The sequence below is a fragment of the Kitasatospora sp. NPDC048194 genome (assembly GCF_043202455.1).
Classification (GTDB): domain Bacteria; phylum Actinomycetota; class Actinomycetes; order Streptomycetales; family Streptomycetaceae; genus Kitasatospora.
Window position 1 is genome coordinate 234,054 of sequence record NZ_JBIDAK010000005.1, and the last position, 109,872, is coordinate 343,925.

Genomic DNA, 109,872 nt, shown 5'->3' on the forward strand with positions numbered 1-109,872 from the left:
ACGACAGCCTCCCCGCCGCCGCGGCCTCGCCGATCTGCGCCCAGGTGACCTTCGAACCGTCCCCCCACCCCAGATCACCCAGCACCGAGGAACGCACCCCGACCGCCACCGGGGACACCATCACCGGAGTCTCCGACAACACCTTCGACCGCCCCACCGGATCCAACCGCAGGTACTGGTCGGACGGGAACCACACCGCGTCGTACCGGCCGTCCGCCCGGCCCGAGGACACCGCGTCCGCGCCGTCCAGCGTCCCCGTCCACGCGAACTGCACCGTCACCCCGGTCGCCTTCCGGGCCTCGTCCAGCACCGGCTGCAGATCCTGCAGCTCACTGCCCGCCAGGACGCGCAACACCCCCGCCCTCGCCGTCGGCCCCGGCGTCGGCCCCGGATCCGGACCCGAACCCGAACCCGAGGACGTGCACGCGGTGGCCGCCGCCAACACCGCCGCCACCACCGCCGCGCCCCAACCACGACGCCCCGAACGGATCTTCACTTCGCGCTCCCCTTCGCCGCCCTGGTCAGCTTGAGCAGGTTGTCCAACGACGGCACCGTCGCCTGCCGCACCTTCGCCGCGTTCAGGTCCTGCGCGAACACCGGCTGCCTGATGCCCCGCACCTGACCGGCGAAAGCCTCACCACCGGCCTGCGGACGGAAGCCGAACCTCACCTCCAGGCCCCGCAGCGCCACGTCGTTCTGCAGCACGTCCGCGAGCCTCCGCCCGTTCTCGGTGCGGGCGATGATCGTGTGGTCCGAGTACGCCGTCGTGTCCGGGTACATCACCACCATGTCCCCGGTCGGCTGCCCCTGCACCGCCATCGCGGCGACCTGCGACTCGTAGCCGAAGATCAGCGGATTGCCCACGCCCGCCAGGAAGTCCCGGAACGGCTCGTCACTGCTGCTCTTCTGGCCGCCCTGCAACGCCGTCGCCTGGTACAGCCACGGACGCGCGGCCTCCACCCCCGCGTCGTCCGACACCACCAGGTCGCCGTTCAGCACGTACGACAGCAACGCGACGTACAGCGCACCCGAGGAGGAACTCTCCGGATCCGTCGTCGTCACGAAGATCGGGCCCGACAGCTCGGCGTGCCCCTGCGCGTTCACCAGGTCCTGCCACTTGCGCTTCGCCTTCAGGGCGTTGACGTACTCGTCCATCCGGAACGTCCACACACCCGACGCGTCGTCCCGCGCGGCCAGCTTGTTGTCCCGGAGGATCTGCGCGACCGGCGCGTGCGCCACCACCACCAGCGGCGAGTAGAACGGCACCAGCGGAGAGTCCTGCTGCCCCCAGTTGCGCTGGATCTCCCGCGCCGGCGCCGTACTCGCCGGGAACGCGAAATCCAGCCCCGAACTGCTCTGCGCCTGCTCGCTCATCGTCCAGGAACCGGTCGAATCCGCCCGCACCTCCAGCCCCTGCTTCGCCAACTCGGCCTTCACCTCGGGACTTTCGAAGAACGCACGCTTCTCCGAACCGATCAGCCCGGTGACCGTGACCGCCTTGCCCGCAGCCGGCCCGTCATCCGGGATCAACGCGTACGTCACCCCGCCCAACAACACCAAGGCCGCGAGCACCCCCAGAGCGCGTCTCACGCCGAGCACCTCCCCCTCGTCCGCTCCGTCATCCGGGTGGTCACCCGGGGTGACGAGCGTCCCGCCGGGCGGGGAGCACCGACGGAAGGAACGGTGAACCAGGGGTGAACACCGCTTCACGGAATCGCAACGGCGGAGCAACCCCGACGAAGCGTCAGCACCGCCCCCGCGCAGCCGCCCCACCACCGTCGCACACCGGTCCGAGCAGCTGTCAGATTGTTCAACTCGCCTTACCACAAAGGTCATCCCGCAGCCCGGACCCACGTCGTGGTTACGCGCCGGTAATGCCTACCCTCAGCTGTATGCGCCGAGCAAAAATCGTCTGCACCCTCGGGCCCGCCACCGACTCGTACGACCGGATCAAGACCCTGGTCGACGCCGGAATGGACATCGCCCGGTTCAACCTCAGCCACGGCACCCACGCCGAACACGAAGAACGCTACCGCCGCGTCCGCAAGGCCGCCGACGAAACCGGCCGCAGCGTCGGCATCCTCGTCGACCTCCAGGGCCCCAAGATCCGCCTCGACACCTTCGCCCACGGACCCGTACTCCTCGAACGCGGCGACGAGTTCACCATCTCCACCGACAACGGCGTCGTGGGGGACAAGGACATCTGCGGCACCACCTACCCCGGCCTCGCCGCCGACGTCACCCGCGGCGAACGCATCCTCGTCGACGACGGACGCGTCACCCTCGAAGTCCTCGCCGTCGACGGACCCCACGTCCGCTGCCTCGTCATCGAAGGCGGCCTCGTCTCCGACCACAAAGGCCTCAACCTTCCCGGCGTCGCCGTCTCCGTCCCCGCACTCAGCGACAAGGACGTCGCCGACCTGCGATGGGCGCTGCGCACCGGCGCCGACCTGATCGCACTCTCCTTCGTCCGCAGCGGCCGCGACATCGAGGACGTCCACCGGGTGATGGCCGAGGAAGGGCGGCACGTCCCCGTCATCGCCAAGATCGAGAAGCCGCAGGCCGTCGACAACCTCGACTCCATCGTCGACGCCTTCGACGGCATCATGGTCGCCCGCGGGGACCTGGGCGTGGAGATGCCCCTCGAACAGGTCCCGCTCGTCCAGAAGCGCGCCATCACGCTGGCCCGGCGCAACGCCAAGCCGGTCATCGTCGCCACCCAGATGCTCGACTCGATGATCAACGCCTCCCGGCCGACCCGCGCCGAGGCCTCCGACGTCGCCAACGCCGTCCTGGACGGCACCGACGCGGTGATGCTCTCCGGGGAGACCTCCGTCGGCAAGTACCCCGTCGAGACGGTCAAGACCATGAGCCGGATCATCGAGGCCGCGGAGAACGACATCCTCGCCGCCGGCCTGCCCCCGCTCACCACCGGCAACAAGCCCCGGACCCAGGGCGGAGCCGTCGCCCGCGCGGCCGCCGAGATCGGCGACTTCCTGCACGCCAAGTACCTCATCGCCTTCACCCAGTCCGGCGACACCGCCCGCCGACTCACCCGCTACCGCTCGCCGATCCCGGTGCTCGCCTTCACCTACGAACCGGCCGTCCGCAGCCAACTCGCCCTCACCTGGGGCGTCGAGACCTTCCTGGGCCCCTTCGCCCCCACCACCGACCAGATGGTCGAACAGGTCGACGCGGCCCTGCTCTCCCTCGGCCGCTGCCAGAAGGGCGACATCGTCATCATCACCGCCGGCTCACCCCCTGGCCTCGCCGGCTCCACCAACCTCGTCCGCGTCCACCACGTGGGCACCCTGGACGACTGACACCCCTCACCACGGCGCGGCCCCACCGGGGCCGCGCCGCCGTCAGTCCTTGGGGCCGATGTGGGCGTCCATGAGGGCCACGGAGTCCTTCCGGGCGATGGAGATGTTGAAGCCGCCGTTGGACCGGGATCCGTGCTTCCACTGGACGCCGACGGCATCGAGCGTGGTGGTGAAGAGACGGATGATGTCGGCCGACGTGTTGGTGAAGAAGTACCGCGGGTACTCGTAGCGCTTCGGGACCCCGCCCACCGTACGGGTCGTCCAGTTGGTGATGCGGCAGCCGTCGGAGTGGATCAGGCCGCGCAGGAACTCCCAGGGTTGGGCGTCGACGATCTCCTGTTGCCAGGGGGCGAGGGAGATCGTTCGCAGATGCTTCGGCCCAGGCGCGTGCTGCGGGAAGAGGCAGGGCCAGTGCTTGCTGGTGCTGACGACGCTGGTGCAGCCCGGCGCACGGACCCTCAGGACCCTGTTGCGAGGCATGACGGTGGAGACGGCTTGCTCGCACTCGTCGATCAGGCCGGGCCAGCTGTCGCAGCACGCGATCCGGAGGGCGTGGACCTTGCGGCGGCCTTCGCCGATGCAGCCGTCTCCGAGGTAGAGGCCGAGGAGATAGGCGTAGTCGGCGCGCGGGCACGAGGGGGCGAGCTGTCCGTTGCGGATCGGGCACTCGGCCGTCATGCGCGGACTTGGGACGGCTCCGGACGCCCACTCGCGGATTGCGAACCGAGATGTCCCGGTCGCGCGACTGACCTGGCTGAATGACAGGCCCGCTGCGTGAAGGTCCAATGCGCGTCGGCGTGTAGCCATGCCGTACATGTGAGCGAGATTGCATCGCGCGGTTCCCGTGCGCATGCAAACGAGAGGATCCCCACTCGATCGAGTGGGGATCCTCTGACTCCGAGACCGCTTGGACCGGATATCGGTCCCTTCGATTCGAAGGAAAAGTGCCCCGAGTGGGATTCGAACCCACACTGTATGGTGTTTGAGACCATTGCCTCATGCCAGTTGGGCTATCGGGGCCTACGATTTGAAGGCTACTGCCTTCGCGTCGTGTCTCAAACATACCGTGTCTAGGTACCCTCGTGCATGCAGTACCCCGCCGGAACGAGGAGCGCAGTGAGCACCGCCGACGAGCAGGCACAGCCGCTTGAGACCGATACGCCCCAGATCACCCGGATCGTGATCGCCGAGGACGAGGCGTTGATCCGCCTCGACCTCAAGGAGATGCTCGAGGAGGAGGGGTACACCGTCGTCGGCGAAGCGGGGGACGGGGAGACGGCGGTGAAGCTCGTGGAGGAGCTGAAGCCGGATCTGGCGATCTTCGACGTGAAGATGCCCGTCCTGGACGGGCTCTCGGCGGCTGAGCAGATCCACGAGCGGCACCTGGCTCCGGTGCTCATGCTGACGGCGTTCTCGCAGCGGGAGCTGGTGGACCGGGCGCGGGACGCCGGGGCGATGGCGTACATCGTGAAGCCGTTCTCCAAGTCGGACCTGGTCCCGGCGATCGAGATGGCGGTGTCGCGGTACACCGAGATGCGGGCGCTGGAGAAGGAGATCGGGGACCTCACCCAGCGCCTGGAGACCCGGAAGCTGGTGGACCGGGCGAAGGGCGTGCTGCAGACGAAGTTCGGGCTGACCGAGCCGGCCGCCTTCCGGTGGATCCAGAAGACCTCGATGGACCGGCGGATGACGATGGCCGCGGTGGCCGAGGCCGTCATCGAGGAGGGCGAGGCCCAGGACCGCAAGAAGGCGGACGAGGGCACGTCCGAGTAGCGCAGGACGGGACGGACAGGAGAGGGGCCCGGTGGACGGTACGTCCGCCGGGCCCCTCTCCGTGTGTGCCGGGCTCAGTCCTCGCCGAGGTACGCCTTGCGGACGGACTCGTCGTGCAGGAGGTCGGTGCCGGTGCCGGAGAGGACGATGCGGCCGGTCTCCATGACGTAGCCGCGGTCGGACAGCGACAGTGCCGCCTGGGCGTTCTGCTCGACCAGCAGGATGGTCGTCCCGCCGGCCTTGAGCTCGAGGATGGTCGCCATGATCTTCTGCATCATCAGCGGCGAGAGCCCCATCGAGGGCTCGTCCAGCATGAGCAGCTTGGGCTGGGACATCAGTGCCCGCCCCATGGCGAGCATCTGCTGCTCGCCGCCGGACAGGGTGCCCGCGGCCTGCTTGCGGCGTTCGCCGAGGATGGGGAAGAGGGTGTAGGCGCGTTCGACGTCGGCGGCGATGCCGGGGGTGTCGGAGCGGAGGAAGGCGCCGAGGAGGAGGTTCTCCTCGATGGTCATGCGGGGGAAGATGTGCCGGCCTTCGGGGGAGTGGGCGAGGCCGAGGGCGACGATCTTGTGGGCGGGGACGGTGGTGAGGTCCTGGCCGTCGAAGGTGATCCGGCCGGCGGTGGGCTTGAGCAGGCCGGAGAGGGTGCGCAGGGTGGTGGTCTTGCCGGCGCCGTTGGTGCCGATGAGGGTGGTGACCTCGCCCTGGTTGACGGTGAAGCTGATGCCCTTGACGGCTTCGATCTTGCCGTAGGCGACGCGGAGGTCCTCGACCTCGAGGAGTGCGGTCACTGGTCGTTCTCCGTAACGGTCTCCGGCGCGGCGGGGGCGGCGGGGGCGGCGCCTTCGAGGGGGGCGCCGAGGTAGGCGGTGATGACGCGTTCGTCGTTCTGGACGGTTTCGCGGTCGCCCTCGACGATCTTCTGGCCCTGGACGAGGACGGCGGTCCGGTCGCAGAGGTTGAAGATGAAGCGCATGTCGTGCTCGATGACGAGGACGGAGACGCCCTTGTCGCGGATGGCGAAGACGAGTTCCTCGGCGGCCCGGGTCTCCTGGGGGTTCATGCCGGCGGTGGGTTCGTCGAGCAGGAGGAGGCCGGGGTCGGAGGCGAGGGCGCGGGCGATCTCCAGCTTGCGCTGTTCGCCGTAGGGCAGGTTGCGGGAGAGGTGGTCGGCCTTGTCGGCGAGGCCGGTGAAGGCGAGCAGTTCCATGGCCTTGGCGCGGCTCTCGGCTTCGGCGCGCCGGTATCCGGGGCCGCGGAGGATGGCGGAGAGGACGCCTTCCTTGGTGCGGGTGTGGCGGCCGACGAGGACGTTCTCCAGGACGGTCATGTTGGCGAAGAGCCGGATGTTCTGGAAGGTGCGGGCGATGCCGGCCTGGGTGACGAGGTGGGGTTTGGGCGGCAGTTGGGTGTCGCGGTAGCGGACGGTGCCTTCGGTGGGGACGTACAGGCCGGTGAGGCAGTTGAAGAAGGTGGTCTTGCCGGCGCCGTTGGGGCCGATCAGGCCGATGATCTCGCCTTCGCCGACGGTGAGGGAGACGTCGTTGACGGCGGTGAGGCCGCCGAAGCGCATGGTGACGCCGGTGACTTCGAGCAGGGGAGCAGCGGTGGTGGTCATCGTGCGGGTCACGCCCCTGCCTTGGTGAGTGCGGTGGCGTCGTCGCCGGTGGTCTGGGCGGGGATGGCGGCTTCGTGGAATTCGAGTTGCCGGCGGCGGTTGGGGATGAGGCCTTCGGGGCGGACGCGCATGAGGACGATGAGGGCGGCGCCGAAGGCGAGGAGTTGGTAGTCGGAGAGGAATTCGAGCTTCTTGGGGATGAGGAAGAGGAGGGTGGCGCCGGCGAGGGGTCCGCTGATGGTGCCCATGCCGCCGAGGATGACGGCGGCGAGGAGGAAGGCGGAGTTGGGCGGGAGGGCTTCGGCGAAGGTGTACTGGTCAGGGGTGACGGTGTAGCTGACGTGGGCTTGGACGGTGCCGGCGAGGCCGGCGAGGCAGGCGCCCATGGCGAAGGCGAGGAGCTTGAGGCGGAAGCCGTTGATGCCCATGGCCTCGGCGGCGGTTTCGTCCTCGCGGATGGCGACCCAGGCGCGGCCGATGCGGGAGTTGCCGACGCGGGCGAAGACGAGGACGACGAGCGCGGTGACGAGCAGCATCAGCAGGTAGTAGTTGGAGAACCGGCCGAGTTCGATGCCGGCGATGCTGTGGGTCTTGCCGAGGTCGAAGCCGAGGATCTGCAGGTCGGGGATGCGGGGGATGCCGTTGGAGCCGTTGGTGATCTTGGGGCCGGTGGTGCCGTTGAGGTTGAGCATGGTGATGCGGAAGATCTCGCCGAAGCCGAGGGTGACGATGGCGAGGTAGTCGCCGCGCAGCCGCAGCGTGGGGGCGCCGATGAGGACGCCGAAGACCATGGAGACGACGGCTCCGGTGAGCATCGCGGCCCAGAAGGGGAACTGGACGTGGATGGGGGAGGCGGGGGAGCCGGAGACGAGGGCTGCGGCGTAGGCGCCGACGCCGAGGAAGGCGACGTAGCCGAGGTCGAGGAGGCCGGCGAGGCCGACGACGATGTTGAGGCCGAGGGCGACGGTGGCGAAGATCAGGATGTTGGTGGCGACGGAGGTGTACTGGTCGCTGCTCTGGGTGAAGGGGAAGCTGGCGGCGGCGGCGAAGGCGGCGCCGGTGGTGACGGGGCGGTGCTTGACGGTGAGGGCGCGCAGTCGGGCGAGCAGGCCGGATCCGGCGAGGGCGGCGACGGTGAAGGCGGTGAGGAGGAGGTACCCGGTGAAGAGTTCGCCGTACTCGGTGTCGATGCCGAAGGTGATCGCGTAGAGGCCGAGTCCGAAGGCCACGACGATGAGCAGCACCTCGACCCAGGAGGGCAGTTCGCGGGGTGCGGCGAGCGGGCGTTCGACCTTGCCGAGGCGCAGCGCGCTGTTGGCGAGGTGGCCGAGTTGGAGGAGCAGGACGGCGCCGGTGGCGATGGCGAGGCCGCCGGCGAGGGCGGTCATGACGGGGGCGACGGGCTGGTCGTCGGGGATGGCGTGGGCGGCGAACCAGCCGATGGGGGCGGCGGGGACGAGCAGGAAGAGCCGCTTGTCGAGGATCCGCAGGGGGACGTGGGTGCGGCGGTCGAGGGGGAGGCCGAGGGCGCCGAGGACGGTGAGGAGGCCGCCGGCGGCGAGGACCCAGCCGCCGGGTTCGAGGTTGGCGAGGCCGCCGAGCTCGACGGAGACGGCGGCGACGGAGTAGCCGGCGACGGCGAGGGCGCCGGTGGCGGCGTGGAGGACGGCGTTGTTGCTGCGGGTGGGTGCGGCCCAGCGCAGGCCGGGGACGCCTCGGGCGGCGAGGAGGAGGACGAGGGTGAGGACGCCGGCGGTGAGGGCGAGCCACTGGAGGCCGGCGGGGGAGCCGTAGTAGGTGAGGTCGCCGGGGAAGTCGCTGGTCCAGGTCCAGGACATGGCGGCGGAGGCGGCGACGGCGAGGGCGCCGAGGCCGGTGAGGGCGGTGGCGGCGGGGGCCGGCAGGGGGATGACCGGGGTGGTCTCGGTGGTGGTGGTCATGGTGGTCACGCCCTGTCCGCGACGCGCTCGCCGAGCAGGCCTTGGGGCCGGATGAGGAGCACGAGGATGAGGAGTACGAAGGCCCAGACGTCCTTCCAGGCGCCGCCTCCGAAGAGGTGCATGCCGGGCAGGTGCTGGATGTAGCCGGTGGCGAGGGCTTCGGCGAGGCCGAGGGCGATGCCGCCGAGCATGGCGCCGTAGATGTTGCCGATGCCGCCGAGGACGGCGGCGGTGAAGGCCTTGAGGCCGAGGATGAAGCCCATGCGGAAGTCGACCTGGCCGCTGCGCAGTCCGTAGGCGACGGCGGCGACGGCGGCGAAGGCGGCGCCGATGGCGAAGGCGAGGACGATGATGCGGTCGGTGTCGATGCCCATGAGTTTGGCGGTGTCGGGGTCCTGGCTGGTGGCCTGCATGGCGCGGCCGGAGCGGGTGCGGGTGACGAACCAGCCGAGGGCGAGCATGCACAGGGGGGCGGCGATGATGAGGAAGATGTCGCTGCGCTGGATGGTGACGGATCCGAGGCTGAAGGGGTCGCCGGGGATCTTGGGGAAGACGCGGGCCTTCTTGGCGTCGGGGTAGAAGGAGAAGACGAGTTGCTGGAGGAAGATGGAGAGCCCGATGGCGGTGATGAGGGGGGCGAGCCGGGGGGCGTTGCGCAGCGGCCGGTAGGCGAAGCGTTCGGCGGCGACGGCGGTGAGGGTGGAGACCAGGATGCCGGCGATCAGCATGAGTGGTAGGGCCAGCCAGAGGGTGGTGCCGCCGGGGAGGGCGAGGTAGGCGGTCAGGGCGCCGAAGCCGCCGACCATGACGATCTCGCCGTGGGCGAAGTTGATGAGCTGGACGATGCCGTAGACCATCGTGTAGCCGATCGCGACGAGTCCGTAGAGGGCGCCGAGGATCAGGCCGTTGGCCAGCTGCTGCGGTAGGTCGTGCACCGCTGGGCCTCCGTTGTGCGTTCGGGGTGTCCGCGTGGGTGGTGGATGTGGGGGCGGGGGGGGGGGGGGGGGGGGGGGCCCCCCCCCCCGGGGGGGGGGGGGGGGGGGGGGGGGGGGGGGGGGGGGGGGGGGGGGGGGGGGGGGGGGGGGGGGGCCGGGGGGGGGGGGGGGCGGCGGGGCCCCCCCCCCCGCGCTGGTGGTGGTGCGGTCCGTCGGGCCCCGGCCGGTGGGTCAGCGGGCGGTCCGGTCGTGGGTCCGGTCGGTGATCCGGTCGTCGGTCCGGCCGTGGGCCCGGTCGGTGATCCGGTCGTGGGGCCGGCCGGTCACGTCGGCCGTGGGTCGGCCGGTGGGGCCGGCCGTCGGATCAGCCGTTGAAGGTGCCGGACTTCTCGACGGCCCACTTGCCGTCCTTGACCGTGTAGACGGTGAGCTGCTTGTTGGTGGTGTCGCCGAACTCGTCGAAGGAGACCTTGCCGGTGACGCCGTCGAAGGAGACCTTCTGGACGGCGTCGCGGACGGCGGTGCGGGCGTCGGCGCCGGTGGGGAGCTTGCCCTTGTCCTTCACGACGTTCTTGACGGCCTCGATGATGGCCCAGGCGCTGTCGTAGGAGTAGCCGCCGTAGGTCTCGTAGGCGTCCTTGTAGCCGGCGGCCTTGTAGTCGGCGATGTACTTCTTGGCGGTGTCGAGGGACTCGACGGGCAGGCCGACGGCGGTGGCGAAGTCGCCCTGGCTCTTGGGGTTGAGCTTGATGAAGTCGCCGCTCTGGATGCCGTCGCCGCCCATCAGGGGGATGTTGACGCCGGCTTCCTTGAGCTGGAGGGAGAGGGGGCCGGCGGCGGGGTACTCGCCGCCGTAGTAGACGGCGTCGGCGCCGGAGCTCTTGACCTTGGTGACGATGGCGGCGAAGTCGCGGTCGTCGGGGTTGACGTGCTCCTCGCCGGCGAGGGTGCCGCCGAGCTTGGTGAACTCGCCCTTGAAGGTGGCGGCGAGGCCGGCGCCGTAGGTCTTCTGGTCGTCGATGAGGAAGACCTTGGTCTTCTTGGCGTCGTTGTAGAGGAACTGGGCGGCGAAGGGGCCCTGGACGGCGTCGGTGGTGGCGGTGCGGAAGTAGGACTTGAAGGGCCGCTTCTTCTCGCCGCTGGCCCACTTCTCGCCCTGGCTGAGGGCGACGCCGGTGTTGGCGGGGGAGATCTCGACGAGGTTCTTGTCGTCGAAGATCTGCTGCATGGACTGGGCCACGCTGGAGTTGAGGGGGCCGACGACGCCGAGCACCTTGTCGTCGGCGACGAGCTGGGTGGCGTTCTGCTGGCCGGGGGCGGGCTTGGCGGTGTCGTCGAGGGCCTTGATCTCGAACTTGACGCCGGGGACCTCGTTGGTTTCGTTGGCCTTCTTGACGGCGAGGTCGACGGAGTTGCGGATGCCGAGGCCGAGGGCGGAGAGGTCGCCGGTGAGCGGGGCGTCGACGCCGATGACGACGGTGGTGGCGCTGTTGTCCTTGCCGCCGGCGTTGTCGCCGGACTTGGAGCCACGGGAGCCGCAGGCGCTGAGGCTGAGGGCGCCGATCACGGCAATGCTCACGACAATTGCTGAACGGTGACGCACGAGGGTCCCCTTCGGGTCAGGAGGCGCCCGCGCCTGGGTGGCGGGGGCCGGGGTGCGCGGAGGGCCTGGCCCATTCCGGATGGCGCGGTGACTGGCCGTGACTCTAGGCGTGGTGGGGGCGACTCGGGCAGTGCTGTGGGCAGGCTGTGATTCTCTTGTTATGAGCACACGGAGCATTTGTCTCAGCATGTGGCCGTTCCGGCTCGACCGATCCCGGCCCCCCAGGCGTTTACTTGCTGGTAGGGCCATGTAAGGGCCAGAAATGCGGGTTGCAGCTGGCATCACCGGTAATCGGACGCGACCGTCCGATGTGCTGCTTTCGGCCGTACGCGTCCGGATTGCGGACAGGGGGGGGTGCGGTGGAGGTCCCCCGGGGTGCCTGGGGGCCTCAGGGCCGTCGTGCGCTCGGAAGTCCTACCTGTTACGCACCGTTACAAGTCCGGGCACGGACGACCTCCGCCCGGACATGCCGCCGCCCCCTTGTCCAGACCCAACGCCTGCCCAGTGGGGCGGAAGGTCAAACAAGGGGGCGGAAAAGGGATTTGAGTCGGTCGGCCCGCAACTGTTGGTGACCGTACCGATTTTGGCGTACCGGTATTACAAGTCCCGCAGCATGCAGGTGAGTCGGCAGCTGGTGACCCGCTTGCCGGTGTCGTCGGTGATCGCGATCTCGTACGTGGCGGCGGTGCGGCCCTTGAACACCGCCGTCGCCACCCCGGTGACCAGCCCGGAGGTCGCCGAGCGGTGGTGGGTCGCGTTGAGGTCCACGCCCACCGCGTACCGGCCGGGGCCCGCGTGCAGCATCGCGCCGATCGACCCCAGGGTCTCGGCGAGCGCCGCCGAGGCGCCGCCGTGCAGCAGCCCGTACGGCTGCTGGTTGCCCTCCACCGGCATGGTGCCGACCACGCGGTCCCCGGAGGCCTCCACGATCCGGAGGCCGAGCTTCTCGCCGAGGTGGCCGCCGGAGAACGTCTCCGGGCTCACCCCGAGCTTGGCGAAGTGGTCCAGCACGTCCTGCGGGACCTTCAGGACGGGGGCGGTGCCGGGGGCCGCGTCGGTCATGGGGAACTCCTGCCGCTCAAAGGATCACGTCGTCGTGCTGCCTGTGATGGTACGACCGCACTACCGGCCGGTAGAGCCGCGCGCCTGCCTCCGGCTCGGCTGCGGCCGTGCCCCTTTTGTCGGTGCCGGGCCATAGGATCGGTGGCCTGTAGTGGAATCGGCAGGAACGGACGTTGACGTGGCTACGCAGAGTACGGACAAGGGCGCGGCGAGTGGCGGCGGGGCCGGCCCGCGACCCCGGCTGATGCTGCTCGACGGGCACTCGATGGCCTACCGGGCCTTCTACGCCCTGCCCGTGGAGAACTTCAACACCTCCACCGGCCAGCCCACCAACGCGATCTACGGCTTCGCCTCGATGCTCGCCAACACCGTCCGGGACGAGGCGCCCACCCACCTCGCCGTCGCCTTCGACCTCTCCCGGCAGACCTTCCGCTCCGCCGAGTTCCCCGACTACAAGGCCAACCGGGCCAAGACCCCGGACGAGTTCCGCAGCCAGGTCGGCCTGATCGGCGAACTCCTCGACGCCATGAACATCCCCCGGCTGACCGTCGAGGGCTTCGAGGCCGACGACATCATCGCCACCCTGGCCACCGCCGCCGAGGCGGCCGGCTACGACGTCGACATCGTCACCGGCGACCGCGACTCCCTCCAGCTGGTCACCGACCACGTCACCGTGCTCTACCCCACCAAGGGCGTCTCCGAGCTCACCCGCTTTACACCGGAGAAGGTCACCGAGAAGTACGGCGTCACCCCGCGGCAGTACCCCGACCTCGCCGCCCTGCGCGGCGACCCGTCCGACAACCTGCCCGGCATCCCCGGCGTCGGCGAGAAGACCGCCGCCAAGTGGGTCAACCAGTTCGGCTCCTTCGACGAACTCGTCGCCCGCGCCGACGAGGTGAAGGGCAAGATCGGCGAGAAGCTGCGCGACAACCTCGACTCCGTCAAGCGCAACCGGGTGCTCACCGAGCTGGTCCGCGACGTCGAACTCCCGCTCGGCGTCGCCGACCTCGGCCGCCGGCCGTTCGACAAGGCCGCCGTCGGCACCCTGATGGAGTCGCTGGAGTTCCGCAACGCCAACTTCCGCGACCGCGTCTTCGGCATCGACCCGGCCGCCGGCGAGGAGGAGGCCGTCGAACTCGCCCCCGGCGTCGACGTCGACGGCGAACTGCTCACCGACCCGGGCACCCTCGCCGCCTGGCTGCGCGAGCACGCCTCCGACGGCAAGACCACCGTCGCCCTGGCCGCCGTCTACCAGTGGGCGCTCGGCACCGGCGAGGTCACCGAAGTCGCCCTCGCCGCGGGGGAGACGGCCGCCTGGTTCGACCCGGCCCTGCTCGCCGAGGAGGACGAGCGGGCCTTCGCCGCCTGGCTCGCCGACCCGGCCGCCCCCAAGGCGCTGCACATCGCCAAGCAGGTCATGCGCGCCTTCGCCGAGCGCGGCTGGACCATCGAGGGCGTCGCCGCCGACACCGCCCTCGCCGCCTACCTGGAGAAGCCCGGCCGCCGCACCTTCACCCTGGAGGTGCTCGCCGAGGAGTACCTGGCCCGCTCGCTCACCCCGGCCCCCGCCGCCGAGAGCGGCCAACTCGCCTTCGACGCCCCGGAGGAGGACCCGGCCGCGCACGCCCAGGCGCTGATGCTCCAGGCCCGCGCCGTGCTCGACCTCGCCGCGCTCTTCGACACCCGCCTCGGCGAGGTCGGCGCCGCCGGGCTGATGCACGACATGGAACTGCCCATCGCCGCCCTGCTCGCCCGCATGGAGCGCTACGGCATCGCCGCCGACCGCGAGTGGCTCACCCGCCTGGAGGCGCAGTTCGCCGCCGAGATCCAGCGCTGCGTCGAGGAGGCCCACGCCGCCGCCGGGCACGAGTTCAACCTCGGCTCGCCCAAGCAGCTCCAGGAGATCCTCTTCGGCGAACTCGCCCTCCCGAAGACCAAGAAGATCAAGACCGGCTACACCACCGACGCCGACGCGCTCACCTGGCTCGCCACCCAGACCGACAACGAACTGCCGGTCATCCTGCTGCGCCACCGCGACCAGGCCAAGCTGCGCACCACCGTCGAGGGCCTGCTCAAGACCGTCTCGCCCAAGGGCCGGATCCACACCACCTTCAACCAGATGGTCGCCGCCACCGGCCGGCTCTCCTCGCAGGACCCGAACCTCCAGAACATCCCCGTCCGCACCGAGGAGGGCCGGGCGATCCGCCGCGCCTTCGTCGTCGGCGAGGGCTACGAGTCGCTGCTCACCGCCGACTACTCGCAGATCGAGCTGCGGATCATGGCGCACCTGTCGGAGGACGAGGCGCTGATCGAGGCCTTCGCCACCGGCGAGGACCTCCACACCACCGTCGCCTCCCAGGTCTTCGAGGTCCCCGGCGCCGCCGTCGACGCCGAGATGCGGCGCAAGATCAAGGCGATGTCCTACGGCCTGGCCTACGGCCTGTCCGCGTACGGGCTCTCCCAGCAGCTCGGCATCAAGCCGGCCGAGGCGCAGGGCCTGATGGACACCTACTTCGAGCGCTTCGGCGGCGTGCGCGACTACCTGCGCCGCGTCGTCGACGAGGCCCGGGCGACGGGCTACACCGAGACACTCCTCGGCCGCCGCCGCTACCTGCCGGACCTCAACAGCGACAACCGCCAGCGCCGCGAGATGGCCGAGCGGATGGCCCTCAACGCCCCCATCCAGGGCTCGGCCGCCGACATCGTCAAGATCGCCATGCTCCGGGTGGACGAAGCCCTGCGCACTGCCGGCCTCACCAGCCGGATGCTGCTCCAGGTCCACGACGAAATCGTCCTGGAGCTGGCCCCGGGCGAGCGCGAGCAGGTCGAGGCGATCGTCCGCGAGCAGATGGCCGGTGCCTACCCGCTGCGCGCCCCCCTGGACGTCTCCGTCGGCGTCGGCCCCAACTGGGAGGCCGCCGCGCACTGACGCGGTGGTCTTCGGCCGGGGTCGCCGTCGTCCCGAGCGGCGGCCCCGGCGGTATGTGCTGCGTAGGAAGTCGGCCGGGCCGACTTCCTGCGCGGGCGGGGCGTCGTGGGGCGTCATGGGGCGGCGCGGGACGGGTCGACGGGGGCGCGGCCGCCGGCGAAGTGTCGGCCGGCGGCGGCCGGCCGCCGGCTGTGGGCGCGCGGGCTCAGGTGAGGGCGGCGGCCAGCAGGGCGAAGGCCGCGATGATGACGGCGACGCGGGCGTAGTGGTAGCGGTCCCAGCGGTTCGCCTGCTGCTTCCAGTCGGCGGGCCGGTTCTCCGGGGTCCACGTCTTGCCCCGGTTGTTGATCGGGACGAGCAGCAGGACCGACATGATCACGCTGACGATCAGCAGCCCGGCGGCGGTGAGGACGAGGCCGGTGCCGGGGTCGTGCCATCCGGTGACCGCCCAGATCCCGGCGAGGGCGAGCGAGCCGATGTACCAGAACGGCATCACGGCGCCGAGCATCCGCCCTCCGTGGGCGCGGCCGAGCTGGTCGCTGTCCTCCGGCAGTGCGTTCAAGATCCGGTTGATGACGAAGGCGACGGAGAACTCCACCCCCACCATCACCCCGACGACCACGATGGTGACGACCTTGAGTGCGTCGAGCATGATGACCCCTCCTGCGATCTAGCGCTGCTAGGTGATGAGGCAACGCTAGACCTGCTGCCGCTCCCTTGTCTAGCGGTGCTAGGATCCAGTCATGTCGGTACAGGAACGCAAGCAGCGCGAACGGGCGAACCGCGAACGCCTCATCGTGGCGACGGCCCGCGAACTCGCCGAGCAGCAGGGGTGGGACGCGGTCACCACCCGCCGGCTCGCCGAGCGCATCGAGTACAGCCAACCCGTCCTCTACAGCCACTTCCGCGGCAAGCGCGAGATCATCGGTGCCGTCGCCCTCGAAGGCGCCGCCGAGATGGCGGTGGCGCTGCGCGCTGCGACCGCGGCCGCGGACGGCCCGCGCGCCCGGGTCGCCGCCCTCGCCCGCGCCTACCTCGACTTCGCCGAGCGCAACCCGGCGGTCTACGACGCCATGTTCCAGCTCGACGGCGGTCTGGCCTTCGCCCGGGAGGACACCCCCGAGCCGCTGAAGGACGCCTTCGCCGCCCTGCTGGAGACCCTGGTCGAGGTCGCCGGGGACGGCGTCCACCCCGGGCTGTTCACCGAGACGTTCTGGGCGGCCCTGCACGGGCTGGCCACCCTCACCCGGGCGCGACGGCTCCCGCCCGAGCACACCGAGCGCCGGATCGAGCTGCTGGTGGACCGGCTCGCCGTGCTCTGAACCACCGCCCGGCGGACAGGCGGCGGGACGGCCGGTGACACCGCACGGGAAGTCGGCAGGCCCGACTTCCCGTGCTCATGGGTCGAGCAGGGGATCGAGCCGATGCGGACCGGGCCGATCGTCATCGCCGGGTCGAAGAACACAGGTCGAAGAACAAGGGCCTCCGGCCCTGCCTGATGACGGTGCCCGTGCGGTTGCGGGACGGGAGGGCGGTCATGCTGCCGTTGCCCGCCCGGCTGAGGGGTTGACGCGCTGCCCGGCTGTCGGGGGCCGGTCGGACGATCACCCGAAAGAGCCGGTGACGGCAGCGGGTTGAGGCCCCGCGCGGGAAGTCGGCGGGGTCGACTTCCGGTGTGCGGGGTCCGCCGCAGCAGCCGGCCCCTACCCGTTGGGGGCGCCCGCTGTGGCCGACCGTGGCGCGGGTGCCCTCGGCGCGTTCCTCAGGGCGTGGGTGCGGTGAGGTACCGCTGGATCGTGGGGCCGAGCCAGTCCACGATCTCCTCGCGGCTGAGCGCCACGCTCGCCGGGAACCGCAGCACGTAGCGCGTGAGCGCGAGCCCCAACACGGTCGATGCGCACAGGGCCGCCCGCGCCGGCGCCTGCTCCGGCTCGGGGCCCACCCGGCGGGCCAGCGGGATCAACTGGTCGCGCAGCACGCTCTGCGTGCGGTCGGCGGCGTTCGGATCGGTGGCGCCGACCCGCAACAGCGCGGTGAGCTCCTCGTTCTCCTCCCACAGGGTGAGGAACTGGCGCACCAGCGCACGGCCGACCTCCTCGCGCGGTTCGAGGGGCAGGCCGGGCAGCCCCGGGTCGACCGCGACGGCCGCCGCGAACAGGCCCGCCTTGTTGCCGTAGTAGCGCATCACCATCGACGGGTCGATCTTCGCGTCGCGGGCGATGGCCCGGATGGTCGCCTTCTCGTAGCCGTCCGCCGCGAACCGGTTGCGGGCCGCGGCGAGGATCGTGGCGCGAGTGGCGTCGGAACGCCGTGCGGTCTGCTGGTTGTCCGTGCTGCCGGTCATGCCAACAAATGTAGGCCAACACGTGTTGACAGTCCAGTGCCGCAGCTCTACGTTTGCCAACAAGTGTTGACCAACAAGCGTTGGCAAGGTTGTCGCCGCAGGGATGCCCGCCCGTGGTGCCGCGGGACGACCGACAGTCGGAAGGAAGCACCGAACATGGCCGCACTGCAGAGCCTGGACCCGAACACACCGCTGTTCGCGCAGTTCCAGGAGAGGACCGGGCCCGTCGTCCTGGCCAACACCTTCGTGGTGCCGAAGGAGCGGGCCGAAGCGTTCCTGGCCCTCTTCCGCCGGCAGGCGGAGTTCATGAAGGCTCAGCCGGGATTCGTCTCCCTGCGGATGCACAAGGGGACGGCAGGCAGCCGGCTCCTGATGAACGTCGCCGTCTGGGAGTCGACCGAGGCGCTCGCCACGGCTGTCGGCAACCCGGAGTTCCAGCGCATGGCGGCCGAGTTCCCCGACGACATCGTGTCGTACCCGCATGTCTTCGAGCGGATCGACGCATGAGGCGGCAGCCGCGGCCGGGTGGGGACGGCCGGAGGAGCAGGTCCGAACGTCGAAGGAGAAGTGCCGTGTCGCTGAAGAACGCCACCACCGTGCTGGCCACCGCCTGCGCCCTGTTCGCTCTCTACCTCGGGCTGTCCTTCGTCCTGGCCCCGGAGGCGTCGACCCGAGGCGTCGGGCTGCCGGCCTGGCCCGCCGGCAACGGCGACGGCTACCTCGTCATGAAGGGCACCCGGGAGCTCGCGATGGGCCTGGCCACCGGCGTCCTGCTGGTGACCGGCCACCGCCGAGCCCTGGGCTGGGTCCTGCTGGCCGAGGCCGTCGCCCCGTTCGGCGACATGGTCAACGTCCTGGCCCACCACGGCTCCGGCGCCGCCGCGTTCGGAATCCACGGCCTGACCGCGGCGCTGATCGCGATCACCGGCCTGCTGATCCTCCGCGAGACCGGCAAGGCGGACCCGGGCCACCCTGGCCACCCGGGCCACACCGCCCACACGTGCCACGAGGCCGCTGTCCCGGCGCCCGGCGCGCAGCCCGCCTGACACCTCCGTGCCCCGAACGCGTGCCCCGAACGCGTGGCCCGGCCGCCCGGCCGGGCCACGCCCATGCCGTCGGCGACCGCCGGAGAGGGGTCGACCACCGGAAAGGGTTCGACCAGCGGAAGAGAGTTCGGATCCCCCTGTCACTTCCGGGCGTTGGTGCGACGGGTGGGCTCGGCCGTGGTCGGGTCCTCGGGCCAGGGGTGGCGGGGGTAGCGGCCTCTCAGATCCGCTCGCACCGCGTGGTAGCCGTTCCGCCAGAAGCCCTCCAGATCACCGGTGACGGCGGCGGGGCGCCCCGCGGGGGAGAGCAACTGCACGGTCAGCGGCACCCGGCCGCCGGCCAGGGCGGGAGCCGCCCGCCAGCCGAACAGCTCCTGCAACTTGACGGCCAGCACCGGGCGTTCGGCGGTGTAGTCCACCCGTATCCTCGAGCCGCTGGGCACCGTGATTCGCTCGGGGGCGAGTTCGTCCAGGCGGCCGGCTTCGCCGCTCGCCCACGGCAGCAGGCGCTGGAGCGCCGCCGTGGTGTCGATCCGCGCGAGGTCGGCGCGGCGGCGGGCGCGGGAGAGCTCCGGCTCCAGCCACTCCTCGGCGCGGCCCAGCAGCGCCTCGTCGCTGACGTCCGGCCACGGGTCGCCGACGGCGGCGTGGAGGAAGGCGAGGCGTTCGCGCAGCCCGGGGGAGGGCCAGGTGAGCAGGGTGCTGACGCCCTCGCGGGTGAGGCCTTCGAGCAGCGCGGCGCGCACGAGCGCCCGGTCAGGGCGGTCGAGTGGCTTCTCGGCGAGTTCGATCGCGCCGAGGGTTTCCACCTGCCGGGAGACGACCTCCCCGCGCCGGGTGTCCCAGTGGACCTCCTCGCGCGCGGTGAGCAGCGCCGCCCCCGCCTGCCGGGCGGTGGACTCGTCCAGCGCCGCGGCGTGCAGCACCCGCGCCGAGTGCGACCCCGCCTGCCGGTCGGCGACCGCGACGGCGAGCCACGGCACGGCGCCCAGCCGGGTGTCCGGGGCGAGTTCGGCGGCCGTGCCGGAGGCCATCAGGTACGGGCTGCGCTCGCCGGGGGCGGGACGTTCGACCCGTGCCCGGGCGATGCGTTCGGGGAAGGCGAGGGCGACGACGAGGCCGACGGCGGTGGCCTCGGGCACCGGGGTGGCGGGTTCGTCGGAGGTGGCGCGCAGCAACCGGCGGACTTCGTCGCGCCAGCGCCCGGCGTACGGGTCGCCGGAGGAGCGGACCGTGCGCCACACCGCGCCGAGGTCGTCGCCCAGGGCGCGCGGCGGTTCCTCGGAGAGCAGGGCGACGACTTCGGCCGCGCGCCGTGCGCCGACCGCCGCCGCGCCGTCGACCAGGGCGCGGCCGAGCCGGGGGTGCAGCCCGGTTCGGGCGAGGCGCACGCCGCGCGGGGTCGCCCGGCCGTCGGCGGAGACGGCCCCGAGGGCGAGCAGGGTCTGCCGGGCGGCGGCCATCGCGCCTGCCGGGGGCCGGTCGGGCAGGGCGAGGCCGGTGGCGTCCGGGTCGCCCCAGCAGGCGGCCTGGAGGGCGAAGGACGTGAGGTCGGCGAGGGCGATCTCGGGCGTGGGGAAGCGGGCGGCGCGGGCGTCCTCGGCCTCCTGCCAGCAGCGGTACACGGTGCCGGGGGCCTCGCGCCCGGCGCGCCCCGCCCGTTGGCGGGCGGCGGCCAGCGAGGCGCGGACGGTGACCAGCCCGGCCAGCCTTCGGGCGTGGTCGGTGCGGGGTTCGCGGGCGAGCCCGGCGTCGACCACGACCCGGACGCCGGGCACGGTCAGCGAGGACTCGGCGACGGCGGTGGCGAGGACGATCCGCCGTGACGGCGAGGGCGCGAGGGCGGCGTCCTGGACGGACTGCGGCGCGCGGCCGTGCAGTTGGAGCACCTCGGCGTCAGCTCCGCCGAGCAGGCCGGCCACCCGGGCGATCTCGCCGACCCCCGGCAGGAAGCAGAGCACGTCGCCGTCCCGCTCGCCCAACGCCCGCCGCACCACCGCCGCGACGTGGTCGAGCAGTGCCGGGTCGACCCGGGTGCCGTGGGCGGGCCGGACGGCGCGCGGCGGCGGCGCCCAGACCACCTCGACCGGGTGGGAGACCCCGTGCGCCTCCACCACGGGGGCGCCGTCGAGGAGTTCGGCCCAGGCGGCGGTGTCGGAGGTCGCCGAGGCGCAGACCAGCCGCAGTTCGGGCCGCAGCGCCGCCCGGACGTCCAGCAGGAAGGCGAGCGCGGTGTCGGCGTCCAGGTGCCGTTCGTGGCACTCGTCCAGCACGACCACGTCCACGCCGGGCAACTCCTGGTCGCGCTGGAGCCGTTGCAGCAGCACCCCGGTGGTGACCACCTCGACCACCGTCTCCGGGCCGACGCGGCGCTCGCCGCGCACGGTGTACCCGACCTCGTGGCCCACGGCCGAGCCGAGCAGCCAGGCCATCCGCCGGGCGGCCGCCCGGACGGCGAGCCGGCGCGGCTCGGCGACCAGCACCCGCCGCGGCGGTCGTCCGTCGCCGAGCAGCCCGGCGAGGGCGAGCGGCACCAGGGTGGTCTTGCCGGTGCCGGGCGGGGCGGCGAGGACGGCGGTGCCGTGCCCGTCGAGCGCGCGGTGCAGCTCGGGCAGGGCGGTGCGGACGGGCAGGTCGCGCCAGGCGGCGTTCAAGCGGCTCAGCCCCGCTCCGCCACGAAGATCGCCGTGCCGGGGATCAGCCGTCCGCGCAGCGGGGACCAGCCGCCCCACTCCTGCTCCAGGTCGGCCGGCCACTCGGGCTCGACCAGGTCGAGCAGGCGGAAGCCGGCGCCGACGAGTTCGCGGACCCGGTCGCCCAGGGTGCGGTGGTGTTCGACGTAGGTGGCGCGGCCCTGTTCGTCCTCCTCGACGTAGGGGGTGCGGTCGAAGTACGAGGAGACGGCGGTGAGGCCCTCGACGCCGGGTTCGTCCGGGAAGGCCCAGCGGATCGGGTGGGTCACCGAGAACACCCAGCGGCCGCCGGGGCGCAGCACCCGGTGCACCTCGCGCATCAGCCCGGCGGTGTCGGCGCTGAAGGGGACGGCGCCGTAGGCGGAGCAGGCGAGGTCGAAGGAGCCGTCGGCGAAGGGCAGCACGGCGGCGTCGGCCTGGACGACCGGTACGGGGGCGGTGCCGCGGCCGAGGTCGATCCGGCGGGAGTGCTGGAGCTGGCGGTGGGAGATGTCCAGCGCGACGGGGCGGGCGCCGCGGCCGGCCAGCCAGCGGGAGCACTGGGCGGCGCCGGCGCCGATCTCCAGGACGTCCTTGCCCGCGACCTCGCCGAGCAGCCGGGCGTCGGCCTCGTCCAGGCCCTCGGGGCACCAGGTGAAGCGGTCGTCGCCGAGGAACTCGCCGTGCTCGTCCTGGTACTCGTCGGCGTTGCGGTCCCACCAGTGCCGGCTGGCGCGGCTGCTCTCCCCGGTGCCGGCCGCGCGGCGCACCGCGTCGTCGCCGTCCTCCTCCTCGCCTTGGGGGAGGCCGCCCTCGGCGAGGTCGTCCCCCGGGGCGGAGGTGTCAAGATCGTGGAGGTCGGACTGGGGGGTGGTGGCCACGGTGACAATGCCCATCGCGTAGGGTATGGAATGCGGAAGCGCCGCTGCCGCGAACCGGCCCGTCAGGGTCCGGCTCCTGGCGGTGGCATCCGGGGAAGGGCCCCTTCGGGAGCCGCCGCGAGGCGCGCAATCGGAGGATATGGCCTGATCCGTACTGGGCTCCACCGTCTTGCCGTCCTTGGCATTGACCGTGCCTGGCCGTCCCCGTATGCTACAAGTTGCGCTGCGGGCCTGCGCGCCTCGGACGGAGCAGGTCGCGCTCGCATCTGTCGAAGACCCCACGGTCGCAAGACGGACGCCGGTTCTCGTCGGACGACGGGATCCCGGTGCGCCGTGCTCTTGGCTGTCCGGCTTTCGGTGGGAGCGATACGGGCCCTCCGCGTGGCATTACCTACGACTTTCATGTCCGTACCGGAGCCCTTTTCCTAATGACGAGCCCCACCGACTCCTCCCTCAGCACCACCCCGCAGGTCGCGGTCAACGACATCGGCGACGCGGACGCGTTCCTCGCCGCGATCGACGAGACCATCAAGTACTTCAACGATGGCGACATCGTCGAGGGCGTCATCGTGAAGGTCGACCGTGACGAGGTGCTCCTCGACATCGGTTACAAGACCGAGGGCGTCATCCCCTCCCGTGAGCTCTCGATCAAGCACGACGTTGACCCGCACGAGGTCGTCTCCGTCGGTGACAACATCGAGGCCCTGGTTCTCCAGAAGGAGGACAAGGAGGGTCGTCTCATCCTGTCCAAGAAGCGCGCTCAGTACGAGCGTGCCTGGGGCACGATCGAGAAGATCAAGGAAGAGGACGGCATCGTCACCGGTACCGTCATCGAGGTCGTCAAGGGTGGTCTCATCCTCGACATCGGCCTCCGCGGCTTCCTCCCCGCGTCGCTCGTCGAGATGCGCCGTGTCCGCGACCTCCAGCCCTACGTGGGCAAGGAGCTCGAGGCCAAGATCATCGAGCTGGACAAGAACCGCAACAACGTGGTCCTGTCCCGCCGTGCCTGGCTGGAGCAGACCCAGAGCGAGGTCCGCCAGACCTTCCTCACCACCCTGCAGAAGGGCCAGGTGCGCTCCGGCGTCGTCTCCTCGATCGTCAACTTCGGTGCCTTCGTGGACCTGGGTGGCGTCGACGGCCTGGTGCACGTCTCCGAGCTGTCCTGGAAGCACATCGACCACCCGTCCGAGGTCGTCGAGGTCGGCCAGGAGGTCACCGTCGAGGTTCTCGACGTGGACATGGACCGCGAGCGCGTCTCCCTGTCGCTGAAGGCGACCCAGGAGGACCCGTGGCAGCAGTTCGCCCGGACCCACCAGATCGGCCAGGTCGTCCCGGGTAAGGTCACCAAGCTGGTTCCGTTCGGTGCGTTCGTCCGCGTGGACGAGGGCATCGAGGGCCTGGTCCACATCTCCGAGCTGGCCGAGCGCCACGTCGAGATCCCGGAGCAGGTCGTCCAGGTCGGCGACGAGATCTTCGTCAAGGTCATCGACATCGACCTCGAGCGTCGTCGCATCAGCCTCTCGCTGAAGCAGGCCAACGAGGCCCTGGGTGCCAACCCGGCCGAGGTCGAGTTCGACCCGACCCTGTACGGCATGGCCGCCTCGTACGACGACCAGGGCAACTACATCTACCCGGAGGGCTTCGACCCCGAGGCGAACGACTGGCTGCCCGGCTTCGAGAAGCAGCGTGAGGAGTGGGAGCGCCAGTACGCCGAGGCGCAGGCCCGCTTCGAGCAGCACCAGGCCCAGGTCATCAAGAGCCGCGAGGCCGACGCCGAGGCCGCTGCCGAGGGTGGCGACGCCGTCGCCGCTGCCGCCGGTGGCTCCTACTCGTCCAGCAGCGACGAGGGCTCGGGCGCCCTGGCCTCCGACGAGGCCCTGGCCGCCCTGCGCGAGAAGCTGGCCGGTGGCCAGAGCTGACGCTCTCGCCCCCCGCTAGCTGACAGCTAGACGACGGGCCCCACCCGGATCCTCCGGGTGGGGCCCGTCGGCGTTCCCGGATCACCGGAGCCGCTCCCGGGGCTCGTTCGAGCCGCTCTTCGGCGTCCGTTCACCCGGCCTTCGTTTTCCGCTTTGACTTATGTGTGGTTTATGTGTAGGGAAATGTGAGATGGGGCTCATTGCCCTGCTATAGGCCGGAGTTCGGGATGCACCTACATTGAGTGGAGCTGCCCGAAAGGCTCCCTTCATGCGCACTCCCTCCTCGGCCGCCCCCGTCGGTGCGGTCGGCGGCCGTCTCGCCGCGATCGGCCGGTTCTGCTTCCGCCACCGTCGCTGGGTGCTCGGCTTCTGGGCCGCCGTCCTGGTCGTCGGCGTCCTGATCGGCGGCCGGGTCTTCGAGGGCTCGGTGGCCGGCGCCTCCTCCGCGACCGCCGAGGGGGACCGGGGCAGTGCCGTCGTCGCGGCGGCCGATCCGGTCAAGGGCACGGTCACCGCGGCGGTGGACGGCAGGGCGGTCGACGACCCGGCCGTGCGAACCGCGGTCGGGAAGGCCGTCGCCGAGATCGCCGCGCTGCCCGGCGTCTCCTCCGCGCAGGACGCCTACGGCCCCGGGCCGGCTCCGGCCGCGCTGCGCGCCGCCGACGGCACGGCGAGCCTGGTCACCGTACGGATGGCCGCCACCTCGACCGGCGCGCAGACCGACGCCGTCACGCACCGGCTGGCCGAGCTGAACGGCGCGGGCGGGGCGCACGTCACCGTCGGCGGGGACCTGGTGCTCCAGCAGGAGGTCAAGAGGCAGACCGAACAGGACACCCGGTTCGGCGAGATGGTCACCCTGCCGCTGACGCTGGTCGTCATGGTGCTGGTCTTCGGCGGCCTGGCCGCCGCCTCGCTCCCGGTGATCGGGGCCGTCGCCTCGGTCGGCGGGGCACTGCTGGCGATGTTCGGCTTCAGCCGGATCATGGACATCGACACCAGCGTGCTGCCGATCGCCACCGTCCTGGGCCTCGGCCTCTCGATCGACTACGCGCTGCTGATGGTCAACCGCTTCCGCGAGGAACGCGGCCACGGCGCTGACATCGCCGCCGCCGTCGAACGCACCGCCGCCACCGCCGGGCGCACCGTCGCCTTCTCCGGGCTGACCGTCGCCGTCGCACTGGCCGGCCTCTTCGTGTTCACCAGCCCGGTGCTCGGCGCGGTCGCGGCGGCCGGGGTGAGCGTGGTGGTGATCGCGGTCGCCGCCGCGCTGACGCTGATCCCGGCGCTGCTGGGCTTCGCCGGCTCCCGCATCAAGGCACCGGCCGCGCCCGTGCCGGACGAGGGCTTCTTCAGCCGGACCGTCCGCCGGGTCCGCAAGCGGGCGGTGCCCGTCGCGCTCGCCTCGGTGGCGCTGCTGATGGCGGCGGGGGCGCCCTTCTTCCACGCCGAGATGCGCAGTTCCGGCGCCGCGGTGCTGCCCGCCTCCTCAGCCGGGCGGCAGGTCGCCGAGACCGTCGACCAGCGGTTCCCGCAGGTCGCGGCCGCGCCGATCACGGTGGTGGTCGAGGGCGGCGCGCCGGTCGCCCAGGCGTACGCGGACGAGGTCGTCGCCAAGCTGCCCGGGGTGAGCGGGGTGCGGGCGGTGACGCCGGTGTCCGACACGGTGTCCACCGTCGACGTGCTGGTGCACGGCGACCCGCAGGGCGGGACGGCCAAGCACGTGGTGGACGAGCTCCGGGCCGACCGGGGCGGGCTGCGGACCTATGTGACCGGCGGCGCGGCCTCGGTGGTCGACTTCAAGGACGAGTTGCTGTCGCGCGGGCCGTGGGCGCTCGGCCTGGTCGCGGCCGGAACGCTGGTCCTGCTGTTCCTGATGACCGGCTCGGTGGTGATGCCGGTCAAGGCGCTGCTGATGAACCTGCTGTCGCTGGGCGCCTCGCTCGGCGCGCTGACCCTGGTCTTCCAGGACGGCTGGTTCAGCGGTCTGCTCGGTTTCAGCCCGACCGGCGGGCTGGAGACGTTCCTGCCGGTGCTGGTCTTCGCCTTCGCCTTCGGGCTGTCGATGGACTACGAGGTGTTCCTGCTCGCCCGGATCAAGGAGCTGCACCAGCGCGGGTACGGCTGCGCCCGGGCGGTGGAGCTGGGGGTCCAGCGCAGCGGTCGGATCATCACCTCGGCGGCGTTGCTGATGGTGATCGTCTTCGCGGGCTTCGCGGCCGGGGACATGCTGATGGTCAAGCAGATGGGCATCGCCCTCGCGGTCGCGGTCGCGGTGGACGCCACGCTGGTGCGCTGCCTGCTGGTGCCCGCCGCGATGAGCCTGTTCGGCGAGTTCAACTGGTGGGCGCCGGCTCCGCTGAAGCGGCTGCACCGGCGCTTCGGGCTGAGCGAGCACGTCGAGCTGCCCGCGCTGGTGCGGGCGGGCGTGCCGGCTCCGCGGCCGGCGGCCGAGGACTCCACCGGGCTGCCGGCGGGGTCGGGAGCTCCGACCGGGGAGCCGTCGGACGTGCCCGTCGGCGAGCCGGGGGCGGCGACGGCGGACACCGGCCTGGTCAAGGCCTAGGATCCGGTCGGCCTCCCCGGGGTCGGCCGGCCGCCTCCGGGTTCAGGAGAGGCGGCTGAGCAGGCCCACGGCGGTGCGGAGCTGGTCCCGTTCCGCGAGGCTGAGGCGGGACTCGATGGCGGTCGCGATGTGGTGCTCGCGGCGGGCGCGCTGGTCGAGGAGGGCGGTGCGGCCCGCCGCGGTCGCGGTGATGAGCTGCTTGCGGCCGTCGGTGGGGTGGGGTTGCTGGACGACCAGCCCGGCCTCGGTCATCAGGGCGACGGTGCGGGCCATCGACTGGTGGCGGACGCGGCGGCGCTCGGCGAGTTCGGCGACGGTGTAGGAGCGTTCGTCGCGGATCAGCAGGCCGAGGACGGCGGCCTGGTTCTGCGGCAGTTCGTCGCCGTCGCGCAGGGAGCGGACCAGGCTGCCGAGCGCGCTGCGCAGGTCGGCGGCGAGTTCCAGGGTGTCCGGGTGCGGTGCTTCGCGGGGCATGGGAGCAGTCTATCCGGAATCCATACAGCAAAACTGTACAGCCCTGCTGTATGGTTTGCGGCATGCGAATCACGAAGTTCGGACACGCCTGCGTACGCATCGAGCACGGCACGACCACCGTCGTCGTCGACCCGGGGGCGTTCACCGACCCCGCCGCACTGGCCGGGGCGGACGCCGTCCTGATCACCCACGAGCACATGGACCACTTCGAGGAGGCCCGGCTGCGCGCCGCGCTGGAGGCGGACCCGGCACTGCGGGTGTGGACCAACACCGCCGTGGCCGCCCAGCTGGAGGGCGCCGGCCGGCGGGTCACGGCGGTCGGCGAGGGCGACGCCTTCGACCTCGACGGCCTCGGCGTCTCGGTGCACGGCGAGTGGCACGCGCAGATCCACCCGGACATCCCGCTGGTGAAGAACATCGGCTTCCTCTTCGGCGGCCGGCTCTTCCACCCGGGCGACGCCTTCACCGTGCCGCCGCACACCGTCGACACCCTGCTGCTGCCGCTCGCGGCGCCCTGGAGCAAAGCCGGCGAGGTGGTCGACTACGTGCGCGAGGCGGGGCCGCGGGTGGCCGTGCCGGTCCACGAGGCGACGCTCAGCCCGATCGGGCACATGGTGGCCACCCGGCTGCTCGGACCGGATGGGCCGGGCACCGGCGCGGGGCTGACCGTGCTCGGCGAGGGGGAGAGCCTGGAGGTGGAGTGACGGGCGCGGGCCGGCGGCGTCCGACCGGCCTCGCGGCTGACGGCCCGGGGCTGACCCGCCCGCACCGACCGGCCGGGGCTGACCGGTCGGGGCTGACCGGTCGGGGCTGACCGGCCGGGGCTGACCGGCCGGGGTCGACCAGGTCGCCACCGGGCGGCCGGGGCTGAGGTCCCCGGGCTGACCGGCCGGGGCTGACGGGCCGGAGTGCCCACCGGTAGCCTGACGCCATGCTGAAGATCGGACTGACGGGTGGCATCGGCGCGGGCAAGAGCGAGGTGTCCCGGCTGTTCGCCGCGCGCGGCGCGGTGATCGTGGACTCCGACCTGATCGCCCGCGAGGTGGTCGCCCCCGGAACGGACGGTCTGGCGGCCGTGGTCGCCGAGTTCGGCCCCGGGGTGCTGCGCGAGGACGGCACCCTGGACCGCCCGGCCCTCGGGGCGATCGTGTTCGGCGACCAGGAGCGGCTCCAGGCGCTGAACGCGATCGTCCACCCGCTGGTGCGGGCCCGCTCCGCCGAACTGGAGGCGGCGGCCGCGCCGGACGCGGTGGTGGTGCACGACGTGCCGTTGCTGGCCGAGAACGGGCTGGCGCCGCTGTTCGACCTCGTCGTCGTGGTGGACGCGCCGGACGAGGTGCGGCTGGAGCGGCTGGTGCGCCTGCGCGGCATGGCCGAGGAGGAGGCCCGGGCCCGGATGGCCGCGCAGGCCACCCGGGCGGACCGGTTGGCGATCGCGGACCTGGTGATCGACAACGGCGATGCGCTGGAGGCGCTTCCGGCGCGCGTCGACGAGGTGTGGGCGGAGCTGGTCGAGCGCGCCGCCGGGTAGCGGCCGCGGGCCCGGGACGTGCACCGATCGCCGCTACCGAACAGGTGGCCGAGAAGGGACTGGATCAGGGGCGGCCGGGGAAGGGAGCATGGCGTGATGGATGATCGTTCTTCTTCCGGACCGCCGACCGTGGTCCGGCTCCAGCAGTACTCCCGTGCCGAGCAGGAGGAGATCCTCGGCCCCGGCGAGGACCCGTACGGCGTCGCCTACACGGGGTTGACGTTCCTTCCGAAGGAGACCCACTTCGGCGTCCGGGGCGCCGACGGCCGGCTCGTCGCCCACACCGGCCTGCTGCCGCTGCCGCTCACCGTCGGCGGCGTCGACCTGGAGGCGATCGGCGTCGGCGGCGTGTGCGTGGCCCCCGAGCGGCGTGGCGGCGGCCTCGCCCGGGCCGTGGTCGGGGCCGCGCTGGACCACGGGCGCTCGCTCGGCTTCCGGTACGCGCTGCTGTTCTGCCGCCCGCCGCTGGCGGCGTTCTACCGGGGGCTGGGCTTCCGCGAGGTGGCCGAGGAGGTGACCGTCGAACAGCCGCAGGGGCGGCTCGCGGTGATGCCGCTGCGCACCATGTGGCGGCCGCTGGCGGAGGGCGCCGGCTGGCCGGAGGGGCCGGTGCGGCTGCGCTCGCTGCCGGTGTGAGCGGTGTTCAGGGGGTAGCCGTGACGGCGGGGCTCGAGTGGCTGCCCCCGACGCCCGCGGCGTGGGCGACGGCGGCCGCGGCCAGGGCCCGGATCATCGGGTGGGGCCGGCTGCCGTCGCCGGACAGCTCGGGCTGGAACAGCGTGCCGAGGAAGAACGGGTGCTCCGGCAGCTCCAGCACCCGGACGTCGCCGGAGTCGTCCGCTCCGCTGAAGCGCAGCCCGTGGGCGCGCAGCCGGTCCAGGTACTCGGCGTTGAGGCCGTAGGAGCAGTGGTAGCGCTCCTGGGTGCGGGTGGCGCCCAGGGCGCGCTCGGCCAGGGTGCCGGGGGTGACCGTGACGGCGCCCTCGTGGCCGACCAGGGAGCAGCTGAGCGGGGCGATCACCTGCCGGCGCCCCTCGGGGGCCTCCTCGGCGTGGACGGCGTCGCCGATGCCGCAGACGGTGCGGGCGAACTCCAGCACGGCGTGCTGGAACCCGCCGCAGGTGCCGAGGAAGGGGATGCCGCGCTCGCGGGCGGTCCGGACGGCGGCCAGGGCGCCGGCTTCGCTGCGGTACGGACTGCCGGGCAGCAGCCAGACGGCGTTGAAGCCGTCGAGCGCACCAGGCGCCCCGGCGTCCTCGGTGGGGATCCAGTAGGCGTCCAGGACGAGCTGGTCGTGCTCGGCGAGGGCGTCGAGCAGGCCGGGGACGCGGGCGTGCGAGCGCACGGCGGGGGAGCGGTCGCCGACGAGGGCGATCCGCGGGGCGAAGTAGGTCATGCGGCTATCCTGACCCGGCAGCCGAGATCAGCGCCAACGATGATCTCTTAACCGTCGATCAGATCGGTTGATGCCCTCCGTGGATCCCCAGCAGTTGCGCACCTTCGTGACCGTCGCCCGCCTCGCCTCCTTCTCCGAGGCGGCCCGCGAGCTCGGCTACACCCAGTCCGCCGTGTCCCAGCAGATCGCCTCGCTGGAGGCGGACCTCGGCGCCGCACTGCTGCTGCGCCGGCCGGTCGGCCCGACGGCGGCCGGGCGGCGGCTGCTGGAGCACGCCGCCCCGCTGCTGGTCCGGTGGGAGGCGGCGCGCGCCGATGTCGCGCGCCTGGCCGGTGCCTCCAGTGCCCGACTGGTCCTCGGCGCCACCCCGCTGGCGGTCGGGGGAAGCCTGGGGCGCGCGCTCGGCGAGGTGCGCCGGGCGTATCCGCGGACGGAACCGGTGCTGCGGGTGCTCGCCCAGGACGTGCTGCCCGCCCAGGTCGCCACCGGTGAGGTCGACCTCGCGCTGATCGACGGCCTGGCCGCGCCCAGCGACCCGCTGCCGCTGCCCGAGGTCGGCCCGCTGGCCACCGTCGCCGTGGACGAACAGCCGGTGGCCGTCGCCCTGCCGGAGGGGCACCCGCTGGCCGGCCGTACCGGCGTCGCGCTCGCCGACCTGTCGGCCGCGCGCTGGCTGGACGCCCCCGACCTCACCCCGACGACGGCGCGACTGCGCGCGGCCGCCGGCACGGACGGCTTCCGCGCCGCGACCCGCTACCGGGGCACCGACCTGCACGGGCTGCTCTCCCTGGTCGCCACCGGGCACGGGCTGACGCTGCTGCCCGAGGCGGTGGCGGCCGCGGCGCCCGGCATCGCCCGGGTGCCGATCGCCGCGCCACGCCTGGTGCACCGCGTCGAGCTGGTGCGCGGCAGCCTGCCGGAGGGGCCGGCGGCGCTGCTGGCGCGACTGTTGACGACGGAGGCTTCCTGACGCACCGTCCGCTGCCGTCCTGCCCGGTGCTGCCGCGGATGTGAAGACCGTTCCCGGTGAAGTGCAGCCCGGTTACCAGTCGTTCACGTCCCGGGTCTGACGCCCGTCGCATGCAGGGTGCTGTCATGGGCACAGTCGCCCGGCGATCGGCCGGGCCGGTCCCAGGAGAGCGCCTCCATGATCCTCCGTCAGCGCCTCACCGTCCTCGCCGCGGCCACCGGGCTCGCCGCCGCCGGTCTCGCCACCGGCACCGCGCAGGCCGCCGCCCCGGCGACCGCCCCGTCGGTCACGTCCGTGTCGCTCGCCGCGAGCTGTTCGCAGGCGTACCTGCCGCTGCCCGACCCGTCCTGCACGCCGGGGGCGTACAACCCGGCCGTCACCCAGGCCACCATCGGTTCGACCATCTGCGTCTCCGGCTGGACCGCCACCGTGCGCCCGCCGACGAGCTACACCAACTCGCTGAAGGCGCAGCAGATCGCGCAGTACGGCTACGCGGACACCAACATGTCGGACTACGAGGAGGACCACCTCGTCCCGCTGGAGCTCGGCGGCGCGCCGCGCGACCCGCGCAACCTGTGGCCCGAGCCGCGGTACGGCGACCAGCCGGCGCAGAGCAAGGACTCGGTCGAGAACCGGCTGAAGACCGCGGTCTGCAGTCAGAGAGTGACCCTGGCGGCCGCCCGCAGCGCCATCGCGAGCGACTGGACCACGGCGCTCAGCCGCCTGGGGCTCTGACCCCGGTGCTCGGCCGCCCGGGGTTCTGACCCCGGGGGCGCGAGGATGCCGCCGGGTCCGTCCGGTCCCCTGTGCCGGACGGACCCGGCGGCGGTCTGTGGGCGCTACCGCCGGGCAGCGGCCGTCACCGGTGCCCGGTGCGGCCCGGAAGGGCCTCGCGTCCTTCGGCGGGCCCGGCGCTGCCGCCGGCGCCGAGCGGAACGGTGGCGCTGCGGCCCGCGCCGAGCGGAACGGTGGCGGTGGCCGGCCGGGCGCTGCGAGAGTGGCGGACCGTCAGCCGTCCAGCGGTGCGGGCCGGGGCTCCGGGTGCCGGGCCTGCCGGCCCCCACCGGCCGGCCGACCCGTGAGTGCGGACTCCGGGCACGGCTGTTCCTCCCCGTTCGTGCTGCCGTCAGGCCCCCCTGGCTCCGCAGTGCACCGGTGCCTGAGTGGAGGTCAGGCCGGTCGCTGCGTCGACGGCGGACGAAATTTATGCCACCGGGGCGCCGCGAGCAAAGCCGGCTTCCTCCGAGGCCGGGAGGCGCATGGCGATTGCGGTGGTCCGGTGGGGAGCCTGTGTGCAGGAGTGGCGGAAGCGGTGGGGGCCCGGGCGGGTCGTGAGCGCCCCGGGCGACGCGGCCCGGGGGTGCCCGGTGCGGCGGATCGCCGTGCCGGGGCGCCCCTGGGGCGGTGGTGCGAGTCCGTTCGATGCCGCGCCGCGCGGCGATCGGCCAGGTGGTCGGCACCGGGTCTGCCGGGCGGTGACGCACTGCTGTGATCCCGCTCACGGACCGCTCAGGGTGCCCGGATCCGGACGGGATCCGGACCGGGCCGTCGCGCGCGGAGGGGGTGGCCCGCCGCTACGGGCGGGTCCCCGGGACGCCGAGTTGCTGGGCGAGCCAGGGCAAAGCCTGGGCGAAGGTCGCGGCTCCGGTCTGCCAGGTGTGCCGGCCCGAGCCGACAGCACTGGTGGTGCGGATGCCGTCACGCTTGGCGGCCGCGTCCAGGGCCTTGGCGGCCTCGATCTGGCCGTGCTCCTCGTCACCCTGGCCGAAGTAGCCCGAGACGCCCTGGTACTTGGGGTGGTGGGCGAGGACGGTCAGCGGGTCGTGGGCCGCCCAGGCCGCGGCGTCGCCGCCGTAGAGCTCCTGGACGGTGTGGTCCCGGTCCCCGATGTACGGGCCCCTGTCGCCGGAGAAGTCGCCGAAGTGGGTGAAGGCGGTGGGGTGTTCGACGACCAGGTCGACCGCGCAGGTGCCGCCCATCGACCAGCCCGCCACGCCCCACTTGTGCGGGTCGGTGGCCGCGTTGAAGGTCTTCTGCACGAACGGGGGGACGTCCTTGACGAGGTGGCTCTCGGCGTTGCCGTGCGGGCCGTCCACGCACTCGGTGTCCACCCGGAAGCCGCCGGTGGCGTCCACGAAGACCAGGATCGGGGCGAAGCCGTTGTGCCGGGCGGCGAACTCGTCGGCGGTCCGGACCGCGTTGCCGGAGCGGATCCAGTTGTCGGGCGCCGCGAACTCGCCGCCGATCATCTCCAGCACCGGGAGCTTGGGGCGGGTCTGGCTGCGGAACCAGGCCGGCGGCAGGTAGACCAGCTCCTGGCGGTGGGCGAAGCCGCTGGCGGTGTCCGGGATGTCGACCTGGACGATGCGGCCGGTCCTGGTCCTGCCGTGGATCGACGCGAGTTCGGCCAGGGTGATCTGGTCCGGCAGCGGCTGCCCGCTGAGCTCGCCGATCGCGTCGTCGATCGTCGGGTAGTAGCCGGTGGCCAGGTTCACGCTGTTGGCCGCGCAGAACAGCGCCAGCACGACGGTCGGCGCCACCAGCGCCCTCCGCCACCACCTGGCGCCGCGCCAGCCGAACCCGAGCACGCTGAACGCCGCGATCGCCACCCCGCCCCACAGCCACACCTCGACCGGGATCGGATCGGTGATCCCGGACAGGGTGGTCACGCCGACGGCGGCCGCCGCGGTCAGCACCAGCGCCGTCCCGAGCGCGATCGGCCCCCGCCTGCGCCGCCAGGCCCGGTCCCGCAGGCCCGCCGCGGCCAGGAACAGGGCGACGGCGGCGGCCCGGACCGTCCACGGGAACCAGCCGTCGAGCAGGGAGACGTTCATGCGCGGAGGCTAGGCGCGGCAGATGAGAGGCTGGTGAGAGCCTGGGAGGCCGCTGGGCGCCGGCTGGGAGGCCGGCCGTCCCGGTCGCGGCGGTCACCGCGTCGGCCATCGCTTCGCCCGCTTCGCCCGCTTCGCCCGCCTCGCCCGCCTCGACCGCCTCGACCGCCTCGACCGCCGCGGCCCGGCCGGGCGTGCGGGCTCGGGGCTTGGGCTCGGCCGTACGGGCCCGGCGGTCGGAGCCGGACTGCCGGCCGTGGGGATCGGGCCGCCCTCAGCCGGTGAAGCGCTCCCGCAGGGCGGCGAGGCCGGAGGTGAAGACGCCCTGCACCCGGTCGGTGGACTCCTTGCGGTGCTCGGGCTCGATGTCGAAGGTGACGCTCCACTCGACGAAGGCGGCATCCAGCTCGGTCACCGGTGCGACCCGCAGGGTCGCCCGGTAGCCGTCGAAGTGGAACGTGCCGTCGGGGAAGCTGTAGGTGTAGCTGCGCGCCTCCTCGTCGTAGGCGAGCAGCGTCTCCTGCAGTTCCACGCCGTCGAGGTCGAAGATCCGCACCGATCCGATCGCGTTGCCCGCCGGCCCGTCGCCGAGCCGGCTCACCGGTAGGTGGGGGTGCCAGCCGCCGAGGCCGTGGAAGTCCCCGACCAGCTCCCACACCCGCTCGGCCGGGGCCTCCACCACCGTGCTGACCTTGATGCCCGCCATGTTCGCACCGCCGCTTCGCTTCTGACGCCCGGTAAGGACGGCACCATGCTGGGGCCGGCGGCCCTCTCGCGCCAGGGGGCCGGGCCGCAGAGCTGCCGGTGTGGGTGTCTATGGTGAACGGATGAGCGATGACGCCGTCTCCTTGCGCCCGATAGCCGAAGCCGACCTGCCCGCCCTCGGCAGGCTGGTCAACGACCCTGAGGCGGTGGGTGAGTTCCAGTGGTACGGCTGGCGGCATCCGGAGCGGTTCCGGCGGCGCTGGGAGGAGCACGGGCTGCTCGGTGAGGACCAGTCGATCTTCGCGGTCGTGGTCGGCGGGGAGTTCTGCGGCTTCGTCGCCGCCCGTCGCAAGGGCATGCTGCCGACCGCCCAGTACTGGAGCATCGGCATCCAGCTGGCGCCGCAGGCGCGCGGGCGGGGGATCGGCACGCAGGCCCAACGCCTGCTGGTGGACTACCTGTTCGCCCACACGCCGGTGATGCGGCTGGAGGCCGACACCGAGATCGGCAACATTGCCGAGCAACGAGCCCTGGAGAAGGTGGGCTTCACCCGCGAGGGCGTGCTGCGCGCGCTGACCTTCCGGGCCGGTGAATGGCGGGACTCGGTGGTGTACGGCCTGCTGCGCACCGACCCCAGGCCCTAGGGTCCGCAGACCCCGAACCACTCCTCGGCGAGGGCGTCCAGCGTCCTCGCCGAGGGCTCCAACTCCCGTAGGTACCACGGCAGGTCGCTGTACGCGTGGAGGAGGGTGTACGCCATCAGCAGCCGCGGTTCGAAGGCGCGGCCGTAGGCGGTCAGCAGGTGCCCGAGCAGCTGCGGGTCGGCGCGGGTGGTGAACAGGCCGACGGCCACCAGGTCGTAGGCCGGGTCGCCGATCATGGCGGGTTCGAAGTCGATCAGACCGGTCAGGCGCCACCCGCCGGCCGGGTCGGTGATCAGGTGCTCGCGCATGAACTCGGTGTGCAGCAGGGAGCCCTGTCCGGTGCGGGGGAGCGGCGCGGCGGCGAGGAAGTCGGGGATCTGCTCCAGCCAGTCCTCGGACAGCCCGCGCCCGCGCTGGCGGGCGACGGCCTGCGCCCGCTGCCGGGCGAGGAAGGCCGGCCAGTCTCCGGGGCCGAGGACGTCGGCGAGCGGTGCGGCGTCGAGGGCGTGCAGCGCGGCGAGCGCCCGGCCGCAGTCGCGGGCGATCCGCTCGCGGTCGGTGCGGGGGATGCGCGGCCAGGCGGGGGCGAGGCCTTCGCCGTGCAGCCGCGACATCAGCACGTAGCGCCAGCCGTTGACGTCCTCGCCGGCGGCGCGCACCTCCGGCGTCGGGATCGGCAGGGCGCCCGCCAGGTGGGCGAGCACCCGGGCTTCGGTGGTGGCGTCGTCGGCGCCGGTCGCCGGGAAGAGCTTGAGCACGTGGTCGTCACCCACCGCGTACACCGGGACGGAGCCCTCCGCGAAGCGCTCCAGGGGCAGCCCGCCGAAGCCGAGGCGCGCGCACAGCGCCTCGGCGCCGGGGCGCAGCACCGACTCGTCGGGGACCACCGCGTCCCCCTGGTCGTCCGTCTCCACTGCAGGCAGCACGGTGGCAGGCTAAGCGGGGGACGGCCCGGCGGCAAAGGCGTTTCAGCCGCCGTCGAGTTCGGCGGCCGGGTCGTGGCTGCGCAGGTAGTGGGCGCCGGGGCCGACGCGGGCGAGCCGGTCGGCGGGGTTGTGGAGGCCGCAGCGGGTCAGCGAGAGGCAGCCGCAGCCGATGCAGCCGGTGAGCCTGGCCTTGAGCCGTTCGAGCTCGGCGATCTGCTCGTCGATCCGGTCCTGCCAGGCGGTGGCGACCCGGTCCCATTCGGAGCCGCTGGGGGCGGGGCGTTCGGGCAGGTCGTCCAGGGCGTCGCGGGCCTCGTCCAGGGAGAGGCCGACCCGCTGGGCGGCGCGCACGAAGGCGATCCGGCGCAGCGTGCTGCGGGCGTAGCGGCGCTGGCCGCCGCTGGTGCGGGTGGCCTGGATCAGGCCGAGGCTCTCGTAGTAGCGCAGCGCGGAGTGGGCGAGGCCGCTGCGGGCGGACAGCTGGCCGATGGTGAGGAGGTCTCCCGAGCGCGGGCCGGCGGCGCGGGCGTCGTCGGATGTCGCCGTCATGGGGACCGAGTGTAGCCGCTTGACTTCAAGTTCGCTTGAAGTTGCACGATCGCTGGCATGACGACGAACACGAGCACGGAAGCCGTCGGCCGGGCCCGCTTCGAGGACCTCCAGGCCCTGATGGCGCTGATGACCGGCGACGAGAAGCACGACGTGGCCGCGACCTCCACGCTGGACGCGCTCTGGGTGCTGTACGACCGGGTACTGAGGGTCACCCCGGAGACCGCCGAGGCGCAGGACCGCGACCGCTTCCTCCTCTCCAAGGGCCACGGCCCGATGGCGTACTACGCGGTGCTGACGGCCAAGGGCTTCCTCGACCCCGCCCTGCTGCCCGGCTTCGGCGGCTACGACTCGCCGCTGGGCTACCACCCGGACCGCATGCTGCTGCCCGGCGTGGAGATCTCCTCCGGCTCGCTCGGCCACGGCCTGCCGCTGGCCGTCGGCACCGCGCTCGGACTGCGGGCGCAGGGGCTGACCGACCCGGCGGTGTGGGTGCTGGTCGGTGACGCGGAGTTCGACGAGGGCTCCAACCACGAGGCGGTCGCCTTCGCCGGGGCGTACGGGCTGGACCGGCTGCACACGGTGGTGATCGACAACTCCTCGGCCACCCACGGCTGGCAGGGCGGTATCGCCCAGCGCTTCGCGGCCGCGGGCTGGTCCACCGCGACGGTGGACGGCCGCGACCACGAGGCCCTGTACCGCGCCTTCACCGCCGAGCACCCGGGCCGCCCGCACGTGGTGGTCGCCCGGGTTGAGCCCAAGAACTCCTGAGCGCACCCGCACCACTCCTCCCGGGACAAGACCCCCAAACCGAAAGGCAGTTACCGATGGACACCATGCGCGAGCGCTTCGTCGCCGTCACCACCCGCCTGCTGGACGAGGACCCCCGGCTGGCCGTCGTCCTCGCCGACATCACCGCCGCCGCCTTCGAGCCGGCCCGGGACCGCCACCCCGACCGGGTGGTCAACGTCGGCATCCGCGAGCAGCTGCTGATCGGCGCGGCCGGCGGCCTGGCGCTCAGCGGGATGCGCCCGATCGCCCACACCTTCGCCAGCTTCCTGGTGGAACGGCCCTTCGAGCAGCTCAAGTTGAGCCTGGTGCACCAGGGTGTCGGTGCCGTCCTGGTCAGCGCCGGCGGCTCCTACGACAATCCGGCGGCCGGCCGCACCCACATGTCCCCGGGCGACGTCGCCCTGCTCGACACCCTGCCGGACTGGACGGTGCACGTCCCCGGCCACCCGGACGAGGCCGAGCAACTGCTGAAGCACGCCGTCGCGGACGGCGACCGCAACGTCTACGTCCGGCTCTCCGACCACCGGAACGCCGAGCCGACGGCGGTCGAGCCGGGCCGCTTCACCACCGTGCGGACCGGCTCGCACGGCGTGGTGCTGGCCGTCGGCCCGATGCTGGACGCGGTGCTGGCCGCGACCGAGGGCCTGGACGCCACCGTGCTCTACGCGGCGACGGTGCGCCCCTTCGACGCCGCCGGGCTGCGCGCCGCGGTGGGCGAGCGGGCGGACGTGGTGCTGGTGGAGCCGTACCTGGCCGGTACGTCGGCGAACGAGGTGCACGCGGCGCTGGCCGACCGCCCGCACCGGGTGCTGGCCCTGGGCGTGCCGCGCGAGGAGCACCGGCACTACGGCTCGATGGCGGAGCACCTGACCGCCTACGGCCTGGACGCGCCCGCGCTGCGGGAGCGGATCGGCACCTTCCTCTGGTAGGCCGGGTGGGTCCGGTGGACCTGGAGGACCGCCCGGCAAGCACAAAAGATCTGCGGCGGGCCGGCCGGGCGCGGACCGGTCAGACCAGTACGATCGCCACCGCGTCCGGTGCCAGCCGCAGCGCCGTGCCCTCCAGCGCCGCCGCCCCGAAGGCGGCCACCACCTCCCGGCCGGCGGCCTCCAGCGGCAGCGCGGCCTCGACCGGCCCGAGGTTGACCGCCACCCGGTACGGCCCCCGGTGCACGACCAGCCAGCCCGCCTCCTCCTCGAACGCGACCCGCACCGCGCCCAGGACCGGGTTTGACAGCTCCGGCCGCTCGCGCCGCAACCGGATCAACGTGCGGTACCAGGCGAGGAGTTCGGCATGCGGATCGCGCTGCGGCTCCGTCCAGTCGAGCACCGAGCGCAGCACGGTGGCCGGCTCCTGGGGGTCCGGGACGGCCTCGGCGGCCCAGCCGTGTTCGGCGAACTCCCGCCGCCGGCCCTGCCGTACGGCCTCCGCCAGCTCCGGGTCGGTGTGGTCGGTGAAGTACTGCCAGGGGGTGGCGGCGCCCCACTCCTCGCCCATGAACAGCATCGGGGTGAAGGGCGAGGTGAGCACCAGCGCGGCGCCGCAGGCGAGCCGGCCGGCGGACAGCGTGGCGGAGACGCGGTCCCCGAGGGCCCGGTTGCCGATCTGGTCGTGGGTCTGCAGGTAGCCGAGCAGCCGGTGGCCCCCGTCCGGGGGGAACGGCCGGCCGTGGTGGCGGCCCCGGAAGGAGGACCAGGTGCCGTCGTGGAAGAACCCGCGGGTCAGCGTCCTGGCGACGGCGGCGAGCGGCTCGCGCGCGAAGTCCCCGTAGTAGCCCTGGGATTCGCCGGTGAGTGCGCAGTGCAGGGCGTGGTGGAAGTCGTCGCTCCACTGCGCGGTGAGGCCGTGGCCGCCGGCCTCGCGGGCGGCGGTGGTGCGCGGGGTGTTGATGTCGGACTCGGCGACCAGGAACAGCGGCCGGTTGACGGCCACCGCCAGTTTGTCGACCTCGCAGGAGAGTTCCTCCAGGAAGTGCACCGCCCGGTCGTCCGCGAGGGCGTGCACCGCGTCCAGCCGCAGGCCGTCGATCCGGTAGTCGCGCAGCCAGGTCAGCGCGCTGTCGATCAGGTAGCGGCGCACCTCGTCCGAACCCGGGGCGTCCAGGTTCACCGCCGAGCCCCACGGGGTGTGGTGCCGGTCGGTGAAGTACGGCCCGAAGGCGGGCAGGTGGTTGCCGGAGGGGCCCAGGTGGTTGTGCACCACGTCCACCACCACGCCGAGGCCCTTGCGGTGCGCGGCGTCCACGAAGCGCTTGAGCCCCTCGGGGCCGCCGTACGGCTCGTGGACGGCCCACAGCGAGACGCCGTCGTAGCCCCAGCCGTGCCGGCCGGGGAACGGGCAGACCGGCATCAGTTCGACGAAGTCCACGCCCAGCTCGACCAGGTGGTCCAGGTGTTCCGCGGCGGCGTCGAAGGTGCCGCGGGCCGTGAAGGTGCCGATGTGCAGCTCGTAGAGCACCGAGCCGGGCAGCGGGCGGCCGCGCCAGCCGGACTGCGACCAGCGGAAGGCGGCGTGGTCCACCGCCCGGCTCGGGCCGTCCGGGCCGTACGGCTGCCGGGGCGAGCGCGGGTCGGGCAGCGGCGGGCCGCCGTCGAGGCGGAAGGCGTAGTCGCCCTCGGGTGCCTCGCCGGACCACCAGCCGTCCCGGTCGGCGCAGCGCTCCAACGGGTGCTCCGTGCCCTGGACCTCCACGGTGACGCGGGAGTCCGCGTACGGCGCCCACACCTCGTAGCGCGGCATCGCTCAGCCCCTCCTCGTCAGCAGCGCCACCGGCTGGGTCGCGAACAGCTCCGCCACCGACACCGGCCCGGCGGGGTGGTCGCGCAGCGTCAGCTCGTCCGTCCAGGGCCCGCCGGCCGGCAGCTCCAGGACGGTGTCGCGCCAGCCGCCCGCCCGCTCCAGCCCGTACGGCAGCCGGGTGACGGCGGTGACCACGTCCTCGCCGCGGGCGAAGGCCAGCAGGTGGTCGCCGGCCGGGCCGACGGCGGACAGCGGGCGGTGGGCGCCGAGCGGGCGGGTGCGGCGCAGGTGCAGCGCGGTGGTGGTCAGGTGGAGCTTCTCCCGGGCGAGGTCGCCGGGGCGCGCCGCGGCCGAGTCGGTGAGCCGCACGGCGAGCGCGCCGAGGTCCACCACGCCGCGGTTGTCCGGGTCGACCAGGGTGTACAGCGGCTCCTCGCTGCCCTGGTAGAGGTCGGGCACCCCGGGAACGGTCAGATGCAGCAGGGTCGCGGCCAGGGTGTTGGCACGGGCGTACGGGGCGAGCGCGTGCACCAGGCCCTCGATCCGGGGGAGCAGCACCGGGTTGGTGTGGACGGCGCGGGCCCGCTCCTCCAGGGCCCGTTCGTAGCGCTGGTCGGGGGCGGTCCAGGAGGTGTGCAGCTTGGCCTCGCGGGCGGCCTTGAGCAGGGCGGCGACCAGCCGGTCCGGGTCGATCGGCCAGGCGGCGAGCAGCGTGTGCCAGAGCAGCCAGTCGGCGTCGCGGTCGAAGCCGGGCCCGGCCGCGGTGGACCACGCGGCGGCCTCGGCGGCCCAGGCCTCGGGCCGCTCGGCGAGGACGGCGAGCCGGGCCCGGGCGTCGGCGCTGCGCTTGGTGTCGTGGGTGGAGAGCACCGTCATGCTGTGCGGCCAGCTGCGTTCCAGGTACCGGCACCAGTCGTGGAACTCGGCCGGGGACACCCCGGGCCGGGCGGGCTCGCCGCCGACTTCGTTCAGGCCGGGCAGCGCGTTCCACCGGTAGAAGGCGGTGTCCTCGACGCCCTTGGCGGCCACGGCGGCGGCGGTCTGCGCGAAGCGCGCGCAGAACTCGTCCTTGTCGGGGCTGCGTCCCAGCTCGCCGAGCGCCAGTGCGGCCACCAGGCGCTCGGTCGGGTCGTCGGCGCCGGCCGACTGGAGCGGGTCGTCGAAGACGGGCTCCCCGGGCACCGGGTAGGGCCGGTACGCCGGGTAGTCGGTGAGCAGCCGCCGCACGGCCGCGCGCAGCTGCCAGGGCGCGTGGTCGGCGTGCGCGGCTTCGGCGGTGCCGATCCGCACCGCGATCCGTACCAGCCGCTCGACCTCGGCGGCCAGCTCGCCGCCGGGCCCGGTCATCTCGGCCCGTCCGCGGTGGGCGGCGGCGATCGCCGGGTGCGGGTCCTGGCAGAGGTCGCGGACCGGCCCGCCGTGCAGGAAGGACTCGTACGCCCCGGCCAGCCGGCAGGCGCCCGCGTGGTCGATGAGCACGCCGTCGATCCGGCGCAGCGCGTCGTAGCCGGTGGTGCCGGCCACCGGCCAGTCCTCGGGCAGCCGCTCCTCGCCGGTGAGGATCTTCTCGACCACCGTGTACGCGCCGCCGGTGGTCCCCGTCGCGCCGCCGGTGCCCACCGTCGCCCCGCCGGTGGCGGCTGCGAGGCGGCGCAGGTAGCCGCGCGGGTCGGCGAGCCCGTCCGGGTGGTCGATCCGGAAGCCGTCGAGGACGCCGTCGGCGTACAGGCGCAGCAGGACGGCATGGGTGGCGGCGAAGACCTCCGGTTCCTCGACCCGGACGGCGATCAGGTCGTTGACGGTGAAGAAGCGCCGGTAGTTGAGCTCGGTGCGGGCCAGCTGCCACCAGGCGAGCCGGTACCACTGGCGGGCCAGCAGCTCGGGCAGCGGCAGCGTGGCGGTGCCGGCCCGCAGCGGCAGTTCGTGGGTGTGGTAGCGGAGCACCTCGCCGTCCACGGTCAGCTGGTCCAGGACGGCCCCGAGCCGGTCGCCCAGCAGCGGCAGCAGCACCCGCCCGCGCTCCGGGGCGTCGACGGGGCCGGGCTGGGCGGTCCAGTCGATGTCGAACCAGCGCGCGTACGGCGAGTCGGGGCCGTCGCGCAGCACCTGCCAGAGCGGCTCGTTGAGCCGTTCGGGCACGGGCACGGCCATGTGGTTGGGCACCACGTCGGCGATCAGCCCCAGTCCGTGCCGGTGCGCCTCGGCGGCCAGGGCGCGCAGCGCCGCCTCGCCGCCGAGCTGTTCGCTGATCCGGGTGTGGTCGACGGTGTCGTAGCCGTGGGTGGAGCCGGGGGTGGCCTCCAGGAGCGGGGACAGGTGCAGGTGGGAGACGCCGAGGGCGGCGAGGTAGGGGACGGCGCCGGTGGCGTCGCGCAGGGTGAAGCCGGGCTGGAGCTGGAGCCGGTAGGAGGAGGTCGGGACGGTGGCGGCCGGGCGGGGCTGCGGGGGCTCGGCGGCGGAGGTCATAGGTCCATAGGTACCCGGCCGGGGCCGCCGCCAAGACCCGGTGCTCGCCCGAACAGGTGAGCGGCCCCCGGGGGTGCGGGGGGCCGCGCCGGCTCCCGACGGGGCTGCGCCGGTCACGCGGGCCGCTGCAGCACCATCAGGGAGCGGTCGGTGAGCCAGAGGGTGTCCCCGGCCTTGACCTTCGTCCCGGTGCCCGGGGCGGGCAGCCGGGGCTGGGCGGTGTCGACCACGACCTGCCACTCCTGCCCGTGGCCGACCGGCACGGTGAACTCCAGGGGCTCGAAGTGGGCGTTGAACATCAGCAGGAAGGAGTCGTCGATGATCCGCCCGCCGCGCCGGTCCGGTTCGGAGATGGCGTGGCCGTTCAGGAAGACGGTCAGCGACTTGGCGTAGCTGGCGCCCCAGTTGCGCTTGGTCATCTCCTCGCCGGCGGGGGTGAACCAGGCGATGTCGGTGAGGTCGTCGTAGCCGCCGGAGGCGGACACCGGGCGCCCGTGGAAGAAGCGCCGCCGCCGGAACACCGGGTGGTCGCGGCGCAGCCAGATCATCCCCTGGGTGAACTCGAGCAGCCGGGCCTGCGGTCCGTCCTCCTCGGGCCAGTGCACCCAGGTGAGCTCGTTGTCCTGGCAGTAGGCGTTGTTGTTGCCCAGCTGGGTGCGGCCGAGTTCGTCGCCGTGCGAGAGCATCGGTACGCCCTGGGAGAGCATCAGGGTGGCGATGAAGTTGCGCTGCTGGCGGGCGCGCAGCTCCTCGACGGCCGGATCGGTGGTCGGGCCCTCGACGCCGCAGTTCCAGGAGCGGTTGAAGGACTCGCCGTCCCGGTTGTCCTCGCCGTTGGCCTCGTTGTGCTTCTCGTTGTAGGAGACGAGGTCGCGCAGGGTGAAGCCGTCGTGGCAGGTCACGAAGTTGATCGAGGCGATCGGGCGGCGGCCGTCGTCCTGGTAGAGGTCGGAGGAGCCGGTGAGCCGGGAGCCGAACTCGGCGAGGGTGGCGTTCTCGCCGCGCCACAGGTCGCGCACGGTGTCCCGGTACATGCCGTTCCACTCCGTCCACAGCGGCGGGAAGTTGCCGACCTGGTAGCCGCCCTCGCCGAGGTCCCAGGGCTCGGCGATCAGTTTGGCCTGGGAGACCACCGGGTCCTGCTGGACGAGGTCGAAGAAGGAGGACAGCCGGTCGACCTCGTGGAACTGCCGGGCGAGGGTGGCGGCGAGGTCGAAGCGGAAGCCGTCCACGTGCATCTCGGTGACCCAGTAGCGCAACGAGTCCATGATCAGCTGGAGCACGTGGGGGCTGCGCATCAGCAGGCTGTTGCCGGTGCCGGTGGTGTCCTCGTAGAAGCGCTGGTCCTGGGCGAGGCGGTAGTAGGAGACGTTGTCCAGGCCGCGCAGCGAGAGCGTCGGGCCGAGGTGGTTGCCCTCGGCGGTGTGGTTGTAGACCACGTCGAGGATGACCTCGATCCCGGCCGCGTGCAGCGCCTTGACCATGGACTTGAACTCCTGCACCTGCTGGCCGCGGTCGCCGGTGGAGGAGTAGGAGGAGTGCGGGGCGAAGAAGCCGATCGTGTTGTAGCCCCAGTAGTTGGCCAGGCCCAGGTCGCGCAGCCGGTGGTCGCGGACGAACTGGTGCACCGGCATCAGCTCGATCGCGGTGACGCCGAGCTTGGCCAGGTGCTCGATCACCGCCGGGTGGGCCAGGCCCGCGTAGGTGCCGCGGATCTCCTCGGGGATGCCGGGGTGGAGCTGGGTGAGGCCCTTCACGTGGGCCTCGTAGATGACGGTGCGGTGGTAGTCGGTGCGCGGGGGGTGGTCGGTGCCCCAGTCGAAGTACGGGTTGATCACCACGGAGTGCATGGTGTGCGGGGCGGAGTCGAGGTCGTTGCGGCGCTCGGGGGCGCCGAAGTGGTAGCCGTAGACCGACTCGTCCCAGTCGATGTGCCCGCTCATCGCCTTGGCGTACGGGTCCAGCAGCAGTTTGGCGCTGTTGTGCCGCTGGCCCAGGCCCGGGTTGTACGGGCCGTGCACGCGGAAGCCGTAGCGCTGGCCGGGCTGGATCCCGGGGAGGTAGGCGTGGCGGACGAAGGCGTCCGTCTCGCGCAGTTCGATGGCGGTCTCCGAGCCGTCCTCGTCGATCAGGCACAGCTCGATCCGGTCGGCGCTCTCCGAGAACACCGCGAAGTTGGTGCCGACCCCGTCGTAGGTGGCGCCGAGGGGGTAGGGCTTACCGGGCCAGACCTGCATGAGTCCTCAACTTCCTTGCTGCCGACTGTAACTGACATCTAGTCCGACAATCCGCCCGGACCCGGACGCTCTTTTCCCGGCCGGGCGGCCGGGCATGTGCGACGTTCGCGCGCCGTGACGTACGGCACAGCCCGCATACTCCCCGAGCCCTTCCCCGGTGGCCGGGAGATAGCGCCGGGGTTAGCCCGAACGGGTGTCCAGGGGCAAATCTTGTGAAGAGCTGCCGGTGCTCTGTGAAACGTGCGCCCGGTGGTGCCGGCGGGGCCCCTCGGTCATCCGGCTGCGGGCGGCTCGCGGTGGGCAGTACCCTTGATCGTCCGGCCGCCCCGGCCGCCCCGGCGGGTTCACGACGGCCCGTCAACGGCCCCCGCGCCCGCGGGGGTCGGCTGCAGCAACCAGATGAGGTGGCGCATGGTGTTCCCCGCCGGCGGCCGTGGCCCCGGGCCCGACGGTCCCGACCGGGGCGGTACCCGCAGCGAGGCGCCCACCGTCGTCATGCGCCCCACCCTGACCGGCCGCGCCCTGGTGCCCGCCCAGGGCGGCCCGGCCGAGGTGCCCGCCCTCGCCTGGTCCGCCGGCGAATGGGAGGACGCCTACCAGCGGGTCCGGCTGTCCGGCCGCGCCTACGTCTGGCTCAACCTGGTCGAGCAGCGGCTGCGCTCCCTGGTCGACGAGGTGCTGCACCCCATCTATGCCCCCGCGCACGGCGAGGACTGGGTCACCGCCGCCGCCGGACCGGCCGGCGAGGAGTGGGCCCACCGGGCCGGCGCCGTACGCGAGGTCAGCCGGCGCAAGGGCTACCTCCTCGACCCGGCCGACGACGACCCGCTGGTCTTCCTCACCCTGCCCCAGCTGCGCGAGCTGATGGTCCAGCACTGGCCCTGCTTCGAGCCCTACCTCGCCGACCGGCGCGAGATCGAACTCGCCCTGGACGAGCTGGAGGTGGCCCGGCACGTGGTCTCCCGCAACCGGGTGCTCACCCAGACCGTGCTGGCCCAGACCGAGCGCGCCGCCGCCCGGCTGCTCGCCGTCCTGGACGGCGGCGCGGGCGGGGTGCCCGCCGACGTGGTGGAGTCCCTGGTCGCCGGGCGCTACGCGGACGTGGTCGCGGTGCACGCCGACCGGGTCCGGCTGCAGCGCGACCTGCCGGTGGAGGACCTGCTGGACGGCGCCCGCCGCCTGGACGCGCTCGGCATCGGCCTCGGCATGCTCTGCCAGAACTACACCGGCAAACGCCTGGTGCGCCTGGCCGGCGAGGGCTGCCGGGTACGGCTGCTGTTCCTCAACCCGGCGAGCAGCGCGGTGCGCCGCCGCGAGCGCGAACTCGGCCTCTCGCGCGGTGAGTTGTCCCGCTCGATCGAGATGAACATCATGCACGTGCGCCGCGTCCGGGCCCGGCTGCGGGACCAGGGCGGCTTCGAGATCCGCGTCTTCGACGAGACCCCGCGCTTCACCGCCTACCTGGTCGAGGGCCCCCGGCCCACCGGCCAGGTCGGCGGTCGCCGGCAGAGCCGCGACCTCGGCGTCGTCCAGCCCTACCTGCGCCGCTCCCGCGGCATGGAGTCCCCCGCGCTGATCCTGCGCGGCGGCGCCGGCCAGCAGCCGGGCGGCACCGAACCCGGACTGCTGGAGGTCTACCGCGAGGAGTTCGAGGGGGTCTGGGCGGACTCCCGGCCCGTCTCCTGAGGACCTCCCCGGTCGCGTCCTCGGGAACCCGCTGCGCACGCCCCGGTGACCCTCCTGCTCAGGCCTGGGGAAAGCTCCTGCTCACGCCCGGGGAAAGCTCCTGCTCACGTCCTGAGGAACCGCCTGGCCACCGCCCTGCCGCCGGTGCAACACTGCCGCCCGTGAACAGCCTCCCCGCCTGGACCCTGGTACCCGCCGGCCCCGAGGACCTGGAAGCCGTCGTCGAACTCAAGGCCCTGGTCATGCGCGCCGACCTGGAACGCCTCGGCCGATGGTGCCCGGAGCGCTCGCGGGAGCGGGTGCGGAAGTCCTTCTCCACCCGCCACACCTCCCTCCTGCTGGTCGAGGGCGCCTTCGCGGGCTGCGTCACCGTCCGCCCCGACGACCGGGGCGGACGCCACCTGGAACTCTTCTACCTGGCCCCGCACCTCCAGGGCCGCGGCCTCGGCGGTGCCGTGCTGCGCCACCTGCTCGCCGAGGCCGACGCCGCCCGGGAGCCGGTGCACCTGGTCGTCCTGCGGGGCAGCGCCGCCCGGCGGCTGTACGAGCGGCACGGCTTCGCCGTCGTCCACGAGGACCCGGTCGACGTCACCATGCTGCGGGAGCCGGCACCGACCGCGGCACCGCCACCCTCGCCCCGGGCGGTGTCGAGCCGCTCGGCTCCGTCCCCCGGGCGTTCCACACGCTCCGCGCGCCCACCCCGGAGCGGGACGCCGGCCTCCTGCGGCGCCTGACCGGCCGCCACCCGGCAGCGCTTGCGACGGCACCTCGCGCGCCGGCCCGGTCCCGGCGGTGGTGCGGCGCCGGCCCGGTCCCGGCGGTGGTGCGGCGCGGGCCCGGGCGGGCGGCTGCCGGGGTCACCCGATCCGGGCGCTCCCGGCTGTGCGCTGGTGGCCGAACGGGCCGTCGCCGCCGCCCCGGGGCCAGCCGTCCGGGAGGCTGCCGCGCCCCGGGCCGGTCGCCCTGCGGGCCGGGCTGTCGGTGGGCCGGGTGATGATAGGGGCTGTTTCGAGCGGTTGGACGGAAGGACACCTGATGAGCTGGTGGCAGCAGCCACTGGTCGGCTTCGACCTGGAGACCACGGGCACCGACCCGGCCGTGGACCGCATCGTCACGGCCGCGCTCGTGGACACGGTCGGCGCCGCGCGGGTGGAGGCCGCCAACTGGCTGCTCGACCCCGGGGTGCCGATCCCCGCCGAGGCGGAGGCGATCCACGGGATCGGGGACGAGCTCGCACGGGGCAAGGGGCGGCCGGCCAAGGAGGCGGTGGAGGAGATAGCCGCGGCGCTCTGCGCGCGGATCGCGGCCGGGCGGCCGGTCGTGGCGTTCAACGCGCCGTTCGACCTGTCGCTGCTCGACGCGGAGCTGCGCCGGTACGGGCTGGCGACGCTCGCGGAGCGCCTCGGCGGGCCGGTCGGGCCGGTGCTGGACGCGCTGGTGATCGACCGGGCGGTGGACAAGTACCGCAAGGGCTCCCGCACCCTGCAACGGGTGTGCGAGGTGTACGGGGTCGAACTGACGGACGCCCACGAGGCGGACAGCGACGCGCTCGCCGCCGTCCGGGTCGCGGTCGCGCTGGCCGGGCGCTACCCGGCCGAGGTGGGGGAGGTCGCGCCGGCCGAGCTGCACCGGCGGCAGGTCGGCTGGTACCGGGAGTGGGCCGAGGGGCTGGAGGCCTGGCTGCGCCGCGGCAAGGACCCGCTGGCCGTGGTCGACCCGCGCTGGCCGTGCCGGCCGACGGACCTGCCCGCGGACCAGCCGACCGGCCCCGGGGACGTGGCCGGGTGACGCCCCGCCCGATCCGCCCGGCCCGCCCCGACGACCTGCCCGGCTTCCTGGCACTCGCCGCCGAGGTGGAGCACTGGTTCGGCCCGATGGTGGCCGAGCCCGGCTTCCGCCGGGCCGTGCGCCGCAGCACCGACCGGGGCCTGGCCACCGTCGCCGAGGACGGTCAGGGCCTGCTCGGCGGGCTGCTGTTCGGCAGCACGGAAGCGACGCCCCCGCTGCACCACCTGCACTGGCTGGTGGTCGCCGAACGCGCCCGCGGCACCGGCTGCGGCCGCGCCCTCGTCGAGGACGCGCTGCGCCGTCACGTCCGCCCCCCGGCCGTCCTCGAGGTGGTGACCTTCGGCCCGGACCACCCCGGCGCGGTGGCCAGCGGTGCCCGGGTGTTCTACGAACGGCTGGGCTTCACCCCGGCCGAGGCCGCCGAGCCGGGGCCGGAGGGCGGCTCCCGCCAGGTCTACCGGCGGCACTTGGGCTGACCCCGGCGGGGCGCCTCGTCAGGAGGCCGGGAAGTCGAAGGTGTACCCCTGGGCGACCAGCCACGGCAGCAGCTGCTTGAGTGCGGCCACCGTCTGGCTGCGGTCGCCGCCGCCGTCGTGCATCAGGATCACGCCGCCGGGCTTGAGCTGGCTCTGCACCGTGGAGACGATCGCCGGCACGCCCGGGCGGGACCAGTCGCGCGGGTCGACCGACCAGCCGAGCGAGGACATCCCGAGGCCCGCGGTGATCTGCTCGTTGTCCGCGTTGAAGCCGCCGCCGGGGGCGCGGAACCAGTCGACCCGGGTGCCCGGCCCGCCGGCCTTGACGATCATGTCCCGGGCCGCGGTGATCTCGTACGCGGCCTTGTCGTAAGGCAGCTTCGCGAAGGGCTGCGGGTGGTGGACGCTGTGGTCGCAGAGCCGGTGCCCCTCGGCGACGATCCGCTTGACCAGCGCCGGGTTGGCGGCGGCGTTCTGGCCGATCTCGCAGAAGGTGGCCTTGACGTGGTACTGGGCCAGCAGGTCGAGTATCTGCCCGGTGGCCGGGCCGGGGCCGTCGTCGAAGCTGAGCGCGACGGTGCGGCCCCCGGAGGCGGTGGAGCCGATCACCTTCCCGGCCGGGGCGTGGGTGGCGGGGGCGCCGTCGGAGGAGGGCTGGTCCGGAGTCGTCCGCGCCGCCGGAGCGGCGGGGGCGGCCGGAGCGGCCGACGTGGCCGGCGCCGTCGGGGTGGTCGCCGGGGCCGTGGGCCTCGGCGTCTGCGGCGTCCTCGGCTTCGGGGTGACGGGCGGCGCCGCCGGGCCCGAGCCGTCCACGGCGTCCGTGCCGGGGCCGGGCGTGATGGTGGCCGCCCCGGTGGAGCCGGTCGACCCGCTGCCGGCCGGCTGCCGGGGCGCGCCGCTGGAGGGCGGGGCGGCGGCGTTCGTCGACTGCAGGGCCCCGCTGGCGGTGCCGCACGCGGACAGACCCAGGACGGCGGCCACCGCGACGCAGCCCGCGATCAACCTGCGGCGGTCACGGGCCGGTCGGGTCGGGTGGGTCGTTCGACGGGGGGCGGTCGTGGGCATGGCGGCGGCTCCTGAGGTACGAGAAAGGGTGCCGATCCCTCGGTCAGGATGACTGTCGGACAGGACGCCGAGCGTACGTGCCGCGGTTGCGCGCCGGACCGATCCCGCTTAAGAGCCTTCTCACACCCGCCCGGCTTGGCGCTCATCCCTCGGAGCGGGTATCGCCGGCCGCCTCAGAACGGGTACCACCGCACGTCGGTGGCCCCCTCGCGCAGCGAGTCGACCCGGCGCCGGAACTCCGCGAGCGCGGCCGGACTGCTCGCCGCCTGCTGGGCGACCCAGGAGGCGCTGGCGGTCTCCCGCGCCCCGCGCAGCACGGCGAAGCCCGGCCAGTCGCGCACGTCCCAGCCGTACGCCGCGGTGAACGCCCGGTACTCCCCGTCCGGCACGCCGTACCGGTCGTGGCTGAGCGCGAGGACCACCAGGTCGTGCTCGCGCAGGTCGTGGGAGACGTTCTCCAGGTCGAGCAGCACCGGCCCGTCCGGGCCGACGTGGACGTTGCGCGGCAGCGCGTCGCCGTGGATCACCCCGGGGTGCAGCCGCGGTGCGAGGTCGGACAGGGCGGCCTCGAAGGCGTCCCGGCGGCGGCGCAGGAATTCGACGTCCGCGGGGTCGACGTGGCCCTCGGCGGAGGCCAGCCAGCGCTCCACCGGCGCCAGCAGGTCGCGCCGTCCGAGCGGGAAGGGCGGCAGCGGCAGCCGGTGCAGCGCGCGCAGCAGCGGGGCGAGGTCGGCCGTCCGGGCCGGCCGCACGGCGGGGGCGAGCCGGTGCCAGAAGGTGACCGGGTGCCCGTGGGCGCGCTGCGGCTCGGGTTCGGTGCCCCGGTACGGGCGGACCACCGGCACGCCCTGCCCGGCCAGCCAGTGGGCGACGGTCAGCTCGCGGTGCGCCCGGTCGTACAGCTCGGGGCCGCGGCCGACCTTGGCGACCACGGCGGGTTCGCCCAGGTCGAAGACGGCGTTCTCGCCGAGCGCGAGCAGCCGGGCGTCGCCCGGGGCGGGCAGTCCGGCGGACTCGCAGGCCTGGGCGAGCAGCAGCCGGGCGCGGGGCTCGTCGAAGGGGATCATGGCTGGGCTCCGTTCCGCCGGCGTTCTCCCGGACGGTGATCATCATGACGCACCGGGACGGGCCGGCGGCGTCGGTCCCGGTGGCGGGTGGGGTTTTCCCTACCCCCCGACCCTGACGTACTCCTCCTCAGAGGTAGGGGACGCACTCCACCCTGAGGGGGAGAAGTCTCCACCCGGAGCACGAGGTCAACGGGCGTTCGGCCGGGAGACACTGGGTCGGGGCCGGTTCGGGTCGGCCCGCACGGGGGTTGGAATACGGGGGCTCCTTGCCGGGCGGCAAGTAGGTGCTCGTAGGATGACGCCCAGTCCCACTTACCTGCCGACCGGCAAGGAGCGCCCGCGCGCCCCCTGCCGGTCCTGCCGTCGCCCAGCGTCCCGTCCCCAAGGGCTGCGGTGAACCATGCCCAGGAGGCATCGAGCATGTTCCACCGACTAGGACACTTCGTCGTCCGCCGCGCCTGGTGGGTGATCGCCGCGTGGGTCGTCGCGATGATCGCCATCGTCGCGACGGCGCCCAAGGTCACCTCCCAGACGGACGAGTCCGCCTTCCTCCCCAAGCACTACGAGTCCATCCAGGCGGCGCAGCTCCAGGAGCAGGCGTTCCCGTCGAGCTTCACCCCGGCCGCGCTGCTGCTCTTCGAGCGCACCGACGGCCAGGCGCTCACCGACGGCGACCAGGCCTCGATGGACAAGGTCGTCGACGGGCTCACCGCGGCGCACATCCCCGCCGTCGAGAAGATCCTCCCGGTCGACCCCAAGACCTCGAAGTCCAAGGACGGCAAGTACGCGCTGTCCATGGTCGCCATCGACAAGAGCAAGATGCAGAGCCCGGAGTACACCGACGCGGCCAAGAAGCTGCGCAGTGAGGGCGCCGAGCTCGCCGACGGAAGCGGCCTGAAGTTCCAGGTCGGCGGCCAGGCCGCCAGCGGCCTCGACCAGCAGGAAGCCTCCGGCGCCACCGACGCCATCGTCATGTTCGGCAGCCTGCTGCTCGTCATCCTGATCGTCGGCATCATCTTCCGCAGCATCCTGGCCGGCATCCTGCCGGTCGTCCTCGCCCTGGCCGTCGCGATGCCGGTGGCCAACGGCCTGATCGCCGACGCGATCAAGATGTTCGACCTCAAGTCCTCCCCGATGACCTCGGCGATCCTGATCATCGTGGTCCTCGGCGTGGGCACCGACTACTTCCTCTTCCTCGCCTTCCGCTACCGCGAGCGGCTGCGCCTGGGCGAGGACCGCAAGACGGCCGTGGCCAACGGCGTCGGCCGGGTCGGCGAGGCGATCGCCTCCGCCGCCGGTGCCGTCGCCGTCGCCTTCGCCGTGCTCGTGCTGTCCAGCCTCGGCATGTTCACCGCGCTCGGCCCGGCGCTGGCCATCGCCGTCATCGCGACCGCCCTGGTCTCGCTGACCCTGGCCCCCGCCGTGCTCGCGGTCATCCCGTCCAAGGCCGTCTTCTGGCCCGGCAAGAAGTGGATGCAGGAGCCGAAGAACGCGCGCTTCGCCGCACTCGGCCGGATGACCGGCAAGAAGCCCGGCCTGGTCGCCCTGGTCTCCGGCGGCATCCTCGTGGTGCTGGCCCTGGCCGGCGTCAACTACAACGGCACCTACGACCTGGCGGGCAGCTCGATGCCCAAGGGCAAGGAGTCGATGGTCGTCCAGGACAAGCTGATGACGGCGTTCTCGGCCGGCGCCGCCGACCCGAGCCACGTCTACCTGACCAGCACCGACGGCGCCAAGCTCGACGACGCCGCGATCAAGAGGTTCGGCGAGCAGCTCCAGGGCGTCCCCGGGGTGGCCTCGGTCGTCCCGCCGTCCGCCCAGGGCAGGACGATCAGCGCCGACGGTGCCACCGGTGACTTCACCGTGCTGCTCAAGGACGCGCCGGCCTCCAACAAGGCCATCGACACCATCGAGAAGGTGCGCGACACCGCCCACGCGGCGGCCCCGGCGAACACCAAGTCCCTGGTCGGCGGCATCACGTCGGTGTACAAGGACATCAACACCGCGATGGTGCACGACTACACCCTGGTCTTCCCGATCGCGGCCGTGCTCATCATGATCATCCTCGGTCTGCAGCTGCGCAGCGTGGTCGCGCCCTGGTACCTGATGGCCTCCGTCGGCCTCGGCTTCGGTGCCACGCTCGGCGCCACCACCCTGCTGTTCCAGAACGTCAAGGGCGAGCAGGGCCTGATGTTCATGCTGCCGATCTTCATCTACCTGTTCGTGGTGGCGATCGGCACGGACTACAACATCCTGATCATCGCCCGCCTCCGCGAGGAGGCCCGCGAGGGCCGCAGCCCGCGCGAGGCGGCCCGCGAGGCCGTCAAGCACGGCGGCCCGACCGTCGCGGCGGCCGGCTTCATCCTGGCGGCGTCGTTTGCGACCTTCATGCTCGCGGGCAACGTGCTCTTCATGGAGCTCGGCTTCTCGCTCGCCTTCGGCATCGTGCTGGCGGCGTTCGTGATGGCGATGTTCTTCACCCCGTCCATCACCGCGCTGCTCGGCCACCGCGCCTGGTGGCCCGGCCACGGCGACAGCATGGGCTCCGGCCACGGCGGGGACGCGGCCCCGGTGGCCGGCGCCCACGGGATGCCGGAGCCGGCCGGCCGGCGCTGACCCGTCGGCGCCGACCCGGACGGCTTCCACCCGGCCGTCGTGCGCTCAGCGGCGCCCCGCTCCGGCGGGGCGCCGCTCCCCGCTTTCCGGGGGCGGCAAACGTGATCTGCTCCGCAGAAAGTCCCCGGTCAATCGCGGTGCCACCGTGCTACAGTCGAGTCAGTTGCAGTTTTGGTTCCCATGAACGCTTGTGTGCGCCTGCTGGTCCCAACCAACAGGCGCATTTGTTTTGTCCGGTGTTTCACTCTCCGGATGGGGATCGCGGCTACTTGGGGATTCACGAGGTGTGAATCCCCGATGCCCCAAAAGAAGGAGACGGTTATGGCTACCGGCACCGTGAAGTGGTTCAACAGCGAAAAGGGCTTCGGCTTCATCGAGCAGGACGGCGGCGGCCCGGACGTGTTCGCCCACTACTCGAACATCCAGGCTCAGGGCTTCCGCGAGCTCGTCGAGGGCCAGCGCGTGGAGTTCGACGTCACCCAGGGCCAGAAGGGCCCGCAGGGCGAGAACATCCAGGTCATCGGCTGACGTCAGCCACCACGCTGACGCGCGATCCTGCTGATCCCGTGAAGCGGGGCCCGCACCGCGAGCCGGTGCGGGCCCTCGTTCATGCCGCCGAACGGCCGGGGCGGCGCACTTCCTTCCGACGGCCGACCAGCCCGCACCGCGGGCTGCCGACCGACCGACGGAGACCCCGTGACCACCCCTGCCCGCACGCCCCGCGACCGTGGCGCCCGCAACGGCGACCAGCACCGCCCGGCCGATCAGGCCCGCCGCACCGACCGTCCGCGCCGCAGCGGTGAGGGCGCCGACCGCCCCCGCAAGCCGCGCAGCCGCGTCGGCGCCCCCAAGACGACCCGCACCGCCGCCGCCGAGCCCGCCGACTTCACCGTCGTCGAGGGCACCCCGGCCCGGCCCCCGGCGGCCACCTTCGCCGAACTCGACCTCCCCAAGGCGATCCTCAGCGCGCTCACCCGCGAGGGCGTCACCGAGCCGTTCCCGATCCAGGGCGCCACGCTGCCCGACTCGCTCGCCGGCCGCGACGTGCTCGGCCGCGGCCGCACCGGCTCCGGCAAGACCCTCGCCTTCGGCCTGCCGCTGCTCGCCCGCACCGCCGGCCGCCGCGCCGACGCCCGGCACCCGCTGGCGCTCGTCCTGGTGCCCACCCGCGAGCTCGCCCAGCAGGTCACCGAGGCGCTCACCCCCTACGCCACCGCCGTCAACCTGCGGATCACCACCGTGGTCGGCGGCATGGGCATCAGCCGCCAGGCCAACGCGGTGCGCCGCGGCACCGAGGTCCTGGTCGCCACCCCGGGCCGGCTGGACGACCTGATCGGGCGCGGTGACGTCAACCTGTCCGACGTCGCCATCACCGTCCTGGACGAGGCCGACCAGATGGCCGACATGGGCTTCCTGCCGCAGGTCAGCAAGCTGCTGGAGCAGGTCGCCGAGAACGGTCAGCGGATGCTGTTCTCCGCCACCCTGGACCGCAACGTCGACCGGCTGGTCAAGCGCTTCCTGAACGACCCGGTCACCCACTCGGTCGACCCGTCGGCCGGCGCGGTCACCACCATGGACCACCACGTCCTGCAGCTGGAGCCCACCGACAAGGCCTCCGCCACCGCGCACATCGCCTCCCGCGACGGGCGCGTGATCATGTTCGTGCACACTAAGCACGGCGCCGACCGGCTGGCCAAGCAGCTGCGCGCGACCGGCGTCCAGGCCGCCGCCCTGCACGGCGGCAAGTCCCAGCCGCAGCGCAACCGCGTGCTCGACCAGTTCCGCGAGGGCGAGGTCACCGCGCTGATCGCCACCAACGTCGCCGCCCGCGGCATCCACATCGACGGCCTCGACCTGGTCGTCAACGTCGACCCGCCGATCGACCACAAGGACTACCTGCACCGCGGCGGCCGCACCGCCCGGGCCGGCGAGTCCGGCACGGTCGTCACCCTCGTGCTGCCCGAGCAGCGCCGCGAGGTCAACCGGCTGATGACGGTCGCCGGGATCCGCCCGACCATCACCAAGATCCGCCCCGGCGACGCCGACCTGGCCCGGATCACCGGCGCCCGCACCCCCAGCGGCGTCCCGGTCGCCCCGCCCGTCCCGGCCGCCGCCCAGGCGGTCGAGAAGCCGGCCGACGGCAAGCCCGCCGCCGCCCGCCGCCGTCCCGCCAAGCGCTCCGGGCTGCCGACCGACGTCGACATGAACGGCAACCCCCGCCGCCCCCGACCCAAGCAGCGCCTCGGCGCGGCCGCCCAGGGCGAGCGGCCCCAGGCCGCCGGCTTCATCGGACGCTCCTCGGGCCGGCCCAAGCCCGGCAGCGGCTCCAAGTCCGGCGCCAACTACGGCACCGGCCGCCAGCGCCGCAAGTTCGACTGACGGTCCGCCGAGTCCCGGTGAACGGGCTCCGCGCTCCTCCCCACGGGGAGCGGCGTGGAGCCCGTTCCGCTTTTCGACCGGACGGCCCGACGGCCCGCCGCCGACTCGCTGAACCGCCAGGCGGCCCGGTGCCGTTGCGCTGAACGGGCCGGCCGCCCCGGCGGACGGCCGCGGCCGCCCCGCCCTACACGGCCGCGGCCGTCGGAGCCAGCCGGCGCAGCCGCTCCGCCGTCTCCGCGTCCTGCGGCGCCATCACGATCAGCTGCAGCCCCTCAGCCGCCAGCAGCACGTGCTGGTCGATCCGCAGCTCGCCCAACTCCTCGTGCCGCAGCACCTTCTCCGTACCCGCGCGCTCCGCGACCTGGTGCTCGTCCAGCCAGCGGTCCGCCTCCGGGTGCTCGTCGCGCACCTGCTGGATCATCCGGCCCAGCCGGCGGCCCACGGCCGTCGTCTCCCCGCCGCGCTCGGCGTAGGCGGAGCGCAGCTGCGCCAGGAAGCGGCGGGCGTGCACCTCCCAGTCCTCCACCCGGCCCCGGTGCACCGCGTTGCCGAACACCACCCAGGCCAGGTTGCACTCCTCCGACGGCCGCCCGGACAGCCCGAACAGCGCGTCCGCGCCCGGATTCCACGCCCGCACGTCCCAGTTGGCGTCCATCACCCAGGCCGGCGACGGCCACTGCGCGTGCATCAGCCGCAGCAGCGCCGCCGGAACCTCCGCCGCGCCGTTCACCTCGCCGTCCAGCGGACGGCCGCTCGCCAGGCGGAACAGGTACGCCGTCTCCGCCCGGTCCAGCCGCAGCGTCCGCGCCAGGCTCGCCAGCACCTCCGGGGACGGATGGATGTCCCGCCCCTGCTCGAGCCACGTGTACCAGGTCACCCCCACCCCGGCGAGCAGCGCCAGTTCCTCCCGCCGCAGCCCCGGTGTGCGCCGCCGCACCCCCGGGGCCAGCCCCACGTCCTGCGGCGTCAGCCGGGCCCGCCGGGTGCGCAGGAAGCCCGACAGCTCCGCGCGACGCTCCTCCGCCTCGTTCATGTCCCCCGCCCTTCCTGGTGGTCGAACTACCAGTATCGCCACGCACTGCCGCGCCGGCGGCGCTCGGGTGAACCTTGATCACGACACCGCACCCGCTGCGCGAGGAAACCGTGATGAACCGTCAGAACACCGCTGCCCGCCGCACCCTGGTCGCCCTCGCGGCCGCCGCCCTGCTCGGCACCGCCGGAACGCTCCCGGCCGCCGCGGCCTCCCACCACCCGGCCCCGGCCGTGGTCACCGGCCACGCGCCCACCCTGGTGCCCGAGTCGGGCGTCTGGGACGCCTCCCACCACCGCTTCCTGCTGGGCTCGCTGCGCCACGGCACCGTCTCCGCCGTCGGTCTCGACGGCAGCGTGCGCACCCTGGTGCAGGACCCGGCGCTGACCGAGATCGCCGGACTGCGGATCGACCCCGTGCACCGCCGCGTCCTGGTCACCGACCTCGACAACGGCGTCGGCGAGCGCAGCAGCGCCGCGACGCTGGGGAAGATCGCCGGGATCGGGGCCTACGACCTGGACACCGGCCGCCGCCTCTTCTACACCGACCTCGCCGCCGTCGCCGGCGACGGCGGCAGCCACCTGGCCAACGACATCGCGGTCGGCCCCGACGGCACCGCGTACGTCACCGACTCCTTCGCCCCCGTCGTCTACCGGGTGGCGCCCGACGGGACCGCCGCCGTCCTGCTGCGCGACCCGCGCCTGGCCCCCGCCCCCGGGTCGTACGGCCTCAACGGCATCGTCCAGCGCGCGGGTCGTCTGATCATCGGCAAGTGGGACGACGGCACGCTGTGGAACGTCCCGCTGGCTGACCCGGCCGCCGTGCGGCGCGTCGAGGTGGCCGGCGGCTCCTCCCTGCTGCACCTGGACGGGCTGCTCGGCCGCCCCGACGGCTCCATCGCCGGCGTCACCAACAACCTCCTGGGCGCCGGCCGCGACGCCGAGGTCGAACTGCGCTCCGACGACCAGTGGCGCACCGCCCGCCTCACCGCCGTCCGCCCCTCCGCGGACGCCGCCCCCACCGCTCCCGTCGCCGGGCCGGCCGGCAGCCTCTACCTGCTCTCCGGCGGCCTCGCCGACGCCCTCGCGGGCCACCCGGCGGACGCCTTCACCCTGCGCCGGATCTGATCGACCAGCCGGCAGCGCCCGCACGGCGCGTCCAGCCCCGGCTGGGCGCGCCGTCACCGCTCCCGCGCACCGTCCCTGCGCCGCCGCTCGTCAGCAGGAGCAGATCGCCCTCACCGGCCCTCCGGCGGCCGGGCCGCCTTCACCACCTCGCTGCGGCTGCCGAAGCCGGTGCCGATCGAGGACGCGGGCGCCGCTCCTCAGGCGGTGAGGGCCGGGGCCGACCGCGCGGCCCGGCGGGCCTGGTCGTAGCGCTCCAGCAGCAGGGCCGCCAGCTCCGGGGCCGGCCCCAGGGTGTCCGCCACGGTGTCCGCCACCGGGTCCGCCCCCGCCGCCGCGGCCGCGATGCGGTCCGGCAGCAGGCCCGGGGCCAGCAGGTACGGGGCGACCGCCGTGCGAGCGGCGCCCGCCGCACGCACGGCGGCGAGCGCCTCGGGCACCCGCGGACCGCCCGCCGAGGCGTAGGCGACCTCGACGGCGGCCCAGCCCCGGGTGCGGCGCCACTCGGCGGCGACGGCGCGGGTGGCGGCGTCGGCCGCCGGATCGGAGGAGCCCGCGGCGGCCAGCACCACACCGGTACCGGCCCGAACCGCGGCGGAGGCGACGTCGAGCCCCGCCTCGGCGAGGCGGCGCTCCAGCGCGGCGAGCAGCAGTGGCGACGGACCCAGCACGTCCGCGACCGGCAGCCCCGCCCCGGCGGCCCGCAGCGCGGCGGGGATGTCGTGCTTGGCGTGGAACGCCCGGTTGAGCAGCAACGGGACGGCCACCGCGTCGCTCAGCCGCCCCACCACCTGGGGGATCCGCGGCGCGCAGTGGTCCAGGTAGGCGGTGGCGACCTCCAGGCCGGGCCGCTGCGCCCGCACCTGCCGCACCAGGGCGGCCACCGTCGCGGCGTGGCGCGGGTCGCGGCTGCCGTGGGCGATCAGGAGCAGGGCGGTCATCGGCGGAGCCTCACTTGGCGGCGGCCAGCAGGCCGCGGTTGCGCAGCACCCGGCGCTCGACCGGCGTGAACACCAGCAGTTCGATGGCGATGCCCACGAACAGGATGAGGATGATGCCGAGCAGCACCCCGGACATGTCGGAGAACTCGCGCTGGTCCTCCAGGAACCGGCCCAGGCCCCGGCCGAGGTCGGGGGAGGAGGCGACCAGTTCGGCGGCCATCAGCGAACGCCACGAGAACGCCCAGCCCTGCTTGAGCCCGGCCAGGTAGCCGGGCAGCGCGGCCGGGATCAGCACGTGCCGGGCGCCGGACAGGCCGGTGGCGCCGATGGTGCGCCCGGCCCGCAGGAACAGCGGCGGCACCTGGTCGATGCCGGCGACCAGCCCGTTGGCGATGGACGGGACGGCGCCGAGCAGGATCACCGCGTACATCATCGAGTCGTTGATGCCGAGCCAGATCACCGCGGCCGGCACCCAGGCGACCGAGGGCAGCGACTGCAGGCCCTGGAGCACCGGGCCGATCGCGGTGCGAACCGGCCGGACGCGGGCGACGACCAGGCCGATCGGGGTGCCGATGGCGACGGCGAGCAGGAAGCCGGACAGGCCGCGCCACACGCTGGTCCAGATGATCGAGAACAGCGTGCCCTGGTACCAGAGGTCCTGCGCGGAGTGCCACACGTCCGCCGGGCTGGGCAACTTGTAGGAGGAGGTGAGGTGCAGGCTGTAGGCGCCCTGCCACAGCGCCAGCACCACCAGCACGCCGATCAGCGGCGGCAGGGCCTTGCCGCGGAGCACCTCGCCGAGCGAACTGCGCTGCGCGGAGACCGCGTCGAGGGCGTCCAGGCCGGCGCCGACGTCGGCGGTGTCGCCGGCGGGGCCCTGGTCGGGGCCGTGGCCGGCCGTGCCGTCGGCGCGGCGGGCGAGCGTGGTGTCAGTGCTGGACATGGCGACGGATCTCCCCACGCAGTTCTTCGGTGATCTCGATGGACAGGTCGGCGACGCCGGCGGACTCGATGCGGCGCGGCTGCGGCAGGTCGATCCGCCACTCGCGGGCGACCCGGCCGGGGCGGGAGGAGAGCAGCACGACGCGCTGGGCCAGGCGCACCGCCTCGCGCACGTTGTGGGTGACGAACAGGACGGACAGCTGCCGCTCGGACCAGATCCGGGTGATCTCGTCGTGGAGCACGTCCCGGGTGATGGCGTCGAGCGCGGCGAACGGCTCGTCCATCAGCAGCACCCTGCTGCCCTGCGCGAGCGCCCGGGCCATCGCCACGCGCTGGCGCATGCCGCCGGACAGCTCGTGCACCCGCTTGCCGTACGAGCCGTTCAGGCGGACGAGTTCGAGGAGGCGCTCGGCCTCGGCGCGGCGCTCGGGGCGGGGGACCCCGGCCAGTTTGAGGGCCAGCTCGATGTTCCGGCCGGCGGTCAGCCACGGGAACAGCGCGTGCTCCTGGAACATCAGCGCGGGCCGGCCGCCGGGCACCTCGATGGTGCCGCGGCTGGGCTCGTCCAAGCCGGCGACCAGGTTGAGCAGGGTGGACTTGCCGCAGCCGGAGGCGCCCAGCAGGGTGACGAACTCGCCGGGCGCGACGTCGAGGGTGATGTCGTCCAGGACGTGGGTCTGCGCGCCCGGACGGCCGAAGGACTTGTGCACGTGCGAGATGCGGACGGCGGGCGCGCCGTCGCGGGCGTCGACGGCGGCGGTGTCGGCCTCGGTGGTCAGTGCCGGGGTCATCCGGGCACCTCCTGCGTGAGTGGTCATGGTCCCTCCCGCCGGTCGGCGGGCGAGGAGGGAGGGGTCTGCGGAGCGGGGCCGGGGCCCGGCCCCGCCCGTCCCGGTGGGCATCGATCGGGGATCGACCGGACGGGCGGGGGCCGGACCGCGGAACTGGAGGGGCGGCGGCGCTACTTGGTGCCGAGTCCGGCGTCCGCCGCGGCGGGCCGGCCCTGGGCCGCGAGGACCTTGTTCAGCAGGGTGAGGTCGTAGATGCCGTTCAGGTTGGGCTTCTTGAGGAGCCCGGCGGTCACGGCGTGGTCGGCCTCGGCCTGCAGGGTGTTCGCCAGCGGGTCGTCCAGGAAGTCGATGTCGGCCCAGGCGGGGTCGAGCACCGCCGGCTCCAGGGCGTTGCCGGCCTCCTTCTTGATCGCCTCGTTGGCGTCGGCCTTGGCCTTGTCCGGGCTGGCCTTGATGAAGGCGTTGGTCTTCACCGAGCCGCGCAGCACGGCCTCCACCACGTCCGGGTGCTCCTTGAGGAACTTCTGCGAGACGATGATGTTGGTGATCACGAACTTCTTGTCCGGCCAGACGTCCTTCTCGTTGAGCAGGACCTTCGCGCCGAGGGTGACCAGCTTGGAGGCGGTCGGCTCGGGCACCCACGCGCCGTCGATGGAGCCGGACTTGTAGGCGTCGGGTGTGACCTTGTTGTCGGTGCGCACCACCGAGACGTCGCCCGCGCCGGAGGCCGCGTCGACCTTGTAGCCCTTGCCCGCCAGGTAGTTGAGCAGCGCCACGTCCTGGGTGTTGCCGAGCTGGGGGGTGGCGATCTTCTTGCCCTTGAGGTCGTCCAGGGAGGAGATCTTCTCGGGGTTGACGACCAGCTTGACCCCGCCGGAGGCCGAGCCGGCGATGATCTTCAGCGACTTGCCGTCGGACTTGGTGTAGCCGTTGATCGCGGGGGAGGGGCCGATCCAGCCGATGTCGATGGACCCGGCGTTGAGCGCCTCGATCTCGGCCGGACCGGCGTTGAAGACCTGGGTCTTGACCTGGGTGGCGCCCAACTCCTTCTGGAAGATGCCCTCCTGGAGGCCGACCAGGGGGGTGCCGTGGGTCAGGTTGGCGAAGTAGCCGATCTTCACGGTGTCGGCGGAGAGCTTCGCGCCCGAGCCGCCGGCGGTGGCGGCGGTGTCGGCCTTGGTGTCGGAGGACTTGTCGTCGGCCTTGGAGCCGTAGCCGCACGCCGACAGCAGCGCCACGGCGGTCAGTCCGGCCGCGGCGGCCGCCGCGGAGCGTCTGATCCGGCCGGCGTTGGGGCGGACGTGCGGATGGGAGGACGGGTGCGGTGCCATGGCGAGTCCTGTTCGTGGACGGAACCGTCAGGAGGCGGTTCCCGGGTGGACGGTCGGAAGGTGGTGCGCGCGGCAGCGGGTGCCGGGGCAAGCCGGGCGGCTGTGGGGGAAGACAGCCCGGTGACAGGGCGTTCTCAGCCCTGTCGGCCCGCACATCGGGTCAGGCCGCCCTGGCCGCTGCCGAGGACGCCGCTGCCGATGCGGCCGCCTTGCTTGTCCATGCCCGAGAACGCCTCGCTGGGCATCAGACCCAGTCCTCCTCGTCGGGTGCGTCGGGTGCCTCGTCGGTTCGTACGGCCGCGAAGGCCTCGCCGGTCATGCCGGCGGTGAGGGTGGTGCCGTCGGCCGGGTCGATCAGCAGGAACGAGCCGGTGCGGCGGTTGTCGGTGTAGCTGTCGAGGGCCAGCGGCTCGGCGGTGCGCAGGATCACGTGGCCGATGTCGTTGACGTTCAACCCCTGGTCGCCGCTGCGCCGTTCGAGCGTGTCGATGTCGATCCGGTAGGAGATCTCCTTGACCAGCGCGCGCACCGTGCGGGTGGTGTGCTTGAGCAGCACCTTGTCGCCGGCGCGCAGCGGCCGCTCGTTGAGGTGGCTGACGGTGGCCTCGATGTCCTTGGTGGGGACGGGGGCCGGGCCGGCGGCGAGGAGGTCGCCGCGGGAGATGTCGAGGTCGTCGGCGAGGCGGACGGTGACCGACTGCGGGGCCCAGGCGATGTCCGTTGCGCGGCCGAGGACGTCGATGCCGGCGACGGTGCTGGTGTGGCCGGTGGGCAGGACGGTGATCTGGTCGCCGACGCGCAGGACGCCGGAGGCCAACTGGCCCGCGTAGCCGCGGTAGTCGGGGTGTTCCTCGGTCTGGGGGCGGATGACGTACTGGACGGGGAAGCGGGCGGGCTCGGCGCTGGGGTCGGTGCCGACCGGGACGGTTTCGAGGTGTTCCAGGAGGGTGGGGCCGGCGTACCAGTCCATGTGGGGGGAGGGTTCGACGACGTTGTCGCCGGCGAGGGCGGAGATCGGGACGGCCAGCACGTCCTTGATGCCGAGCGAGGCGGCGTAGCCGGTGAACTCGGCGGCGATGGCGGCGAAGACGGGCTCGGCGTAGCCGACGAGGTCCATCTTGTTGACGGCGAGGACGACGTGGGGCACCCGCAGGAGGGCGGCGACGGCGGCGTGGCGGCGGGTCTGCTCGACGACGCCGTTGCGGGCGTCGACCAGGACGACGGCGAGTTCGGCGGTGGAGGCGCCGGTGACCATGTTGCGGGTGTACTGCACGTGGCCGGGGGTGTCGGCGAGGATGAAGCGGCGTCGGGGGGTGGCGAAGTAGCGGTAGGCGACGTCGATGGTGATGCCTTGTTCGCGTTCGGCGCGCAGGCCGTCGGTGAGCAGCGCGAGGTCGGGCGCGTCCTGGCCGCGGCCCAGGGAGACGCGCTCGACGGCCTCCAGCTGGTCGGCGAGCACGGACTTGGAGTCGTGGAGGAGGCGGCCGACGAGGGTGGACTTGCCGTCGTCGACGGAGCCGGCGGTGGCGAAGCGCAGGAGCGAGGTGGCGGTGCCGGTCTGGATCATGTCGGCCCGGGTGGTGCTGGTCATGGTTAGAAGTACCCCTCGCGCTTGCGGTCTTCCATCGCGGCCTCGGAGAGCTTGTCGTCGGCGCGGGTGGCGCCGCGTTCGGTGAGGCGGCTGGCGGCGATCTCGGCGATGACGGCCTGGATGGTGGTGGCGTCGGAGTCGACGGCGCCGGTGCAGGACATGTCGCCGACGGTCCGGTAGCGGATCAGGCGCCGCTGGACGGGCTCGTCCTCGCGGGGGCCGCCCCACTCGCCGGCGGTGAGCCACATGCCGCCCCGGGCGAAGACGTCGCGCTCGTGGGCGTAGTAGATCTCGGGGAGCTCGATGCCCTCGCGCTCGATGTACTGCCAGACGTCGAGTTCGGTCCAGTTGGACAGCGGGAAGACGCGTACGTGTTCGCCGGGGGCGTGTCGGCCGTTGTAGAGCGACCACAGTTCGGGGCGCTGGCGGCGCGGGTCCCAGGCGCCGAACTCGTCGCGCAGGGAGAAGACGCGCTCCTTGGCGCGGGCCTTCTCCTCGTCGCGGCGGCCGCCGCCGAAGACGGCGTCGAAGCGGTTGGTCTCGATGGCGTCGAGCAGCGGCACGGTCTGCAGCGGGTTGCGGGTGCCGTCCGGGCGCTCTCGCAGCCGGCCGTCGTCGATGTAGTCCTGGACGTGGGCGACGTGCAGGCGCAGGTGGTGCTGCGCCACGACGCGGTCGCGGTAGGCGATGACCTCGGGGAAGTTGTGGCCGGTGTCGACGTGCAGCAGGGCGAAGGGCACCGGTGCGGGGTGGAAGGCCTTGAGGGCCAGGTGCAGCATGACGATGGAGTCCTTGCCGCCGGAGAAGAGGATCACCGGGCGCTCGAACTCCCCCGCGACCTCGCGGAGGATGTGCACCGACTCGGCCTCCAGCGCGTCCAGGTGGGACAGTGCGAAGGGCGTGTCGTCGGCCTGGACCAGGCTGTGGGTCGCGGTGGTCATGCCAGGCCCCTCTCGGTCAGGAAGGCGTGCAGCTCGGCGGCGCTCTCGGCCACCGCGCGGCCCTGGGTCTGCAGGCGCAACTCGGGTTCCACGGGCGCCTCGTAGGGGTCGTCGACGCCGGTCAGGCCGGTGATCTCGCCGGCTGCCTGCTTGGCGTACAGGCCCTTGACGTCGCGTTCGGCGCACAGCTCGATGGGGGTGGCGACGTGGATCTCCAGGAACTCGGTGCCCGCCGCGGCGTGCCGCTCGCGCACGGCGGCGCGGGAGTCGGCGAAAGGGGCGATCACCGGGGCCAGCACCTTGACGCCGTTGGCGGCGAGTTTCTCGGCGACGAAGCCGATCCGGGTGACGTTGGTGTGCCGGTCCTCGCGGGAGAAACCGAGGCCCTTGGAGAGGAACTCGCGGATCTCGTCGCCGTCCAGGACCTCGACCCGGTGGCCCTCCGCGCGCAGCCGCTCGGCCAACGCGAACGCCAGCGTGGTCTTGCCCGCACTCGGCAGCCCGGTCAGCCACACGGTGGCGCCGCGCTCGCAGGGGACGGCCGCACGGGCCGCCTCTGCGGCTCCGTCGGCGGCCAGGGTGTTCGCTGTCACGGTCTCTTCCTCACGGGGTCGTTGACGATGGGTCGGTGAGCGGGCGTCAGAGGTGGATGCCGCACTCGGTCTTGCCGGAGCCGGACCAGCGGCCGGCCCGGGCGTCCTCGCCCTCGGCGGGCTTGCGGGTGCAGGAGAGCGGCGAGCACCCGATCGAGGTGTAGCCCTCCCACAGCAGCGGGTTGAGCAGCACTCCGTGGGCGGCCACGTAGGCGTCCACGTCCTCCTGCGTCCACCGGGCGATCGGGGCGATCTTGACCTTGCGGCGCTTGGCGTCCCAGGCCACCACCGGGGTGTTCGCCCGGCTCGGCGACTCGTCGCGGCGCAGCCCGGTGGCCCAGGCGTCGTAACCGCCCAGACCGCGGTTCAGCGGCTCGACCTTGCGCAGCGAGCAGCACAGGTCCGGGTCGCGGTCGTGCAGGTGCGGCCCGTACTCGGCGTCCTGCTCGGCGACGCTCCTCAGCGGCGTGAGCGTGATGACGTTGACCGGCATGGTCGCGGCCACCGCGTCCCGGGTGCCGATGGTCTCCGGGAAGTGGTACCCGGTGTCCAGGAACACCACGTCCACGCCGGGGAACACCGAGGAGGCGAGGTGGGCGACCACCGCGTCCTCCATGGAGGAGGTGACGCAGAACCGCTGGCCGAAGGTGTCGGCGGCCCAGCGCAGGATCTCCTGCGGCGTGGCCTCCTCCAGCTCGCGGCCGGCCCGGACGGCGATCTCCTCGTGGTCAGTCGTCGTGCGGCTCATGGGAGGTCCCCCCGTGGGTCGGTGCCAGCAGGCCGAGGAACTTCAACTGGAAGGCGCGGCGGCAGCCGTGGCACTCCCAGGCGCCGTGCCCGGCCTCGGAGGGGCGCAGGTCCTCGTCCCCGCAGTAGGGGCAGAAGAACGGCGCGGCCCGCTCACTCATGCGCTCTCCTCGCTTCGCTCGTCCGGTCGACCCTGCTCGTCCCGTCGGCTGCGCGCGCTCACGACAGCTGCTCCTCGGTCGCCCGGGCCGCCCACTGGGCGAAGCGCTCACCCTCGGTGCGGTCGGCCTGGTAGCGGGTCAGCAGGCGCTCGACGTAGTCGGGCAGGCCGGCGCTGGTGACCTTGAGGCCGCGGACCTTGCGGCCGAAGCCGGCCTCCAGCCCGAGCGCGCCGCCCAGGTGCACCTGGTAGCCCTCGACCTGGTTGCCCTGCTCGTCGGTGACCAGCTGGCCCTTGAGGCCGATGTCGGCGACCTGGATGCGGGCGCAGGCGTTCGGGCAGCCGTTGATGTTGATGGTCAGCGGCTCGGCGAAGTCCGGCAGGCGCTGCTCCAGTTCGTCGATCAGGGTGCGGCCGCGCTCCTTGGTCTCGACGATGGCGAGCTTGCAGTACTCGATGCCGGTGCAGGCCATGGTGCCGCGGCGGAACGGCGAGGGGCTGACGCGCAGGTCGAGCGCCTCCAGGCCGGCCACCACGGACTCGACGTGCTCCTCGGCGATGTCCAGGACCAGCATCTTCTGCTCGGCCGTGGTGCGGACCCGGTCGCTGCCGTGGGCGGCGGCGAGGTCGGCGATCCGGCCGAGCAGCTTGCCGTCGACCCGGCCGACGCGGGGCGCGAAGCCGATGTAGTACTTGCCGTCCTTCTGGCGGTGGACGCCGACGTGGTCGCGCCAGCGGGCGGCGGGCTCGGCGGGCGCGGGGCCGTCGACGAGCTTGCGGCCCAGGTACTCGTCCTCCAGCACCTGACGGAACTTCTCCGCGCCCCAGTCGGCGAGCAGGAACTTCAGCCGGGCGCGGTTGCGCAGGCGCCGGTAGCCGTAGTCGCGGAAGATGCCGATGACGCCGCCGAAGACGTCGGGCACCTGCTCCAGCGGGACCCAGGCGCCGAGGCGCACGCCCAGCCGCGGGTTGGTGGACAGGCCGCCGCCGACCCACAGGTCGAAGCCGGGCCCGTGCTCGGGGTGGACCACGCCGACGAAGGCGACGTCGTTGATCTCGTGCGCCACGTCCAGCTGCGGGGAGCCGGAGATCGCGCTCTTGAACTTGCGCGGCAGGTTGGAGAATTCCTTGTTGCCGATGAAGCGCCGGTTGATCTCGTCGATGGCCGGGGTGCCGTCGATGATCTCGTCCTCGGCGACGCCGGCCACCGGGGAGCCGAGGATGACGCGCGGGGTGTCGCCGCAGGCCTCCGTGGTGGACAGGCCGACCGCCTCCAGCTTGCGCCAGATCGCCGGGACGTCCTCGATCCGGATCCAGTGGTACTGGATGTTCTGGCGGTCGGTCAGGTCGGCGGTGCCCCGGGCGTACTGCTCGGAGACCTCGGAGATCGCCCGCAGCTGGGCGACGGTCAGCCGGCCGCCGTCGATGCGCACGCGGAGCATGAAGTACTCGGCGTCCAGCTCGTGCGGCTCAAGGATCGCGGTCTTGCCGCCGTCGATCCCCTCCTTGCGCTGGGTGTAGAGGCCCCACCAGCGCATCCGGCCGCGCAGGTCGGCCGGGTCGATCGAGTCGAAGCCGCGGTGCGCGTAGATCGTCTCAATACGTGTCCGCACGTTGAGACCGTCGTCGTCCTTCTTGAACTGCTCGTTGGCGTTCAGCGGCGTGAAGTGGCCCATGCCCCACTGGCCCTCACCGCGGTGGCGGGTGACCTTGCGAGCCGCGGCGGGGCGGCGCGCGGCGGTGCGGTCGGCCGTGGGCTCGGCGGTCTCGGGGGAGGTGGCCATGGCGAAGTCCTTCTGGGCAGGTGGCGCTGGCGCCGGGTGGGTCGCGGGGCGTGCTCGACGGGGCGGTGCTGCTGTGACCTGCGGGTTTCTCAGGGCCGGGAGAGCAGTGACCGGGCCGGGCGGGCGCCTGCGCATCCGCTTCCGCGGGGGGATGGCGGTGGGGTCGGCGCCGGGTGCGGTGGTGCGGCGGGGTGGGCTCAGATCACCGGACAGATGGCGCTGGACACGCGGAGGAGGTCGACGTGGAGTCGACCTACCAAGGTGGTTCCGGCGCTAGACATGGCAAGAGATTGGCACGGCGCGGGACTCGCGGTCCACTAACGTCCGAATGGTGGACGCTGGAGTTTCACCCCTCGGGACGCCGTACGGTTCCCGCCGCTCCCCGCCCGGTGCCCGCTCGGACGCCCGCACCCCGGGGAGATCACCCCCGGCCGCCCCGGCCCGATACCGTTAGCCCTGTGCAAGCAGCAGGCGATACCAGCAGACCGAACCCCGAGCGGCCCTCCCGGCGCCGGGGCAAGGGCTCCCGGCGCGCGGCCAAACGGGCCACCTGGCGCCGCACCGCGTGGGAGTTGGTGAAGGACACCACCAACACCTGCGTCGAGTACCGGGTCACCGGCCTCGCCGCGGAGGCGGCGTTCTTCACGCTGCTGTCGATCCCGCCGCTGCTGCTCGGCCTGGCCGCCACGCTCGGCTACCTCGACGAGTTCCTCGGCGCGGGCACCATCGACCGCCTGAAGCACGACATCATCTCGGCCTCCGGGACGGTGCTGTCGGACTCGTCCGTCAACGAGGTCGTCAAACCGCTGCTCAGCCAGGTCTTCGACCACACCCGGCCGGACCTGATCTCGATCGGCTTCCTGTTGTCGCTGTGGTCCGGATCCCGGGCGCTCTACATCTTCATCGACACCATCACCGTGATGTACGGGCTGGACGGCAAGCGGGGCATCGTCAAGACCCGGCTGATGTCGCTGGGCCTCTACCTCGGCGCCCTGGTGATCGCCTCCCTGGTGCTGCCGCTGCTGATGGCCGGGCCCGGGCTGGTCGAGAACGCCGTGCAGGGCCTCGCCGGGCTCGTCGGCGCCGCCTACTGGCCGGTCGCGATCCTGCTGCTGATCGTCTCCCTGACCACCCTGTACCACCTGGCCGTGCCGGTCTCCACGCCCTGGCGCGAGGACATCCCCGGCGCCCTGGTCGCCCTGGTGGTACTGGTGTTCTGCAGCGTCGGCCTGCGGCTCTACCTGGTCAGCTCGGTCGAAGGCCCCTCGGTGTACGGCTCGCTGGCGGCGCCGGTGGCCGTGCTGCTGTGGATCTTCGTGGTGGCCCTCGCGGTGCTCATCGGCGCCGCCATGAACGCCGCCATAGACCGCCGCTGGCCCACCCTGGAGACCGCCGACGCCCGCGCCGAGAACGAGCGCGCCCACGAGGAGGCGGCCGCCGCGGTGGTCCGCGAGGTCGCCGCCCGGCGGGCCGTCGAGCGGGCCCGGCGCGCCCGCGAACTGGGCCTGGCCGAGGGCGCCGAGGAGGAGTGGGGCGAGGAGGAGGTCGACGACGTCGACGCACCCGCCGAGTACCCCGAACGCTGGGCCGACGTGCTGGCCGCCGACGACCTTCGCGGCCGGCTCACCTCGCGCGGCGGCGGCCCGCACCACCGGCCCGCCCCGCCGCCGCCGGACAGCGACCGGCCGACCGGGCCGCCGCCGGAGCGGCCGGCGCCGGGCTACCCGCCGCGGCCGCCGCAGCCGCCGTGGGAGCAGCGGTAGGGGCGGGGGCGGCTGGGGCTGGACCGGCGGGGCCGGGGGCGGCTGCCGGCCGGACCGGCGGGGCCGGGGGCGGCTGGGCCGGACGGCAGTCGGGCTGGACGGCGGCGGGCCTCCCCGGTGGATCGGGGGAGGCCCGGCGCGCGTTCGTGGACGGGTGTCGTGGTGTCAGGTGTCGGCGGGGTGCGTGGCTGGCTGCCGGGGGCGGGAGCGCTGGGTTCAGCCGTGGGTGGGCCGTTCGGCGGCCGGGAAGTGGCCGTACGAGGACTGCGGAGCCGCGGGGGTGCTGAACGGGGGCATGCTGGCCGCGGGGGTGTTGACCGCGGGGCGCAGCTCGGTCGGGGCGCCGGGATCGTGGCGGCCGCCCGGAGCGGCGCCGGCCGTGGACGGCCCGGAGGCCTGGTCGGCAGCCCGGTCGGCGTCCTGACCGGGAGCCGTCCGGTCGGGGGCCGCGCCGGAGCGGCCCGCCGGGCCGGCCTGGGCCGGGAGCGGCTCCGGGCTCGGCGGGGCGGGCTCCAGGGCGGTGCGGCCCGAGGAGTCGGAGAGCTTGATCAGCAGGGCGACCATCAGCCAGTTCGCCAGCAGTGAGGAACCGCCGGCGGCCAGGAACGGCAAGGCCTTGCCGGTCAGCGGAACCAGCCCGCTCACGCCGCCGACGACCACGAACACCTGGAGTGCCAGCGCCGCCGACAGGCCGGTGGCCAGCAGCTTGCCGAACGGGTCGGTCAGGCCGACCGCGGTGCGCAGCCCGCGCTGGATCAGCAGCACGTAGACCAGCAGCACCGCCGTCACCCCGGCGAGGCCCAGCTCCTCGCCGATGGTGGTGAAGATGAAGTCGCTGCGGCCCGCGAAGCCGATCAGCCACGGCCGGCCGGAACCCAGGCCGGTGCCGGTCATGTGCCCGGTGCCGAGGCTGAACAGCGCCTCGGCGGGCTGCTCGGAGATCGCCGGGTCGTGGACCGGCTTGTAGTAGTCCAGCGGGTGCAGCCAGGCCTCGACGCGCCCGTGCACGTGCGGCTCCAGGGTCCCGACCACCCCCGCGCCGCCGACCGCCATCAGCAGGCCGAGCACCACCCAGCTGGTGCGCTCGGTCGCCACGTACAGCATCACGATGAAGACGCCGAAGAAGATCAGCGAGGTGCCCAGGTCACGCTCGAAGATCAGCACCAGCAGGCTGACCGCCCAGATCGCCAGCACCGGTCCGGCGTGCCGCCCGCGCGGCAGGGTCATCCCCCAGACCTTCCGGCCGGCCAGCGCCAACGCGTCCCGGGCGGCCATCAGGTAGCCCGCGAAGAAGATCGTGATCGCGACCTTCACGAACTCGTCCGGCTCGAAGGACAGCCCGAACAGCCGGATCCAGCGCTTGGCGCCGAAGCTGTCGCTCGGCGAGAACACCGGCGCGGCCAGCAGGATCAGCGCCCCCGCCATCAGCAGGTAGACGTAGCGCTGGAAGAAGCGGTGGTGCTTGACGAAGACGATCAGCGCGATCGCCGCCGCCACCGACAGGAACACCCACATCAGCTGCGAAGGCGCGGCCGGGAGCTTCTGGTAGTCGCCCTTGGCGGCGTGCGCGGCCTTGTAGCTGAAGTCGAGGCGGTCCAGCAGCACCAGACCGAAGCCGGTCAGGAACACGCCGAGCGGCAGGATCAGCGGGTCCGCGTACGGCGCGAACCGCCGCACCGCCAGGTGCGCCGCCACGGCCAGCGCCCCGAGGGACAGGCCGTGCACCAGCAGTCCCGGCGGCAGCGAGCCGGTCAGCGCGAGCGAGGCGTCGATGTGTCCCGCCAGGCAGACGGCCACCGCGAGGGCCAGCAGGCCCAGTTCGATGTTGCGGTGGCGCCCGGCCAGCCGGCGGCCCTCGCCGCGTGCAGTGCTTCGCACCTCTTGTCGTCCCCTTGCTGTCAGCCGCGCGGCCGGTATCGCCGACGGTGCATCCTGCCAGACGACCGGGGGCCCGCGCCGGTTGCGGTCGGAGCCGGTGGGGACGGAACTTTGCCCGGGCAAAGCTTTGTCCACGCTCGGCAAAGCTTTGTCCAGGTCGGGGTATAGAGGCGGGCCCCGCGTGTGCCCGGCCGCGGGCGGGAGGACATCATGGCCGGGCGCCGCGGCCACCGCCCGGCGGCTGTGGGCGCTTCCGGCCGGCTGCGGACGGTTGACGGCGGCTGCTGGTCGCTGCCGGCGGCCGCGGGTGGCTGTTGTGACGGCTGCGGACCGGTACGGACGGGTGCGGACAGGATGGGCGGACGGATGGACGGCGCGGCGCTTGCGTACGGCGGACCACCTCCCTGGCAGTGGTCCGACCTGATCACCTCCTGGACCTTCGAACCGCTGGTGCCCGCGCTCTCCCTGCTGCTCGGCGGCTGGTACCTCGCCTCGGTGCGCACCGTCCACCGGTCCGGCGGACGCTGGCAGCCCACCCGCACCGCCGCCTTCCTCGGCGGGCTGCTGCTGTGGGCCTGGTGCACCTGCTCCGGCCTCGGCGTGTACGAGCGGATCCTCTTCACCGACCGCGCCGTGCAGGTCGTGCTGCTGCTCATGGTCGTCCCGCTGCTGCTGGCCCTCGGCGCACCGGTCTCCCTGCTGGTCGAATCCTCGCCGGAGCCCCGGCGCGAACGGATCCTGCGGGTGCTGCGCAGCCGGCCGTCCAAGGTGCTGATGTTCCCCGCGGTCTCCACCGCGCTGCTGATGGCACCGCCCTGGCTGCTCTACTTCACGCCCTGGTACGAGTGGTCGGTCTCCAGCGGGACGGGCAACGTGGTGCTGCACCTGGCGCTGGTGCTGCTCGGCCTGGCGTACTTCTGGCCGCGACTGCAGCTCGACCCGGTCGGGCGCGAGTACCCGCACCTGGTGGGGCTGTTCATCACCTTCGCCGAGGTGATCTTCGACGCGGGCCTGGGGATCGTGCTGATCTACGGCGGCCACCTCGTCGCCGAGCACTACTACGCGGCCCTCGGACGGCCCTGGGGGCCGAGCCTGGCGCAGGACCAGACCTGGGGCGGCAACGCCTTCTGGGTGCTGGGGGACTTCGTCGGACTGCCGTTCCTCGCCGCGCTGGTGCGGCGGATGGTCGTGCAGGGGCGCGCGGAGACGAAGGCCGTGGACGCCGAACTGGACGCCCGCTTCGAGGCGGCGGCCGCGCAGGCCCGGGCGGCCGGGCTGCCGGAGGAGGACGAGACCGGGATGCGGCCCTGGTGGCTGGACGACCCGAACCTCAAGCACCGGTACGGCGGCTAGCGGAGGGCGGGCCTCCCGCCCGCTGACGGTGCGTTTCCGCAGGTCAAAAATGGGTTGGCCGCCCAGGGCAGTTCCACTAGCGTGTGTCGCGTCCGGTTCGGAGGCCGTTGGGCCGTCCGAGGAGTAGAGAGCAGGAGGTGAACCCCGTGGTCGTTGTCGCCCCGATAGCTGCCCAGGGCAGCACTCGCGTTCACCTCCACTTCCCGGCCGCCGGCTGAGCCTTCCGCGCCAGCCGTAGCCCGCCGGGACCATCTACTCCCGAAGGGCCACTGCGTTGTTCGACGCTGCCTCCGTTCCGTCGTTCTCTACTTCTTCCTCTTCCTCGCTGTCCGCTGCTGTCGGGGACGCTCCGCTGTCCGGCTACGGCTGGACGCCCGAACTCGACCAGCTCTTCGCGCCGCTCGCCGAGGCCGGGTTGCTCCCGGCCCGCATCGTCCGGATCGACCGCGGCCAGTGCGACGCCGTCCTGGTCGACCCGGAGACGGGCGGACTGCGCACCGTCCGGCTCGACACCCGGCCGGTGGGCGATGCCGACATGATCAACTGCCCGTGCACGGGCGACTGGGCCGCCGTCGACCTGCACGCCCAGCCGATGGCCGCCGTCACCGCGCTGCTGCCGCGCTCCACGGCGATCATCCGCAAGGTGGCCGGCAAGCGCTCCGACGGCCAGGTGCTCGCCGCCAACGTGGACACCGTGCTGATCGCCGCCTCGCTCGCGGCCGACCCCGACCTCGGCCGGATCGAGCGCTTCCTCGCCCTGGCCTGGGAGTCCGGCGCCGAACCGCTGGTCGTCCTCACCAAGGCCGACCTGGTCGACGACGCCGACTTCATCCGCGCCGACGTGGAGGCAGTCGCCCCCGGCGTCACGGTGCTGGTCGTCAGCGCGGAGACCGGGGAGGGCATCGACGTGCTCCGCGCCTGCGCCCCCGGCACCACCGTGGTGATCGGCCAGTCCGGTGTCGGCAAGTCCACCCTCACCAACGCGTTGGCCGGCACCGACGTGATGGCTGTCCAGGAGGCCCGCTCCGTCGACCAGAAGGGCCGCCACACCACGACCACCCGCGAGCTGATAGCCCTGCCCGGCGGTGGCGTGCTGATCGACACCCCCGGGCTGCGCGAGGTCGGTCTCTACGGTGGCGAGGGCGTGGACCTGGCCTTCGCCGACATCGCCGAACTGGCCGAGGAGTGCCGCTTCCACGACTGCAACCACCACACCGAGCCCGGCTGCGCGGTCCGGGCGGCGCTGGAGGACGGCACCCTGCCGCGGCGCCGGATGGACAGTTACCTCAAGCTCCAGCGCGAGAACGAGTGGATCGCCTCCCGCTCGGACGCCCGGGTGGCCAAGGCCCGGACGAACAGGTGGAAGACGATCACCAAGTCGATGCGGGCGGCGGGAGGGCCGGTGAAGCGCTGACCGAGTGGGTCGTGCCGGGCGGGGCCCTGGCCGGCACGACCCTCCCGTTCGGTCGGGTCGCCGGTCAGTGCGGTCGGGCGCCGTCGGGTCTCCGGTTGATGCGGTTGGGCGCGGTCGGTGTGTTGCGGCCGCCGGCCGGGGGCCAGGGGCGGTCCGTGCGCGGTGTGCGGTCGGTGCTGGGCCTGACCTGGCCTGGCTCGGCTCGGCCAGGCCTGGCTTCAAGCATTGTGCGGGCGGTAGGGGGAGGGGAGGGTTGGGCGGGGGGAGGGGGACCCCCCCGAACGGCAATGTCCGATTCCCGCCAGTCACCCCCCGCCCGGTGCCGCAGACTGGACAGCGTGATCGACGACGACATCCGGTACCGAGCCGTGGACAGCCGTGACTCTCGCTTCGACGGGGTGTTCTTCACGGCCGTCACCTCCACCGGCATCTACTGCCGACCGAGCTGCCCCGCCGTGACGCCCAAGCGCACCAACTGCCGCTTCTACCCCAGTGCCGCTGCCGCCCAGGGCGCGGGCTTCCGCGCCTGCCGCCGCTGCCGCCCCGACTCCGTACCGGGCTCCCCGGAGTGGAACCACCGCGCCGACCTGGTCGGCCGCGCGATGCGCCTGATCGGTGACGGCGTGGTGGACCGCGAGGGCGTCGCGGGCCTGGCCGGCCGCCTCGGCTACAGCGCCCGCCAGTTGCAGCGCCAGCTCACCGCGGAGCTCGGCGCCGGCCCGATCGCCCTGGCCCGCGCCCGCCGTGCCCAGACCGCCCGACTGCTGTTGCAGACCACCGAGCTGCCGGTGACCGAGATCGCGTTCGCGGCCGGCTTCGCCTCCGTCCGCCAGTTCAACGACACCGTCCGCGAGGTCTACGACCGCACGCCCACCGCCCTGCGCGCCGAGGTCGCCGCCGGCCGCCGCACCGCGACCCCGGCCGGCGGCCTGACCCTGCGCCTCGCCTACCGCGGCGCGATCGACAGCGACCACCTGATCGACTTCCTCGCCCTGCGCGCCGTCCCCGGCGTGGAGGAGGTCGTGCTCGACCCGGGCACCGGCGTGCGCACCTACCGGCGCACCCTTGCACTCCCGTACGGCCACGGCATCGCCGAGGTTGACGGCCTCGCGCCGGGGGAGCCGCGCACCCGGGGCTGGCTCGACTGCCGTCTGTTCCTCGCCGATCTGCGCGATCTGCCGACCGCCGTGCAGCGCCTGCGCATCCTCTTCGACCTGGACGCCGACCCGGACGCCGTCGACGAGCAGCTCGGCGCCGACCCGGTGCTCGGTCCGCTGGTGCGCGAGCGCCCCGGGGTGCGCTCGCCCGGTCACGTGGACCCGCACGAACTGGCCGTGCGCGCCGTCCTCGGCCAGCAGATCACCGTGGGAGCCGCCCGTACCCTGGCGGGCCGGCTCGCCGAGAAGTACGGCGCCGCGCTGCCCGAGCCGAGCGGCGGTCTGCGGCTGCTCTTCCCCACGGCGGCGGCCCTGGCCACCGCCGACCCGGAGGACTTCGCGATGCCGGCCGCCCGCCGCCGCGCGCTCACCGGCCTGTGCGCCGCGCTGGCGGAGGGCGTGGTCCGTCTCGACACCGGGGTGGACCGTGAGGAGGCCGCGGCCCAGCTGCTGGCCCTGCCGGGCATCGGCCCCTGGACGGTGGGCTACCTGCGGATGCGGGCGCTCGCCGATCCCGACGTCTTCCTCGCGAGCGACCTCGGCGTCCGGCACGGTCTCGTCCGGCTCGGCGCCGGCGGGGAGCCGAAGTCCGCCGCCCGTGCGGCCGAGGCCTGGGCCCCGTGGCGCTCCTACGCCGTCCACCGGCTGTGGGCCGGACCGGTGGTCCCCGGCCTCGGCACCAGCCCCGGCGCCACCAGCACCGACCCCGGCCCGAGGGCCACCGCCGGTCCGAGGCCCAGCCCCAGCACCAGCACCACCACCGGAACGGAGAACGACCCGGCATGAGCACCACCGTCTACACCACCATGGAGAGCCCCTTGGGCCGGCTGCTGCTCAGCGGTGTGCTGCCCGAGGACGACGGCCCGGCGGCCCTGGCCACCGTCACCGCGCCCGGCCAGAAGTACGCACTGGCCGAGCCCGCCGACACCTGGAAGCTCGACCCCGACGCCCTCGCCGAGGCGGTGGCCCAGCTGACCGCCTACTTCGCCGGCGAGCGCACCGCGTTCGACCTGCCGCTCGCACCGGTGGGCACCGAGTTCCGCCGCCGGATCTGGGCCGCGCTGGACGCGATCCCGTACGGCAGGACCGTCACCTACGGCCAACTCGCCGAGCTCGCCGGGCAGTCGCCGCGCATGGTCCGGGCGGTCGGCGGCGCGGTCGGCGCCAATCCGCTGCTGGTCGTCCGCCCCTGCCACCGGGTGCTGGGCGCCAACGGCGCGCTCACCGGCTTCGCCGCGGGCGTGGACCGCAAGCGCTGGCTGCTGGAGCTGGAAAGCGGCACGCTGTTCTGAACCCGGCTGCTGCTCCGAACCCGGTCCACAGCCCGTCGCCGGCCCGACCGGAGGGCGTTCCGGGCTGTTCCGGGCTGAAGAACCCGTTGGGGTGTTGAGCAGCCGGCAGACCAACGGCCCGAGCTGCGAACGGAGTTCAGCCGCCACCCGCCCGGGAGCGCTCAACTGTGCAGATCCACCCGCCAGTTGTTGCTGACCATGAACCGCCCGGGCGGGAACTCGAAGTCCGTCCGCCCGAGCAGGGTGAACCCGGCCTTCGCGCACACCGCGTTGGAGGCGGGGTTGTCCACCGACGGGAACGCGTGCAGGTGGCGGTGTGCGGCCTCCCGCCGGGCGGCCTCGACGGCGGCCCGGGCCGCGGCGGCGGCGATGCCCCGTCCCTGGTGCCCGGGCAGCACGTTCCACCCCATCTCGTGCACGGTCTCGCCCTCCCAGGTCCGGGTGCCGTAGCCGACCGTGCCGACCGCCTCGCCCTCGGGCAGCAGCACGATCCGGTACATGCGACCGAGGCCGGACGGGGCGAAGTCCAGGTAGCGCCGGTGCCGGTGGAGCAGCTGCTCCTCGGTCTCCGGCCCGCCGACGTGCTTCTTCATCTCCGGGGTGTTGACCCGGCGCAGCAGCGCGAGGTCGGCGTCCGTCCAGGGCCCCAGTCGTATCTGCGCGGGGGGCATGCGGGGACGTTAACGGCCCCCGGTTGCCGGGGCCACTTCTTTTGGGCGCTGGTGACCGGCGGTGTCAGCCGACCGGTTCGGCCGGTGGCGGCTGCTCGCCCGAACCGCCGGGCTGCGCCAGGGCGCGGGCCAACTGCTCCAGGGCGGGCAGGGCGTGGACGACCGCCTCGCGGTCGGCCGCGGTGAGTGCGCCCAGGGCGGTGGCGATCCGCCGCTCGTGGGCGTGCTGCCAGTCGTCCAGCTGGCGCCGTCCGGCCGGGGTGAGCGCGATCCGGGCGGTGCGCCGGTCGCCGGGATCGGCCTGGCGGTCCACGAAGCCGGCTTCCAGCAGCTTGCCGACCAGTCCGCTCACCGTGTTGGGGGCGAGCCGCTGCCGGGCGGCGAGTTCACCGACCCGCAGCGGGGCGGCGGCGAGCGTCTGCAGGAGCTCGACCTGCGCCATCGGCAGGGACTCCCACGGGTAGTCGGTGCGGATGCTGCTGCGCAGTGCGCGGCGCAACCGGGTGACGGTGTCGGTCAGCCGCCGGGCGTGCTCGACCGCCAGGTCGGGTGCTGAGGCGGCGGGCTCGGGAACGTGCGGTGACGACGGCATGGCGGACAGCGTATCGCCTGGTACGGGGCGTTTCGGGCCTGCCGTCCGCCCCTCGGACACGGCGCGGCAGCCGGTGCGGCGGCGGGCGCGGGCGGGGTCTGACGGCGGGCGCAGCACCAGGCGCGGGGGCGGGCGTGACGGCAGGGTGGCCGCGCCTGGCGGGACGCGGTGGGGCGCCCCCGCCGAGACGCCCGGGGTGAGCGCGGTGTGCCAGGGGACGGAACGTTCTCGTGGCGCGGAACGGAAGCTTCGTCGCATGACGAGCAGCTCGTAGAAGGAACATGTCTGCGTCCGATATATTTGGAATATGAACGCCACCGCTCTGGCCGCGCGCCTGCTCACCGAGCGGCCCCGCCCCCGCGGCATAGCCGGCTGGCGCCACGCCCACTGGCTGGCCGTCGGCACGGTCTGCCTCGGCGCCTTCCTCGGCCAGCTCGACGCCAGCGTCATCGCCCTGGTCTTCCCCGCCCTCGGGCGGCACTTCCACGCCGACTTCGCCGCCGTCGAGTGGGTCGCCCTCGCCTACCTGCTCGTCCTGGTCGCCCTGCTGGCCCCGATCGGCCGGCTCTCCGACCTGGTCGGCCGCAAGACCATGTACATCGGCGGCTTCGCGGTCTTCGGACTGTCCTCGCTGGGCGCGGGGCTCGCCGCCGGCCTGTGGATCCTGGTCGCCTGCCGAGCCGTCCAGGCCGTCGGCGCCGCGATGATGCAGGCCAACAGCGTCGCCCTGGTGGCCCGGGGCGTCCCCGAACACGCCATGCGCCGCGCGCTCGGCATCCAGGCCGCCGCCCAGGGCCTCGGACTGGCGCTCGGCCCCAGCCTCGGCGGGCTGCTGGTCGAGCACGCCTCCTGGCGGTGGGTGTTCTGGGCCAACGTGCCGATCGCGGTGTTCGGCATCCTGGCCGGCTGGTACCTGCTGCCCCGCACCCGGACCTGCGGACCGGTCACGATCCCGCGGCCACGCGGCACCGCTGCGGCCGCCACCGTTGTCACTGCCGGGGCCGGGGCCGCCACCGTTGTCACTGCCGGGGCCATGGCAGGGGCCGGAGCCGGGGAGGAACCCCGGGCACCCCGCTTCGACCTGCCCGGCATGCTGCTGCTCACCGGCGCGACCACGGCACTGCTGCTCGCCCTCTCCACCGCCTCCGGCCTGCCGCTGCCCGGCTGGGCCGTCGCCGCCCTGCTGCTCGCCGCCGCCGTCCTGGCGCTGGCCCTGGTGCGCCAGGAGCGGCGGGCCGCCCGGCCGATCCTGGCCCCGGGGCTGGTGAACACCCCGGGCGTGCGGTCCGGGCTGGTGGTCGCCCTGATCGGGTACCTGCTGCTGTTCTGCCCGCTGGTGCTGGGCCCGGTGCTGCTCACCGGCGCGGGCGTGTCGACGGCCGCCGCGGGCCTGGTGGTCACCCTGCTGCCGGCGGCCTTCGCGGTGGCCGCGACGGCCGGCGGCGGGCTGTTGCCCCGGGGCTGGTCGGACGTCGCCCGGTGCCGCTTCGGGGCCGGCCTGGCGGGGGCCGGGCTGTTGCTGTTCGCCCTGCTGCCGGTCTCCGGTGCGGCGGTGGCGGCTCCGCTGCTGGTCGCCGGGTACGGGCTGGGCCTGCTCCTGCCCGCCAACAACGCGCTGGTGATGCGGGCGATCCCGGCGGAGTGCTCGGCGGTGGGCGGCGGCATGGTGAACATGGCCCGCAGCCTCGGCACCGCGCTCGGCATGGCGCTGTCCGTCCTCGGCGTCCACCTGGCGGGCGCGGCGTCCGGTGGGCGGACGGTGCTGGTCGTCCTCGCCCTGGTCGCGGTGGCGGCCGCCGCGCTGACGAGCCAGACCCCGGCCCGGTCCCGCGAGCGCCTCAGGACGGGCTGACGCCCAGGCCGTCCGGGGCCCGGTTCGGGCCGCGCCGCACCGGCGTCTCCATGGCGCCCGCGCAGTGGTCCAACCCCGCCGCCGCGGCCGGTTCCTCGTCCGCGAGTCCGCGAACGTCTTCAGCAGGTGCTCGCCGACGCTCCGCCCGCCGACGCTCCGACCCTTTGGGGGGCGCCCGGCGACGAACCGTGGCCGGACGGTCGGTGAACCGGAGCGGCTCGGCGGCAGCACCCGGCAGCCTGCGGTAAGGCGGACGGCCGGGGCGCGGTGCGGGCGGTACGGGACCGCCACCGCGCCCCGGCCGCCGGGGACCGGAACCGGGAAGGGCGCTGTCAGGACGCGGGCACGCCGGGGGCGGCGCCGCGCTCCTTGAGCATGTCGGTCATCAGCTCCAGCTCGGAGGTCTGGGCGACCACCATCGACTGGGCGAGCCGCTTCTCGACGTCGTTCTTCGCCAGGTCCACGTAGCCCTGGGCCATCTCGACGCCACCCTTGTGGTGCTCGATCATCAGCTGCAGGTAGTACACCTCGGCGTCCCGGCCACTGAGCGTGCGCAGCTTGGCGATCTGGGCGTTGGTGGCCATGCCGGGCATCAGCGAACCGTCGTGGGCCGCGTAGTCGTGGTCCATCTTCATCCACGCCATCGGCTTGGCGGTCGAGTGCTGGGACAGCCCCCACTGGTCGAGCCAGCCCATCATCATCCCGCGCTGGTTGGCCTGGGTGTTGATGATGTCGAAGGCCAGGGTGCGGGTCGGTTCGTCGCCGGTGCGGTCCCGGACGATGAACGACAGGTCGACCGCCTGCTGGTGGTGGGTCGCCATGTCGCGGGCGAACCCGGCCTCGGGCGAGTCGTCCGCCGGGACGGCCACCGAGGAGGTGCCGGAGGCCGACGTCCCGCTCGCCACCAGGGCCGGCACCCCGAGCGCCAGTGCGACCGCGGCGGCCAGCGCCGCCGGCCACCACAGCCGCCGCCGGCCGCGTGCGGCGGCCGGCTCCTCCGGGGCGCCCGCGTCCACCGCGCCCACCGCGCCCACCGCGCCGGCCGAGTCCGCCGCGCCGTCCGCCGCCCGGCCCGTCGCCGAGGCCTTTCCGGGGTGGCCTGCGTCGGCCGTCACATCTGCCCCATGGTGCAGGAGGCGCCCGGTTCCTGGGTCTGCTTGCCCTGGACGTACTTGGTGAAGAACTGGTTCACCCGCGGGTCGGAGGCGCTGTCCACGATCAGCTGGGTGCTCCAGGCGTTCAGCGTGATGGTGCCCTGCTCGTCCGGGTACGGGCTCATCAGCGAGTAGGGGGTGGTCTTGACCTTGTCGGAGAGGATCTTGATGTCCTCCGGGGTGGCCTTGCCGTTGTACGTCACCCAGACCGCGCCGTGCTCCAGCGAGTGGACGGCGCGCTCGTTCTCGACCGGCTGGTCGTAGACGTGGCCCATGCAGTCGAGCCAGATCGCGTTGTGGTCGCCGCCGACCGGCGGGGTCATCGGGTAGTTGACCTTGTCCTTGACGTGGTTGCGGCTCAGGTCGCCGAAGGTCTTCACGCCCGGGATGTCCGCGTTGGCGGCGGCCTCCTTGTCCTTCTTCTTCTGGTTCTGGTCCATGACGATCCACGTGCCGGTGGCGATCGCGCCGATCACCAGCACACCGGCCGCCACCGACGCGACGATCTTGTTGCGACGGTCGCGGCGCTGCTCGGCGGCGCGCAGTTCGGCGATCCGGGCGCGGCGGTCGGCGGTGCCCTTGTTGGACTGCTTGGAGGCGGAACCCATGACGGTTGTCCTTGTCCCCGCCGCGCACGGTCGTGGCGGCGGACGGCTGAGGTGGAGTGGGGAGGCGGATCCGCCGACGGGAGCCGTCGGCGGCGGGTTCCGCTCAGGACCGGTGGACCTGGAGTTCGTGGAGATCGGGCGCCGGGTGCGGGCCGTCCAGCAGTCCCGCGGGCACCACTCGGGGCAGCGCCTCGGGTGCCGGAGCGGCGAGCGGCGAGACGGCGGGTTGCGGCTGCGGGGGCGGGTTCGGCAGCTGTGCGTCCTGCGGACAGAACGGGTGGCTGGAGCAGCCGTTGTTGCGCGGCGGCTGGCCGTCGGCGGTGCACAGGATCCAGTGGTCCTGCTCCGCGGCGAGCTGCTGCTTCTGGCCGGACGCCTTGGCGGTGTGGCCGGTGCGTCCGGAGTGCGCAGCGGGGGCGGTGGCCTGCGCCGCGCTGACCACCGAGACGGCGACCGCCGGGGCCGGCGCGGTACGGGCGGGAACGTCCGCCGCGCCCGACTGCCCCGCGCAGGGCAGCGCGGTGAGCAGGGCGACCAGCAGCAGGACCAACAGCGCACCAGCCGGGCGGCCCGCCGGTGCGGCCCTCCCCGGTCGGGGTGAGCTGGGGGCCGACGCGGTCATGCGGACATTTAATCAGCCGAACGGGTGAAGCGATGCCCCTCCTTGACCCCCATTTTCGGCGGCCCCTGACCTGCAATGACCAGGAAACGCCCTGCTCGGGGCACATCCGGCAAGCACGGACGGAACGGAACCGAACACCGAGGTGACGGGCCTGCCGCAGTCCCGTCGCCGCCGCTTCACGACCCCGCCGCGCCCTGTCCGCGCGCTGACCGCGCCCCGGCTGCGCGCCGGCCGCGCGCCGCTCGCGCGCCGGCGAAGCGGCTGGTGGGACGGCTGACGGGAGGTGGTGGCCGGGATGATCCGCTCGCTGACCGGTTGTCGCCGAAACCCGGACAGCGTCGTTGCACTCGGAGACAATGACGCCAGTTCGGCCCCGTCGGGGGCGGCGCGACCACGGACCCACCAGGAGCCGCCAGATGAGCAAGCAGGGTGCACCCGCACAGCCGCCCCGGCCGGACGACGGCTGGTGGGACACGGTCTACGACGGCCCGGCGGGCACCCTCCCCGACACCCCGCACGCCGACCCGGGCAGCGGCAGCGTGGACGACTGGTTCGACACGGCGGTCGGGCTGATCGGGCAGCAGCGCACGGCGTCGCCGGAGTCGGAGCCGGAGCAGGAGCCGGAGCAGGAACAGGAGCCGGAGGCCGTCGAGGAGCCCGCGCCTGCGGTTGAGCCCGCGCCTGAGCCCGCGCCCGCGCGGGACAGCATCGACGACTGGTTCGACACCGCGGTCGGCGTGATCGAGGGAACCGGAGCGGGCGAAGGCACCGAGCAGATCGGGCGCCAGCGCACCTCGACGGAGACCCACCAGTTCCCCGCCCCCTCCTTCGCCACCGATGCGCCCCGGCCGGAGCCCACCCCCGACCCCGACCCCGAACCCGAGTCCCACCGCGAGCCCGAACTCGAGCAACCGGAACCCGAGACGCCGTCCAGCCCGATCTCGCTGGACAAGCCCGCCCCGGCCCCCGCCATCGACCCGACGCCCGAACCCGAGGCGGCAGCCTCCGAAGCCGGGTCCAAGCCCGAACCCGCCCCCCAGCCCCCGGCGCCCGCACCCACCGCCGGCCCCGAGCCCGACCCCGAGCCCGGCCTCCAACCTGAGACGGGACCCGAACCCGCGCCCGACCCCGAACCCGCGCCCACCGCCCCCGACCCCCGGCTGGCCCTCCGGACCCCGCGCGCCGGGAGCGGACCCACCGTCCCGCACGTCGGCGAGCGCCCCCCGACCTACGGCCCCGAGCCGACCGCCGTACCGGAGGCCGATCCGAACGCGCTCGGCATGATCGTCCCCGACACCGCGCTGGAGGGCGCCCACTACGGCAACACCGTCCTGCGCGCCGTCTCCGTCCGGGGAGACTCGGCCCGCTACCGGGGTGAACCGCGCCGCGACAGCCTGCTGGTGACCAGGTTCGGCGACGGCCCCGAGGGACTGCTGCTCGCCGTCCTCGCGGGCTTCGACCGCACGGGCGAGGCCGAGGACGGGGTGCTCACCGCGCAGGCCGTGGCCACCGCCACCGCCGAAGCCTGCCGCCAGCTCGCCGCCGCGATCGGCCGCAGCCGGCCGGGCCTGGCCGCCGACCTGCGCGACGGCGCCCGGGACCGGCTGCGCTACGGCCTCCAGCGCCTGGCGACCAGCGCCGCCGCGCCGTTGCGCGCACTGGCGCCCCGGGCCGAGAAGGAACAGGGAGCCTCCCCGGCCGCCCTGCACTGCCTGCTGGTGTCCCTGGACCCGGCAGCGGGCTACCGCGCGGCCTTCGGCGTCGGACCGGGCGGCCTCTACCTGCTGCGTGCCGGCCACTGGATCGACGCCTACGCGGCCCGGCTGCTCCACCACCCGGACGGCCAGCCGCCGGTGCCGGACGCCCCGCTGCCCGACCCGCGCCCCTTCCGCTTCCGCCTCGTCCCCGCCACCCCCGGCGACATCCTGCTGCTCTGCGCGCCGGGCCTGGCCGCGCCGATCGCGGAGGAGCCCGCCGTAGCCCACTTCCTGTCCTCCCACTGGGCCCACCCCCACCCCCCGGGAACGGTCGACTTCCTGCGCCAGGTCCAGGTCCGCGCCAAGGGCTACGCCGACGACCGCACAGCCGCCGCCATCTGGACCGAGTAACGCGGCGCCCCGCAACCACCAGAAGTCGCCCCGTCCGACTTCTGGCAGCGGAACGAGCCCGCCGACTCCGACAGGCACGGCCCTCCGTCCGTATCACCGGCCCGCTTCGAACCCCCCTCCGCCGCCGACCCGCACCGCCCCACACCTGCAGACCCCGGTCCGCACGGCAGCAGACCCCGGTCCTCAGACCGGGTTTGAGATCTGCCGTGTCCCGTGGCTGGCGGGGTTGTTGAGCTTTCCTGAGCGGTGTCGGGGTGGGTACCCGTCGGACCTGACGGGTGAGCAGCGGTCGCTGGTGGAGCCGTTGCTGCCGTCGGCGCGGGTGGGTCGAAGGGCGGTCGGCGGGAGAAGCATCCGCGCCGGCGGACCGCGGCGAGCATCCAGGACCGCGACGGCGCGAAGCGGCCGTTGCTGTGGACCAGGCTCGATCACCCCGGCATCAAGAACATCTGGGCCGACCAGGGCTTCGCCGGCCGCCTGGTCGAACGGGCCGCCGAAATCCTCGGTCGCGACCTGGAGATCGTCCGTGAGGAACCTGGCCCGCGCGGCTTCCTGGTCCAGCCCAAGCGGTGGGCGGTAGAGCGCGCCTTCTCGTGGCTCACCGCCCACCGCCGCCTCGCCCGCGACTACGGGACCAGCCCAGCCCACCCCGAAACCATGATCCGCTGGGCCGTGATCGGCATCATGGTCCGCCGGCTCACGCGCAACGCGCCGGCATCCCGGCCTGGACCCCGGCCACTTGCCCGCATCTCGGTGAGCTGACCGGACGCGTCGGTTCGCAGCGGGACCTTCAGCCCGCAGTGTCCCCGAACAGCTTGGCCTCCATCGCACGTAGGTCATCGTCGCCGAGTAGCGGAGCGGTCCAGCCGTTGCTCCGGGCATGCGCGATGAAGCGCGGGTCGAGCGCCACATGGTGACGCTCGACGTAGTGGGCCAGGTCCGAGTACCAGAGCCAGCACCCGTCAGTCAGCAGGTGCAAGCCGCCGATCACGTCACCCCCGGAACTGAGAACGTCGCGCACGAGCGTGGTCGTGGCGGCAAGGACCGTACCGGCGCGCAGGTACCTGACCAACTCGCGGGCGTCCGCCGGCCCCTGGGCGCGAACAGCAGACCGGAGCGACGGCCCGTCCGGCCTGCCGTGCTCGAGCTCTTGGAAGTCGCCGACGAAAGGGAACACCTCATCGATCACCCGCAGAGGCTAGAGCACGTAGGCGTCGCGATCGACTGAGATCTCGAACGCGGTCTCACACCTGCAGACCCCGGTCCGAGACCCCGTGGAGCCGACCGCGGCACGCGGCTGCCCGCACTGCCGGCAGCCGATCGCCACCGTGTGCCTCGCTTGATCGACTCCACCAACTCGCCGAGGCGGACACGGATTTACCCGGATCGGGTGAGCGGCGTGGCGACACGCCGAGCGTCCGGCCGCCGGGCTGCCAGGATCGGGGCCTCGACCAGCCCGACCCACCCGCAGCCTGCCGCCCGGCACCGCTGCCACCCGAGCACGCCCGCCACCGGGCGGCCGACCCGGCATGTGCCGTGCGCCGGCCGCCCGGTGAGCCGGCCTGCCCCGCACCCGCCGCCGAACCCGGGAGCAACGTGACCGAGACCAGCCAGGCCCCCACCGGGGCAGCCGACACCCGGCCCGACACCGAACCGCAGGAGCACGACGAGGAACTGCGGTACCAGTTTCCCGGCGACAAGCGCCAGGACGTCGGCAGGTCCATCTCCAGCACCACGATGGTCCGCCGCCTACCCCACCTGATCCGCCGCGCCCTTGCCCTCGCCTGGCAGGCCGACCGCCGCTCCACCCTGCTCCTGCTCCTCGCCCAGGCGGCTTCCGGCGTGTTCGGCGCGCTCGCCCTCTACGCCACCACCGGCACCCTCGCCGCGCTGCTGCGCCCCGGCCCCGTCACCGCTCACCTGCGCGCCGCCGCACCGTCCTTGACGCTGCTCACCGCCTCCGTCGCGCTGCGCGCAGGCCTGGGCATCGCCGTGACGACGCTGGCCGGCCGGGTCGGGCCGCGGGTCAACCGGGACGCTGACCTCAAGCTGATCGAGGCCGGGTGCTCGGCCGAACTCGCTGCCTACGACCAGCCCTCGTACAACGAGAGCTGGGAGGCGGCCGACCGCGGCGCGGCGACCACCCCCGACCTGCTCGGCTCCGCCCAGGACGTCATCGCCTCCACCGTCTCCCTGATCGCCGCCGCCGGCGTCCTGACCACCCTCAACCCGTGGCTGCTGCCGTTCCTGCTGCTCGGCTCGATCCCCGCCGGGCTCGCCGCCGTCCGCACCGCCCGCATCCACTACCTCGCCGCCGTCACCACCAACGACGAACGGGCCGCGCTGCGGATCTACCGCTGGCACCTGATCGACAAGCAGCGGGCCGACCAGGTCCGCTCCGACCAGGTCCTGCCGTTCATGATGGCCATGTACCGCAAGGCCGAGGCCCGGATCGTCGCGGTCACCGACAAGGCCGGCACCGACGCCGCCCGGGTCTCCCTGCTCGCCGCCCTGGCCAGCGGCGTCGGAGCCGCACTGATGTGGGGCGCCCTGCTGTACCTGGTCTCCAGCGGCCGCATCGGCCTGGCTGCCGCCGGCTCCGCCACGTTCGCGCTGCGCACCGCGGCCGGCGGCGTGCAGGGCATGGTCGGCCACGGCGCACGCCTCTACCGCATGGGCCTGTACCTCGACGACTTCTTCTCGTTCCTCGACGAGGCCGGCGGGCACCGCATCGCCCGCGGCGAGATCCTGCCCGGCCCGCCGAAGACGATCGAGGTCACCGGCCTCACCTACTGCTACCCCGGCGAGCAGCAGGAACCGGCACTGCGCGGCGTCGACCTGACCCTCCACCAGGGGGAGGTCGTCGCGGTGATCGGCCAGAACGGCTCCGGCAAGTCCACCCTCCTCAAGCTGCTCTCCGGCCTGTACCTGCCGCAGGACGGCGGCGGCCGGATCCTCTGGAACGGCATCCCGATCGAGGACCTGGATGCGGACGGTCTGTTCCGCCAGGTCGCCCGGGTGCCGCAGGAGTTCGCCCGGTGGCCGCTGCCCGCTCACGCGAACATCCATCTCGGCCACCACGACGGCGATCCCGGCGAGGCGGTCCGGAACGCGGCGGCGCTGACCGGGTTCGACGAGGTCGTGTCCCGGCTCCGTTCGGGCTGGCGGACCCTCCTCGCCCAGGGCTGGCAGGGCGGCGCCGAGCTGTCCGGCGGCGGCTGGCAGCGCGCCGCCGTCGCCCGGGCGTTCTACCGCACCCGCCGCCGGCCCGGCTTGCTGATCCTCGACGAGCCGACCTCCGACCTCGACCCCCGTGCCGAACACCGCATCCTGCACGCCCTGCACGACCTTGCCCAGGACCGCATCACCCTGCTGGTCACCCACAACCTGGCCAACGCCAGGCTCGCCGACCGGATCGTCGTCATGGACCAGGGCCGCATCGTCCAGACCGGCACCTGGGACGAACTGGCCCGACAGCCCGGCGGCCTGTTCCGCGAACTCCTCGACCTCCAGCAGGACCGCACGCTCCCCGCGCAGCGCACCGCTGCCGAGTAACTCCCCGGCCGCCTTCCCGCGGTGGGTGGAGGCAGGATCCGACCAGCGCCCGGGGAGGCCGGTCAGCCGGCTGGTGTGCAGGAAGTCGGCCCGGCCGACTTCCTGCACACCAGCCCGCGCCCTCCGCTGGCTCAGGTGCGCAGCAGGATCCGGGCGACCGCTGTGGCCTGGGTGAGGGCGGCGGGGCGGTGGGCGCCGGGGAGGCCGATGGCGATGGGGACGGCGAGGCCGTCCAGGAGGGCGCGCAGTTGGGTGGCGCGGTCGGCGGCCGGGCCGGGGGTGAAGTGGCCGGTGGTGGCGCCCTCTTCGAGGAGGGCGACCAGGTCGGCCTGCCAGGGGGCCTCGATCTCCTGCTGGCCCTGGCGGATCTCGGCGCTCGCGGGGGAGCGGCCCCAGACCTCGACCCAGAGGATCCAGCGCGGGTCGCCCGGCCCCTCGGGCAGGTAGAGCCGCAGGTAGGCGTCCAGCCGTTGCCAGGGGTCGGCGGTGTGGTCGGTGAGGGCCTCGTGGCGGCGGGCGCCGAGTTGGTCCTCGCTCCAGCGGAGGGTCTCCAGCAGCAGCTGGTCCTTGCTGCCGAAGTAGTAGAGGAGGTGTCCGGCGCTCATCTGGAGCTGCTTGCCGAGCCCGGCCATGGTGAGCTTGGCGAGCCCGTGTTCGGCGATCGCGGCCCGGGCGGTGGCGAAGACCTCCTCGCGGGGGCGCGCCGGGCGGCGCGGGCGGGCGTCCGCCATGTGCTGTGCTCTCCCTCGGTGGTGCGGGGCTCGGAAGGCTCGTCCGGGTGGGAGCGCACGGCTCCCACCCGGGAAGGGCGGCTCAGGGGATCAGAGGGCCTTCGGCTGCTGCTGGGTGATGCAGTGGATGCCGCCGCCGTTGGCGAAGATCTCGCGGGCGTCGACGAGTTCGACGGTGCGGCCCGGGTAGGCCTTGGCGAGGATGTCGGCGGCCTCCTGGTCGCGCGGGTCGGCGAAGGCGCACAGGATGACCGCGCCGTTGGCCACGTAGTGGTTGATGTAGGAGTAGTCGACCGGCTCGCCGTCCTCGTCCAGCAGGACGGTGGGGGCGGGCAGTTCGATGACCTCCAGCGGGCGGCCCTGGGCGTTGGTGGAGGCGCGCAGGATGGCGACCAGCTCCTTGCAGACCTCGTGGTCCGGGTGGGCCGGGTCCGGCTGGACGTGGGCGACGACGACGCCGGGGCGCACGAAGGAGGCGACGATGTCGATGTGGCCGCGGGTGCCGAACTCGTCGTAGTCGCGGGTGAGTCCGCGCGGCAGCCAGATCGCCTTGGTGGTGCCGAGGAAGGCGTGCAGCTCGGCCTCGACCTCCTCCTTGGTCCACTCGGCGTTGCGGCCCTCGCCGAGCTGGACGGTCTCGGTGACCAGCACCGTGCCCTCGCCGTCGACGTGGATGCCGCCGCCCTCGTTGATCAGCCGGGAGGCGAAGCGCTGGACGCCGGTGAGTTCGCCGATGTGCTCGGCGATGTGCTGGTCCTTGTCCCAGCGGGCCCAGGACTGCGCGCCCCAGCCGTTGAAGATCCAGTCGGCGGCGGCCACCGAGCCCTTGCCGTCGATCAGGAAGGACGGGCCGATGTCGCGCATCCAGGCGTCGTTGAGCGGACGCTCGACGATCTCGACCTGCTCGGAGACGTAGCGGCGGGCGGCCTCGGTCTCACCGGTGTTGACGATCAGCGTCACCGGCTCGTACCTGACGATGGTGTCGGCCACGGCCGCCCAGGCCCGGCGTGCCGCGTCCAGTGCTTCGGGCCCGTCGAAGGTGGGGTTGGTGGTCGGGAAGGCCATCCAGGTGCGGTCGTGGGGGTGCCATTCGGCGGGCATCCGGTAGCCGAGCGAGGCGGGCGTGGGGGTGGTCATCGTCGAGTCCTTGAGGGGAGGATCGGAGGGGGAGGGGATCAGCGGAGTCAGAGGAAGTAGAGGCGGCTGAGGGACACGCTGTCGGCGGGATCGGAGCGCAGCGGCGAGCCGTCCAGCGAGACCAGTCCGGTCTCGGTGACCTCGACCTGGCCGATCCGGGCGTTGCGGACCATGTCGCGCGGCCCGATGCCGCGGGTGCCCCGGACGCCGACGCGGCGGCGGCGGGTGGGCAGTCCGTCGGCGGGGCGGTCGAGGTAGGCGCCGTCGGCGGCGGCCTGGGCGACGAAGGCCACCGAGATGTCGGCGGCGGTGGCGCCGTGGGCGCCGAACTGCGGGCCGAGGACGAGAGGTTCGCAGCGGTCGGTGGAGGCGTTGGGGTCGCCGACCACGCCGTAGGCGGGGAAGCCGGCCTTGAGGACGAGCTGCGGCTTGGCCCCGAAGTGGTCCGGGCGCCACAGCACGATGTCGGCGAGCTTGCCGACCTCGATCGAGCCGACCTCGTGCGCGAGGCCGTGGGCGATGGCCGGGTTGATCGTGAGCTTGGCGATGTAGCGCAGCACGCGCTCGTTGTCGTCGCCGCCCGCGGTCGTCCCGTAGGAGCCGGTGCCGTCCATGGGGCCGAGTTCGGCCTTCATCTTGCCGGCCATGGCGAAGGTGCGGCGCACGGTCTCGCCGGCCCGGCCCATGCCCTGGGCGTCGGAGGAGGTGATGCCGATGACCCCGAGGTCGTGCAGCACGTCCTCGGCGCCCATGGTGCCGGCCCGGATGCGGTCGCGGGCCATGGCGGCGTCGCCGGGCAGGTCGACCTTGAGGTCGTGGGCGGAGACGATCATGCCGAAGTGCTCGCCGAGCGCGTCCCGGCCGAAGGGCAGGGTGGGGTTGGTCGAGGAGCCGATGACGTTCGGCACGCCCGCCATCTTCAGCACGTTGGGGACGTGCCCGCCGCCGCAGCCCTCGATGTGGAAGGCGTGGATGGTGCGGCCCTCCAGCACCTTCAGGGTGTCCTCGACGGAGAGGCACTCGTTCAGGCCGTCGGTGTGCAGGGCGACCTGGACGTCGTACTCCTCGGCGACCCGCAGCGCGGTGTCCAGGGCGCGGGTGTGGGCGCCCATGTCCTCGTGCACCTTGAAGCCGGAGGCGCCGCCCTCGGCCAGGGCCTCGATCAGCGGGGCCTCGTCGGAGGACGAGCCGCGGCCCAGGAAGCCGATGTTGACGGGCCAGGCGTCGAAGGCGTTGAAGGCGTGGCGCAGCGCCCAGGGGGAGTTGACGCCGACGCCCCAGACCGGGCCGAACTCCTGGCCGATGATGGTGGTGACCCCGGAGGCGAGCGAGGCCTCCATGATCCGCGGCGAGAGCAGGTGGACGTGGGTGTCGATGGCGCCGGCGGTGGCGATCATGCCCTCGCCGGAGACGATCGTGGTGCCGGTTCCGACGACCACGTCCACGCCGTCCAGGGTGTCCGGGTTGCCGGCCCGGCCGATCGAGGCGATCCGGCCGCCGATCAGACCGATGGAGGTCTTGCGGATGCCCTGGATCGCGTCGATGACCAGCACGTTGCTGATCACCACGTCGCAGGTGTCGCGCACGGCGGCGGGCTTGAGGTGCAGGCCGTCGCGGGCGGTCTTGCCGAAGCCGGCCAGGAACTCGTCGCCGGGCGCCTGGGAGTCGGACTCGACCCGGACGATCAGGCCGCTGTCGCCGAGCCGGATCCGGTCCCCGGCGCGGGGGCCGTGCACGGAGATGTAGTCGTGGGGAGTGATCGACGTCATGACGGCACCTCCGCGTCGTCGAAGCTGGTCAGGTAGCCGGTCGCGCGGGCCTTCTCGAGGGCGGCCTCCTTCGCGCCGGGCGCGTCCAGGGGGCCGTCCACGAGCCCCGCGAACCCGATCGCGACCCGTCGGCCGCCGATCGGCACCAGGCCGACCTCGACGGTGGCGCCCGGGTCGAAGCGGACCGAGGAGCCGGCCGGGACGGCGAGGTGGGTGCCGTAGGCGGCGGCGCGGTCGAAGGCCAGGCGCGGGTTGGCCTCGAAGAAGTGGAAGTGCGAGGTGACCGAGATCGGCACCTCGGAGGTGTTGTGGACGGGGATCAGCAGCGTCTCCTCGACCGGGTCGTAGCCGTCGCCGTCGCCGGCCAGGGCGGTGCCGGGGGCGTCGTCGCCGAGCGAGCCGGCGCCCTTGAACGGGTCGTTGACGACGGCGAGGCGGGTGCCGTCCTCGAAGACCGCCTCGACCTGGACGACGGTGACCACGTCCGGCACGCCGGGCAGCACGTCGTCGGCGGTCAGGACGGAGCGGCCGGCCTCGATGGCCTCGGCCAGGCGCAGGCCGTCGCGGGCGGCCTCGCAGACGGTGTCCGCGATCAGGGCGGTGGCCTCGGGAATGTTGAGGCGCACGCCCCGGGCGCGGCGGGCGCGGGCCAGCTCGGCTGCTGTGAAGATCAGCAGCCGGTCCCGCTCGGTGGGGGTCAGTCGCACGGTTCCTCGCTCGCTCGTCGGCCGGGGAGGGGGTGGCCGGGGCCGGGGGCTTCCGGGGTGATGTTCGCACCATCGTTTAGAACGTCGTTCAAACATCTGGGGGACATTGAACCCGGACCGGGGCGCCGTGTCCAGCCTCCCCGTCCACCTTCCGGACCAGCCTTCCGGGACCAGCCTTGCGGCTCCGGCCCGGTCCGGCCCGTCGGGCGGGCGGTGGGGGTGAGAGCGGCGTCCGCGCGCCCCGCGTGGCCGCCGCCGAGCCGGGGCGCGCGGCCGGGCGCACGGTCCGTCCGGGCGCCGGGTGTGCGCGGGATCGGACGGGGGCGGCTTCGAAAACCGCCACTGCGCTTCGCAAACCTGTCCGGCGCGGGCAGTTGGATCACGTGAACCTCCCCGTGCCCCTTTCACCCCACGTGATCGGACGCACACTGTTGCAAACGTCGTCAACTGGGCATGAGGATGGGTGGTCAGAACGAGGGGGCGACCCGGCCGGCGGGGGATCCGGAGGCGGGGGCCCGGATTCGAGGGCGGGGGCATGTGTTGATGGACGGTCAGTCGCGATTCCCGCGACAGCGGACGAGTTCGGGCGACGCCTACCGGGCCGGGACGGGCCAGGGCCCTGCCGCCGGCACCGGGACGACCGTGTCCGGCGCGTCGGCGCCCGGCTGCGCGGTGCACCGCCGGCTCCACCTGACGATCGACCCGGCGGACCTGGTCGCGGTCGGCGCGGTCCGCCACCGGCTGCGCACGGCCCTGAGCCACTGGGGAGTGCCGGAGCTGTCCGACACCGCCGAACTGCTCTCCTCCGAGCTGGTCACCAACGCGCTGCTGCACACCGGCAAGGGCGCCGTCTTCGACGCCGTGCTCGGCACGGACAGCCGGCTGCGGATCGAGGTGCAGGACGGCGCGAGCCGACTGCCGGGGCGCCGCCGCGATCCGGAGCCCGAGTACGCGACCTCCGGGCGCGGCCTGCTGCTGGTGGAGGCGCTCGCGGATTCCTGGGGCGTGCAGCTGAAGGGCGACGGCAAGATCACCTGGTTCGAGCTCGCCCTGCCCTGAGCTCGCCTGCCCTCAGCGGCGTCCGCGCCCTCAGCGGCGTCCACGCCCTGAGTCGCGCCACCCGTCCCGAGCGGCGCCCCGTCCTGAGCGCCGCTCCCGCCCGAGGGGCGCCCGCCCCGAACGGTGCCCGCCCCGAGCCGTCGCCTTCCGTCACGGACCGTACCCCTCTCCCCACCGCACCGTTCGCCGTCGATCGATCCGCCCCCGAAGCACGCCCTGACCACAAGGCGGAGCCCAAGATTTCCCGCCCGTTGCCATTGCCGCTGGGCCGAACATTGGCCAGGATGGTGGGAATGTGTGTCCACGTGCGGGAAGCAGCGGGGAGACCCGAACCTCGACTGACCACCGTCCGTCGGCACCGTCCGATCCAGCACGACCCATCACACCGCCACGCGGCCCGTCCGGACGGTCGGCGCGGTCCGCCACGGCAGCGGCAGGAGCAGCATGCCCACTGAGCCCGAGTCGCCGGGGCCGGCCCTTCCTCCCGGCGCGCCCGCCGTGGAGCCGCCGCGAGCCGCCCGCCCGCCCGCGCAGGCCTCCCGCCGGAGCCAGCTGCGCACGCCCCCCGTGCTCGCCTCCGGACGACTGGCACCCGTGCTGTCCGGCGGCCTGCCGCCCTCCTCCACCGACTCCATGCCGGACTGGCTGGAGCCCGCGATGGCCGCCAACGGCATCGGCTCCTTCGACTGGGACATCCGCCGCGACGTCCTGGAGGGCGACCAGCGCGCCTGCGCGATCATCGGCCTGGACGACGTCGAACGCAGCCGCTTCGACCGCACCGCTGCCTCCTTCATGTCCCTGCTGCACCCCGAGGACGCACCCGTGGTGCGCCGCCGGGTCGAGCGGGCGGTGGCCGAACTGGGCCAGTGCGGCGCCTACTACCGCACCGTCGGGCCGAACGGCACGATGCGGGCGGTGCGCTTCCGCGGCCGGGTCCTCGCGGACGCCTTCGGCCGCGCCTCCCGGATGGTGGGCTTCGTCTGGGACGCCACCGTCGAACTGCACAAGCGCGACCGCGCCGACCGGCTCGCCCTGCTGCGCGAGGAGCGCTCCCGGTTCATCAAGGAGGCCGCCCGCGCCCTCTCCGAGGCCGTCACCGTCCGGGACGTGGCCCGGGTCTTCACCGAACTGCCGCTGCCCGGTCTGCCGCCGGACGGCCTGGTGCTCGCCTCCTTCGAGGCCGGCCGGGCGCAGATCCTGGGCGCCTCCGGCTACCGCTCGGAGTCGCTCGCCGTCTGGGACCGCGCCGTGCTGCCGCCCGGCCACCCGGCCGCCGAGGCGCTCAAGCACCGCACGCCGGTGTTCGTCTCCAACCGCGAGGAGTTCCGCGACCGCTACGCCGACGTCTGGGAGCAGACCAACCGCACCGGCCGCGGCTCCTGGGCCTACCTGCCGCTGGTGGCCAGCGGCCGGCCGATCGGCGTCTGCGTGGTCAGCTTCGACGACGAGCGGGAACTGGACGCCGACGAGCGCACCCTGCTGACCACCCTGGGCGGGCTGGTCGCCCAGTCGCTGGCCCGGGCCCGGCTGCACGACGCCGAGCACGAGCTGGCGGCCGGCCTGCAGCGGGTGATGCTGCCGCGCACCGTCCCCTCCGTGCCCGGGGTGACCACCGCCGTGCGCTACCTCGCGGCCGGCTCCGGCCTGCAGATCGGCGGCGACTGGTACGACGTGGTGCCGCTGCCCGGCGGGCACGTCGGCCTGGTGATCGGCGACGTCCAGGGCCATGACGTGCACGCCGCCGGCATCATGGGCCAGCTGCGGATCGCGCTGCGCGCCTACGCGGCGGAGGGCCACCCGCCCGCCGCGGTGATGGCCCGGGCCTCCCGCTTCCTCGCCGACCTGGACACCGACCACTTCGCCACCTGCACCTACGCCGAGGTCAACGTGGACTACGGCGTGGTCTACGCGGTGCGGGCCGGCCACCTCGACCCGGTGGTGCGCCGCGCCGACGGCACCGCCGCCGTGGTGCCGGTGGCCGGCGGACTGCCGCTGGGCATCGACCCGGACCAGGAGTACCGGGTCACCCGGTTCAGCCTGGACCCGGGCGAGACGGTGCTGCTGTGCACCGACGGCCTGGTCGAGGCCCGCGGCATGGACCTTGACGAGGGCATCGGCCGGCTCACCCGCGCCCTCGCCCGCCCGCTGCCGGCCGCCGAGGAGGCCGCCCGCGACCCGCTCGAGGACCTGGCCGACCGGATCGCCTCCCAGGCCGCCGACTCCAGCGAGCGCGAGGACGACATAGCGCTGCTGCTCCTGCGCTGGGACGGCCCGGCAGGTGGGCTCACCACCCAGCAGCTGCGCCGCCGGATCGGCCAGGCCGACCTCGCGCGGGTCGCCGAGGTCCGCGCCGAACTGCGCGACGCGCTGCGCCGCTGGGGCGTCGCCGAGTTCATCGACACCGCCGAACTGCTCTCCTCCGAGCTGGTGACCAACGCCATCCGGCACACCGACCGGGACGCCATGTTCACCGCCCGGCTCTACCGGGAGCCGGAGTCGGACGGCGGCCGGGCCCGGCTGCGGGTCGAGGTCGAGGACGAGTCCGACCTGTGGCCGACCCGCCGCACGCCGGGCGAGCAGGCCTCCTCCGGGCGCGGACTGATGCTGGTCGAGGCACTGGCGGACGCCTGGGGCGTGGAGCCGCGCGGCTCCGGCAAGCGGATGTGGTTCGAACTCAGCGGGGCGAGCGCCGCCTGAGCGGAGGCGCCGCCGCGGCGGTCGGCGTCCGGAGCCGTCGGTGTCGGCGATGTCCGCGATGTCACCGCCGCCGCCGTTGCCGTGGCTGGTACTCCAGCTGCCCGGGCGCTCGCCGAGCGCGGACCGGCTCCTCGGTGCCGGGGTGAGTGGTGGGGAGGGGAAGTCGGCCGGGTCGACTTCCTATGCGTCGGTTGGGGAGCGAACGCGTCGAACAGGGGAAGGCCGCCACGCCGAGGTGGTCCTCACGCCCGGCCTCCGGAACCGAACCGACCCGGGGCGGCCGGGGACGATTCCGCGGGGCCGCCCCCCAGGGACTAGCCGAACTGCTGCTCCAGGTCCTTGAGTTTGCGCTCCAGCGAGTCCAGCCGGGGGAGCGTGACGGTGTCCTCGTCCACGGTGAGGTCGATGGTGCGCCGCTCCGGGCGGGCCGGCAGGCCCGGCTGGACGACGGTGCCCTCGGCCGCGCCGACCTCGCGCGGGCCGCCCTCGCGGGGAGCTGCGGCCGTCACCTCGGGCCGCTCCGAGTCGGACCCGCCGGCTATGGCGGGCTCCGAGCCGGACTCCAACTGCCGTGCACCGCCGCCGCGTCCGCGCCAGTGCCCGCCCCGGTTGAGCGCCCGGATCTCGGCCCGCTCACGGCGGCCCGCGAGCCTGCGGCGCTCCTTCTCCAGGGCCCGCTCCCGCTTGTCCTCGCGGACCTCGTCCACCGCCTCGTCCAGGCTGCGCACGCCCTCCAGCAGCATCAGCGACCAGGCCGCGTAGGTCTCGCGCGGGGCGCGCAGCCAGCGGACGATGCGGATCTGCGGCAACGGGCGGGGCACCAGGCCCTGTTCGCGCAGCGCGGCCCGGCGGGTCTGCTTGAGTGCCCGGTCGAAGAGGATCGCCGCGGACAGCGACATGCCGGAGAAGAACTGGGGGGCGCCGGCGTGGCCGAAGCCGCGCGGGGCGTGCACCCAGTTGAACCAGGCGGAGGCACCGGCGAACAGCCAGACCAGCAGCCGGGAGCCGAGCGCGGCGTCACCGTGGCTGGCCTCCCGGACGGCGAGCACCGAGCAGAACATCGCGGCGCCGTCGAGGCCGAACGGGACGAGGTACTCCCAGCCGCCGGAGAGACCGAGGTTCTGCACGCCGAAGCCGACCAGCCCGTGGAAGGACAGTGCGGCCGCGACCCCGGCGCAGCAGAACAGCAGCGTGTACGAGGCCGCGCCGTACAGGGATTCCTTGTGGCGGCGCCGTTCCTCGGAACGCTCCCAGGAATCCGCGCCGGCGGCGGAAGCGGATCCCCGGCTCCGGGCCAGGGCCACCAGGAGCGCGCTGACCAGCAGCCCCGCAACCCCGGTGACGGCCCAGCCGAGCGGTATGTCGGACAATTTCATCGCCGGAACCAGCCTCGCTTTCCTGCGTCGCGTTCCTGCGCCGTGATGGCGGGGACCATCATGGCGGATGCGTGGCGGGGGAACGGCTGATTCGTCGTCAATGCGCTGGAGAGAGGGACCTTCGGCCCGGCGTCAATCGGATCGTCATATGAATCCGAACCGGATTTCTCCCGAAATCCCGGGCTTTCCCGATTCGTTGTCGGACGTATTTTCGTCAACCTCGCGTGACCCGGAGGCGGTGCCGCTCAGCGCCGCCGGATCCGGGGGCAGCCGCCGCACATGTCGGCGGGCTCGACGGTGTACACGAGGCAGCAACTGGCCCGGGCTCGGTCGGTGTCCGAAGCACCGTCCGCGCCCCCCGCCGGACCGTCCGCGGTGTCCGCCGGGCGGCTCACCGCGCCGCCCGCTCCGTCTGGGGCGGCCGTTGGTGCGGGCGCCGGCTCCGTGAACCCCGCGCCCGGGGTGAAGGGTGCGGGGGCGGCAGCGGGGCACCGCCCCGCGCCGGGCGCGCACGCGGTGGGCTCCCCGGGCGCCAGCAGCACGGTCAGCTCGGCGCGCGCCCGCTCGCGCTCCCGCTCCCCGAGCAGCCCGCCCGCGTACCCGAGTCCCTCGACCACCGCGTCGGTGGCCATCGCCCACAGCACGCGCGGGCCGCGCCGCACCGCCGGAGCGAAGGCGGCCAGGACCGGTTCGAGGAACTCTCCCAGCGCGCGGCGCAGTTCGGCGGCCAGCGCCTCCTCGTCCGGCGCGGTGCGGGCCTGCGGCGACGCGGCCGCGGGGTCGTCCGGCAGGCAGACGAAGGCCTCCGGCCGGACGGTCAGCTCCACCGGGCCCGGACTCGAGCCCGCTCCCGAGTCCGCTCCTGAATCAGAGCCCGAGTCCGCGCCCGAGCCCCAGACCGCTGCCCGGCGCACCGAGACGTCTCCCGGGCCGAGCAGCGGGACGCGCCGCTCCAGGAACCACGGCACGGTGAACAGCAGCGAGACCGGCCAGACGAAGCGGTGCAGCCCGAAGCCGGCCGCCACGTCCGGGCGCAGCGGCCGCCCGTAGCGGGCGAGGCCCTCCCGGGCGTCGTGGGCGATCCAGGCGCGCACCGCCGCGGGCTCCGCGGCCAGGTCGGCGATGGTCAGGCCGGCCGTGGCCAGGCCGGCGGAGGCCAGGCCTGCGGCGACCGGGCCGGCGCCGGTCCGGTCGGGGGCGGTCGGGCCGGCGGAGATCGGCCCGGCGGGGATCAGGCGGGCGGCCGCGGGGGCGGCGGAGTCCGGTCGGCCGTCGCCCGGCCGGGGCGGTGCGCAGCGCACCCGTACGACCGGGTCGAGCACGGCCAGCCGGTTGTACGAGGGCGCGCAGGGAGTGGGGGAGTCCGGTGCGGGGGCGTGGGCGCGCGCCCCGGCGGTGCGGGGGGCGTACGGCGCGGGGCCGGGCCGGGTGCTGCTCGCGGTCATGGGCGGCCCCCATCGGGTCGACCGGGCCCGCCGGGCGGTGCACCGGCGGGCCCGGCGGCGTACGGCGCCGGGCCCGGCCGGACCGGGGCAGGGCGGTGCCCGGGGAACGGCAAGGCGACCTGTCCGGGGCGCTGCTCACTCCGGACAGGTTAGCCTCACCTTAGCTGATGGCGCCCCAGGTCTCGTCGGCGATGCGTCCGGTCGGGGGAGGCGCCGGCGTCGGAACGGCGCCCTGGGTGGTGCCCAGTTGGCGCGCGAGCCAGACCGGCACCCCGCCCAGGGCGTGGACCAGTCGGGCGGCCTCGGCCCGCAGCCGGGCGGCCTCGGCAGGCTCGGACACCTCGGCGAGCGCCGCGAGCGCCGGCGCCACCCCCACCGTGAAGCCGAGTTGCTCGCGCAGCCGCAGGGAGGCGTCGAACCCCTCCCTGGCGTTCCCGCGCTCCCCGCGCGAGAGCGCCAGCGCCGCCAGGTGCCGCCAGGTGTAGGAGCGCAGCAGTTCGTCCCCGCGCTCCCCCGCACCCTCGTGCGCCCGGCGGTAGGCGATCCAGGCGGCGCCGCGGTCGCGCAGCAGGTTCTCGGCGACGAGTCCGCGCCGGAAGTCCAGCAGCGGGCGGCCCGGCGCGTCCGGCGGCAGCAGCGCCGAGGTGCGGCCGAGCGCGGCCTGCGCCTCGTCCAGCCGGTCGCGGAGGCCGAGCACGCTGGCCAGGTACGCCAGGAAGCCGCGGGCGCAGGCCGCGGCCGCCCGTTGCTCGGTGCCCTGGGCGAGCGCCTCGGCCAGTCGTAGCGCCTGCTCCGCCTGGGTCCAGTGGGCGGCGGTGAACAGGCACTGCTCGATGAGGAGTTCGGCCCGCGCGAGGGCGGCCGCGGGGTCGTGTTCGGCGCTCGGGCGCAGCAGTTCGGCGGCCTCCTGCCAGCAGCCCCGGGAGCGTAACCGCCACACGGTGTCGCCCGGTTCCCCTGTCGCCGCCCGCCCCCGCCCGTCCGGATCGCCCGGGCCCCATCCGTGCTCCGACAACGCCACCTCCTTGTGTGCGCCATCCGGCATGGGCGCGGGCCGGCCGTGCGGCCCCGCCGCCACGGTCGTTCGCATGGTGACGGCAGGGCGGACGGCCCGCGCTGTGGCGGCAATTCAACACGGGGGTGAGCTTGTGCACCAGATCACGAGCGGAGGTTGTTGCTTTTCCCGGGGAAATGATCTAGTGGAACGGCTCGGCACCCCCGGGCGGTCCGCGGGCCGCCCGCAGCCGTTCCCGGATCCGCCCGCCTGCGGCCCGCGGACGGACGCCGAGGCGGCCGGGGCGTCAGGAGGCAGGGGCGGTCCACGGGGCGGGGGCGGGCCACGGGACGGGCCCGGAGGCGGGCCCGCAGGCGGGTCGGGAGGCGATCCCGCGGGCGGGTCAGGAGGTCCAGCCGGTCTCCATCAGGGCCTCCGCGGCGCCGTTGGCGGGCTGCGGGACGCCGGCCAGGTCGAGGCTGAACAGGGCGACCAGCAGCTGTTCCCCGCGCACGGTGGCCTGGTGCGAGTAACCCGCCAGGGTGAACATGGCGGCGGCCATCTCCTCGGCGTGCAGCGTCTGCAGCCACAGGCACTCGACGGACTTCACATCGGCCGGCTCCGTCCAGGTGTCCACCTGGGCGACCATCCGGCTGCCCAGCAGGGTGACCCCGTCGCGTTCCTGGGCCTCCGTCAGCTCCAGGTCGTCGAAGCCCAGCCACTCCAGGTAGCGGGCGGCGGTGAACACCGCGTCCTGCGAGGTCCGCACCGGGTGGGGGCGGAACGGCGCGCGGTGGCGGAACGGTCGGGGGCGTCCGGCGGACCCGCCGGGCGGCGCGGGCGGGGTCGGCACCGGGGCGCTCATCGGGTGCGCCGGGTGCGGGCGGGTGGTCGGCGCACCGGGAGCGGCCAGCGGGCCGGCCGTGCCGCTGCCCAGCCGGGTGGCGCGGTCCACCGGGAGCCGGACGGTGGCGCCGCAGTTGCAGGTGAACTCGGGCTGCGGCCACTGGTCGGAGCGGCCGCAGTGCGGACAGCGCATGCTCAGCCAGGAGTCCTCCCAGGAGCGGAACCGCACCTGCACCGGCACCCCGCCGCGCAGCAGCGGCACCTTCAGCGAGGCGCCGCACGGGCACGGCAGCGACGGCGGCTCGTAGAGGTGCTCGCGGCGGCAGGCGGGGCAGCGGATCGCCCGGGCGCCACCACCTGTCCCCGGCCCTGGCAGCGCGGGGTCGTGTCCGGTGAAGTCGTCGGGCAATCCGGCCATCGCGGGCTCCGTCCGTCGGTGTCGGGGAGGTGGGACGGTTCCCATGCTCCCCGAAACGCCCGGTTCTGGGCGCGGAATGGGGCAATCCTCAGGGGTGGATCAGGGGATGGTGCCCGGGTAGGGCGATCCTGACACCCGCCGTGGGGAGGATGTGCGCCGGCGTCCCGGCGGTGTCCCGGGGGGTGATCAGCGCGCGGACCAGCGTTCCAGGTCGGCGGGGGTGTCCAGGTCGTCCGGGACGGCGACGTCCGCGCACTCGACCAGGACGAGCTCCCCGGCGTGCGCCGCCAGCAGGGCGCGGGCCCCGGCGTCGCCGCGGGCTCCCGCGGCCGCTTCGGCGAGGTGCCGGGCGCCGATCAGCACCGGGTGGCCGCGCCGCCCCCCGTAGGCCGCCGCGGCCAGTTCGGCGCCCGCCCGGTGGGCGGCCAGCAGCCGGGCCACCGCGGCGGGGGTCACGCCCGGGGTGTCCACCAGCATCACCAGCACCGCCGGGGCGCCGGACGGCAGTGCGGCCAGTCCGGCCCGCAGCGAGGAGCCCATGCCCTCGGCCCAGTCGGGATTGGCCACCAGCCGGCAGCCCGGCAGGTGGGCGGTGGTCCGCACCCGCCCGGCGTCCGCGCCGAGCACCACCGTGACGTCCGGGCAGCCGCCGGCCCGTACGGTCGCCACCGCGTGCTCCACCAGCGGACGGCCCGCGTACCGGATCAGCGCCTTGGGCCGCCCGCCCAGCCGGCGCCCGCCCCCGGCGGCGAGGACGAGGGCCGGGACGGCGGCTGCTGTGTTCTGCATGGCCCCAGCCTGCCCCGCCGGGGCGGGGCCGCGCAGCACCCCCGGGTTGTACGAATCCACAAGGCGAAGGCGCAGGTCGCGGGCGCTCCCCGGTGGTTCGGCCGCTGGCCCCGGGGCCGCCCGGGCTCTGTACTGGGTCGATGAACACCGCACCGCACCCCGAGCCGCGGCGCCCGCTGGTGGACCGCTTCGGCCGGGCCCACACCGATCTGCGGGTCTCGCTGACCGACCGCTGCAACCTGCGCTGCACCTACTGCATGCCGGCGGAGGGGCTGGACTGGCTCACCCGGGACTCGGTGCTGGGCGACGACGAGGTGGTGCGGCTGGTGCGGATCGCCGCCGAGCGGCTGGGGATCCGCTCGGTGCGGCTGACGGGCGGCGAGCCGCTGCTGCGGCGCGGCGTGGTGGGGCTGATCGGGCGGCTGGCGGCGCTGGGAGTGGAGCTGTCGCTGACGACCAACGGGATCGGCCTGGCCCGCACCGCCGTCCCCTTGCGGGAGGCCGGGCTGCGGCGGGTCAACGTCAGTCTGGACACGCTCCGGCCCGAGCGCTTTGCGGCGCTCACCCGGCGGGACCGGATCGACGACGTGTTCGCGGGGCTCGCCGCCGCGAAGGCCGCCGGACTGGACCCGGTGAAGATCAACGCGGTGCCGGTGCGCGGGGTCAACGACGACGAGATCGTGCCGCTGGTCGAGTTCGCCGTCCGGCACGGCTACCGGATGCGCTTCATCGAGTCCATGCCGTTGGACGCCCAGGGCGCCTGGGAGCGGGACACGATGGTGACGGCGGACGAGATCCTCGCGCGGCTCGGCGAGCGCTTCGACCTGGTGCCCGTCGGGCGGCACGGCAACGCGCCGGCGGAGGAGTGGCGGATCGCCGGCACGGAGGCGGTGGTCGGGGTGATCGCCTCCGTCACCCGGCCGTTCTGCGGCGGCTGCGACCGGGTGCGGCTCACCGCCGACGGGCAGTTGCGCAACTGCCTGTTCGCCACCGAGGAGTCGGACCTGCGGGCCCTGCTGCGCGGCGGCGCGGACGACGACCGGATCGAGGCGGCCTGGCGGCTCTCGGTGGCCGGCAAGGGCCCCGGACACGCCGTCAACAGCGTCGACTTCGTCCGGCCGGAGCGCCCGATGTCCGCGATCGGCGGCTGACGTCCGAAAGTTGACGTCCGAAGGTTGACGGCTGACGGCCGGTGGTTGACGTCCGCGGGCCTCGCGTCCGACGGCCTGACGGCTGACGCCCGTCGACCGGTGGCTGACGACCGGCGCTCGGCGTTCGGCGCCGGGTGCGGTGCGCCCCGGGTGCGGCACGGGTGGTACCCGGGTGGTATTCGTGGGCGGTGGCCCCGATGACCCTCCGCCTCCCGCGGCGCGCCCTGCCCGCGCTCGCCGCCCTCCTGCTCGCCCTCCCGGCCGGCTGCAGCGCCCCGGCCGGCCAGCGCGCGCCGGTCGCCCCGGCGAGCCGCCCGCCGCTCGCCGAGCGGGTCGCCGCGGGCACCTCCCCGGCCCTGGAGGGCTTCTACGACCAGCGGATCGACTGGGCCCCCTGCCCCGACCAGGGCGACGCCGACCAGGACGAGCCCGTCGTGCAGTGCGCCCGCCTCAAGGTCCCGCTGGACTACGCCGACCCCGGCGGCCGCACCGTCGAGGTCGCGGTCGCCCGGGTCCCCGCTGCCGACCCCGGCGGGCGGATCGGCTCCCTGCTGCTCAACCCCGGCGGCCCCGGCGGCTCCGGCGTCGGCATGGCCCGCTGGCGCTGGAGGGGCTTCGCCGCCCTGCACGACCGCTACGACCTGGTCGGCTTCGACCCGCGCGGCGCCGGCGACACCACCCCCGTGCACTGCCTGGACGACCGCACCCGCGACGAGTGGACGCGCACCGACGACCCGGCCTACGAGCACGGCCGCACCCTCGCCGACGCCTGCGCTGCCCGCTACGCCGATCTCCTGCCGCACCTCGGCACCCGCGACAGCGCCCGCGACATGGACGTGCTGCGCGGCGCCCTCGGCGAGCGCAAGCTCGACTTCCTCGGCCTCTCCTACGGCACCTACCTCGGCGCCCTCTACGCCGAGGAGTTCCCCGACCGCACCGGCCGGCTCGTCCTCGACGGCGCCGTCGAGCGCAGCACGGACCTGCTGCGCCTCAACGGCGAACAGGCCGTCGCCATGGAGGCCGAGTTCCGGGCCTTCGCCACCGACTGCGCCGCCGCCGCTGCCGATGCGGCCGCCGGTGCCGGTGCCGGTGCCGGTGCCGGGACCGACGCGGACCGGTGCCCGTTCGGCGACGACCCGGCCACCGCCCCGAACCGGCTCGCCGACTTCCTCGACGGCCTCAAGGACCACCCGCTGACCGCCTCCGACGGCCGCACCCTCACCGCCGCGCTCGGCTGGGCCGGCGTCCTCGACGTGCTGAGCGACGGCGGCCGCTCCTGGCAGCGTCTGCGCGGCGCCCTGGAGCCGGCCTTCGCCCACGGTGCCGCCGACGACCTGCTCAAGCTCGCCGACGGCGCCAACGGCCGTACGGAGGAGGGGAGCTACGTGACCGCGGCGGACGCCTTCGCGGCCATCCACTGCGCGGACGCCCCGATGGCACCCACCGCGCGGGACGTGGCGGAGACTTTCGCCGAGCTCGCCGCCAAGGCGCCCCTGACCACCCGGCACGACCCGGCGGCCACGCTGTTCCTCCCGGACTGCCGCCCCTGGCCGTACCGTTCGCCCGAGCAGCCGCACACCGTGACCGCGCCCGGCAGCGCCCCGATCCTGGTGATCGGCTCCACCGGCGACCCGGTCACCCCCTACTCGTGGGCGCAGCGGCTGGCGGCCGGTCTGCCGCACGGCGTGCTGCTCACCCGGGACGGCGACGGGCACACCGCGTACGACAAGAGCGGCTGCGTGCGCGACGCCGTGACCGCCTTCCTGGTGGACGGCCGGATGCCGGCGGCCGGCGCCCGCTGCCCCTCCGACTGAGCGGGAACGGGACGGGGGGGGGGGGGGGGGCGCGGGGGGGGGGCCCCCCGGGGGGGGGGGGGCCCCCCCCGGGGGAGTCGGAGTCAGGAGGTCGGGGCCGTCAGGTCGTAGAACGTCGCTCCGCCGACCGTCCTGGCGGTGAAGTGGCTGGTGACCCAGGACTCGATCTGCGCGGACTCGGTCTCCTGGCCGCCCTCGCCACCCTCACCGGCTCCGGCACCGAAGCCGCGGTGCGAGCCGCCGCCGATGAACCAGTGCACCTTGCCCTCCTGGACGTACTTCTGGAAGCCGGCCAGGCTGAGCGAGGGGTCCGTCCCGTTGAAGCCGCCGAGCGCCATCACCGGCTTGCCGGTGGCCAGCTGGTAGCTGGCGGCGTTCTGCGAGCCGGTCGTGGCGGCCGCCCAGGTGAAGCGGTCGGCGTCCTGGGAGAGCAGCGCCGCGGCCTCGTCGCTGACCTTGGTGCCGCCGAGCAGGCCGCCCATGCCGCCGCCCATGCCGCCGCCCGCTGCGCCGCCCTGGCCGCCGGAGGAACCGCCGGGAGCGCCGTCCGAGCCCCCCGGGGCCTGCGCGCCGGGGAAGCCGGGGAGGCCGGGGAGGCCGCCGGCCATGCCGCCGGCGAAGCCGTTCCTGCCGTGCGTGCCCTGGCCGCCGCCCCGGCCCTGGCTGCCCTGGCTGCCCTGGCCGTTGAGACCACCCACGCCGCCCTGACCGAAGCCGCCCTGACCGAAGCCGTCCTGGCCGCCCTGGCCGAACATCCGGCCGCTGCCCGGGAAGCCCTGGCCGCCCCTGCGCCCGCCGCCGCCCGGCCCGAAGGCGCCCTTCACCCCGGGGCCGGCGGTGACGATCGAGCCGGTGTGCGCGGTGTCCACGGTGTCCACCGCGTACGCCGCCGGACCGCCGAGCGCCGCCGCCAGGCCCACCACGCCCGCCACCGAGGCGATCCGGGCGCCCGTCCGGCCGGACACCCGCCCGGCGACCTGTCCGGCCACCAGCGCCGCCGCCGCGACCAGGCCGCCCGCCAGCACCGCCCAGCGCAGCCAGGGCAGGAAGTCGGAGCTGCGCCCGAGCAGGACGAACGCCCACCCCGCCGTCACCGTGAGCACGCCCGCCAGCAGCAGTGCGTACGGCAGCCGGTGCCGGGCGCGCCACAGCCCGTCCACGCCCATGCCGACCAGTGCCGCGATCGCCGGGGCGAGCGCCACCGTGTAGTACTGGTGGAAGATCCCGGACATGAAGCTGAAGATCAGCGCGGTGGAGACCAACCAGCCGCCCCAGACCAGGAAGGCCGCGCGGGCGGTGTCCGGTCGGGCGTAGCGGCGGGTCGCCCAGAGGCCGACCACCAGCAGGATCAGCGCGGCCGGCAGCAGCCAGGCGATCTGCCCGCCGATGTCCGAGCCGAACAGGCGGGTGATGCCGGTCTGGCCCCAGCCGCCTCCGCCGCCCCGCATCCCGCCGCGCGCCGCCCCGCCGGGCAGGTCGAGCCCGGCGGGCAGGTTGGCCCCGAAGGAGCGGGCGCCGCCGCCCACGCTGCCGCGCTCGTTGCCGTCGACCCGGCCGAGGCCGTTGTAGCCGAAGGTGAGCGAGAGGAAGTCGTTGTCCTGCGAGCCGCCGACGTACGGGCGGGCCGAGGCGGGCAGCAGCTCGACGATCGCCACCCACCAGCCGCCGGAGACGAGGAGCGCGAGGCCCGCGAGCAGGGTCTGGCGAACCCGCCGCCAGAAGCCGGTGGGCGCCACGACCAGGTAGATCACCGCGAAGGCGGGCAGGATCAGGAACGCCGCCAGCGTCTTGGTGAGGAAGGCGAAGCCGAACATCGCCCCGGTGAACAGCAGCCAGCGGGTGCTCGCCGTCTCGATCGCCCGGACCAGACCGTACGCGGACAGGGTGAGCAGCAGCACCAGGAGCGCGTCGGGGTTGTTGAAGCGGAACATCAGCGCGGCGACCGGGGTCAGCGCCAGTGCGGCGCCGGCCAGCAGGCCGCCGAGCGGGGAGAAGCGGCGGCGCACCGTCGCGTACAGCACGCCGACGGTGGCGGCGCCCATCAGCGCCTGCGGGGCGAGGACGGACCAGGAGGAGAGGCCGAAGATCCGGGCCGAGAGGGCCATCGGCCACAGCGACGCCGGGGGCTTGTCGACGGTGATGAAGCTGGCGGCGTCGGAGGAGCCGAAGAAGAAGGCCTTCCAGCTCCGGCTGCCGGCCTGGACGGCGGCCGAGTAGAAGGCGTTGGCCCACCCGGAGGCGCTCAGGCCCCACAGGTAGAGGACGGCGGTCGCGGCCAGCAGCGCCAGCAGGGCCGGGCGCACCCAGCGCGGGTCGTCCGCGCGGCCTCGCCAGGTGCGGGCCGGGAGGGTGCGCAGCCGTCCGGACCAGGAGGCGACGCCCTTCGGGCCGGTGGGCGGCAGGGCCTGCTCGGGGAAGAGCGGCGCCGGCGCCGGCCGGTCGGCGGCCGGCTGCGGCACCTCCGGTGGCGGGTAGTTCGCGGCCTCGGGCCACGGGTCGCCGGCTGGAGGGGAGTAGCTGCTCGTGGTCATGCGCCATACCGTGCGTGGCGCGACTGAGAGAACCGTGAGACGGGGCTGTGAGACGCGTGTGATCTGTCCGGTTTCACCCGGAGGGGCGAGGTCTTCGCGCGCTCTTCACCCGGGGGTCACGCGGCGGGCGGCATGGTGATGTGCCGGCCCAGCCATTCCAGGGCCGGGGGGATCTCCCGGGTCCAGGTGTGGAAGTTGTGGCCGGCGGTGTCCAGGGTGATGGTCGACATCTTGGTGGGGGCCTTGAAGGCTCCGACCATGGCCTGGGTCTCGGCGTAGTTGTTCTCGTCGTTGGCGGTGGTCAGCAGCAGGTTGACCGGGACGGGCGGCTGGTTCTTCAGCCGCCACAGCAGGTCGTTCTCCTGCTTCAGCTTGTCGCTGCCGCCGAACAGGTCGCCGGTGGTCGGGTCGTGGGCCGCGCTGTAGTAGCCGGAGAGGGCGATCGCCGAGGGGTAGGAGTCGGGCTTGCGCAGCGCGAACTTGAGCGCGCAGTAGCCGCCGGTGGAGTTGCCGATCACGGCCCGGTTGGCCGGGTCGGTGCCGATCCGGTAGGCCGTCGCCAGGGCCTTGGGCAGGTCGGTGGTGAAGAAGGTCTCCACCTGCGGGCCGTTCGGCACGTCCACGCACTCGGTGTCGCGGTCGCCGACGAGGGTGGGGCGGGTCATCACCAGGATCGTCGGCGGCAGCTTCTTCCGCTCGATCGCGTCGAGGGCGGAGGCCGGGTACTGCATCAGCGAGATCAGCTTCTCCGGGATGCCCGGGTACCCGGAGAGCACCAGGGCCATCGGGAAGCGCTGCTTGGCGAAGTCCGGCTGGAAGTACTGGGGCGGCAGGTAGACGTACGCCTCGGTGCTCAGGCCGCTGCCGGCTCCTTTGACGTCGATCTTCTGGATCAGCCCGGAGCGCTCGGGATCCGAGCCCTGGGCCGAGTAGAAGCTCTGCTGGCCGGTGACGGCCACGCCGGCGGCGTTCGGCGAGTGGTCCACGACCGTGCCCAGCCCGCCGCTGGTGCCGAGCAGGTCGGTCCAGGAGCTGTAGAACCCGAAGTAGCTGTTGGCGATCAGGCCCATCGCGGCCAGCACCGACACCTGGGTGGCCAGGAACGCGCCGATCCGGCCCAGCCAGGCCTTCCAGCCCTTCCCGCCGAACCGCGGCCAGAGCCACATGGTGGCGGCGAAGACGAGGACCGCGATGACCGAGACGGCGATCTGCAGGGGGAGGCCGGTGAGACTGAGCACGGGCCCGATCGTAGTTGACCCCGGCCGCGGGTCCGGAGGGCCCCCGTCGGTGATCGTCCGCCGGCAGCTGCGGCGGGCACTGCAGGCGCCGGGCAGTGCCGTCGGCCGTGCCCGTAACGGGCATACCGGGACGGGAGGTTGCCGAAGGCCGTCACAACACCGGATACCCGGTGGCGAGTTCGGCCAGAACGGTTGACCCCTTGAGGTGGCCATGGCACCTTCGTGCGGCGCGGGCGTCGGCGACCAGTCGTGCGCCCCGCGATCCCCCACAAGGAGAGCCATGTTCAAAAGACTTGTCGCGATGGCCGGTACGAGTGCCGTCGTCGCGAGCGGGCTGGTGCTGGCGGCCGCCCCCGCGCACGCCGTCCGGGCGGCCGACCTGACGTCGACCATCGCCCTGGACGACTGCTCGGCCGCGCTGGTCCGGTTCCCCGCCTCGGTGGACGGCGACCGGGCGATGATGCTGACCAACGGGCACTGCCTGCCCTCCATGCCGTCGGCCGGCGAGGTCATCCAGAACGCGAGCGCCAGCCGCAGCGGCACCCTGCTGGACGGTGCGGGCAACACCCTCGGCACCGTCCGCGGCGACCAGGTGATCTACGCCACGATGACCGGCACCGACGTCGCGCTCTACCGCCTCACCGACACCTTCGGGTCGCTCAGCTCCAAGTACGGCGTCACCGCGCTGACCATCAACGACGCCCACCCCACCAACGGCGCCGCGATGTACATCCCGTCCTCGTACTGGAAGCAGGTCTGGAACTGCTCCGTCAACGGGTTCGTACCGACCCTGCGCGAGGACCAGTGGACCTGGCACGACTCGCTGCGCTACAACTCCGGCTGCAACACCACCCACGGCACCTCCGGCTCGCCGATCATCGACTCCTCGAGCGGGCGGATCATCGGCATCAACAACACCGGCAACGACGACGGCGCCATGTGCACCCTCAACAACCCCTGCGAGGTCGCCGCCGACGGCACCACCACCGTCACCAAGGGCCAGAGCTACGGCGAGGAGACGTACTGGTTCACCACCTGCCTGAACTCCGCCCGCGCCGTCGACCTGACCCTCCCCGGCTGCCTGCTCACCAAGCCGGGCGGCACCGGCTCCTCCGTCACGGTCAGCAGCCCCGGTGACCAGTCCACCGCGGTGGGTGGTTCGGTGAACCTGCAGATCAAGGCGTCGGGTGGGACGGCTCCGCTGTCGTACTCGGCTTCCGGGCTGCCGGCG

At 73.7% G+C, this 109,872-nt stretch carries 92 protein-coding genes and 1 tRNA gene (1 of these 93 cut by a window edge); 38 read left to right on the forward strand and 55 right to left on the reverse strand.

Annotated features, from left to right (window positions below; translation table 11 throughout):
* Both ACGF07_RS09635 and ACGF07_RS09640 read right to left on the reverse strand, forming a co-directional pair.
* On the reverse strand, positions 1–355 hold the 5' portion of the coding sequence (locus ACGF07_RS09635) for an extracellular solute-binding protein (RefSeq protein ID WP_392896939.1). Its footprint begins 1,157 nt before the window's first position; 355 of the gene's 1,512 nt are visible here — the first part of the coding sequence; its start codon is at positions 353–355; the stop codon falls past the left edge of the window.
* Between the two features lie 137 nt (positions 356–492).
* Positions 493–1,590, reverse strand: a complete 1,098-nt coding sequence (locus tag ACGF07_RS09640) for a hypothetical protein (protein ID WP_392896941.1) — start codon at positions 1,588–1,590, stop codon at positions 493–495.
* A 302-nt stretch (positions 1,591–1,892) separates the two neighbouring features.
* On the opposite strand from ACGF07_RS09640, the gene pyk reads away from it, so the two are divergent.
* Entirely contained in the window at positions 1,893–3,323 is a 1,431-nt protein-coding gene (gene pyk / locus ACGF07_RS09645) for a pyruvate kinase (protein WP_392896943.1), read from the forward strand.
* A gap of 42 nt (positions 3,324–3,365) precedes the next feature.
* Here pyk and ACGF07_RS09650 read toward each other — a convergent pair whose 3' ends face one another.
* On the reverse strand, positions 3,366–4,139 hold the full coding sequence (locus tag ACGF07_RS09650) for a transcriptional regulator (protein WP_392896945.1): 774 nt from the start codon (positions 4,137–4,139) through the stop codon (positions 3,366–3,368).
* 129 nt (positions 4,140–4,268) lie between these two features.
* Positions 4,269–4,343, reverse strand: a tRNA-Leu gene (locus ACGF07_RS09655).
* Between the two features lie 66 nt (positions 4,344–4,409).
* Here ACGF07_RS09655 and ACGF07_RS09660 point away from each other — a divergent pair.
* Positions 4,410–5,096, forward strand: coding sequence for an ANTAR domain-containing response regulator (locus tag ACGF07_RS09660; protein WP_392896947.1), 687 nt, complete (start codon positions 4,410–4,412; stop codon positions 5,094–5,096).
* Between the two features lie 74 nt (positions 5,097–5,170).
* On the opposite strand, the gene ACGF07_RS09665 is transcribed toward ACGF07_RS09660, so the two are convergent.
* From ACGF07_RS09665 to ACGF07_RS09690, 6 genes are all read right to left on the reverse strand, one after another.
* Complete coding sequence (locus ACGF07_RS09665) at positions 5,171–5,887, reverse strand: ABC transporter ATP-binding protein (RefSeq protein WP_350749127.1); 717 nt, start codon at positions 5,885–5,887, stop codon at positions 5,171–5,173.
* Positions 5,884–6,714 carry an ABC transporter ATP-binding protein gene (locus ACGF07_RS09670; protein ID WP_350749141.1) on the reverse strand — a complete coding sequence of 277 codons (831 nt, stop codon included), beginning with the start codon at positions 6,712–6,714 and terminating at the stop codon, positions 5,884–5,886. Before ACGF07_RS09670 ends, ACGF07_RS09665 begins: the two co-directional genes overlap by 4 nt.
* Positions 6,715–6,722: 8 nt before the next feature.
* Complete coding sequence (locus tag ACGF07_RS09675; protein WP_392897064.1) at positions 6,723–8,654, reverse strand: branched-chain amino acid ABC transporter permease; 1,932 nt, start codon at positions 8,652–8,654, stop codon at positions 6,723–6,725.
* Between the two features lie 5 nt (positions 8,655–8,659).
* Entirely contained in the window at positions 8,660–9,589 is a 930-nt protein-coding gene (locus tag ACGF07_RS09680) for a branched-chain amino acid ABC transporter permease (protein WP_350749135.1), read from the reverse strand.
* A 364-nt stretch (positions 9,590–9,953) separates the two neighbouring features.
* The gene (locus ACGF07_RS09685) at positions 9,954–11,192 is read right to left on the reverse strand and encodes a branched-chain amino acid ABC transporter substrate-binding protein (protein WP_350749475.1); all 1,239 of its coding nucleotides are present in this window, start codon (positions 11,190–11,192) and stop codon (positions 9,954–9,956) included.
* A gap of 597 nt (positions 11,193–11,789) precedes the next feature.
* Positions 11,790–12,254, reverse strand: a complete 465-nt coding sequence (locus tag ACGF07_RS09690; protein WP_392896949.1) for a PaaI family thioesterase — start codon at positions 12,252–12,254, stop codon at positions 11,790–11,792.
* Positions 12,255–12,498: 244 nt separating this feature from the next.
* Here ACGF07_RS09690 and polA point away from each other — a divergent pair, with 244 nt between their 5' ends.
* Positions 12,499–15,183: a DNA polymerase I gene (gene polA / locus ACGF07_RS09695; protein WP_350749478.1), complete on the forward strand. Its 2,685-nt coding sequence runs from the start codon at positions 12,499–12,501 to the stop codon at positions 15,181–15,183.
* Positions 15,184–15,388: 205 nt separating this feature from the next.
* On the opposite strand, the gene ACGF07_RS09700 is transcribed toward polA, so the two are convergent.
* Positions 15,389–15,835, reverse strand: coding sequence for a DUF1772 domain-containing protein (locus ACGF07_RS09700; protein ID WP_350748083.1), 447 nt, complete (start codon positions 15,833–15,835; stop codon positions 15,389–15,391).
* 91 nt (positions 15,836–15,926) lie between these two features.
* Here ACGF07_RS09700 and ACGF07_RS09705 point away from each other — a divergent pair, with 91 nt between their 5' ends.
* Complete coding sequence (locus tag ACGF07_RS09705; RefSeq protein ID WP_392896951.1) at positions 15,927–16,505, forward strand: TetR/AcrR family transcriptional regulator; 579 nt, start codon at positions 15,927–15,929, stop codon at positions 16,503–16,505.
* A 440-nt stretch (positions 16,506–16,945) separates the two neighbouring features.
* Here the strand turns inward: ACGF07_RS09705 and ACGF07_RS09710 are convergent, their stop codons facing one another.
* Positions 16,946–17,527 (reverse strand): TetR family transcriptional regulator, encoded by a 582-nt coding sequence (locus ACGF07_RS09710; RefSeq protein ID WP_392896953.1) that lies wholly within the window; start codon positions 17,525–17,527, stop codon positions 16,946–16,948.
* A gap of 156 nt (positions 17,528–17,683) precedes the next feature.
* On the opposite strand from ACGF07_RS09710, the gene ACGF07_RS09715 reads away from it, so the two are divergent.
* Together ACGF07_RS09715 and ACGF07_RS09720 are read left to right on the forward strand one after the other, a co-directional pair.
* A complete protein-coding gene (locus tag ACGF07_RS09715) occupies positions 17,684–18,034 on the forward strand; it encodes an antibiotic biosynthesis monooxygenase family protein (RefSeq protein ID WP_392896955.1) in 351 nt (116 codons plus the stop codon).
* A gap of 65 nt (positions 18,035–18,099) precedes the next feature.
* The gene (locus ACGF07_RS09720) at positions 18,100–18,573 is read left to right on the forward strand and encodes a DUF4267 domain-containing protein (protein WP_392896957.1); all 474 of its coding nucleotides are present in this window, start codon (positions 18,100–18,102) and stop codon (positions 18,571–18,573) included.
* 140 nt (positions 18,574–18,713) lie between these two features.
* Here the strand turns inward: ACGF07_RS09720 and hrpB are convergent, their stop codons facing one another.
* Together hrpB and ACGF07_RS09730 are read right to left on the reverse strand one after the other, a co-directional pair.
* On the reverse strand, positions 18,714–21,227 hold the full coding sequence (hrpB, locus tag ACGF07_RS09725) for an ATP-dependent helicase HrpB (RefSeq protein WP_392896959.1): 2,514 nt from the start codon (positions 21,225–21,227) through the stop codon (positions 18,714–18,716).
* 5 nt (positions 21,228–21,232) lie between these two features.
* Complete coding sequence (locus ACGF07_RS09730) at positions 21,233–22,141, reverse strand: class I SAM-dependent methyltransferase (RefSeq protein ID WP_350748097.1); 909 nt, start codon at positions 22,139–22,141, stop codon at positions 21,233–21,235.
* 413 nt (positions 22,142–22,554) lie between these two features.
* Between ACGF07_RS09730 and rpsA the strand changes: the two genes are divergently transcribed.
* On the forward strand, positions 22,555–24,045 hold the full coding sequence (gene rpsA / locus ACGF07_RS09735; RefSeq protein WP_350748100.1) for a 30S ribosomal protein S1: 1,491 nt from the start codon (positions 22,555–22,557) through the stop codon (positions 24,043–24,045).
* A 268-nt stretch (positions 24,046–24,313) separates the two neighbouring features.
* Complete coding sequence (locus tag ACGF07_RS09740; protein ID WP_392896961.1) at positions 24,314–26,608, forward strand: MMPL family transporter; 2,295 nt, start codon at positions 24,314–24,316, stop codon at positions 26,606–26,608.
* Between the two features lie 42 nt (positions 26,609–26,650).
* Here the strand turns inward: ACGF07_RS09740 and ACGF07_RS09745 are convergent, their stop codons facing one another.
* The gene (locus tag ACGF07_RS09745; protein WP_350747156.1) at positions 26,651–27,082 is read right to left on the reverse strand and encodes a MarR family transcriptional regulator; all 432 of its coding nucleotides are present in this window, start codon (positions 27,080–27,082) and stop codon (positions 26,651–26,653) included.
* A gap of 62 nt (positions 27,083–27,144) precedes the next feature.
* Here ACGF07_RS09745 and ACGF07_RS09750 point away from each other — a divergent pair, with 62 nt between their 5' ends.
* From ACGF07_RS09750 to ACGF07_RS09760, 3 genes are all read left to right on the forward strand, one after another.
* Entirely contained in the window at positions 27,145–27,786 is a 642-nt protein-coding gene (locus tag ACGF07_RS09750; RefSeq protein WP_350747154.1) for an MBL fold metallo-hydrolase, read from the forward strand.
* Between the two features lie 227 nt (positions 27,787–28,013).
* Positions 28,014–28,613 carry a dephospho-CoA kinase gene (coaE, locus tag ACGF07_RS09755; protein WP_392896964.1) on the forward strand — a complete coding sequence of 200 codons (600 nt, stop codon included), beginning with the start codon at positions 28,014–28,016 and terminating at the stop codon, positions 28,611–28,613.
* Between the two features lie 96 nt (positions 28,614–28,709).
* Positions 28,710–29,249: a GNAT family N-acetyltransferase gene (locus ACGF07_RS09760; protein WP_392897066.1), complete on the forward strand. Its 540-nt coding sequence runs from the start codon at positions 28,710–28,712 to the stop codon at positions 29,247–29,249.
* Between the two features lie 7 nt (positions 29,250–29,256).
* Here the strand turns inward: ACGF07_RS09760 and ACGF07_RS09765 are convergent, their stop codons facing one another.
* Positions 29,257–30,009 (reverse strand): hypothetical protein, encoded by a 753-nt coding sequence (locus ACGF07_RS09765; RefSeq protein WP_392896965.1) that lies wholly within the window; start codon positions 30,007–30,009, stop codon positions 29,257–29,259.
* Positions 30,010–30,079: 70 nt separating this feature from the next.
* On the opposite strand from ACGF07_RS09765, the gene ACGF07_RS09770 reads away from it, so the two are divergent.
* Together ACGF07_RS09770 and ACGF07_RS09775 are read left to right on the forward strand one after the other, a co-directional pair.
* Complete coding sequence (locus tag ACGF07_RS09770; protein ID WP_392896967.1) at positions 30,080–30,979, forward strand: LysR family transcriptional regulator; 900 nt, start codon at positions 30,080–30,082, stop codon at positions 30,977–30,979.
* A 177-nt stretch (positions 30,980–31,156) separates the two neighbouring features.
* Positions 31,157–31,714, forward strand: coding sequence for a hypothetical protein (locus tag ACGF07_RS09775; protein ID WP_350747143.1), 558 nt, complete (start codon positions 31,157–31,159; stop codon positions 31,712–31,714).
* An 839-nt stretch (positions 31,715–32,553) separates the two neighbouring features.
* Here ACGF07_RS09775 and ACGF07_RS09780 read toward each other — a convergent pair.
* Positions 32,554–33,813, reverse strand: a complete 1,260-nt coding sequence (locus tag ACGF07_RS09780) for an alpha/beta hydrolase (protein WP_392896969.1) — start codon at positions 33,811–33,813, stop codon at positions 32,554–32,556.
* A 271-nt stretch (positions 33,814–34,084) separates the two neighbouring features.
* Positions 34,085–34,516 carry an SRPBCC family protein gene (locus ACGF07_RS09785; protein ID WP_392896971.1) on the reverse strand — a complete coding sequence of 144 codons (432 nt, stop codon included), beginning with the start codon at positions 34,514–34,516 and terminating at the stop codon, positions 34,085–34,087.
* Between the two features lie 121 nt (positions 34,517–34,637).
* On the opposite strand from ACGF07_RS09785, the gene ACGF07_RS09790 reads away from it, so the two are divergent.
* Complete coding sequence (locus tag ACGF07_RS09790) at positions 34,638–35,159, forward strand: GNAT family N-acetyltransferase (RefSeq protein ID WP_392896973.1); 522 nt, start codon at positions 34,638–34,640, stop codon at positions 35,157–35,159.
* Here the strand turns inward: ACGF07_RS09790 and ACGF07_RS09795 are convergent.
* Positions 35,156–36,085, reverse strand: coding sequence for a phosphotransferase family protein (locus ACGF07_RS09795; protein WP_392896975.1), 930 nt, complete (start codon positions 36,083–36,085; stop codon positions 35,156–35,158). The two genes, ACGF07_RS09790 and ACGF07_RS09795, sit on opposite strands and share 4 nt — an antisense overlap.
* Positions 36,086–36,127: 42 nt before the next feature.
* Positions 36,128–36,634, reverse strand: coding sequence for a redox-sensitive transcriptional activator SoxR (soxR, locus tag ACGF07_RS09800; protein ID WP_350744440.1), 507 nt, complete (start codon positions 36,632–36,634; stop codon positions 36,128–36,130).
* 57 nt (positions 36,635–36,691) lie between these two features.
* On the opposite strand from soxR, the gene ACGF07_RS09805 reads away from it, so the two are divergent.
* Positions 36,692–37,405 carry a thiamine pyrophosphate-dependent enzyme gene (locus tag ACGF07_RS09805; protein WP_392896977.1) on the forward strand — a complete coding sequence of 238 codons (714 nt, stop codon included), beginning with the start codon at positions 36,692–36,694 and terminating at the stop codon, positions 37,403–37,405.
* A gap of 56 nt (positions 37,406–37,461) precedes the next feature.
* On the forward strand, positions 37,462–38,355 hold the full coding sequence (locus tag ACGF07_RS09810; RefSeq protein WP_392896979.1) for a transketolase family protein: 894 nt from the start codon (positions 37,462–37,464) through the stop codon (positions 38,353–38,355).
* A 79-nt stretch (positions 38,356–38,434) separates the two neighbouring features.
* Here ACGF07_RS09810 and treZ read toward each other — a convergent pair whose 3' ends face one another.
* From treZ to glgX, 3 genes are all read right to left on the reverse strand, one after another.
* On the reverse strand, positions 38,435–40,165 hold the full coding sequence (gene treZ, locus ACGF07_RS09815) for a malto-oligosyltrehalose trehalohydrolase (RefSeq protein ID WP_392896981.1): 1,731 nt from the start codon (positions 40,163–40,165) through the stop codon (positions 38,435–38,437).
* Between the two features lie 3 nt (positions 40,166–40,168).
* Positions 40,169–42,631, reverse strand: coding sequence for a malto-oligosyltrehalose synthase (gene treY, locus ACGF07_RS09820; protein WP_392896982.1), 2,463 nt, complete (start codon positions 42,629–42,631; stop codon positions 40,169–40,171).
* Positions 42,632–42,744: 113 nt separating this feature from the next.
* Positions 42,745–44,868, reverse strand: a complete 2,124-nt coding sequence (gene glgX / locus ACGF07_RS09825; RefSeq protein ID WP_350744430.1) for a glycogen debranching protein GlgX — start codon at positions 44,866–44,868, stop codon at positions 42,745–42,747.
* A 411-nt stretch (positions 44,869–45,279) separates the two neighbouring features.
* Between glgX and ACGF07_RS09830 the strand changes: the two genes are divergently transcribed.
* The 4 genes from ACGF07_RS09830 (at position 45,280) to ACGF07_RS09845 (ending at position 48,818) form a co-directional block, all read left to right on the forward strand.
* The gene (locus tag ACGF07_RS09830) at positions 45,280–46,554 is read left to right on the forward strand and encodes an SAV2148 family HEPN domain-containing protein (protein WP_350744428.1); all 1,275 of its coding nucleotides are present in this window, start codon (positions 45,280–45,282) and stop codon (positions 46,552–46,554) included.
* 161 nt (positions 46,555–46,715) lie between these two features.
* Complete coding sequence (locus tag ACGF07_RS09835) at positions 46,716–47,288, forward strand: GNAT family N-acetyltransferase (RefSeq protein ID WP_392896984.1); 573 nt, start codon at positions 46,716–46,718, stop codon at positions 47,286–47,288.
* Between the two features lie 301 nt (positions 47,289–47,589).
* A complete protein-coding gene (locus tag ACGF07_RS09840; RefSeq protein ID WP_350744424.1) occupies positions 47,590–48,342 on the forward strand; it encodes an exonuclease domain-containing protein in 753 nt (250 codons plus the stop codon).
* Positions 48,339–48,818, forward strand: a complete 480-nt coding sequence (locus tag ACGF07_RS09845) for a GNAT family N-acetyltransferase (protein WP_392896987.1) — start codon at positions 48,339–48,341, stop codon at positions 48,816–48,818. Before ACGF07_RS09840 ends, ACGF07_RS09845 begins: the two co-directional genes overlap by 4 nt.
* Positions 48,819–48,836: 18 nt before the next feature.
* On the opposite strand, the gene ACGF07_RS09850 is transcribed toward ACGF07_RS09845, so the two are convergent.
* A complete protein-coding gene (locus ACGF07_RS09850; RefSeq protein ID WP_392896989.1) occupies positions 48,837–49,883 on the reverse strand; it encodes a polysaccharide deacetylase family protein in 1,047 nt (348 codons plus the stop codon).
* Positions 49,884–50,056: 173 nt separating this feature from the next.
* Positions 50,057–50,950, reverse strand: a complete 894-nt coding sequence (locus ACGF07_RS09855) for a phosphotransferase enzyme family protein (protein WP_392896991.1) — start codon at positions 50,948–50,950, stop codon at positions 50,057–50,059.
* A gap of 420 nt (positions 50,951–51,370) precedes the next feature.
* Between ACGF07_RS09855 and ACGF07_RS09860 the strand changes: the two genes are divergently transcribed.
* From ACGF07_RS09860 to ACGF07_RS09870, 3 genes are all read left to right on the forward strand, one after another.
* Entirely contained in the window at positions 51,371–53,566 is a 2,196-nt protein-coding gene (locus ACGF07_RS09860) for an MMPL family transporter (RefSeq protein ID WP_392896993.1), read from the forward strand.
* Positions 53,567–53,887: 321 nt separating this feature from the next.
* A complete protein-coding gene (locus tag ACGF07_RS09865) occupies positions 53,888–54,094 on the forward strand; it encodes a cold-shock protein (protein ID WP_207816199.1) in 207 nt (68 codons plus the stop codon).
* A gap of 168 nt (positions 54,095–54,262) precedes the next feature.
* Complete coding sequence (locus ACGF07_RS09870) at positions 54,263–55,945, forward strand: DEAD/DEAH box helicase (protein ID WP_392896995.1); 1,683 nt, start codon at positions 54,263–54,265, stop codon at positions 55,943–55,945.
* 184 nt (positions 55,946–56,129) lie between these two features.
* Here the strand turns inward: ACGF07_RS09870 and ACGF07_RS09875 are convergent, their stop codons facing one another.
* The gene (locus ACGF07_RS09875; RefSeq protein WP_392896997.1) at positions 56,130–56,978 is read right to left on the reverse strand and encodes a helix-turn-helix transcriptional regulator; all 849 of its coding nucleotides are present in this window, start codon (positions 56,976–56,978) and stop codon (positions 56,130–56,132) included.
* 113 nt (positions 56,979–57,091) lie between these two features.
* Between ACGF07_RS09875 and ACGF07_RS09880 the strand changes: the two genes are divergently transcribed.
* The gene (locus ACGF07_RS09880; RefSeq protein WP_392896999.1) at positions 57,092–58,102 is read left to right on the forward strand and encodes a hypothetical protein; all 1,011 of its coding nucleotides are present in this window, start codon (positions 57,092–57,094) and stop codon (positions 58,100–58,102) included.
* Positions 58,103–58,299: 197 nt separating this feature from the next.
* Here ACGF07_RS09880 and ACGF07_RS09885 read toward each other — a convergent pair whose 3' ends face one another.
* The 11 genes from ACGF07_RS09885 to ACGF07_RS09935 form a co-directional block, all read right to left on the reverse strand.
* Positions 58,300–59,040 carry a sirohydrochlorin chelatase gene (locus ACGF07_RS09885; protein WP_392897001.1) on the reverse strand — a complete coding sequence of 247 codons (741 nt, stop codon included), beginning with the start codon at positions 59,038–59,040 and terminating at the stop codon, positions 58,300–58,302.
* A gap of 10 nt (positions 59,041–59,050) precedes the next feature.
* Complete coding sequence (locus ACGF07_RS09890) at positions 59,051–59,983, reverse strand: ABC transporter permease (RefSeq protein WP_392897003.1); 933 nt, start codon at positions 59,981–59,983, stop codon at positions 59,051–59,053.
* Positions 59,970–60,773, reverse strand: coding sequence for an ABC transporter ATP-binding protein (locus tag ACGF07_RS09895; RefSeq protein ID WP_350740887.1), 804 nt, complete (start codon positions 60,771–60,773; stop codon positions 59,970–59,972). Before ACGF07_RS09895 ends, ACGF07_RS09890 begins: the two co-directional genes overlap by 14 nt.
* Before the next feature lie 170 nt (positions 60,774–60,943).
* Positions 60,944–62,104: an aliphatic sulfonate ABC transporter substrate-binding protein gene (locus ACGF07_RS09900; RefSeq protein ID WP_392897004.1), complete on the reverse strand. Its 1,161-nt coding sequence runs from the start codon at positions 62,102–62,104 to the stop codon at positions 60,944–60,946.
* Positions 62,105–62,348: 244 nt separating this feature from the next.
* The gene (locus ACGF07_RS09905; protein ID WP_392897006.1) at positions 62,349–63,695 is read right to left on the reverse strand and encodes a sulfate adenylyltransferase subunit 1; all 1,347 of its coding nucleotides are present in this window, start codon (positions 63,693–63,695) and stop codon (positions 62,349–62,351) included.
* A gap of 2 nt (positions 63,696–63,697) precedes the next feature.
* Complete coding sequence (gene cysD, locus ACGF07_RS09910) at positions 63,698–64,636, reverse strand: sulfate adenylyltransferase subunit CysD (RefSeq protein ID WP_392897008.1); 939 nt, start codon at positions 64,634–64,636, stop codon at positions 63,698–63,700.
* The gene (cysC, locus tag ACGF07_RS09915) at positions 64,633–65,214 is read right to left on the reverse strand and encodes an adenylyl-sulfate kinase (RefSeq protein WP_392897069.1); all 582 of its coding nucleotides are present in this window, start codon (positions 65,212–65,214) and stop codon (positions 64,633–64,635) included. Before cysC ends, cysD begins: the two co-directional genes overlap by 4 nt.
* A gap of 61 nt (positions 65,215–65,275) precedes the next feature.
* Positions 65,276–65,977, reverse strand: a complete 702-nt coding sequence (locus tag ACGF07_RS09920) for a phosphoadenylyl-sulfate reductase (protein ID WP_392897010.1) — start codon at positions 65,975–65,977, stop codon at positions 65,276–65,278.
* Positions 65,958–66,137, reverse strand: a complete 180-nt coding sequence (locus ACGF07_RS09925; protein WP_350740877.1) for a hypothetical protein — start codon at positions 66,135–66,137, stop codon at positions 65,958–65,960. The genes ACGF07_RS09920 and ACGF07_RS09925 overlap by 20 nt, the downstream gene beginning before the upstream one ends.
* 58 nt (positions 66,138–66,195) lie before the next feature.
* A complete protein-coding gene (locus ACGF07_RS09930) occupies positions 66,196–67,920 on the reverse strand; it encodes a nitrite/sulfite reductase (RefSeq protein WP_392897012.1) in 1,725 nt (574 codons plus the stop codon).
* Positions 67,921–68,117: 197 nt separating this feature from the next.
* Positions 68,118–68,201, reverse strand: coding sequence for a putative leader peptide (locus ACGF07_RS09935; protein ID WP_317621159.1), 84 nt, complete (start codon positions 68,199–68,201; stop codon positions 68,118–68,120).
* Between the two features lie 177 nt (positions 68,202–68,378).
* Between ACGF07_RS09935 and ACGF07_RS09940 the strand changes: the two genes are divergently transcribed.
* Positions 68,379–69,683, forward strand: coding sequence for a YihY/virulence factor BrkB family protein (locus ACGF07_RS09940; protein WP_350740873.1), 1,305 nt, complete (start codon positions 68,379–68,381; stop codon positions 69,681–69,683).
* Between the two features lie 216 nt (positions 69,684–69,899).
* Here the strand turns inward: ACGF07_RS09940 and ACGF07_RS09945 are convergent, their stop codons facing one another.
* Positions 69,900–71,561 carry an FtsW/RodA/SpoVE family cell cycle protein gene (locus ACGF07_RS09945; RefSeq protein ID WP_392897014.1) on the reverse strand — a complete coding sequence of 554 codons (1,662 nt, stop codon included), beginning with the start codon at positions 71,559–71,561 and terminating at the stop codon, positions 69,900–69,902.
* A gap of 354 nt (positions 71,562–71,915) precedes the next feature.
* Here ACGF07_RS09945 and ACGF07_RS09950 point away from each other — a divergent pair, with 354 nt between their 5' ends.
* The 4 genes from ACGF07_RS09950 (at position 71,916) to ACGF07_RS09965 (ending at position 76,777) form a co-directional block, all read left to right on the forward strand.
* Positions 71,916–72,914 carry a cytochrome c oxidase assembly protein gene (locus ACGF07_RS09950; RefSeq protein WP_392897015.1) on the forward strand — a complete coding sequence of 333 codons (999 nt, stop codon included), beginning with the start codon at positions 71,916–71,918 and terminating at the stop codon, positions 72,912–72,914.
* A 274-nt stretch (positions 72,915–73,188) separates the two neighbouring features.
* Entirely contained in the window at positions 73,189–74,328 is a 1,140-nt protein-coding gene (gene rsgA, locus ACGF07_RS09955) for a ribosome small subunit-dependent GTPase A (RefSeq protein ID WP_392897017.1), read from the forward strand.
* A 338-nt stretch (positions 74,329–74,666) separates the two neighbouring features.
* Positions 74,667–76,271 carry a DNA-3-methyladenine glycosylase 2 family protein gene (locus ACGF07_RS09960; protein WP_392897019.1) on the forward strand — a complete coding sequence of 535 codons (1,605 nt, stop codon included), beginning with the start codon at positions 74,667–74,669 and terminating at the stop codon, positions 76,269–76,271.
* Positions 76,268–76,777: a methylated-DNA--[protein]-cysteine S-methyltransferase gene (locus ACGF07_RS09965; RefSeq protein ID WP_392897021.1), complete on the forward strand. Its 510-nt coding sequence runs from the start codon at positions 76,268–76,270 to the stop codon at positions 76,775–76,777. The genes ACGF07_RS09960 and ACGF07_RS09965 overlap by 4 nt, the downstream gene beginning before the upstream one ends.
* A gap of 161 nt (positions 76,778–76,938) precedes the next feature.
* On the opposite strand, the gene ACGF07_RS09970 is transcribed toward ACGF07_RS09965, so the two are convergent.
* On the reverse strand, positions 76,939–77,448 hold the full coding sequence (locus ACGF07_RS09970) for a GNAT family N-acetyltransferase (protein WP_392897023.1): 510 nt from the start codon (positions 77,446–77,448) through the stop codon (positions 76,939–76,941).
* Between the two features lie 64 nt (positions 77,449–77,512).
* Positions 77,513–78,040: a MarR family transcriptional regulator gene (locus ACGF07_RS09975; protein WP_350740859.1), complete on the reverse strand. Its 528-nt coding sequence runs from the start codon at positions 78,038–78,040 to the stop codon at positions 77,513–77,515.
* Between the two features lie 307 nt (positions 78,041–78,347).
* Between ACGF07_RS09975 and ACGF07_RS09980 the strand changes: the two genes are divergently transcribed.
* Complete coding sequence (locus ACGF07_RS09980) at positions 78,348–79,892, forward strand: MFS transporter (RefSeq protein ID WP_392897025.1); 1,545 nt, start codon at positions 78,348–78,350, stop codon at positions 79,890–79,892.
* 332 nt (positions 79,893–80,224) lie between these two features.
* Here ACGF07_RS09980 and ACGF07_RS09985 read toward each other — a convergent pair whose 3' ends face one another.
* The 3 genes from ACGF07_RS09985 to ACGF07_RS09995 form a co-directional block, all read right to left on the reverse strand.
* Complete coding sequence (locus tag ACGF07_RS09985; RefSeq protein WP_392897071.1) at positions 80,225–80,908, reverse strand: DUF305 domain-containing protein; 684 nt, start codon at positions 80,906–80,908, stop codon at positions 80,225–80,227.
* A gap of 95 nt (positions 80,909–81,003) precedes the next feature.
* Complete coding sequence (locus tag ACGF07_RS09990; protein WP_350740853.1) at positions 81,004–81,654, reverse strand: DUF3105 domain-containing protein; 651 nt, start codon at positions 81,652–81,654, stop codon at positions 81,004–81,006.
* Between the two features lie 103 nt (positions 81,655–81,757).
* Complete coding sequence (locus ACGF07_RS09995; protein WP_392897027.1) at positions 81,758–82,276, reverse strand: hypothetical protein; 519 nt, start codon at positions 82,274–82,276, stop codon at positions 81,758–81,760.
* A gap of 416 nt (positions 82,277–82,692) precedes the next feature.
* On the opposite strand from ACGF07_RS09995, the gene ACGF07_RS10000 reads away from it, so the two are divergent.
* On the forward strand, positions 82,693–84,384 hold the full coding sequence (locus ACGF07_RS10000; protein ID WP_392897029.1) for a hypothetical protein: 1,692 nt from the start codon (positions 82,693–82,695) through the stop codon (positions 84,382–84,384).
* A gap of 378 nt (positions 84,385–84,762) precedes the next feature.
* Positions 84,763–85,146 carry a hypothetical protein gene (locus tag ACGF07_RS10005; RefSeq protein ID WP_392897073.1) on the forward strand — a complete coding sequence of 128 codons (384 nt, stop codon included), beginning with the start codon at positions 84,763–84,765 and terminating at the stop codon, positions 85,144–85,146.
* A 28-nt stretch (positions 85,147–85,174) separates the two neighbouring features.
* Here ACGF07_RS10005 and ACGF07_RS10010 read toward each other — a convergent pair whose 3' ends face one another.
* Positions 85,175–85,573: a hypothetical protein gene (locus tag ACGF07_RS10010; RefSeq protein WP_392897031.1), complete on the reverse strand. Its 399-nt coding sequence runs from the start codon at positions 85,571–85,573 to the stop codon at positions 85,175–85,177.
* Between the two features lie 407 nt (positions 85,574–85,980).
* Between ACGF07_RS10010 and ACGF07_RS10015 the strand changes: the two genes are divergently transcribed.
* On the forward strand, positions 85,981–87,939 hold the full coding sequence (locus tag ACGF07_RS10015) for an ATP-binding cassette domain-containing protein (protein WP_392897033.1): 1,959 nt from the start codon (positions 85,981–85,983) through the stop codon (positions 87,937–87,939).
* A 131-nt stretch (positions 87,940–88,070) separates the two neighbouring features.
* On the opposite strand, the gene ACGF07_RS10020 is transcribed toward ACGF07_RS10015, so the two are convergent.
* From ACGF07_RS10020 to ureA, 4 genes are all read right to left on the reverse strand, one after another.
* Positions 88,071–88,670 (reverse strand): TetR family transcriptional regulator C-terminal domain-containing protein, encoded by a 600-nt coding sequence (locus ACGF07_RS10020; protein ID WP_350744828.1) that lies wholly within the window; start codon positions 88,668–88,670, stop codon positions 88,071–88,073.
* Positions 88,671–88,760: 90 nt separating this feature from the next.
* Positions 88,761–89,807, reverse strand: coding sequence for an agmatine/peptidylarginine deiminase (locus ACGF07_RS10025; RefSeq protein WP_392897035.1), 1,047 nt, complete (start codon positions 89,805–89,807; stop codon positions 88,761–88,763).
* Positions 89,808–89,854: 47 nt separating this feature from the next.
* The gene (locus ACGF07_RS10030; protein ID WP_350744824.1) at positions 89,855–91,576 is read right to left on the reverse strand and encodes an urease subunit alpha; all 1,722 of its coding nucleotides are present in this window, start codon (positions 91,574–91,576) and stop codon (positions 89,855–89,857) included.
* Positions 91,573–92,283 (reverse strand): urease subunit gamma, encoded by a 711-nt coding sequence (gene ureA / locus ACGF07_RS10035; protein WP_350744822.1) that lies wholly within the window; start codon positions 92,281–92,283, stop codon positions 91,573–91,575. The genes ACGF07_RS10030 and ureA overlap by 4 nt, the downstream gene beginning before the upstream one ends.
* Positions 92,284–92,925: 642 nt before the next feature.
* On the opposite strand from ureA, the gene ACGF07_RS10040 reads away from it, so the two are divergent.
* Entirely contained in the window at positions 92,926–93,342 is a 417-nt protein-coding gene (locus tag ACGF07_RS10040) for an ATP-binding protein (protein ID WP_392897037.1), read from the forward strand.
* A 444-nt stretch (positions 93,343–93,786) separates the two neighbouring features.
* Positions 93,787–96,039, forward strand: coding sequence for a SpoIIE family protein phosphatase (locus tag ACGF07_RS10045; protein WP_350744818.1), 2,253 nt, complete (start codon positions 93,787–93,789; stop codon positions 96,037–96,039).
* A gap of 314 nt (positions 96,040–96,353) precedes the next feature.
* Here the strand turns inward: ACGF07_RS10045 and ACGF07_RS10050 are convergent, their stop codons facing one another.
* The 5 genes from ACGF07_RS10050 to ACGF07_RS10070 all read right to left on the reverse strand — a co-directional run bounded on the left by ACGF07_RS10050 (position 96,354) and on the right by ACGF07_RS10070 (position 101,907).
* Positions 96,354–97,415 (reverse strand): DUF2637 domain-containing protein, encoded by a 1,062-nt coding sequence (locus ACGF07_RS10050; protein ID WP_392897039.1) that lies wholly within the window; start codon positions 97,413–97,415, stop codon positions 96,354–96,356.
* Between the two features lie 245 nt (positions 97,416–97,660).
* Positions 97,661–98,860 (reverse strand): (2Fe-2S)-binding protein, encoded by a 1,200-nt coding sequence (locus tag ACGF07_RS10055; protein ID WP_392897041.1) that lies wholly within the window; start codon positions 98,858–98,860, stop codon positions 97,661–97,663.
* Positions 98,861–99,020: 160 nt separating this feature from the next.
* Entirely contained in the window at positions 99,021–99,905 is an 885-nt protein-coding gene (locus ACGF07_RS10060) for a hypothetical protein (RefSeq protein ID WP_392897075.1), read from the reverse strand.
* 352 nt (positions 99,906–100,257) lie between these two features.
* Complete coding sequence (locus ACGF07_RS10065; RefSeq protein WP_350744810.1) at positions 100,258–101,118, reverse strand: hypothetical protein; 861 nt, start codon at positions 101,116–101,118, stop codon at positions 100,258–100,260.
* Between the two features lie 186 nt (positions 101,119–101,304).
* The gene (locus ACGF07_RS10070) at positions 101,305–101,907 is read right to left on the reverse strand and encodes an NTP transferase domain-containing protein (protein WP_392897043.1); all 603 of its coding nucleotides are present in this window, start codon (positions 101,905–101,907) and stop codon (positions 101,305–101,307) included.
* A gap of 140 nt (positions 101,908–102,047) precedes the next feature.
* On the opposite strand from ACGF07_RS10070, the gene moaA reads away from it, so the two are divergent.
* Together moaA and ACGF07_RS10080 are read left to right on the forward strand one after the other, a co-directional pair.
* Positions 102,048–103,058 carry a GTP 3',8-cyclase MoaA gene (gene moaA / locus ACGF07_RS10075; RefSeq protein ID WP_392897045.1) on the forward strand — a complete coding sequence of 337 codons (1,011 nt, stop codon included), beginning with the start codon at positions 102,048–102,050 and terminating at the stop codon, positions 103,056–103,058.
* Between the two features lie 197 nt (positions 103,059–103,255).
* Positions 103,256–104,872 (forward strand): alpha/beta hydrolase, encoded by a 1,617-nt coding sequence (locus tag ACGF07_RS10080; RefSeq protein ID WP_392897046.1) that lies wholly within the window; start codon positions 103,256–103,258, stop codon positions 104,870–104,872.
* Between the two features lie 83 nt (positions 104,873–104,955).
* Here the strand turns inward: ACGF07_RS10080 and ACGF07_RS10085 are convergent, their stop codons facing one another.
* Entirely contained in the window at positions 104,956–107,403 is a 2,448-nt protein-coding gene (locus ACGF07_RS10085) for a glycosyltransferase family 39 protein (protein ID WP_392897048.1), read from the reverse strand.
* A 116-nt stretch (positions 107,404–107,519) separates the two neighbouring features.
* Positions 107,520–108,641 carry an alpha/beta hydrolase gene (locus tag ACGF07_RS10090; RefSeq protein WP_392897050.1) on the reverse strand — a complete coding sequence of 374 codons (1,122 nt, stop codon included), beginning with the start codon at positions 108,639–108,641 and terminating at the stop codon, positions 107,520–107,522.
* A 280-nt stretch (positions 108,642–108,921) separates the two neighbouring features.
* Between ACGF07_RS10090 and ACGF07_RS10095 the strand changes: the two genes are divergently transcribed.
* Positions 108,922–109,872: serine protease (locus tag ACGF07_RS10095; protein WP_392897052.1), on the forward strand; the 951-nt coding region annotated here is incomplete at its 3' end.

What these genes read in the sequence shown, in the direction of transcription:
- pyk (WP_392896943.1), top strand. Translation starts at nt 1,893, where the DNA reads ATGCGCCGAGCAAAAATCGTCTGCACCCTCGGGCCCGCCACCGACTCG.
- ACGF07_RS09650 (WP_392896945.1), bottom strand. Translation starts at nt 4,139, where the DNA reads ATGTACGGCATGGCTACACGCCGACGCGCATTGGACCTTCACGCAGCG.
- ACGF07_RS09660 (WP_392896947.1), top strand. Translation starts at nt 4,410, where the DNA reads ATGCAGTACCCCGCCGGAACGAGGAGCGCAGTGAGCACCGCCGACGAG.
- ACGF07_RS09670 (WP_350749141.1), bottom strand. Translation starts at nt 6,714, where the DNA reads ATGACCACCACCGCTGCTCCCCTGCTCGAAGTCACCGGCGTCACCATG.
- ACGF07_RS09675 (WP_392897064.1), bottom strand. Translation starts at nt 8,654, where the DNA reads ATGACCACCACCACCGAGACCACCCCGGTCATCCCCCTGCCGGCCCCC.
- ACGF07_RS09690 (WP_392896949.1), bottom strand. Translation starts at nt 12,254, where the DNA reads ATGACCGACGCGGCCCCCGGCACCGCCCCCGTCCTGAAGGTCCCGCAG.
- polA (WP_350749478.1), top strand. Translation starts at nt 12,499, where the DNA reads ATGCTGCTCGACGGGCACTCGATGGCCTACCGGGCCTTCTACGCCCTG.
- ACGF07_RS09700 (WP_350748083.1), bottom strand. Translation starts at nt 15,835, where the DNA reads ATGCTCGACGCACTCAAGGTCGTCACCATCGTGGTCGTCGGGGTGATG.
- ACGF07_RS09705 (WP_392896951.1), top strand. Translation starts at nt 15,927, where the DNA reads ATGTCGGTACAGGAACGCAAGCAGCGCGAACGGGCGAACCGCGAACGC.
- ACGF07_RS09710 (WP_392896953.1), bottom strand. Translation starts at nt 17,527, where the DNA reads ATGACCGGCAGCACGGACAACCAGCAGACCGCACGGCGTTCCGACGCC.
- ACGF07_RS09715 (WP_392896955.1), top strand. Translation starts at nt 17,684, where the DNA reads ATGGCCGCACTGCAGAGCCTGGACCCGAACACACCGCTGTTCGCGCAG.
- ACGF07_RS09730 (WP_350748097.1), bottom strand. Translation starts at nt 22,141, where the DNA reads ATGGGCATTGTCACCGTGGCCACCACCCCCCAGTCCGACCTCCACGAT.
- rpsA (WP_350748100.1), top strand. Translation starts at nt 22,555, where the DNA reads ATGACGAGCCCCACCGACTCCTCCCTCAGCACCACCCCGCAGGTCGCG.
- ACGF07_RS09740 (WP_392896961.1), top strand. Translation starts at nt 24,314, where the DNA reads ATGCGCACTCCCTCCTCGGCCGCCCCCGTCGGTGCGGTCGGCGGCCGT.
- ACGF07_RS09745 (WP_350747156.1), bottom strand. Translation starts at nt 27,082, where the DNA reads ATGCCCCGCGAAGCACCGCACCCGGACACCCTGGAACTCGCCGCCGAC.
- ACGF07_RS09750 (WP_350747154.1), top strand. Translation starts at nt 27,145, where the DNA reads ATGCGAATCACGAAGTTCGGACACGCCTGCGTACGCATCGAGCACGGC.
- coaE (WP_392896964.1), top strand. Translation starts at nt 28,014, where the DNA reads ATGCTGAAGATCGGACTGACGGGTGGCATCGGCGCGGGCAAGAGCGAG.
- ACGF07_RS09760 (WP_392897066.1), top strand. Translation starts at nt 28,710, where the DNA reads ATGGATGATCGTTCTTCTTCCGGACCGCCGACCGTGGTCCGGCTCCAG.
- ACGF07_RS09765 (WP_392896965.1), bottom strand. Translation starts at nt 30,009, where the DNA reads ATGACCTACTTCGCCCCGCGGATCGCCCTCGTCGGCGACCGCTCCCCC.
- ACGF07_RS09770 (WP_392896967.1), top strand. Translation starts at nt 30,080, where the DNA reads ATGCCCTCCGTGGATCCCCAGCAGTTGCGCACCTTCGTGACCGTCGCC.
- ACGF07_RS09775 (WP_350747143.1), top strand. Translation starts at nt 31,157, where the DNA reads ATGATCCTCCGTCAGCGCCTCACCGTCCTCGCCGCGGCCACCGGGCTC.
- ACGF07_RS09780 (WP_392896969.1), bottom strand. Translation starts at nt 33,813, where the DNA reads ATGAACGTCTCCCTGCTCGACGGCTGGTTCCCGTGGACGGTCCGGGCC.
- ACGF07_RS09785 (WP_392896971.1), bottom strand. Translation starts at nt 34,516, where the DNA reads ATGGCGGGCATCAAGGTCAGCACGGTGGTGGAGGCCCCGGCCGAGCGG.
- ACGF07_RS09790 (WP_392896973.1), top strand. Translation starts at nt 34,638, where the DNA reads ATGAGCGATGACGCCGTCTCCTTGCGCCCGATAGCCGAAGCCGACCTG.
- soxR (WP_350744440.1), bottom strand. Translation starts at nt 36,634, where the DNA reads ATGACGGCGACATCCGACGACGCCCGCGCCGCCGGCCCGCGCTCGGGA.
- ACGF07_RS09805 (WP_392896977.1), top strand. Translation starts at nt 36,692, where the DNA reads ATGACGACGAACACGAGCACGGAAGCCGTCGGCCGGGCCCGCTTCGAG.
- ACGF07_RS09810 (WP_392896979.1), top strand. Translation starts at nt 37,462, where the DNA reads ATGGACACCATGCGCGAGCGCTTCGTCGCCGTCACCACCCGCCTGCTG.
- treZ (WP_392896981.1), bottom strand. Translation starts at nt 40,165, where the DNA reads ATGCCGCGCTACGAGGTGTGGGCGCCGTACGCGGACTCCCGCGTCACC.
- treY (WP_392896982.1), bottom strand. Translation starts at nt 42,631, where the DNA reads ATGACCTCCGCCGCCGAGCCCCCGCAGCCCCGCCCGGCCGCCACCGTC.
- glgX (WP_350744430.1), bottom strand. Translation starts at nt 44,868, where the DNA reads ATGCAGGTCTGGCCCGGTAAGCCCTACCCCCTCGGCGCCACCTACGAC.
- ACGF07_RS09830 (WP_350744428.1), top strand. Translation starts at nt 45,280, where the DNA reads ATGGTGTTCCCCGCCGGCGGCCGTGGCCCCGGGCCCGACGGTCCCGAC.
- ACGF07_RS09840 (WP_350744424.1), top strand. Translation starts at nt 47,590, where the DNA reads ATGAGCTGGTGGCAGCAGCCACTGGTCGGCTTCGACCTGGAGACCACG.
- ACGF07_RS09850 (WP_392896989.1), bottom strand. Translation starts at nt 49,883, where the DNA reads ATGCCCACGACCGCCCCCCGTCGAACGACCCACCCGACCCGACCGGCC.
- ACGF07_RS09855 (WP_392896991.1), bottom strand. Translation starts at nt 50,950, where the DNA reads ATGATCCCCTTCGACGAGCCCCGCGCCCGGCTGCTGCTCGCCCAGGCC.
- ACGF07_RS09860 (WP_392896993.1), top strand. Translation starts at nt 51,371, where the DNA reads ATGTTCCACCGACTAGGACACTTCGTCGTCCGCCGCGCCTGGTGGGTG.
- ACGF07_RS09865 (WP_207816199.1), top strand. Translation starts at nt 53,888, where the DNA reads ATGGCTACCGGCACCGTGAAGTGGTTCAACAGCGAAAAGGGCTTCGGC.
- ACGF07_RS09875 (WP_392896997.1), bottom strand. Translation starts at nt 56,978, where the DNA reads ATGAACGAGGCGGAGGAGCGTCGCGCGGAGCTGTCGGGCTTCCTGCGC.
- ACGF07_RS09880 (WP_392896999.1), top strand. Translation starts at nt 57,092, where the DNA reads ATGAACCGTCAGAACACCGCTGCCCGCCGCACCCTGGTCGCCCTCGCG.
- ACGF07_RS09885 (WP_392897001.1), bottom strand. Translation starts at nt 59,040, where the DNA reads ATGACCGCCCTGCTCCTGATCGCCCACGGCAGCCGCGACCCGCGCCAC.
- ACGF07_RS09890 (WP_392897003.1), bottom strand. Translation starts at nt 59,983, where the DNA reads ATGTCCAGCACTGACACCACGCTCGCCCGCCGCGCCGACGGCACGGCC.
- ACGF07_RS09895 (WP_350740887.1), bottom strand. Translation starts at nt 60,773, where the DNA reads ATGACCCCGGCACTGACCACCGAGGCCGACACCGCCGCCGTCGACGCC.
- ACGF07_RS09900 (WP_392897004.1), bottom strand. Translation starts at nt 62,104, where the DNA reads ATGGCACCGCACCCGTCCTCCCATCCGCACGTCCGCCCCAACGCCGGC.
- ACGF07_RS09905 (WP_392897006.1), bottom strand. Translation starts at nt 63,695, where the DNA reads ATGACCAGCACCACCCGGGCCGACATGATCCAGACCGGCACCGCCACC.
- cysD (WP_392897008.1), bottom strand. Translation starts at nt 64,636, where the DNA reads ATGACCACCGCGACCCACAGCCTGGTCCAGGCCGACGACACGCCCTTC.
- ACGF07_RS09920 (WP_392897010.1), bottom strand. Translation starts at nt 65,977, where the DNA reads ATGAGCCGCACGACGACTGACCACGAGGAGATCGCCGTCCGGGCCGGC.
- ACGF07_RS09925 (WP_350740877.1), bottom strand. Translation starts at nt 66,137, where the DNA reads ATGAGTGAGCGGGCCGCGCCGTTCTTCTGCCCCTACTGCGGGGACGAG.
- ACGF07_RS09930 (WP_392897012.1), bottom strand. Translation starts at nt 67,920, where the DNA reads ATGGCCACCTCCCCCGAGACCGCCGAGCCCACGGCCGACCGCACCGCC.
- ACGF07_RS09935 (WP_317621159.1), bottom strand. Translation starts at nt 68,201, where the DNA reads ATGTCTAGCGCCGGAACCACCTTGGTAGGTCGACTCCACGTCGACCTC.
- ACGF07_RS09950 (WP_392897015.1), top strand. Translation starts at nt 71,916, where the DNA reads ATGGGCGGACGGATGGACGGCGCGGCGCTTGCGTACGGCGGACCACCT.
- ACGF07_RS09965 (WP_392897021.1), top strand. Translation starts at nt 76,268, where the DNA reads ATGAGCACCACCGTCTACACCACCATGGAGAGCCCCTTGGGCCGGCTG.
- ACGF07_RS09970 (WP_392897023.1), bottom strand. Translation starts at nt 77,448, where the DNA reads ATGCCCCCCGCGCAGATACGACTGGGGCCCTGGACGGACGCCGACCTC.
- ACGF07_RS09975 (WP_350740859.1), bottom strand. Translation starts at nt 78,040, where the DNA reads ATGCCGTCGTCACCGCACGTTCCCGAGCCCGCCGCCTCAGCACCCGAC.
- ACGF07_RS09980 (WP_392897025.1), top strand. Translation starts at nt 78,348, where the DNA reads ATGAACGCCACCGCTCTGGCCGCGCGCCTGCTCACCGAGCGGCCCCGC.
- ACGF07_RS09990 (WP_350740853.1), bottom strand. Translation starts at nt 81,654, where the DNA reads ATGGGTTCCGCCTCCAAGCAGTCCAACAAGGGCACCGCCGACCGCCGC.
- ACGF07_RS09995 (WP_392897027.1), bottom strand. Translation starts at nt 82,276, where the DNA reads ATGACCGCGTCGGCCCCCAGCTCACCCCGACCGGGGAGGGCCGCACCG.
- ACGF07_RS10000 (WP_392897029.1), top strand. Translation starts at nt 82,693, where the DNA reads ATGAGCAAGCAGGGTGCACCCGCACAGCCGCCCCGGCCGGACGACGGC.
- ACGF07_RS10020 (WP_350744828.1), bottom strand. Translation starts at nt 88,670, where the DNA reads ATGGCGGACGCCCGCCCGCGCCGCCCGGCGCGCCCCCGCGAGGAGGTC.
- ACGF07_RS10025 (WP_392897035.1), bottom strand. Translation starts at nt 89,807, where the DNA reads ATGACCACCCCCACGCCCGCCTCGCTCGGCTACCGGATGCCCGCCGAA.
- ACGF07_RS10030 (WP_350744824.1), bottom strand. Translation starts at nt 91,576, where the DNA reads ATGACGTCGATCACTCCCCACGACTACATCTCCGTGCACGGCCCCCGC.
- ACGF07_RS10045 (WP_350744818.1), top strand. Translation starts at nt 93,787, where the DNA reads ATGCCCACTGAGCCCGAGTCGCCGGGGCCGGCCCTTCCTCCCGGCGCG.
- ACGF07_RS10050 (WP_392897039.1), bottom strand. Translation starts at nt 97,415, where the DNA reads ATGAAATTGTCCGACATACCGCTCGGCTGGGCCGTCACCGGGGTTGCG.
- ACGF07_RS10055 (WP_392897041.1), bottom strand. Translation starts at nt 98,860, where the DNA reads ATGACCGCGAGCAGCACCCGGCCCGGCCCCGCGCCGTACGCCCCCCGC.
- ACGF07_RS10060 (WP_392897075.1), bottom strand. Translation starts at nt 99,905, where the DNA reads ATGCCGGATGGCGCACACAAGGAGGTGGCGTTGTCGGAGCACGGATGG.
- ACGF07_RS10065 (WP_350744810.1), bottom strand. Translation starts at nt 101,118, where the DNA reads ATGGCCGGATTGCCCGACGACTTCACCGGACACGACCCCGCGCTGCCA.
- ACGF07_RS10070 (WP_392897043.1), bottom strand. Translation starts at nt 101,907, where the DNA reads ATGCAGAACACAGCAGCCGCCGTCCCGGCCCTCGTCCTCGCCGCCGGG.
- moaA (WP_392897045.1), top strand. Translation starts at nt 102,048, where the DNA reads ATGAACACCGCACCGCACCCCGAGCCGCGGCGCCCGCTGGTGGACCGC.
- ACGF07_RS10080 (WP_392897046.1), top strand. Translation starts at nt 103,256, where the DNA reads ATGACCCTCCGCCTCCCGCGGCGCGCCCTGCCCGCGCTCGCCGCCCTC.
- ACGF07_RS10085 (WP_392897048.1), bottom strand. Translation starts at nt 107,403, where the DNA reads ATGACCACGAGCAGCTACTCCCCTCCAGCCGGCGACCCGTGGCCCGAG.